At 69.8% G+C, this 115,343-nt stretch carries 84 protein-coding genes, 1 tRNA gene, 8 pseudogenes and 1 riboswitch (1 of these 94 cut by a window edge); of the genes and pseudogenes, 58 read left to right on the top strand and 35 right to left on the bottom strand.

The window, feature by feature from the left end:
• The 4 genes from MOV08_RS42710 to MOV08_RS42695 all read right to left on the bottom strand — a co-directional run.
• Positions 1 to 1,012, bottom strand: the 5' end (the start) of a protein-coding gene (locus MOV08_RS42710; protein ID WP_275311539.1) for an ATP-binding protein. 1,760 nt of this gene lie to the left of the window's left edge; only the first 1,012 of its 2,772 coding nucleotides appear in the window; it begins with the start codon at positions 1,010 to 1,012; the stop codon falls past the left edge of the window.
• A gap of 3 nt (positions 1,013 to 1,015) precedes the next feature.
• Entirely contained in the window at positions 1,016 to 3,907 is a 2,892-nt protein-coding gene (locus MOV08_RS42705; RefSeq protein WP_275311538.1) for an AAA family ATPase, read from the bottom strand.
• Between the two features lie 25 nt (positions 3,908 to 3,932).
• Complete coding sequence (locus tag MOV08_RS42700) at positions 3,933 to 6,827, bottom strand: helix-turn-helix transcriptional regulator (RefSeq protein WP_275311537.1); 2,895 nt, start codon at positions 6,825 to 6,827, stop codon at positions 3,933 to 3,935.
• 399 nt (positions 6,828 to 7,226) lie between these two features.
• A complete protein-coding gene (locus MOV08_RS42695; RefSeq protein ID WP_275311536.1) occupies positions 7,227 to 8,258 on the bottom strand; it encodes a GDP-mannose 4,6-dehydratase in 1,032 nt (343 codons plus the stop codon).
• A gap of 387 nt (positions 8,259 to 8,645) precedes the next feature.
• Here MOV08_RS42695 and MOV08_RS42690 point away from each other — a divergent pair, with 387 nt between their 5' ends.
• The 3 genes from MOV08_RS42690 to ccrA all read left to right on the top strand — a co-directional run bounded on the left by MOV08_RS42690 (position 8,646) and on the right by ccrA (position 13,734).
• Complete coding sequence (locus MOV08_RS42690; RefSeq protein WP_275311535.1) at positions 8,646 to 10,457, top strand: ABC transporter ATP-binding protein; 1,812 nt, start codon at positions 8,646 to 8,648, stop codon at positions 10,455 to 10,457.
• Entirely contained in the window at positions 10,435 to 12,243 is a 1,809-nt protein-coding gene (locus MOV08_RS42685) for an ABC transporter ATP-binding protein (protein ID WP_275311534.1), read from the top strand. Before MOV08_RS42690 ends, MOV08_RS42685 begins: the two co-directional genes overlap by 23 nt.
• Before the next feature lie 141 nt (positions 12,244 to 12,384).
• Complete coding sequence (gene ccrA, locus MOV08_RS42680; protein WP_275311533.1) at positions 12,385 to 13,734, top strand: crotonyl-CoA carboxylase/reductase; 1,350 nt, start codon at positions 12,385 to 12,387, stop codon at positions 13,732 to 13,734.
• 182 nt (positions 13,735 to 13,916) lie between these two features.
• On the opposite strand, the gene MOV08_RS42675 is transcribed toward ccrA, so the two are convergent.
• Positions 13,917 to 15,344 (bottom strand): MFS transporter, encoded by a 1,428-nt coding sequence (locus MOV08_RS42675; protein ID WP_275311532.1) that lies wholly within the window; start codon positions 15,342 to 15,344, stop codon positions 13,917 to 13,919.
• Between the two features lie 160 nt (positions 15,345 to 15,504).
• Positions 15,505 to 16,635, bottom strand: coding sequence for a lysophospholipid acyltransferase family protein (locus tag MOV08_RS42670; RefSeq protein WP_420834325.1), 1,131 nt, complete (start codon positions 16,633 to 16,635; stop codon positions 15,505 to 15,507).
• Positions 16,636 to 16,731: 96 nt separating this feature from the next.
• Between MOV08_RS42670 and MOV08_RS42665 the strand changes: the two genes are divergently transcribed.
• A protein-coding gene (locus MOV08_RS42665; RefSeq protein WP_420834111.1) for an IS5 family transposase occupies positions 16,732 to 17,548 on the top strand; the annotation gives its coding sequence in 2 pieces (ribosomal slippage) (positions 16,732 to 17,093 and positions 17,092 to 17,548; 819 coding nt in all).
• Positions 17,549 to 17,725: 177 nt separating this feature from the next.
• On the opposite strand, the gene MOV08_RS42660 is transcribed toward MOV08_RS42665, so the two are convergent.
• Entirely contained in the window at positions 17,726 to 18,382 is a 657-nt protein-coding gene (locus tag MOV08_RS42660; RefSeq protein ID WP_275311531.1) for a phosphatidate cytidylyltransferase, read from the bottom strand.
• A 172-nt stretch (positions 18,383 to 18,554) separates the two neighbouring features.
• Here MOV08_RS42660 and MOV08_RS42655 point away from each other — a divergent pair, with 172 nt between their 5' ends.
• The 3 genes from MOV08_RS42655 to MOV08_RS42645 all read left to right on the top strand — a co-directional run bounded on the left by MOV08_RS42655 (position 18,555) and on the right by MOV08_RS42645 (position 21,328).
• Positions 18,555 to 19,529, top strand: coding sequence for a sensor histidine kinase (locus MOV08_RS42655; RefSeq protein ID WP_052287293.1), 975 nt, complete (start codon positions 18,555 to 18,557; stop codon positions 19,527 to 19,529).
• A gap of 468 nt (positions 19,530 to 19,997) precedes the next feature.
• Positions 19,998 to 20,897 carry a hypothetical protein gene (locus MOV08_RS42650; RefSeq protein WP_275311530.1) on the top strand — a complete coding sequence of 300 codons (900 nt, stop codon included), beginning with the start codon at positions 19,998 to 20,000 and terminating at the stop codon, positions 20,895 to 20,897.
• A 357-nt stretch (positions 20,898 to 21,254) separates the two neighbouring features.
• Positions 21,255 to 21,328: transfer RNA gene (locus MOV08_RS42645), tRNA-Met, on the top strand.
• Between the two features lie 24 nt (positions 21,329 to 21,352).
• Here MOV08_RS42645 and MOV08_RS42640 read toward each other — a convergent pair.
• Together MOV08_RS42640 and MOV08_RS42635 are read right to left on the bottom strand one after the other, a co-directional pair.
• Positions 21,353 to 21,640 (bottom strand): hypothetical protein, encoded by a 288-nt coding sequence (locus MOV08_RS42640; RefSeq protein WP_275311529.1) that lies wholly within the window; start codon positions 21,638 to 21,640, stop codon positions 21,353 to 21,355.
• Positions 21,641 to 21,732: 92 nt separating this feature from the next.
• Positions 21,733 to 22,119, bottom strand: a complete 387-nt coding sequence (locus MOV08_RS42635; RefSeq protein WP_275311528.1) for a GH12 family glycosyl hydrolase domain-containing protein — start codon at positions 22,117 to 22,119, stop codon at positions 21,733 to 21,735.
• A gap of 405 nt (positions 22,120 to 22,524) precedes the next feature.
• On the opposite strand from MOV08_RS42635, the gene MOV08_RS42630 reads away from it, so the two are divergent.
• The 6 genes and pseudogenes from MOV08_RS42630 (at position 22,525) to MOV08_RS42605 (ending at position 28,358) form a co-directional block, all read left to right on the top strand.
• Positions 22,525 to 22,908, top strand: a complete 384-nt coding sequence (locus MOV08_RS42630; protein WP_275311527.1) for a hypothetical protein — start codon at positions 22,525 to 22,527, stop codon at positions 22,906 to 22,908.
• A gap of 22 nt (positions 22,909 to 22,930) precedes the next feature.
• The gene (locus tag MOV08_RS42625; protein WP_275311526.1) at positions 22,931 to 23,296 is read left to right on the top strand and encodes a transposase; all 366 of its coding nucleotides are present in this window, start codon (positions 22,931 to 22,933) and stop codon (positions 23,294 to 23,296) included.
• A gap of 835 nt (positions 23,297 to 24,131) precedes the next feature.
• On the top strand, positions 24,132 to 25,295 hold the full coding sequence (gene ltrA / locus MOV08_RS42620; RefSeq protein WP_275311525.1) for a group II intron reverse transcriptase/maturase: 1,164 nt from the start codon (positions 24,132 to 24,134) through the stop codon (positions 25,293 to 25,295).
• 102 nt (positions 25,296 to 25,397) lie between these two features.
• Positions 25,398 to 26,423: pseudogene (locus tag MOV08_RS42615) on the top strand (IS3 family transposase); the annotation flags it as partial.
• A 355-nt stretch (positions 26,424 to 26,778) separates the two neighbouring features.
• Positions 26,779 to 27,717, top strand: coding sequence for a MerR family transcriptional regulator (locus tag MOV08_RS42610; RefSeq protein ID WP_275311524.1), 939 nt, complete (start codon positions 26,779 to 26,781; stop codon positions 27,715 to 27,717).
• A 74-nt stretch (positions 27,718 to 27,791) separates the two neighbouring features.
• Complete coding sequence (locus MOV08_RS42605) at positions 27,792 to 28,358, top strand: GNAT family N-acetyltransferase (protein ID WP_275311523.1); 567 nt, start codon at positions 27,792 to 27,794, stop codon at positions 28,356 to 28,358.
• Between the two features lie 127 nt (positions 28,359 to 28,485).
• Here MOV08_RS42605 and MOV08_RS42600 read toward each other — a convergent pair whose 3' ends face one another.
• Positions 28,486 to 29,493 carry a VOC family protein gene (locus MOV08_RS42600; protein ID WP_275311522.1) on the bottom strand — a complete coding sequence of 336 codons (1,008 nt, stop codon included), beginning with the start codon at positions 29,491 to 29,493 and terminating at the stop codon, positions 28,486 to 28,488.
• A 91-nt stretch (positions 29,494 to 29,584) separates the two neighbouring features.
• Here MOV08_RS42600 and MOV08_RS42595 point away from each other — a divergent pair, with 91 nt between their 5' ends.
• The 13 genes and pseudogenes from MOV08_RS42595 to MOV08_RS42535 all read left to right on the top strand — a co-directional run bounded on the left by MOV08_RS42595 (position 29,585) and on the right by MOV08_RS42535 (position 43,743).
• Positions 29,585 to 30,184, top strand: a complete 600-nt coding sequence (locus MOV08_RS42595) for a TetR/AcrR family transcriptional regulator (RefSeq protein WP_275311521.1) — start codon at positions 29,585 to 29,587, stop codon at positions 30,182 to 30,184.
• 182 nt (positions 30,185 to 30,366) lie between these two features.
• Positions 30,367 to 31,213, top strand: a pseudogene (locus tag MOV08_RS42590) (IS5 family transposase).
• Positions 31,210 to 31,608, top strand: coding sequence for a hypothetical protein (locus MOV08_RS42585; protein WP_275311520.1), 399 nt, complete (start codon positions 31,210 to 31,212; stop codon positions 31,606 to 31,608). The pseudogene MOV08_RS42590 and the gene MOV08_RS42585 overlap by 4 nt, the downstream one beginning before the upstream one ends.
• A 390-nt stretch (positions 31,609 to 31,998) precedes the next feature.
• Positions 31,999 to 32,271: a hypothetical protein gene (locus MOV08_RS42580; protein ID WP_275311519.1), complete on the top strand. Its 273-nt coding sequence runs from the start codon at positions 31,999 to 32,001 to the stop codon at positions 32,269 to 32,271.
• 364 nt (positions 32,272 to 32,635) lie between these two features.
• Positions 32,636 to 32,809: riboswitch (M-box (ykoK) riboswitch) on the top strand.
• A 309-nt stretch (positions 32,810 to 33,118) separates the two neighbouring features.
• Positions 33,119 to 34,762 carry an NRAMP family divalent metal transporter gene (locus MOV08_RS42575; protein WP_275311518.1) on the top strand — a complete coding sequence of 548 codons (1,644 nt, stop codon included), beginning with the start codon at positions 33,119 to 33,121 and terminating at the stop codon, positions 34,760 to 34,762.
• Between the two features lie 101 nt (positions 34,763 to 34,863).
• Entirely contained in the window at positions 34,864 to 35,199 is a 336-nt protein-coding gene (locus MOV08_RS42570) for a hypothetical protein (RefSeq protein WP_275311517.1), read from the top strand.
• Positions 35,200 to 35,933: 734 nt separating this feature from the next.
• Entirely contained in the window at positions 35,934 to 36,251 is a 318-nt protein-coding gene (locus MOV08_RS42565; protein WP_420834264.1) for a winged helix-turn-helix domain-containing protein, read from the top strand.
• Between the two features lie 51 nt (positions 36,252 to 36,302).
• Entirely contained in the window at positions 36,303 to 36,680 is a 378-nt protein-coding gene (locus MOV08_RS42560; RefSeq protein ID WP_275311516.1) for a hypothetical protein, read from the top strand.
• Entirely contained in the window at positions 36,658 to 37,038 is a 381-nt protein-coding gene (locus tag MOV08_RS42555; protein ID WP_275311515.1) for an ArsR/SmtB family transcription factor, read from the top strand. Before MOV08_RS42560 ends, MOV08_RS42555 begins: the two co-directional genes overlap by 23 nt.
• 219 nt (positions 37,039 to 37,257) lie before the next feature.
• The gene (locus tag MOV08_RS42550; RefSeq protein ID WP_275311514.1) at positions 37,258 to 39,018 is read left to right on the top strand and encodes an ABC transporter permease; all 1,761 of its coding nucleotides are present in this window, start codon (positions 37,258 to 37,260) and stop codon (positions 39,016 to 39,018) included.
• Positions 39,019 to 39,054: 36 nt separating this feature from the next.
• Positions 39,055 to 40,413 (top strand): ABC transporter ATP-binding protein, encoded by a 1,359-nt coding sequence (locus MOV08_RS42545; protein WP_275311513.1) that lies wholly within the window; start codon positions 39,055 to 39,057, stop codon positions 40,411 to 40,413.
• A 130-nt stretch (positions 40,414 to 40,543) separates the two neighbouring features.
• Complete coding sequence (locus MOV08_RS42540; RefSeq protein WP_052287285.1) at positions 40,544 to 41,845, top strand: magnesium transporter MgtE N-terminal domain-containing protein; 1,302 nt, start codon at positions 40,544 to 40,546, stop codon at positions 41,843 to 41,845.
• Between the two features lie 440 nt (positions 41,846 to 42,285).
• Positions 42,286 to 43,743: an NRAMP family divalent metal transporter gene (locus MOV08_RS42535; protein ID WP_338057362.1), complete on the top strand. Its 1,458-nt coding sequence runs from the start codon at positions 42,286 to 42,288 to the stop codon at positions 43,741 to 43,743.
• A gap of 20 nt (positions 43,744 to 43,763) precedes the next feature.
• Here MOV08_RS42535 and MOV08_RS42530 read toward each other — a convergent pair whose 3' ends face one another.
• Positions 43,764 to 44,225 (bottom strand): hypothetical protein, encoded by a 462-nt coding sequence (locus MOV08_RS42530; RefSeq protein WP_275311512.1) that lies wholly within the window; start codon positions 44,223 to 44,225, stop codon positions 43,764 to 43,766.
• 251 nt (positions 44,226 to 44,476) lie between these two features.
• Between MOV08_RS42530 and MOV08_RS42525 the strand changes: the two are divergent.
• Positions 44,477 to 45,160, top strand: a pseudogene (locus tag MOV08_RS42525) (IS256 family transposase); the annotation flags it as partial.
• A gap of 235 nt (positions 45,161 to 45,395) precedes the next feature.
• Here the strand turns inward: MOV08_RS42525 and MOV08_RS42520 are convergent.
• A pseudogene (locus MOV08_RS42520) lies at positions 45,396 to 46,717 on the bottom strand (IS1182 family transposase).
• Positions 46,718 to 47,205: 488 nt separating this feature from the next.
• Here MOV08_RS42520 and MOV08_RS42515 point away from each other — a divergent pair.
• Positions 47,206 to 47,736 carry a putative immunity protein gene (locus tag MOV08_RS42515; RefSeq protein WP_275311510.1) on the top strand — a complete coding sequence of 177 codons (531 nt, stop codon included), beginning with the start codon at positions 47,206 to 47,208 and terminating at the stop codon, positions 47,734 to 47,736.
• A gap of 192 nt (positions 47,737 to 47,928) precedes the next feature.
• On the opposite strand, the gene MOV08_RS42510 is transcribed toward MOV08_RS42515, so the two are convergent.
• A complete protein-coding gene (locus tag MOV08_RS42510; RefSeq protein WP_275311509.1) occupies positions 47,929 to 48,426 on the bottom strand; it encodes a DUF6463 family protein in 498 nt (165 codons plus the stop codon).
• A gap of 58 nt (positions 48,427 to 48,484) precedes the next feature.
• The gene (locus tag MOV08_RS42505; RefSeq protein ID WP_275311508.1) at positions 48,485 to 49,027 is read right to left on the bottom strand and encodes a TetR/AcrR family transcriptional regulator; all 543 of its coding nucleotides are present in this window, start codon (positions 49,025 to 49,027) and stop codon (positions 48,485 to 48,487) included.
• Positions 49,028 to 49,498: 471 nt separating this feature from the next.
• Between MOV08_RS42505 and MOV08_RS42500 the strand changes: the two genes are divergently transcribed.
• Both MOV08_RS42500 and MOV08_RS42495 read left to right on the top strand, forming a co-directional pair.
• A complete protein-coding gene (locus MOV08_RS42500) occupies positions 49,499 to 50,644 on the top strand; it encodes a hypothetical protein (protein ID WP_275311507.1) in 1,146 nt (381 codons plus the stop codon).
• Between the two features lie 160 nt (positions 50,645 to 50,804).
• Entirely contained in the window at positions 50,805 to 53,498 is a 2,694-nt protein-coding gene (locus tag MOV08_RS42495) for a glycosyl hydrolase (RefSeq protein WP_275311506.1), read from the top strand.
• Positions 53,499 to 54,525: 1,027 nt separating this feature from the next.
• Here the strand turns inward: MOV08_RS42495 and MOV08_RS42490 are convergent.
• From MOV08_RS42490 to MOV08_RS42480, 3 genes are read right to left on the bottom strand one after another with little or no spacing between them, the layout of a single operon-like run.
• Entirely contained in the window at positions 54,526 to 56,073 is a 1,548-nt protein-coding gene (locus MOV08_RS42490; RefSeq protein ID WP_275311505.1) for a multicopper oxidase family protein, read from the bottom strand.
• An 11-nt stretch (positions 56,074 to 56,084) separates the two neighbouring features.
• Positions 56,085 to 56,513 (bottom strand): hypothetical protein, encoded by a 429-nt coding sequence (locus tag MOV08_RS42485; RefSeq protein ID WP_275311504.1) that lies wholly within the window; start codon positions 56,511 to 56,513, stop codon positions 56,085 to 56,087.
• Entirely contained in the window at positions 56,510 to 56,857 is a 348-nt protein-coding gene (locus tag MOV08_RS42480) for a darcynin family protein (protein WP_275311503.1), read from the bottom strand. Before MOV08_RS42480 ends, MOV08_RS42485 begins: the two co-directional genes overlap by 4 nt.
• Positions 56,858 to 56,953: 96 nt before the next feature.
• On the opposite strand from MOV08_RS42480, the pseudogene MOV08_RS44315 reads away from it, so the two are divergent.
• From MOV08_RS44315 to MOV08_RS42470, 3 genes and pseudogenes are all read left to right on the top strand, one after another.
• Positions 56,954 to 57,415 (top strand): annotated as a pseudogene (locus MOV08_RS44315) (TetR/AcrR family transcriptional regulator); the annotation flags it as partial.
• A gap of 88 nt (positions 57,416 to 57,503) precedes the next feature.
• The gene (locus MOV08_RS42475; protein WP_275311502.1) at positions 57,504 to 57,680 is read left to right on the top strand and encodes a TetR-like C-terminal domain-containing protein; all 177 of its coding nucleotides are present in this window, start codon (positions 57,504 to 57,506) and stop codon (positions 57,678 to 57,680) included.
• Positions 57,681 to 57,723: 43 nt separating this feature from the next.
• Positions 57,724 to 58,328: pseudogene (locus MOV08_RS42470) on the top strand (transposase); the annotation flags it as partial.
• Between the two features lie 573 nt (positions 58,329 to 58,901).
• Here MOV08_RS42470 and MOV08_RS42465 read toward each other — a convergent pair.
• A pseudogene (locus MOV08_RS42465) lies at positions 58,902 to 59,042 on the bottom strand (indole-3-glycerol phosphate synthase); the annotation flags it as partial.
• 238 nt (positions 59,043 to 59,280) lie between these two features.
• Positions 59,281 to 59,844, bottom strand: coding sequence for a hypothetical protein (locus MOV08_RS42460; protein ID WP_275311501.1), 564 nt, complete (start codon positions 59,842 to 59,844; stop codon positions 59,281 to 59,283).
• A gap of 811 nt (positions 59,845 to 60,655) precedes the next feature.
• Between MOV08_RS42460 and MOV08_RS42455 the strand changes: the two genes are divergently transcribed.
• From MOV08_RS42455 to MOV08_RS42425, 7 genes are all read left to right on the top strand, one after another.
• Positions 60,656 to 64,123 (top strand): DUF6603 domain-containing protein, encoded by a 3,468-nt coding sequence (locus tag MOV08_RS42455; protein WP_275311500.1) that lies wholly within the window; start codon positions 60,656 to 60,658, stop codon positions 64,121 to 64,123.
• A 5-nt stretch (positions 64,124 to 64,128) separates the two neighbouring features.
• Positions 64,129 to 66,324, top strand: a complete 2,196-nt coding sequence (locus MOV08_RS42450; protein WP_275311499.1) for a hypothetical protein — start codon at positions 64,129 to 64,131, stop codon at positions 66,322 to 66,324.
• Positions 66,321 to 70,769 (top strand): discoidin domain-containing protein, encoded by a 4,449-nt coding sequence (locus tag MOV08_RS42445; RefSeq protein ID WP_275311498.1) that lies wholly within the window; start codon positions 66,321 to 66,323, stop codon positions 70,767 to 70,769. The genes MOV08_RS42450 and MOV08_RS42445 overlap by 4 nt, the downstream gene beginning before the upstream one ends.
• 25 nt (positions 70,770 to 70,794) lie before the next feature.
• Positions 70,795 to 71,304 (top strand): hypothetical protein, encoded by a 510-nt coding sequence (locus MOV08_RS42440; RefSeq protein WP_275311497.1) that lies wholly within the window; start codon positions 70,795 to 70,797, stop codon positions 71,302 to 71,304.
• Between the two features lie 119 nt (positions 71,305 to 71,423).
• Positions 71,424 to 72,767: a hypothetical protein gene (locus MOV08_RS42435; protein ID WP_275311496.1), complete on the top strand. Its 1,344-nt coding sequence runs from the start codon at positions 71,424 to 71,426 to the stop codon at positions 72,765 to 72,767.
• 50 nt (positions 72,768 to 72,817) lie between these two features.
• A complete protein-coding gene (locus MOV08_RS42430; protein ID WP_275311495.1) occupies positions 72,818 to 74,494 on the top strand; it encodes a hypothetical protein in 1,677 nt (558 codons plus the stop codon).
• Between the two features lie 93 nt (positions 74,495 to 74,587).
• A complete protein-coding gene (locus MOV08_RS42425; RefSeq protein WP_275311494.1) occupies positions 74,588 to 74,809 on the top strand; it encodes an SGNH/GDSL hydrolase family protein in 222 nt (73 codons plus the stop codon).
• A 267-nt stretch (positions 74,810 to 75,076) separates the two neighbouring features.
• On the opposite strand, the gene MOV08_RS42420 is transcribed toward MOV08_RS42425, so the two are convergent.
• From MOV08_RS42420 to MOV08_RS42410, 3 genes are all read right to left on the bottom strand, one after another.
• Entirely contained in the window at positions 75,077 to 75,424 is a 348-nt protein-coding gene (locus MOV08_RS42420) for a hypothetical protein (protein ID WP_275311493.1), read from the bottom strand.
• A gap of 37 nt (positions 75,425 to 75,461) precedes the next feature.
• Positions 75,462 to 75,953, bottom strand: coding sequence for a hypothetical protein (locus MOV08_RS42415; protein ID WP_275311492.1), 492 nt, complete (start codon positions 75,951 to 75,953; stop codon positions 75,462 to 75,464).
• 487 nt (positions 75,954 to 76,440) lie between these two features.
• Complete coding sequence (locus MOV08_RS42410; protein WP_275311491.1) at positions 76,441 to 76,587, bottom strand: hypothetical protein; 147 nt, start codon at positions 76,585 to 76,587, stop codon at positions 76,441 to 76,443.
• An 81-nt stretch (positions 76,588 to 76,668) separates the two neighbouring features.
• Between MOV08_RS42410 and MOV08_RS42405 the strand changes: the two genes are divergently transcribed.
• Both MOV08_RS42405 and MOV08_RS42400 read left to right on the top strand, forming a co-directional pair.
• On the top strand, positions 76,669 to 76,806 hold the full coding sequence (locus tag MOV08_RS42405; protein WP_275311490.1) for a hypothetical protein: 138 nt from the start codon (positions 76,669 to 76,671) through the stop codon (positions 76,804 to 76,806).
• Positions 76,806 to 78,128 carry a PP2C family protein-serine/threonine phosphatase gene (locus MOV08_RS42400; RefSeq protein ID WP_275311489.1) on the top strand — a complete coding sequence of 441 codons (1,323 nt, stop codon included), beginning with the start codon at positions 76,806 to 76,808 and terminating at the stop codon, positions 78,126 to 78,128. Before MOV08_RS42405 ends, MOV08_RS42400 begins: the two co-directional genes overlap by 1 nt.
• Before the next feature lie 357 nt (positions 78,129 to 78,485).
• Here the strand turns inward: MOV08_RS42400 and MOV08_RS42395 are convergent, their stop codons facing one another.
• Positions 78,486 to 80,123, bottom strand: a complete 1,638-nt coding sequence (locus MOV08_RS42395; RefSeq protein WP_039639608.1) for an APC family permease — start codon at positions 80,121 to 80,123, stop codon at positions 78,486 to 78,488.
• 421 nt (positions 80,124 to 80,544) lie between these two features.
• Here MOV08_RS42395 and MOV08_RS42390 point away from each other — a divergent pair, with 421 nt between their 5' ends.
• From MOV08_RS42390 to MOV08_RS42370, 5 genes are all read left to right on the top strand, one after another.
• On the top strand, positions 80,545 to 81,513 hold the full coding sequence (locus MOV08_RS42390) for a cyclase family protein (protein WP_275311488.1): 969 nt from the start codon (positions 80,545 to 80,547) through the stop codon (positions 81,511 to 81,513).
• A gap of 137 nt (positions 81,514 to 81,650) precedes the next feature.
• The gene (locus MOV08_RS42385) at positions 81,651 to 84,491 is read left to right on the top strand and encodes a SpoIIE family protein phosphatase (protein WP_275311487.1); all 2,841 of its coding nucleotides are present in this window, start codon (positions 81,651 to 81,653) and stop codon (positions 84,489 to 84,491) included.
• Positions 84,492 to 84,661: 170 nt separating this feature from the next.
• Positions 84,662 to 86,197 (top strand): sugar ABC transporter ATP-binding protein, encoded by a 1,536-nt coding sequence (locus tag MOV08_RS42380; protein WP_275311486.1) that lies wholly within the window; start codon positions 84,662 to 84,664, stop codon positions 86,195 to 86,197.
• Entirely contained in the window at positions 86,194 to 87,234 is a 1,041-nt protein-coding gene (locus tag MOV08_RS42375; RefSeq protein ID WP_275311485.1) for an ABC transporter permease, read from the top strand. The genes MOV08_RS42380 and MOV08_RS42375 overlap by 4 nt, the downstream gene beginning before the upstream one ends.
• A 44-nt stretch (positions 87,235 to 87,278) precedes the next feature.
• Positions 87,279 to 88,448, top strand: a complete 1,170-nt coding sequence (locus MOV08_RS42370; protein WP_275311484.1) for a substrate-binding domain-containing protein — start codon at positions 87,279 to 87,281, stop codon at positions 88,446 to 88,448.
• A 57-nt stretch (positions 88,449 to 88,505) separates the two neighbouring features.
• Here the strand turns inward: MOV08_RS42370 and MOV08_RS42365 are convergent, their stop codons facing one another.
• The 6 genes from MOV08_RS42365 to MOV08_RS42340 form a co-directional block, all read right to left on the bottom strand.
• Positions 88,506 to 88,739 carry a hypothetical protein gene (locus tag MOV08_RS42365; RefSeq protein ID WP_039639602.1) on the bottom strand — a complete coding sequence of 78 codons (234 nt, stop codon included), beginning with the start codon at positions 88,737 to 88,739 and terminating at the stop codon, positions 88,506 to 88,508.
• Complete coding sequence (locus tag MOV08_RS42360) at positions 88,736 to 89,170, bottom strand: hypothetical protein (protein ID WP_275311483.1); 435 nt, start codon at positions 89,168 to 89,170, stop codon at positions 88,736 to 88,738. The genes MOV08_RS42365 and MOV08_RS42360 overlap by 4 nt, the downstream gene beginning before the upstream one ends.
• Before the next feature lie 109 nt (positions 89,171 to 89,279).
• Positions 89,280 to 89,492, bottom strand: coding sequence for a hypothetical protein (locus MOV08_RS42355; RefSeq protein ID WP_275311482.1), 213 nt, complete (start codon positions 89,490 to 89,492; stop codon positions 89,280 to 89,282).
• Between the two features lie 47 nt (positions 89,493 to 89,539).
• Entirely contained in the window at positions 89,540 to 91,027 is a 1,488-nt protein-coding gene (locus MOV08_RS42350) for a sensor histidine kinase (protein WP_275311481.1), read from the bottom strand.
• Complete coding sequence (locus MOV08_RS42345; RefSeq protein WP_275311480.1) at positions 91,024 to 91,743, bottom strand: response regulator transcription factor; 720 nt, start codon at positions 91,741 to 91,743, stop codon at positions 91,024 to 91,026. Before MOV08_RS42345 ends, MOV08_RS42350 begins: the two co-directional genes overlap by 4 nt.
• A 120-nt stretch (positions 91,744 to 91,863) precedes the next feature.
• Positions 91,864 to 92,382, bottom strand: coding sequence for a hypothetical protein (locus tag MOV08_RS42340; RefSeq protein ID WP_275311479.1), 519 nt, complete (start codon positions 92,380 to 92,382; stop codon positions 91,864 to 91,866).
• Positions 92,383 to 92,745: 363 nt separating this feature from the next.
• Here MOV08_RS42340 and MOV08_RS44310 point away from each other — a divergent pair.
• A pseudogene (locus MOV08_RS44310) lies at positions 92,746 to 92,874 on the top strand (AraC family transcriptional regulator); the annotation flags it as partial.
• On the opposite strand, the gene MOV08_RS42330 reads toward MOV08_RS44310, so the two are convergent.
• Entirely contained in the window at positions 92,865 to 94,055 is a 1,191-nt protein-coding gene (locus MOV08_RS42330) for an MFS transporter (protein WP_275311478.1), read from the bottom strand. The pseudogene MOV08_RS44310 and the gene MOV08_RS42330 sit on opposite strands and share 10 nt — an antisense overlap.
• 72 nt (positions 94,056 to 94,127) lie before the next feature.
• Here MOV08_RS42330 and MOV08_RS42325 point away from each other — a divergent pair, with 72 nt between their 5' ends.
• Both MOV08_RS42325 and MOV08_RS42320 read left to right on the top strand, forming a co-directional pair.
• Positions 94,128 to 95,105, top strand: a complete 978-nt coding sequence (locus tag MOV08_RS42325; RefSeq protein WP_275311477.1) for an ArsR/SmtB family transcription factor — start codon at positions 94,128 to 94,130, stop codon at positions 95,103 to 95,105.
• Between the two features lie 120 nt (positions 95,106 to 95,225).
• Positions 95,226 to 95,591, top strand: a complete 366-nt coding sequence (locus tag MOV08_RS42320) for a VOC family protein (protein ID WP_039639593.1) — start codon at positions 95,226 to 95,228, stop codon at positions 95,589 to 95,591.
• A 111-nt stretch (positions 95,592 to 95,702) separates the two neighbouring features.
• On the opposite strand, the gene MOV08_RS42315 is transcribed toward MOV08_RS42320, so the two are convergent.
• Positions 95,703 to 97,034, bottom strand: a complete 1,332-nt coding sequence (locus MOV08_RS42315; RefSeq protein ID WP_275311476.1) for an alpha/beta fold hydrolase — start codon at positions 97,032 to 97,034, stop codon at positions 95,703 to 95,705.
• Positions 97,035 to 97,104: 70 nt separating this feature from the next.
• Here MOV08_RS42315 and MOV08_RS42310 point away from each other — a divergent pair, with 70 nt between their 5' ends.
• On the top strand, positions 97,105 to 97,722 hold the full coding sequence (locus MOV08_RS42310; RefSeq protein WP_275311475.1) for a TetR/AcrR family transcriptional regulator: 618 nt from the start codon (positions 97,105 to 97,107) through the stop codon (positions 97,720 to 97,722).
• Between the two features lie 352 nt (positions 97,723 to 98,074).
• On the opposite strand, the gene MOV08_RS42305 is transcribed toward MOV08_RS42310, so the two are convergent.
• A complete protein-coding gene (locus MOV08_RS42305; RefSeq protein ID WP_275311474.1) occupies positions 98,075 to 100,066 on the bottom strand; it encodes a heavy metal translocating P-type ATPase in 1,992 nt (663 codons plus the stop codon).
• A gap of 1,065 nt (positions 100,067 to 101,131) precedes the next feature.
• On the opposite strand from MOV08_RS42305, the gene MOV08_RS42300 reads away from it, so the two are divergent.
• The gene (locus MOV08_RS42300; RefSeq protein WP_275311473.1) at positions 101,132 to 101,605 is read left to right on the top strand and encodes a hypothetical protein; all 474 of its coding nucleotides are present in this window, start codon (positions 101,132 to 101,134) and stop codon (positions 101,603 to 101,605) included.
• Positions 101,602 to 105,429, top strand: coding sequence for a non-ribosomal peptide synthetase family protein (locus MOV08_RS42295; protein WP_275311472.1), 3,828 nt, complete (start codon positions 101,602 to 101,604; stop codon positions 105,427 to 105,429). Before MOV08_RS42300 ends, MOV08_RS42295 begins: the two co-directional genes overlap by 4 nt.
• A 36-nt stretch (positions 105,430 to 105,465) precedes the next feature.
• Here MOV08_RS42295 and MOV08_RS42290 read toward each other — a convergent pair whose 3' ends face one another.
• Entirely contained in the window at positions 105,466 to 106,716 is a 1,251-nt protein-coding gene (locus MOV08_RS42290) for an aspartate aminotransferase family protein (RefSeq protein ID WP_275311471.1), read from the bottom strand.
• Positions 106,713 to 107,759, bottom strand: a complete 1,047-nt coding sequence (locus MOV08_RS42285) for an SDR family oxidoreductase (protein ID WP_052287271.1) — start codon at positions 107,757 to 107,759, stop codon at positions 106,713 to 106,715. The genes MOV08_RS42290 and MOV08_RS42285 overlap by 4 nt, the downstream gene beginning before the upstream one ends.
• Positions 107,760 to 107,926: 167 nt before the next feature.
• On the opposite strand from MOV08_RS42285, the gene MOV08_RS42280 reads away from it, so the two are divergent.
• From MOV08_RS42280 to MOV08_RS42260, 5 genes are all read left to right on the top strand, one after another.
• A complete protein-coding gene (locus tag MOV08_RS42280; RefSeq protein ID WP_338057358.1) occupies positions 107,927 to 108,805 on the top strand; it encodes a type II toxin-antitoxin system RatA family toxin in 879 nt (292 codons plus the stop codon).
• Positions 108,792 to 109,940 (top strand): GNAT family N-acetyltransferase, encoded by a 1,149-nt coding sequence (locus MOV08_RS42275; protein ID WP_275311470.1) that lies wholly within the window; start codon positions 108,792 to 108,794, stop codon positions 109,938 to 109,940. Before MOV08_RS42280 ends, MOV08_RS42275 begins: the two co-directional genes overlap by 14 nt.
• A 438-nt stretch (positions 109,941 to 110,378) precedes the next feature.
• Complete coding sequence (locus tag MOV08_RS42270; RefSeq protein ID WP_275311469.1) at positions 110,379 to 112,211, top strand: ABC transporter ATP-binding protein; 1,833 nt, start codon at positions 110,379 to 110,381, stop codon at positions 112,209 to 112,211.
• Between the two features lie 505 nt (positions 112,212 to 112,716).
• The gene (locus MOV08_RS42265; RefSeq protein ID WP_039639576.1) at positions 112,717 to 113,361 is read left to right on the top strand and encodes an RNA polymerase sigma factor; all 645 of its coding nucleotides are present in this window, start codon (positions 112,717 to 112,719) and stop codon (positions 113,359 to 113,361) included.
• A complete protein-coding gene (locus MOV08_RS42260; RefSeq protein WP_039639575.1) occupies positions 113,354 to 114,103 on the top strand; it encodes a hypothetical protein in 750 nt (249 codons plus the stop codon). Before MOV08_RS42265 ends, MOV08_RS42260 begins: the two co-directional genes overlap by 8 nt.
• Before the next feature lie 143 nt (positions 114,104 to 114,246).
• Here the strand turns inward: MOV08_RS42260 and MOV08_RS42255 are convergent, their stop codons facing one another.
• The gene (locus MOV08_RS42255) at positions 114,247 to 115,071 is read right to left on the bottom strand and encodes a ZIP family metal transporter (RefSeq protein ID WP_275311468.1); all 825 of its coding nucleotides are present in this window, start codon (positions 115,069 to 115,071) and stop codon (positions 114,247 to 114,249) included.
• Positions 115,072 to 115,343: the final 272 nt, after the last annotated feature.

Below are 115,343 nucleotides of genomic sequence, written 5' to 3'. Positions count from 1 at the left end.
CGACGGCGTCGCCCACGACGCGGTGGAGGAAGCGCGGCGTGTCGTGGGGGGCGAGCAGGCCGAGGAGGCGCAGGGCCCGCAGGGCGCGCTGATAGCTGATGGTGTCCAGTCGCGCATGGCGTTGGATGAGGTCGGGCTCGCCGTGGTCGCCGAACGCGGCGATGGCCGCGGCCACGTCGCGTACGGGGCCGGGCTGGGTGTGGAGGCAGCCGGCCAGCCGATCGCGGAGCTGGGCGGGGCGCGAGGTGCGGGCCCGGTCGGCCTGGTCGGCGGTGGGCCGGTGGCCGTCGAGGGCCTGTTCGCGCAGGACGGACCGGAGGAAGAGCGGGTTGCCGGCGCAGGTGTCGTGGCAAGCCTGGGCGTAGCGGTCCTCGGCGGGTTCGCCCAGGTGGTGCCGGATCAGGGCTCGGGTGCCGTCGAGCGAGAGCGGGGCGGGACGCAGGACCTCTCCGGCGTCGGCGAGGTCGCCGACGAGCGGGTGCTGGGCCCGCGGGTCGCCGTCCCGCAGGGTGCACACGAGGGCGAGGCGCATCCCGTGTGCGCGGCGGACCAGGTAGGCGAGCCAGCGCAGGGAGGGCAGGTCCACCCACTGCAGATCGTCGATGAGGAGGAGTACGGGGGTGGTTGCGCAGACGTCGGCCAGCAGCGACCGCAGGCCGTGCAGCACGGCTTCGGAGACGGGGGCGTCGTGGTCGCCGAGGGTGGGGAGGCCGCCGGCCGGGACCGCCTGGGCGCCGTCGGTGTCGTGGTCGCCGGGGGCGAAGGGGGCGTCGCCCAGGAGGGGGCCGAGGAGTTGATGGACGATGCCGAAGGCGAAGTCCTGCTCCATGGGGGCGGCGTTGGCCCGTAACACGCGTAAGTCGCCCGGCGGCGAGGCGCCGGCCTCCTGGAGGAGCGTGGACCGGCCGATGCCCAGGGGCCCGGTCAGGAGGAGTACGGAGGGTCTGCCCGCCTGCGCCTGACGCACTGCGGCGTCGATGCGTGCCAGTTCGGATTCCCGCTCGTACAGCATCGGTCATGTCCTTTCCGTGGGCCTGCTCCGTGCGAGAAGTTCCTCGCGTGAGGTGATGCCCAGTTTTTTGTACGTACTGCTCAGCCGTAGTTCGACGGTGCGTCGGCTCACCGAGAGCTGCTCGGCGATCTCGCGGTTGCCCAGGCCGCGGCCGGCCAGTTCGGCGGTCTGCCGCTCGGCGGGTGTGAGGGCGGCCCACTCCTTGGAGGAGGTGAACTCGTTGGGGGTGGCGGTCTGTTCCAGCCGGGTGGCCAGCCACCGTGCGCGTTCGGCCAGGCGGCTGGAGGTGCGGGTGACGCGGTGGCCGGACAGTTCGGTCAGCAGCCGGGCGGCGATGGTGTGGTCGCCCTTGGTGGCCTCCTCCGTGGCGAGGTCGGCCAGGCCCCAGGCGTAGGCCAGTTGGTTGGGCCAGCGCGCGATGCCGGTGGATCCGCCGGAACCGGCGGCCGGTCCGGGGGCGTCGAGGGATCCGGCGCAGAGATGGGCCAGGCCCACTGCGCTGGGGGCGCCCCAGCGGCGGGCGAGGGTGAGTTCCTCGTCGATCAGGCGCCGGGCCTGTTCCCGGTCGCCGAGCGTGATCAGGACTCTGGCGGCCAGCGAACGCCAGGGCAGCACGGCGGGGTTGACCCACTGCCTGCGCAGCAGCCAGCGTCCGCCCTCCTTGAACAGCTCGACGGCCTCGGCCCAGCGTCCTTCGTCGGCGGCCACCCGGGCGCGGGCGTGCAGGAGCAGGGGCCAGTGGACGCTGGATTCGGCGCCGGGCGGTATGGGGGCGCCGGTCAGGGCACGGGCCACGTCGTGTTGGTGGGTCTCCACGGCGATGATGCTGCGGATGGCCAGGAGGTGCGGGGCGGCGAGGGGGTGCCAGGCTGCGGCGGGCAGTACCCGTTCGGCGGCGTCCGCGGCGTGTTCGGCGGCGTCCAGGCGGCCGCCGCGCAGGTGCAGTCCGGCGCTCAGGGCCAGGGCGCGGGCGAGCGCGGGACGGCGGTGGCGGCGGCCCAGTTCGGCGACGATGGCGTCGAGGTGTTCCTCGGCTTCGCCGGCGGCGTCGGTGAGCCACAGTGCTCTGGCGGCTTCCAGGCGGGGCATGACGGGTGCGGCGGGGCCTGCTTCCAGGGCACGGCGGGCCAGTTGTGCGGCCTGTTCGCGGTGCTGGCCGCGTGCGGTGAGCTGGGCGGCACGGATGCCTGCCTGGGCGGGGGCGAGGGGGTGTTCGGGCAGGGCGGGGACGCCGTTGGTGGAGATGTCGGTGGCCTCGGGCCGGGACTGGGCGGCGTACCAGTACAGCGCGATCAGGTCGTCGCGTTCGCTGCCCTGGGCGCTGGCCAGGGCCTGGGTGGCGACGCGGCGGCCCCAGGAGTCGTCCCCGCGGGCCAGGCCCATGTCCAGTGCCTGTAACCGCACGTGGGACCAGGGCTCGCCCTCGCCCGGGCTGTTCACGACGGCGGCGAGCCGACGGTCGCTCGCCACGGGGGCGGACGCGGCCTCGGCGCTGGCCAGGTCGAGGCTGATCTGTGCGCGCCGCACGGGGTGTTGGGGCTCGTCGAGGGCGCGGTTGAGGCAGGCGGCGGCCCGGGCGAACTCGCTGCGGCGCACGGCGGTGCCGAAGCTGCCCCGCAGTGCGTGCACGCCCCAGGGCTCGCCGCCGGAGGGTGCATGGGGAAGGGAGCGGGTGATGTCGTCGCTGCGGCGCACGGCGGCGTCGAAGCCGCCCTGCAGCGCGTGGACCGCCCAGGACTCGCCGATGGGGGGTGCGTGGAGGAGGAGGCCGGCGATGTCCTCGTCGGCGGCGCCGGCCCGGTAGGCGAGGCGGGCGGCGCCGGCATACAGGCGGCCGCGTTCGGCGGCGGGCGTGTCCTCCAGGATGCGGGCCCGGACGACGGGCAGGCGGATGCGTTCGTAGGCGCCGTCGGGGACGGTGAAGCCGGCGGTTTCCAGCGCCGAGCGCAGCCGGGTTTCGCGTACGCTGCGCAGCCCGGCCAGGTTGCAGATCAGGGTGAAGTCCAGCAGGTCGCCGGCGACGGCCAGCGCGCGCAGGACGGCGGTGGACTCGTCGGTCAGCCCCCGCAGGGCGCGCCCGGCGCGGTCGCCGATGATGCCGGTGATCACGGTGCGCAGCTGTGGAACGACGTCGGCGGTGGGGCGGTGGCCGGCGTCGGCGAGGCAGTGCAGTGCCGCGTGCAGTACGGCGGGGTTGCCGTAGGCCGCCTGGACGGCCGCGGCGGCGAACGTCTCGTCGCAGGCGACGCCGAAGATCATTTCGGCGAGGGTGGCGACCGCGCGGGGGCTCAGTCCGTGGACGGTGAGGTGGCGGGTCAGCTGTGCGGAGGGGGCGGTGTCGGCCAGCCAGTCGGGGCCGTGCGGGTCCACGCCGGTGCGGCCGATGAGCAGCGCGAGCGGGAGTCCCGTGGACAGGCGACGCACCAGGGCTTGTAGCCAGTGCAGGGAGGCCGGGTCCAGCCACTGCGCGTCCTCGACGGTGACGAGTGTGGGTGTCCGGCGGACGGTGTGCAGGAGTTCGAGGAGGCCCGGCAGGCCGTCCGGCTCGTGGTGCTCGCGCAGCACCCTCAGCGGGCGTTCGGCCACCTCCCCCAACGGGGAGAGGAGTTGGAGCACGGCTCCGTGTCGCAGGTCGCGTTCGGTCAGGGATCCGCTGGCGCGCAGGACGCGTACCGAGCGCTCCTCGGCGAGCCGGGCGGTCCAGCGCAGCAGGGCGTTGTGGCCGAAGCCGGGGCGGCCGGTCACCGAGACGACGGCCGGGCGGCCTTCGCCGAGGGAGGCCACCACGTCCTTCAACTGTGCTTGTTCCGCCTCGCGTTCGAGCAGGGGAAGGTCGGTGCGCCGACTCCCCGCCCAGACGATCCCCCCGTACTGTTCGCCGTTCAGTCCCGTCACCGACACCCTCCCGCTCGGCTCGCCCTCAATCCCGTCCACCCGGCCGCGGCGCCGATCGTGAGGCCCGTGCTTCGCGGACGCCCGAGGAGCGGAGGACATCGCCGAGCTGGGCCCGCTCGGCGACGTCCAACTTGCGGTACACGCTGGTCAGATGCATTTCGACGGTGCGTACGCTGACGTAGAGCGACTGGGCGATCGAGCGGTTCCCGGCGCCGCCGGCGGCGAGACTGGCGACCTTGCGTTCCATGCTGGTGAGCAGGTCGAGGGGCGAGGTGGTCATCTTCCGCATGCGGCCGCCCGCGGCCACCAGGGCCGCGCGGGCGTCCTGGCCCAGCGCGAGCGCGCCGCAGCGCTGGGCGAGGCCGGCCGCGGCGCGCAGGTGCTCACGGGCGGCGCGTCGATCGCCTTCCGTCAACAGCGCCTTGCCCAGGACGAGTTCGGCGCGGGCGTGTTCGACGCGGGCCGGTGAGGCGGAGAGTTCGCGCACCGCCTCGCCCAGCAGCTGCACACCCTCCTCGCCGGGGGTGGCCACGCCGCGGGCCAGGGCGGCCATGCCGAGGACGCGGGGGGTGCCCCACTGCTCCGCGAGCCGCGTGCCGTGCGCGGCGGGCTCCTGGGCCTCCTCGGGGCGGCCCAGTTCCGCGAGTACGCAGGCGGCCTCCGCCCACCAGGGCACGTATGCCGCGTGGCGCACCTCGGCTTCCTCCAGTGCCCTGCCGCACTCACGGAACAGCGCCAGTGCGCCCTCCGCGTCCCCCAAGGCGTGGCGGGCGCGGCCGTGGGCCATCAGATAGCGGTAGTAGGTCCACACGTACTGCTCACGCCAGGCGGGCTCGGTGCCGGCCAGCAGCCGCTCGGCGGACGCGGCCTCACCGCGGTCCACCAGTACGCTCGCCAGGGCCAGGCGCGGCAGGACCATGGTGTCGCCCCAGCGTTCCGCGCCGCTGATCTGGACCGCCGTTCTGGCGTCCCCGAGCGCGTCCGGGAGGGCGCCCAGGCCGTGCTGGAGCATGGCGCGGGTGGACAGGGCCAGGGCGTAGGTCCACACGGCAGAGTTGTTCCGGCCGTGCCGCAGGACGCGGTCCAGTGCGTCCAGGGCCTCCTCGGCGCGGTCGGCGAGGCCGAGGACGAACGCCGAGTTGATCAGGGTCCAGCTCTCCAGGAGCAGTCGGGGGCTGGAGATGGCGCGCACGGCGCGCTGCACGGCGGGTTCGGGGGGCCGGCCGTCGAGTGCGGTCAGTACGGCCATGGCCGCCAGCTTCTGGCACTGGGCGGGGGTGTCGCCCTCGGGCAAGGTCATCGCCGCCGCCCCCTTCTGGGTCGCGGCGAACGTGTTGCGGCCGTGCGTGCCGACGATCAGGAACACCGACTCGACGAGCGTGCGCAGTTCCTGGTCGGCCGGCAGGGGGTCGGGGCCGAGTTCGGCGTCGAGCGTGTCCAGGACGTCTTCCAGGAGGCCCAGGGCGACGCAGCCCTCGCGCGCGGCCAGGCCGGTGGTGCCGAACTGCGCGGCGATCCGCGCCCGGGTGCGCACGTCGATGCTCGGTGCCAGCGCTTCGCGGAGCAGGCCGACGGCCTCGGGCGGGTCGGTCTCGGTCAGTGCCCTGGCCAATCGGACGCGGACCTCCACGCTGTCGGGGTCCACTTCCAGTACCCGGTACAGATAGCGGGCAGCGGTCTCCGGGGCGCCGCGCTCCTCGGCGCGGGCCGCGGCCTCCAGCAGGACACCGGGCATCCACGGTGCGCAGATCGACGGCAGCCGCAGGAGGTGCTCGGCGACCTCTTCGGCGGGCCGGCCGGCGTCGCTCAGGAGCAGCGCCGCCCGCGCACGCAGGCCCGACAGCGCCTGGGTGTCCAGGGTCGCCAGCACCGCCGCGCGCACCGCGCCGTCCGCCAGGTGCCTGCCGCCGGGCACCAGCCCGGCCTCGCGCAGCACCGTCAGGGCGTCCTCGACGACGGCGGAGGGGACGGCGGCCAGGGGGCCGACGTGGTCGGCACCCCGCTCTCCGAGGACCGCCACCGCCCGCGCGACCTCGCCGACCCAGGGTGGCTGGCGGTCCAGGAGTTCGCGTGCCCAGCGCGCCAGGACGCGTCCGCCGGTCTCGGCGATCCGGTCGGCGCCACCCACTCCCGGACCGGCGCCCTCGGCCCGAAGTTCGTGCAGCAGCCGGCCCAGGAGGCGGGGGTTGCCGCCGGTCGCGACCCGGGCGCGGGTGACGAAGACGGGTGCGGCGGGTACCGGGAAGAACGCCCTGACGACTGCGGCGACATCCGCCTCGGTCAGCGGCCGCAGGCGCAGCGTCGTGGTGCGGCAGTGGGCGGCCAGGTCCGCCAGGGCGTGGCGGACCGGGACGCGGCGGGAGAGGGCGGCCCCGGACTGCTGGGTGAGGACGATGAGCAGCGGCAGGCCGTCGGACCGGCGCAGCACGAAGTCCAGCCAGCGCAGCGAGAGTTCGTCGCAGTGCTGCACGTCGTCCAGGGCCAGGACGAGCGGTCGGCGGCTCAGCCGTTGCGTCGTGAGGCGGTGCAGGTCGTGGAACGCGCGCTGGACGACGGGAGCGTGCGGTGGCTCGCCCGCCAGCGCACCGGGGGCGAGTGCGGGGAGGGCGCGGCACCTGGCCGCTTCCAGGGGGATGCCTTGTGCGGCGGGACCGAGCAAGGCGCGTATCCCGCTGAAGGAATCTCCCGCAGCGCCCTCTTCGCAGGTGCCCTGGAGAACCGTCGCGTGCCGACAGGCGTCTCCGGTGAGGAAGGCGCGCAGCAGAGCGGACTTGCCGATTCCGGCCGGGCCGGTCACGACCGCAGAGCATGCACGGCCGGAATACGCGTTGCGGGCGGAGCGATTGAGCTCTCTGACGACATCGGCTCGGCCGACCAAGGCGCTGCCTAAATCAGGATCTAAGCTCCGGCTCCGCACCATAGGACTCCTCGCACCTCAGGAGACACAGCGGATGTGATTGGGCGTCACCACATCGATCTGTAAATCACCCTAAAGAGTGATGTCTCATGTGCGTCAGAGTACATGATCCACTGAATAGCACGGGAGCAACACGCCCCGGCGTGTCAACTCCTTGCCTTTTGACGGGTGTTCAGTCGATCGCTGTGAACCCGGCTGCTTCACCTCCCCCCTCCTGCGCCGCCGGCCGCGACCCGAGCGGGTCCCGCGCCGGGCGGCAGTACCGGGCCGGAGCCCTTCCGCCACGGTCCGCGTCATCGCACCGGCCCCTCCTCCTTCTGACGACCGCGCCGCGCCGCAGCGTTACGGGATACACCCGGGGCACACCCCGCTCACCGAGGTATCCCGTACGCTCCGGCCGGACTACCAGCTGCCGGCCAGCAGCAGATCCCCGAACTCCCGCTCGCGGGAGGTCTGGCGCAGGTCGGCGTCGACCATCATGCGCATCAGCTCGGGGAAGTCGACGCTGGGCTCCCAACCCAGCTGGGTGCGGGCGCGCTCGGCGTCCGCGCACAGGATCTCCACCTCGGCCGGGCGCACCAGCGAGGGGTCGATGCTGACGTAGTCCTCCCAGTTCAGGTTCACATGCTCGAAGGCGATGCGGACGGCGTCGCGGACCGAGTGCATCTGGCCGGTCCCGATCACGTAGTCGCCGGGCTCGTCCTGCTGCAGCATCAGGTGCATGGCGCGAACGTAGTCTCCGGCGAAACCCCAGTCGCGTACGGCGTCGAGGTTGCCCAGGGACATCTTGTCCTGGTAGCCGAGCTTGATGCGGGCCACCGCGAGGGAGATCTTCCGGGTCACGAACTCCGCTCCGCGGCGCGGCGATTCGTGGTTGAACAGCATGCCGGAGACCGCGTACATACCGAAGGACTCACGGTAGTTGCGGGTGATGAAGTGCCCGTAGGTCTTCGCGACGCCGTACGGGCTGCGCGGCCGGAAGATGGTGGTCTCGCACTGCGGGGTCTCGGCGACCTTGCCGAACATCTCCGACGAGGACGCCTGGTAGAAGCGGATCTGACCGCCGTCGCTGCTCCGCGAGCCGTTCAGGCCGCTGACCATGCGGATCGCCTCCAGCATGCGCAGCACACCCATGCCGTTGACCTCGGTGACGAGCTCGGCCTGCTGCCAGGACATCGGCACGAAGGAGATGGCACCGAGGTTGTAGATCTCGTCGGGCTGCACCTCGTCGACGGCTGACACCAGGCTGGCCTGGTCCATCAGGTCACCGTCGACGAAGTTCAGGTCGGAGACCAGCCGGCTGACCCGCGACTTCCGGGGATTGGCCTGACCGCGTATCAGGCCCCAGACCTGGTAACCCTGTGCGAGCAGGTGCTCCGCCAGGTAGGAGCCGTCCTGGCCGGTAATTCCGGTGATCAGCGCACGCTTGGACATCTCATTCCTTTCCTCCGCATAGAACAGACCGCCCAAACGCAGAGCCGTGTCTGCTGCGTGAACTCTTGACCTCGAATGGCGTCGAATGGCGTCAGAAAACGCCGCGGTCGGGACGCCGGGTAAGCGCACGCTTCCAAGCGGCCGGTCACGGTGTCAAGAAAATCCAGTAACACTACGGAATTCCGGAGTGCCAATCCTCGGGTGCCCGCGGCCTGTTGGAGAGCGCGGTCGCCGGATCCGGTACGGCCCCGCGGCACCTGCCGTCAGGACACTACGGATTTTCCGGTGCGCGGTGCGCTGCACTGTCCGGACGTGCCCTGTCCAGGCCCGGTGGGCGCCTCATCCGTGCCGTCGACCGGACCTGCCCTTCTCCTGGAGCGTCGCCCGGTGCTGCTCAGATTCCTGCGAACCCGACTGCGTCCCCACCGGCGCGCCGTTGCCCTGCTGGGACTGCTGCAACTGGCGCAGATCCTGGCCACCCTGGCCCTGCCGACGCTCGGTGCCGCCGTCATCGACCACGGCGTGATCGAGGCCGACAGCGGCTACATCGTCCGGACCGGGCTGGGCATGCTGGCCGTTGCGCTGGTGCAGATCGCGGCGTCGGTGGGCGCGGTGGCGCTGAGCGCGCGTACGGCCATGGCGATGGGCCGCGACCTGCGCTCGGCGGTCTTCCGCCGGGTGTTGGACTTCTCCGCCCGTGAGGTCGGACAGTTCGGCACCCCGTCGCTGATGACGCGCACCGTCAACGACGTCCAACAGGTACAGATGCTGGCGCTGTCCGCGTTCGGCGTCGCCGTGTCGGCGCCCCTGATGTGTCTGGGCAGCATCGTGCTCGCACTCCAGCAGGACATTCCGCTCTCACTGCTCCTGGTGGCACTGATGGTGGCCGTGGGAATGTCCTTTGGTCTCATTCTCGGCCGCACCGACCCGTTCTACGACCGGATGCAGAAATACCTGGACCGCGTCAACGGCCTGCTGCGCGAACGCATCACGGGAGTCCGCGTCGTGCGGGCTTTCGTGCGCGACGGACACGAAGGCGAGAGATTCGGCCGAACCAATTCCGAATTGTGTGACATCTCGTTGCGGGTAGGCCGGCTGCTGGCCACCATCGTCCCCGTCGTGCTGCTGGTCCTGAACGCCTTCATGGCGGCGGTGGTGTGGTTCGGCGCCCATCGCATCGACGCCGGGGCGATGCGGTTCGGTGCGCTCAGCGCGTTCCTGAGCTATCTGACGCTGATCATGATGTCGGTGGTGATGGTGACCTTCGTGTGCCTGGCGATGCCGCGGGCGAGGGTCTCGGCCGAGCGCATCCAGCAGGTACTGACGACCGAGCCGAGCGTGACGACGCCGCCCCGACCCGTGCGCACCGTGCCCGCTACCGGCCAACTGGCCCTGCGCGGTGCCGGGTTCCGGTACCCGGGAGCCAAGGAGCCGGTGCTGAGCGGGATCGATCTGAGCGCCGGCCCCGGCGAGACGGTGGCGATCCTCGGCAGCACCGGCAGCGGCAAGACCACCCTGCTCAACCTCGTACTGCGGCACTTCGACGCCACCGAGGGCTCCGTCCACATCGGCGGCGTGGACGTCCGCAGCCTGGACGCGGAGGCGTTGCGCCGCACCGTCGGCTTCGTCCCGCAGCGGGCGTACCTCTTCTCCGGCACCGTCGCCAGCAATCTGCGGTTCGGCAACCCCGATGCCACCGACGCCGAGCTCTGGCACGCGCTGGAGATCGCGCAGGCCCGGGACTTCGTACAGCTCCTGCCCGAGGGGCTGAATGCGCCGATCACGCAGGGCGGCACCAATGTGTCCGGCGGACAGCGCCAGCGTCTGGCGATCGCCCGCACCCTGCTGCGCAGGCCGGCCGTCTATCTCTTCGACGACTGTTTCTCCGCACTGGACTACGCCACGGACGCCGCGCTGCGGGCCGCCCTGGAACCGGAGATCTCCCGGGCGACGGTGCTCACCGTCGCCCAGCGCGTCAGCACCGTCCAGCACGCGCAGCGCATCGTGGTCCTGGACGCGGGCCGGGTCGCCGCCACCGGTACGCACCAGGAACTGCTGCGTACCAGTACGGCGTATCGGGAGATCGCCAGGTCCCAGCTCACCGCGATCACCACCGACCACTACGGCGGCTCCGCCCCGGACGCCGAAGCCACCACGACCCCTCAGGAGGCCGTCCATGGTCTCGGCGGACAGCTCTAGCCGCGGGCGGCGCAGCCCCGCCCGCCACCTGCTGGGCCTCCTGCGACCGCACCGTGCCCTGGTTTCCGTGGCGGTCGCCCTCGGGATCGGCGGCGTCGCGCTCAACGCGGCGGGCCCGATACTCCTCGGCAGGGCCACCGACCTGGTCTTCGACGGCATCCGGCACACCCACGGATCCGGCGGAGTCGACTTCGACGCGATCGCCCGGGTGCTGCTGTTCGCGCTGGTGCTCTTCGTCACCTCCTCCTTGCTCACCCTCTTCCAGGGCCGGCTGGTCTCGGCCGTCGTGCAGCGTGTGGTCTTCGCGCTGCGCCGGTCCGTGGAGGCCAAGCTCGCCCGCCTGCCGCTGCGGTACTTCGACCGCCATCCGGCGGGTGAGGTGCTCAGCCGGGTGACCAATGACGTCGACAACCTCCAGCAGACCCTCCAGCAGACCCTCAGCCAGCTGATCACGGCGGTGTTCTCCGTGCTGAGCATGCTGGTGCTGATGCTCGTCATCTCGCCGCTGCTGGCACTGATCATGCTGGCCTGTCTGCCGGTGTCGGTCGTGCTCACGGCCCGGATCAGCAAGCGCGCACAGCCGCGGTTCGCCCGTCAGTGGTCCGCCACCGGAGCGCTGAACGCCCATGTCGAGGAGGTCTACACCGGTCACGCGCTGGTCAAGGGCTTCGGGCGGCGCGAGCAGGCCGAGCGCGCCTTCGACGAGCACAACGAAGCCCTCTACCGCGCCGGTGCACGGGCCCAGTTCGTCTCCGGCGCCATCGAGCCGTCGATGATGTTCGTCTCCAACCTCGGCTATGTCGTGGTGGCGGTCGTCGGCGCGCTGCGCGTGGTCGCCGGGACCCTGTCCATCGGTGACGTCCAGGCGTTCATCCTCTACTCCCGGCAGTTCAGCCAACCGATCGTCGAGGTCGCCGGCATCGCCGCCCGCCTGCAGTCCGCCCTCGCCTCCGCGGAGCGGATCCAGGAGCTCCTGGACGCGGACGAGCAGCGACCCGACTCCGACCACCCCGCACGTCTGGACACGGTCGGCGGACATGTCGAGTTCGAGAAGGTCCACTTCCGCTACTCCCCCGGCACCCCGCTCATCGAGGACCTCTCCCTCACCGTCGAACCCGGCCGGACCGTGGCGGTCGTCGGTCCGACCGGCGCCGGCAAGACCACCCTGGGCAACCTCCTCATGCGCTTCTACGAAATCGACAGCGGGCGCATCCTCCTCGACGGCACGGACATCACCACCCTGACCCGCGAGGACCTGCGCTCCCACATCGGCCTGGTGCTCCAGGACGCCTGGCTCTTCTCCGGCACCATCGCCGAGAACATCGCCTACGGACGCCCCGACGCCACCCGCGCGGAGATCGTGGCCGCCGCCCGCGCGACCTGCGCCGACCGCTTCATCCGCACCCTGCCGGACGGCTACGACACCGTACTGGACGAGGAGTCGACCAATATCAGCGCGGGCGAGAAGCAGCTCGTCACCATCGCGCGGGCCTTCCTGGCCCGGCCCTCGATCCTGCTCCTGGACGAGGCGACCAGCTCCGTCGACACCCGCACGGAGGCGCTCATCCAACGCGCGATGCACTCGCTGCGCGCGGGCCGCACCAGCTTCGTCATCGCGCACCGCCTCTCCACCATCCGCGACGCGGACCTGATCCTCGTCATGGAAGGCGGCCGCATCGTCGAGCAGGGCACCCACGACCAGCTGCTGGCCGCCGCAGGGCCCTACGCCCGGCTGCACTCGGCCGTGGAGCACGGTGCCGGGCTGGAGGACGCGGCATCCCGTTGAACTCGCCCGCTCCCACGGCGGCTTCGGCCCTGTCGAAGAAGGCGAGCCGCACCCCGCGCGCACCCGCCGCCGTCCCCGCCGGAGCGCCTCGCCACCCTTCCCGCACGACCTGACGAAACGCTCGAAAGGATCCGATCCGCCATGCCCGACAGCCATGCCCTGAGCGAGTTGCTCGCCGCGATCAGCACACCCGACCGCGCGCCCGAGGACATCGCCGCGCTGCCCCTGCCCGAGTCCTTCCGGGCCGTGACCGTCCACAAAGAGGACACCGAGATGTTCCGCGGCATGACCAGCGCGGACAAGGACCCGCGCAAGTCACTGCGCGTCGACGAGGTGCCGGTGCCCGAACTGGGGCCCGGCGAGGCCCTGGTCGCGGTGATGGCCAGTTCGGTCAACTACAACACCGTGTGGTCGTCCATCTTCGAACCGCTGCCGACCTTCGGCTTCCTGGAGCGCTACGGGCGCACCTCGCCACTGGCCGCCCGCCACGACCTGCCGTACCACGTCCTCGGCTCCGACCTGGCCGGCGTGGTGCTGCGCACCGGCCCGGGAGTGAACGTCTGGAAGCCCGGCGACGAGGTCGTGGCGCACTGTCTGTCGGTGGAGCTGGAGAGCGCGGACGGGCACGACGACACCATGCTCGACCCGGCCCAGCGGATCTGGGGCTTCGAGACCAACTTCGGCGGCCTGGCCGAGATAGCCCTGGTCAAGGCCAACCAGCTGATGCCCAAGGCCGCCCACCTCACCTGGGAGGAGGCCGCCGCGCCGGGTCTGGTGAACTCCACCGCCTACCGCCAGCTGGTCTCCCGCAACGGCGCCGGGATGAAGCAGGGCGACAACGTGCTGATCTGGGGCGCCAGCGGCGGTCTGGGTTCGTACGCCACCCAGCTCGCCCTCGCCGGCGGGGCCAACCCGGTCTGTGTGGTGTCCAACCAGCGCAAGGCCGAGGTGTGCCGGTCCATGGGCGCGGAGGCGATCATCGACCGCTCCGCCGAGGACTACCGCTTCTGGAGCGACGAGCACACCCAGAACCCGCGGGAGTGGAAGCGGTTTGGCGGCCGCATCCGGGAGTTGACCGGCGGCGAGGACGTGGACATCGTCTTCGAGCACCCCGGTCGGGAGACCTTCGGCGCCTCCGTCTACGTCACCCGCCGGGGCGGCACGATCGTCACCTGTGCCTCCACCTCCGGCTACCGTCACGAGTTCGACAACCGCTATCTGTGGATGCACCTCAAGCGCATCGTCGGCACCCACTTCGCCAACTACCGCGAGGCGTGGGAGGCAAACCGCCTCGTCGCCAAGGGGAAGATCCACCCCACCCTCTCCTGCGCCTACCCGCTGGCCGACACCGCGCTCGCCGTCCACGACGTGCACCGCAACGTCCACCAGGGCAAGGTCGGCGTGTTGTGCCTGGCCCCGACCGAGGGCCTGGGCGTGCGCGACGAGGAGCTGCGTGCCCAGCACATCGACGCGATCAACCGGTTCCGCTGACCGCTCCCCCGGCCCCGCAGAGCCCCGCCGCTCAGCAGTGCAGGCCCGGTGGACGCCACCGGGCCTGCACTGCGTCCTGGACTCACCGGGAGCTCGCCGACAGGTGGCCGGTCCACTCCGCACCCGACCGTCGCTTCCCGATCTCTTCGGTCTCTTCGGTCGCCCCCGTCTCCTCGGTCCGCTCAGCCTTTCTGCTCACGGTGGGCCACGGTGTACAGCACGGCGCTGACGGCCGGGAAGGCGGCGAGGACCCACCACACGCGGTGGTAGCTGCCCAGGAGGTCACCGGCCGCCGGCGTTCCCAGAACCGCGGTGAAGATGCTGACTCCCAGTACGGCGCCCAACTGCCGGAAGGTGTTGTTGATCGCGGTGCCCACACCGAAGCGCTCGGCAGGCAGGGCATGGGCCGCCGCGTTGTTGAGGGTCGACAGGGCCAGCCCGACGCCGATGCCGTTGAGGATCAAGGTGGGCAGCCAGTGCGTCGCCCAATGAGCCGTGGTGCCCGTGCGCAGGGCGAGGGCAGCGGTGCCCAGGCTGTAGCACAGGGCTCCGGCGGCGAAGACGGCACGATAGCCGAAACGGTCGTTCAGCCGTCCGGCCTGTGACGCGACGACCGCGGTGATCAGGGCGCTGGGGCTGACGGCGAGCGCGGAGCGCAGTACGGAGTAGTGCCAGACGGTCTGGAGGAACAGCAGGCTGGAGAGCAGAAAGGCGAAGAAGGCGACCGAGAAGACCAGCGTGGCCAGGTTGGACGCCTGGAAGTTCCGGATGCGGAACAGGCTCAGATCCAGCGCGGGAAGCGCGGCGCGACGGCTCCGGTAGACCAGTGCCGGAATCAGCGCGACGCCCAGCGCGAACGCTCCCCACACCCGTGCGTCCAGCCACCCCAGGCGCGGCCCGTAGACGATGGCGAAGCTGAACAGGGCGGGCGCGACCGCGACGATCGCGACACCCACCGGGTCGGGGACGCCGCGCGCGGCCGGTCGCCGGCTCTCCGACAGCGAGCGGACGCCCCACAGCGCGGCGAACAGGCAGATGGGCACGTTGAGCCAGAACACCCAGCGCCAGCTCATGCCGTGGATGAGCAGCGCCCCCAGCGTCGGGCCGATCGCCGTGGCGACCGCTGCCATCGCTCCCCAGGTGCTGATGGCCGTGGCGCGGCGCTCGGGCGGGAAGGCGGGCAGCAGCAGCGCCAGGGAGGCCGGGACGATGACGGCACCGAAGATGCCCTGCGCGGCGCGGGCGGCGACGAGGACGCCGAGCGTCGGGGCGGTCCCGCACAGGGCGCTGGCGAGCGCGAAGCCCAGCAGCCCGGTCTGGAAGAGGCGCTTGCGGCCGAACTGGTCGGCCAGTTGTCCGGCCGGGATCAGGAAGGCGGCGAAGAGCAGCGTATAGGCGTTGAGCACCCACACCAGGCGGCTGACGGGGGCGTCGAAGCTGCGACTGACGGTGTCGAAGGCGACGTTCACGACCGTGGTGTCGAGGAAGACGATGAACACGCCGAGACTGGTGAGGGCCAGGACGCGACGTGCCCGCGCTACGGGCGGCGGTGACGGTGGCCGGGCCGCGGGCGAGGCGGTCCCCGCCGCGGGAGAAGGGGAAACGGACATCAGCGGTACGGCTCCTTCGACGGTCGGAACGGGCTCGGCGCGGCCGGGGGCCGGTGGCGGCCGAAGGTGGCCGTCAACCGGTCCCCGGGGGCCCCGAGTTGGGGCGGTCGGGCGGGTACGGCGGCGGGTGGGTCCGGACGTCGGCACGGACCCACCGCGCTCAGCTCCACATGCTGATCACCCAGGCGAACAGCGCCGTGAAGGCCACCGCCAGCAACACCAGACAGTGCGGATAGAAACGCCGCCAGCGCTGGACGACCGAACCGATCAGGGTCAGTACCAGCCCCAGCATGACGATGCGCTGACCGCGTGCCACGGCGGACTGCAGGGCCCAGTCCCCCACCGGAATCCCGGCGTGGCCGGCCTCGGAGGTATAGACCTTGTACGGGATGCCGCTGGCCGGCTGGTGACGTACCGCGCGGGCGCCCTCGGCGCGTAGCTCGTGCTGGACGGCGGTGTGCATACGATCCGTCGTCAACGGCTGCGGCAGCTGCACGCTCGTACCGGCGTAGAGCGCGAGCCCCACCGCGCCGCCCACGACGCTGGCCAGCGCGGCGCTCACCGTCAGCCGCAGCCCCGCGCGCGGAGCGGCCACGCACAGTATGGCCAGCGCCAGTTCGGGCAGCAGCGGCCAGCTCAGCGCCTCCGCGAACGACCAGGCGGCGGCCAGCGCCAGCCCCCAGCGGCCGACCGCGATGCGGGCGATGCGGCGCCGCAGTCGGCTGTCCCGCTCCTGGTACGCGTCGGTCAGGGCGAGCACCTCGGCACGCGCCTGGTCGGCCGAAGCACCCCGCATCGGCGCGCCGATCCGCACCCGGATGGGGCGCGGGTTCAACTTTCCGCCCTTGGGCAGCAGTTCGGAGGCACCGCACAGCGCGACGGGCACCACCGGCACGTCCAGGGAGTCGGCCAGCTTGAACGGGCCGCGGTGGAACACACCGGCCCGGCCGCCTCCCCGCGTCCCCTCGGGGAACAGCACCACCGCGTGGCCGGCCCGCAGCATCGGCCCGGCGCCGGTCCGGAGGTCGGTGCATCCGCCGCCGTGTCTGCGCACCGGAAAGGCGGCGGTCAGCACGGAACACAGCACGCGCCGCGGCCAGTTCTTGAACCAGTAATCGGAGGCGGCCGCAACTCGTGGCGCGTGCCTGGCGTCTAACGCGGAGAGCAGCGCGGCGGTATCCGCGTGCGAGGAATGATTGGCGACCACGACACAGCCGCCTTTCGGCAGTTTTCCTTCGATCGTGACGCCGCCGGTGAAGAAGAGGAATATCCGCCAGAACCACCGGCGCAGTCCGGCCCGGAGAATACTCGGCAGGCCCGGTCTTAGAGGTCCTAACAGAAGTGGTTGATCATGTGACTGCTGGCCTATTTGCTCGTTGGTCTGGTCGTGGGGAAACGTCAGTCGCGGCCGTGGATCGTGTCGGATGAACTGTGGGCGTTGGTCGAGCCGTTGCTGCCCAAGCCGGGGCCGAAGCTGGTTGAGGGGCGGCCGAGGGTGCCGGACCGGCAGGCGTTGTGCGGGATCCTGTTCGTGCTGCACACCGGCATCCAGTGGGAGTACCTGCCGCAGGAGCTGGGCTTTGGTTCGGGTATGACCTGCTGGCGGCGGCTGGCCGCCTGGAATGCCGCCGGGGTGTGGGACCAGCTGCATGTGCTGCTGTTGAAGAAGCTGCGGTCGGCGAAGAAGCTGGACTGGTCCCGGGCGGTGATCGACTCTTCCCATGTGCGGGCGGCCCGTAGGGGCCCAAAGCGGTCCCAGTCCGGTCGATCGCGCTCGGCCGGGCAGCAAGCACCACGTCGTCACCGACGCCCAAGGCATCCCGCTCGCGGTGTCGCTGACCGGCGGCAACCGTAACGACGTCACCCAACTCCTGCCCCTGCTCGACAAGATCCCCCCTGTCGCCGGGGTTGTCGGCCGACCCCGGCACCGGCCCGACGCACTGTTCGCCGACCGTGGCTACGACCACGACAAGTACCGGCGTCTGCTGTGGCAGCGCGGCATCCGTCCCGTGATCGCGCGGCGAGGCGAGCCACACGGCTCCGGCCTGGGCATCTTCCGATATGTCGTCGAACGAACGATCGCCTGGCTGCACGGCTTCCGACGCCTGCGCATCCGATGGGAGCGACGGGACGACATCCATGAAGCCTTCCTCGGGCTCGCTACATGTCTCATCACCTACAGACACGTCCAACGCCTTTGTTAGGACCTCTTATTCGGGTGTCGCCGGCGCCCTGTGCATCCGTTCGGCTCGTCGGAAGACGCGTCCGCCGATCGTCGCAAGACCGGATGTCACTGGTCTTTTGGCCGACCCGGTCTTTTGTGACGTCCAGTGGGGCGTCCCACGCATTCTCCGCCGATGGTCTCGCGGCGGTGTCTTTGTTCATAAGGTAACTCCCAACAGGAGCAGGGTGACGAGCAAGGAGTCGATACGGTCCAGCAGCCCGCCGAAGCCCGGGAGCCAGCGGCCCGCGTCCTTGACACCCGCCCCGCGTTTGATCATGGATTCCAGTAGGTCCCCGACAGCGCATCCGCAGGTCACCGCCAGCCAGCGCAGCGGTGTCCACTCCCCCAGCGCCCACAGCGCCAGGGCGGCCAGCGCCGCCGATCCGACCAGGCCGCCCCAGGTCTTGGCGGGAGAGAGCCCGGACAGCCGCCGGGCCAGCGGCCCGCGCCGCCCCAGGGCCCGTCCGCCGCACCACCCGCCAACGTCGGCGAAGGCGACCGCGACGCACACCGCGACGGCCACGTCGGCCAGCGGCACCAGTCGGCTCAGCGCGACCGGCAGCCAGATCAGCCCGAACACCGTCCTGGCGGCGCGTCCGGCACCGTGTGCCGCGTCCTGTGCCAGTACGGCCGGCAGCACGGCCAGGCAGAACAGCACGCCTGCCGCGGAGAGCGTAAGCCGGTCCGGCAGCAGCCACGCCAGGAACGGCAGCGCGAGGCTCACCGTGCACAGCACGGCCCCGTCCCATCGGCGCAGGCCCACCAGGCGGACGTATTCGAGGGAGCCGACGATGCCGAGCCCGGCGGCGAGCACCGCGGCGCCGGGCGCGTGTTTCGTATGGCCTCGAAGGCCCTGATTGCTGGATTTCCGATGCTGTGCTTCGGTCGACGGCTGTCCGTCCCTGTTTCCACCCTGGCCCTGGCTGGGCTGGCGTCCGCGGGGATGGTGCTGGCGGCGGGTTGTGCGCCTGCTGAGGGGACGCGGGATGCCTGCACGGCTCCTTCCGTTCGGCCGGAACCCGTACGGGCCGGTGATGTGGGCCGCGCGACCGATCGGCGACCGGATGCTCTGCGTCGACGTCGACATGCGTGCCGACCTGCGCAATCTCAAGCTGCTGGACGCCACCACGGGCCTGGCCGGGCTGATCGCCGTCGGTGCCGTGCTGCCGCTGGGCGCACTGAGCGCGGAACGGCTGGCCCGGCGGCTGCGGTACGCCGCAGGGACGGCGCGGCGGATCGCGGACGGCGACCTGGACGCACGCATCGGCGCGGGCGACCGGCCGGGCGACGAGATCGCGGAGATCTCCACCGCGGTGCACTCGATGGCCGCCTCGCTACAGCAACGGCTGCGCAGCGAGCAGCAGTTCACCGCCGACGTCGCACACGAGCTGCGCACCCCGCTGATGGGCCTGGTCACCTCGGCCGAGCTGCTGCCGGAGGGTGAGGCCGCCGACTACGTACGGGACCGGGTGCGGGTCCTGCGCACACTGATCGAGGAGTTGCTGGAGATCTCTCGGCTGGACGCGGGTGCGGAGCAGGCCGATCTCGCGCCGTGCCCGCTGGGCCCGCTGGTCGAGGACTGCGTGCGGCGGACGGGGCTTGAGGCCGAGGTGCGGGTCACCGGCAGGGCCGTGGTCGACACCGATCCCAGAAGGTTGGACCGCATCGTGGCCAACCTGGTGGCCAACGCCCACCGGCACGGCCGGCCGCCGGTCGAGGTCAGGGTGTCGGGGGCGGTCGTCACCGTACGCGACCACGGCCCTGGCTTCCCCGACGCGCTGCTGGCGGACGGTCCGCAGCGGTTCCGTACCGGCGCCCGGGAACGCGGCCGCGGCCACGGTCTGGGGCTGACCATCGCCCTCGGCCAGGCGCACGTCATCGGTGCTGGACTGGACTTCGCCAACGCGGCCGACGGGGGCGCGATCGCCACCCTACGGCTCCCCGAACACCCACCGACCTGACCCGCGCCCGGCCGATCAGCGGCACCGCCCGGCCCGTTACCGGTGCCGCGTCCAGCACGGATACGCCACCGACACACCACTGATACACGGCCCTACAGAGTCGATACCTCGCCCCGCAGACCCGATACACGCCCGAGCAGCGGCCGATATCCCGCCATCTCCGGGCGGAGATCTCCCCCTCCCACGATGGCAGCGGCCGTCGCGGATGACCAGCATCCGCGACCGAATCCGCACACCACAGCCCACGGGTAGCCGCAGAGCAGCTGCCCCGGGCGGGTCGCGGCGGTTGCCAGGCGCCTGAAATCGGCTACCCGGGACGGGAGGGCCACCCTCCGGCTTCGCGGCGGTACGGTGTCTGTCCGCCGCCGGAGTGACGACCGGGACCGAGAGTGGTGAACTGTCTGTGGACGCAGCGCAGTTGGGTGTACCTCACGATGGGGGTGAGGTCCGGTCACGGCAGGGGGATGGATGAGCGACGGACAGACCGGGAACATCGAGAACCAGGTGAACGGAGGGCGGCAGGGAGCCGTCGTACAAGCGGGGACGATCAGCGGCGGGGTGCACCTCCATCTGCCGGGTGACGGCCTCGCGGACACCGAGAGCCCGCTCATCGTCACCGTGGACCGCTCGGACAGGTACGACCCCTACGACGAGCAGACGGTCCTGGTGGATACGGACCCGCCCGAGGTGATGGTCCGTGAGGGCTCCTTCCGGGTCACCGTGGAGAGCAGCCTGACCGGGCGGGCGGTGATGCTGCGAGGGATGCGCCCAGTGGTCCTGTCCCGTCGTCCCGCCCGCCGGGCATGCCATGGCCTCATTACAGCCCCCACCTTCCGCAGGGTGGCGCCGCGGCATTTCAGCACCGACCTCAACGAGGCCACGCCCCAGTTGCGGGCCGAGGACGCGGATTTCCCCTTCTCGGTGAGCGCCACCGATGTCGAGGAGTTCATCATCACGCCCGCTTCCGGCGGCGACGAGATCCTGTGGCACCTTGAGATCGACTGGCTGTGTGCCGGACGCCACGGCACCACGATCGTCGACGACCACGGGCAGCCCTTCGCGCTCTACCCACGCTCCGGCCCCCGCCTCGGCTGCAACTACGACCACGCTCGAGACTGCCCAGCCCCGCGGCTTGCCCTGGAGTCCACTCGGGGCACCGTGCTCGTCGACTGTTCCAAGGGATCGCCCCACGGGCAGATCAAGCCCGACAACGGCGGCGCGATCCTGAACTTCACCTGCCCCAACGAACGCAGGGCGGAGGAATATCACCGGGGCCAGGCCGTCAACTACACGGTGGAGTTGAGCCACGGTGGCCCTCAGCACCCTTGGGGAGGGTTTCTGGTGGCCACCAACGTCCAACCCGCCTGAAGCCCCCAAGAAGGTGTGAGATCCGCACCAAGTCCCCTCCCACGTCGAGCGATACATGCCTGACGCTCGCCATGCCGATCGTTGATCAGTTTGCCACTGCCGACCCGGCAGCGACCGACACCCAACTCTGTAGGCCAGCGGCGGTCGCGATGACGGTCGCCCCGGCATCACCGTGCCGTCGAGTGGAGCGGGGCCGACTCTTCGGTCCCCGCCTCCAGCGGGTCCGCCTCCGCCAGCTGCAGTCTGGTCAGGGACGGTTGATGGAGTGTGCTCGCCGGCCGGCGCTTTCTCCTGGTCACACCGACCTGACGTCGATTCGGTTGATCCGGCTCAGTGCCGTACAGTTCATCGTGCCGTCGCGGGGTGGAGCAGCTCGGTAGCTCGCTGGGCTCATAACCCAGAGGTCGCAGGTTCAAATCCTGTCCCCGCTACTCAGATGTGAAGGCCCGGTGGATTCACCGGGCCTTCACTGCGTGTGGGCCCAAGCGGATCTGGGCGCGCATGCGGGCGAAGCGGGCCGGAGTGTCACTGATGCTGCATACCTCGGCGTGCCCCATGTGGAGATCGCCGGAGGGATACGGGAACATCCTGACGACGGCGGTGCGATTCTCGTCCTTCGAGCTTGCCGGTGTGAGCTCCTCCGCCTGGAAGAGTCGCTCTTCCCGCCACAGCTGAAGCCACGTGCCGATACCGGCTTGGGAGGTGTAGATCCCCCGGGCGGTGGTTCCTTGCTCGTCAGCCATCCATTCCAGTCCTTGTTGCTGAAAGCGATGATTGGGTCCGGCCTTGATGTGGCGGTTTCGGTCGGCACCTGGACCTGCTCTGGCCCCTTGTCTCACTCACGAGCGCGCCCGATGCTCGCCGCCACCGCCGCCGAGCCGTAGGAGAGGGAGTTCACGGCCAGGCCGGGTTCGCCGACTCGCGGCTCGAATCCGAATTGCACGCTGGTCATGCACCAGGAGGGCTGGACGTAGCCGCGCGTGATCGAGTCGTCGGTGAGGTCCTTGATGTGCACCGTGATTGCGTTGGCGGGCTGCTGACGGACGTACAAGACGGTGTTCCACTCGGGGTTGCTGCCCTGGCGTGCGTACCACACGTCCCACTTGCCGCCCTCCAGCCAGACGGTGGCGACCGGATTCCCGAACTGCTGGGAGGCACGGTGAGGTTGGCCCAGATCATCAGCTCCGCACCGTTGTTCAGGCCGGCCGTGCGGATGCGTCATGGGTTCCCTCAACGCCGCCAGGCATCACACCCACGAGGACCGACGTACTGGAGTCCCGTTGGTGCGTTGGAAATTGGCGCCGTGAATGGACCGGGGCCCTGGCGGACGACATCCACCGAGGCTCGATCCGTCGAAGCTGGACCGTGGGAATCGGCACGCTACAGCCCTCCCAGCCACACGAAAACCGCCCATACGGCCGGTTTATTCTTGATCCGTTACGGGTTCGTGTTCGTCGATGACGCAACCGTGACCAGCCACATAGGCGAACAATCAATACCCGTCCCGTAAATTACTTATAAGGCGAATTGCCCGGTTGGGTGTTGTGCCCGATTCATCTACGGTCGTCCTCGCTCGGCTGACCGCCGAGCCTCGCGGAGTCCGATCGGCGAAGGAGAAGCCGCCACCATGACGGACGAGATGGTGCGCAGTACCTGTTCCTGGAATCAGACTTCGGGGCACGGCGCCAATGGCGATCACCGTCCTCGCGCTGCCGTCCCTCACCATGGGAAGACTGGCGTGATGAAACGCATCCTGCCCGTTCTCTTTCTGGCTACCGCCGTTCTGCTCACAGGTTGTGATGTCGCCGACGACGCCCGTCCATCGGGCCCGCCGATCACCACCGAGACTCCCTCACGGACCGGCACCGAACTGGCTGACCGCTACCGCAAGGCCGGAGGAGATGCCGACGTCTACGGCATCCAGCACACGAAGGACCACAAGGGCGTACTTGTGCTGAGCGTGTGGACCCACAAGATGAACCGTTCCGACTTCTCTGCCGCTCCGTTGTGAGCTAGCAGAGAGGATGGGCACCATGCCCAAGAAGATTGCCCCCGCGCTTCGTAGCCAGGCTGTGCGTCTGGTGACGGAACATCGCTCGGAGTACTCCACCGAGCGCGCCCTCCACGTCCAGGTCGCCGAATCACTCGGTGTCTCACGGGAGTCGGTGCGGCGGTGGGTCACCCAGCACGAGATCGACAACGGGCAGGCCGCGGGCGTGAGTACGGACGAGCGGGAAGAGCTGCGCAGGCTGCGGGCGGAGAACAAGCGGCTGCGTGAGGTCAACGAGGTCCTCAAGTCCGCGACGATTTTCTTCGCGGGGGAACTGTGCGCCACGAGGCGCGATGTTGATCGAGAGGTGGTGAAAGACCACACCCGTCGGGCCGTCGCAGCGGCCTGATCGAAGCCTGGGGGCAGCCCGATCCGGGGAACGCCGGGGAGGGTGGCAAGCGGCCCCGACGACAGCGGGACGTGCCGGAACTGCCAGACGGTGCGGGCCCGTTCGGCGAGGTCAGAAGGTGTAGCGAGAGCGAACCAGTGGTTGACGCCCCGTAACAGCGAAGCCGGGTCAAATCTGGTGGATATGGGCCGGTGCGCAGTGCGTGAGGGCTGGGCCTTTCGGGCCGGTCCTCAACTCCGAAGCCGTTTAGTTCCGTCGGTGGGGAGGCCACGTCGAAGGTCTGCGGCGTAGACGTGGCGATGCTGCCGGGGTAGAGCTGGGCACCTACCTGACCGATCGATCACATGGTGAACGTGGGAACCATCCGCGGTCGCCCTCCTGCCGGATAGCCATTTCGGGGGCGGGCAGGTCCGTTGCCGGCTGAGGACCGTGGGATGGGGCGGAGGCCCCGTAGTAGTCGCGGGCGTGACGACCCGCCGTGGAGGCCGTGAGAGACGGCTGCAGGGCCAAGGGGGCCAGCAAGTCAGCAGTCGAGGCTGCTGGAATATCGGGAGGTTTTCGCTGGTGAATACCGACGAACTGGAGCACGCCGTATATATGGCGGAGCGACGGGTACTGAATATCCAGACCAAGCTGCACCGTTGGGCTCGTGATGATCCTCATCGCAGGTTCGACGACCTCTACAACCTCGTTGCCGATCCCGGCTTTCTTCTAGTGGCCTGGGATCGGGTGCGGGTAACAAGGGTGCCCGCACGGCTGGCGTGGACGGACGAACGGCTCGTTCGGTCGAGGCCGGGCAGGGGTCGGGGATTTTCTCGACGCTCTGCGGTCGCAGTTGAAGGACCGTAGTTTCCGCCCGCTTCCGGTTCGGGAGCGCATGATCCCGAAGGCAGGTGGGAAACTTCGCCGCCTGGGGATCGCGACCATCGCCGACCGGGTGGCCCAGGCATCATTGAAGCTGGTGTTGGAGCCGATTTTCGAGGCGGATTTTCTCCCGTGCTCCTACGGGTTCCGTCCGAATCGCCGGGCCCATGACGCGGTAGCCGAGGTGCGCTACCTCGCCTCGCGACCACGCAATTATGAGTGGATCGTTGAGGGTGACATCACGGCCTGCTTCGACGAGATTTCACATTCGGCCCTGATGGACCGCGTGCGGCGTCGAGTTGGAGACAAGCGCGTACTGGACCTGGTGAAGGCATTCCTCAAGGCGGGCATCCTCGGTGAGGACCGCCTGCTGCGGGAGACCACTGCCGGAACCCCACAGGGGTCGATCCTCTCGCCTTTGCTCAGCAACGTGGCGCTTTCCGTCCTGGACGAGTACATCGCCCAGGCGCCAGGAGGCCCCGGAGCTGGGAAGCTGGAACGAGCCAGACGACACCGTCACGGTCTGCCCACCTATCGCCTTGTGCGATACGCGGACGACTGGTGCCTGATGGTATTCGGTTCCCGAGCGGATGCCGAAGTTCTGCGCGAGGAGATCGCAGAGGTCTTGTCCACGATGAGGTTGCGCCTATCACCGGAGAAGACCTTGATCACCCATATCGAGGAAGGGCTGGATTTTCTCGGGTGGCACCTCCAGCGCCACCGCAAGAGAGGAACCAGCCAGCACTACGTCTATACATACCCCGCAAAGAAGGCCGTCCAGGCCGTGAAGCGGAAAGTGAAGACGCTGTGCCGAGAGGTCGAAGTGAATCAACCGTTGGACGACCTGCTGCGTCGACTGAATATGGCGTTGCGGGGCTGGTGTGCCTACTTCCGGCCCGGGGTGTCCTCCGTGACCTTCGCCTACTTGAGCCACTACGTGTGGCAGACGGTATGGCGATGGATGCGGCGCAAACACCGCCGGTCCACCTGGAAGGAAATCCGCAACCGTTACTGCGGCGGTGGATGGTGGCCCGCCAGTGAGAACAGGGAGCTGTTCGATCCCGAGAAGGTAGGCACGACTCGCTACCGCTATCGGGGTTCCGTTATCCCGACTCCCTGGCCTGTCACGGGATGAGAACGTCCAACACGCGGCTCTTTCCGGGGCTTGTGGAGAGCCCGGTGCATTGAGAGGTGCCCGCCGGGTTCGGGAAGCGGTCCGGGGAAACGGGCCGGTCGAAAGGCCGGAACCGCGCCCCGGGCCGACTTTCACCGACCCCCGAAACCGCTGATCGTGGCCTTCATCGACCAGATGAAGGCGGTCGGTCACGCCGTCGAGTCGATCCTCATCGCCCTCAATACCGCGGGGCTGAAGATCGCGGCACGAACCTTGCGGGCCTGGTGCGCCCCGGCCGCAGACACGAACAGACCCGCGGCCCGCACCATAAGTGACGCGCTGGTCGAGGACGCCATCCGCCAGCTGGCCTTCACCACCAGCTCGGCCGGGCAGCGCGTGCTGGCCCCGGAAGGACTCTATGGGCGGCGCAAGATGCTGGCCCTCATCCGCCGAACCCTGCTGCCCGAGGCCGGGTTCGGGGCCGTCGACCGCGCCATGCGCTCGCTCGGCCTGGCCGGCGTCGTGCGCGGGAAGAGACCCAGAACCACCGTTCCCAACCCGGCCGACACCCGGGCGGCGGACCTGCTGAACAGGGACTTCACCGCCGAGGCCCCGGACCGGAAGTGGATCACCGACTTCACCTACGTCCGCACGTACCAGTCGTTCACCTACGTGGCGTTCATCGTGGACTGCTTCTCCCAGAAGATCGTGGGCTGGCACGCTTCCATCAAGCGGGATGTGGAGCTGGTCGACGTGCCGCTGCGGATGGCGCTGTGGCGCCGCGGCCACGAGGGCAACCCCGTCGGACGGGGCCAGTTGATCCACCACTCCGATGCCGGGTCGCAATATACGAGTGTGCGGTTTACCGAGCACCTGAGGATCGAGGGCATAAGACCCTCGATCGGCAGCGTCGGGGACGCCTACGACAACGCGCTCATGGAGACGATCAACGGCCTCTACAAGTCCGAGTGCATCCGCACCAAGGTCTTCCACGACGGCCCCTGGAGATCGGTCTCCGACGTCGAGTACGCCACCGCCGCCTGGGTCGAGTGGTACAACAACCGCCGTCTGCACTCCACTCTGGGCATGATCAGCCCCACCGCATACGAGGCAGCCCACTACGCTGACACAGGACCACGAGCCGACTGATCACCGGCCAGCAAACCACCGGCAGGAAAGTCGGAACGGTTCAAGAAGGCCGGCTACGACAACGTCGACGGCTTCGCCAACAAGCTGACGTCCTTCCTGGCCCAGGAAGGCGTGCGCCTCGATCAGGGCTACGTGCTCAACGTGTACGGCCCTGATGGAACCCGTCTGCACAACCTTGACACCACTCCGGAGCACAATCCTTGATACCCAAGCACGTGACCAGAGCCCTGCTGGCTGCTGTCTCTACCAGCACCTTCCTGCGAGAAATTGTCAAGACTTGTGGATGAGGAGTGGTTGCCTGCTGGCAGGCGAAGGGACTTGAGTCTCCAGTAGGGGGAGACGCAAAGGTGGGGGCATGGACGGCAACACGCTCTATTCGATCGGCGAGCTCGCTCGGCGGACCGGCCTCACGGTCAAGACCATTCGGTTCTACTCCGATCGCGGAATCGTGGCGCCGACGGACCGCAGCCCGGCCGGCTACCGCCTCTACAACATCGACGCCGTCGCACGCCTGGACCTCGTGCGGACCCTGCGCGAGCTGGGACTGGACCTTCCCACGATCCGCAAGGTCGTGGACCGCGAGCTCTCGCTTCCCGAGGTCGCCGCGGCGCACGCCGAAGCACTGGCAGTGCAGATCCGCGTCCTGCGCCTGCGACGCGCGGTGCTGACGGCGGTGGCCGAGCGCGGGTCCACACCTGAGGAGACGGAACTCATGCACCGGCTGGCCCAGCTCTCCGAGGACGAACGCCGACGTCTGATCGGCGATTTCCTCGATGCCGTCTTCGGCGGTCTTGACGCCGCCCCCGCATTCGCGGGGATCATGCGCTCAATGACCCCCGAGCTGCCCGACAACCCGGAGGCGGAGCAGGTCCAGGCATGGGTGGAGTTGGCCGAAATATCCCTGGACCCGGATTTCCGCGCCGCCATGCGGCGGATGGCCGAGGACCAGGCAGTCGAGCAGGCCCGAAGCGACACGATGGGCCCGCGCCGCGACATCACCGCAGCCGTCCGTGACCAGGCCGGCCCGGCCCTGATCGCCGGCATCGACCCGGCCTCGCCCCAGGCCGATCCGATCGTCGCGGCGTTCACGGCGCACTACGCGCACCTCCTCGGCCGCCCCGACGACGTCGAGCTTCGCCATCGGCTGGCGACTCGGCTGGAGAGCGTGAACGACCCCCGCAGGGAGCGATACCTCCAACTGCTCGCAGTGGTCAACGGCTGGCCGGCCCCGGAGAGCCCGGCTCCAGTCATCGACTGGTCCGTCCAAGCTCTGCGCGTCCGGACACAGCACTGACGGGGCGGTCGCAAGGCGACATGGACCGGACACGGCTGGCCTCGGGTGAAAACGCCGTCGCACATGATCGGTTGGTGAATGCCCCCGTCGTCCTTCAGGTGGCCGCGACGTCGGCCTCTCCCGCTCTCTTTCTTCGCCCCTGGCGCATGGCGGACGTTGCCGCATTGATCGAGGTGAGCCGGGATCGCGCATTGCGCCAGTGGGCAAGCTCTGTCGTGGACAACGATACTGACGGGGCAAGGTGGGTGCAGGCCCAGCAGCGGGGCTGGGCAGCGGGGAACCGGTTCGGCTTCGCCGTCCTTGAGGAACAACCCGGTTCAGTTCGCGGACAGTTGGTGGGCAACGTGCTCCTCAAGGAAGTCATCTCCGGCAAACCGGAGGCCGAGGTGGGCTACTGGACCGCGGCGCACGCTCGCGGGCGGGGAGTGGCCCCCCGCACTCTGGAGGCACTCACCAGCTGGGCCTTCGACACCTTCGAAGCCGACGGGCTGGAGCGTCTCAAACTCCTGCACCAGGTGGACAACCTGGCATCGTGCCGGGTCGCGCAGAAATGCCGGTACGACTTCGACAGCATCCTGCCCGCAGCGCCGCCCTCCTTCCCCCGCAATGGCCACCTGCACATACGACGCACGAGTGTCTGAGATCTTCCCGGCTTTTGCGGATCGACTGAGGCTGCTCACGCCCCGAAGGGATCGCCGCATGAACCAGTCGTGGAACGCGGACCGCTGGCCGAACCGGTAACCAGCCGGACCGGACTGCGGTCGTGAATCAGGTCCCCGCCTCAGTCGTATGGGGTGTCGCCTGGCGGAAGGCGATTGCGGCGCCAAGAGCTGCGGTGGAGGGCACGAAGAGGTCGCCGGATGCCGAGTGCCGCAAGGGAAATCCGTTGCGCCGTAGCAGGTCTCGGGTGAGAGCGATGTCGTGCACAGCGACCGTGTATCCCACGAACGCGGGAAGTGCGGCGGGGTGTTCGCCTGGTAGGACGGTTGCGAGCTGGGAGTCGGGTACGAGAGTGAGCGTGGCGTTATCGAGGTCGAAGACGTGCGCCGGCCCGTCCGTCCGTGCCGGCTGGTCGAGGTAGTCCTCGTAACGTCGTTGCACGGCGGTGAGTTGGTCGTCCGCGATGCAGAGCATGGTCCCGATGAGGTCGAGGGCGCCATTGGGGTGGTCGAGTTGCCGGGTGCCCTGGATGTCCGGGTCCAGGTCCGCGACGACGCCGACCCGCCCCTCCGTGACACAGCCCGGCTTCGCGCCGATCTCGTTACTGCTGATCTCCAGGTAGCGGACGACCTCCGTCCGGGCTTCGCCCCTGTGCTGCACCGGGCGTGTCACGGTGTGCACCCCGCCGTGCCCTACACCGGTCTCGGTCAGCCGCGCGGCAGCCGCATCGATATCGGGTGAGGAGAACATGAGAATATGCAGACCCTCGAAGCGGTCGAGGAACACTGCCAGGTTGGCGCTGGTTCGGCCGATCTGTTCGATCAGCCTCGGCAGCACCTCCGGTGGCGCTTGGAGGGGAACGAGGTGTGCGTCGTGCGGTAGGTGGTGGACACCGTCCTCCTGCACGTAGGTCGCAAGCTCGACAAAGCTGCGCGGGAAGTCGGCATGGGTGTTCGCGGCACCAAAGGGTTGGGGGGCCGCGCCCTTTCGGGCTGCCATGGTGGGATAGCTGGGCGGTGGCACCCGGAAACCCAGACGCTGGTAGAGGGTGAGTGCCTGCGCCATGTTGCTGACGATGTGGCCAACGTGGTGCAGGCGGGCGACGTCGTTCCCCATGCCGCTCACCGTAAATTAGCTCGACCAACTGGTCAATCTATTTGGGAGTGAGGTTCGCTCACCGGCGCGCAGTCTGTGTACCGTCGTGCGGGTGGCAGCAGAACACATCGATGGCCGGCAACTTCGCTACCAGCACCGACGCCCCGAACTGCTGGACGACGTCGCCGCCTACGTGCTGGAGCACGGGCTCGCCGACCTGGCCATGCGTCCCCTGGCCACGGCAGTCGGAGTGAGCCACGGCACCTTGCTCCATCACTTCGGCTCCAAGGAGAACCTGGTCACCGAGGTGATCCAGCGACTGCGAACGCGCATGGCCGACGCCGCGGACGTCACCAGCTCGCCCAACAGCACCGGCAACCTGGCTTACTGGTGGCAGCGTTCGACTGCCTCGCAGCACTTGCCCGTCTACCGTTTGCTCTTCGAGGTCTACGCGCAAGCGGTGCGGCAGCCGGAACGCTACGGGCACTACCTCCAGCAGGTCGTCCACGACTCCCTGAAACTGATGGAGAGTCTGGTCGAGGCAGAGGGATGCCCTCCCGCGCGGGCTACCCTCGTGGCCTCGGTGATCGTGGCGCAGGCCCGTGGCCTGCAGCTCGATCTGCTCGCCACCGGCGACCGAGAGCGGGTCGACCGCAGCTTCGCGCTCTTCCTCGACATGCTCACCATGCTCAAACACACCTGGCACCAGTAGTCCACGTCCACCGCCGGTTCGAGCCGCTGACGCCAGCACCGCGACTTGGCGGTACGCCGCTGCCATAGCCAGAGTTAAGAGGACGGTTCGTGAGTCTTTGAGTCGTTCTGTGGTCGTCTGATGGTGTGAGGCGGGGGCGGAATCCGCGGATTCGTGGTGCGGGGTCTGCTGGGGTTGGCGGGGTGAGTGAACGCAAGCCGTACCCCAGCGACTTATCGGACGAGCAGTGGTCGTTGATCGAGCCGGTGATCACCGCGTGGAAGGACCGGCACCGCTCGGTCAGCGGTCATCAGGGCGCTTACGACATGCGGGAGATCGTGAACGCGATCCTCTATCAGGGGCGGACCGGCTGCCAGTGGGCCCACCTCCCGCACGACCTGCCGCAGAAAGAGTGCGACGTACTACTACTTCGCCGCCTGGCGGGACGATGGAACCGACCAGGTCATCCATGAACTCCTGCGCTGCCAGGTCCGTGAACGCGCCCGACGATGAGAGGACCCGACCCTGGTGGTGCTGGACACCCAGAGTGTCCACGCGGCCGTCGGGGTCCCCGCCGCCACGACCGGCTACGATCCGGCCAAACGGGTACCGGGCCGCAAACGCGGCGTGGCAGTTGACGTCCTCGGCCTGGTCATCGCGGTCGCCGTCCTCGCCGCGAACGTCCACGACAACACCGCGGGCATCGCCCTGCTGGACCAGGTCGCCGAGCACACCGGCGACACCGTCCGCAAAGCCCTGGTCGACCAGGGCTTCAAGAACCAGGTCGTCGAACACGGCGCCGGCCTGGGCATCGACGTCGAGATCGTCGAACGCGCCCCCCGCTACCGGGGATTCCTGCCGCAACCGAAGCGGTGGAGAGTCGAGCAGACCTACGGGATCCTGATACTGCACCGACGCCTGGTCCGTGACGACGAGCACCTCACCGCCTCGTCCGCCTCCCGCGTCTATCGGGCGATGTCCCATGTCATGATCCGCCGTCTCACCGGCACGAACACCTCCATCTGGCGCGAGGAGGCGGTGAGCGCGTGAACGTTCGCCCCCTCCTTGAGGCACTGGACCTGCAAGAGGAAGCCGCCCGGGCCCTGGCTGACGACCTTCGCACGCAGATCGACGACCTGCAGACCCGGCTGAGGGAGGCCGAGACACACCTCGCGCACCTCGCGATCACCCGCAAGACCGTCACCAGCCTCGCCGACCGGCTCCCCGCATCCCCGCCCGAACTGCCCGAGCACCCGGACTACCCGCACATCCTCGCCGCCTTCAACGAGTCGACCGCCCCCCTGCGGGCCAAGGACGCCTGCCAGGCCCTTGGCCATGAACCGCTGCCGAAGAACGTCGAAGGCACCCGGGCCAAGCAGAAGCGCCTGGTCAAACTCGGCATCCTCACCGAAGCCGACACCGGCTGCTTCACCCGGCGACAGTAGCCGGCACCGCGGCCAGCACACCTGCCCCAAGTCTCACTTCGAAACGAACATCAACTCACGAACCGTCCACTTACACGATCCGGGTATCCGCAGACTGCTCCCCCGTGGCGAGTACCTACCTCGCCTGCTGCCGGACCAGGCAGCGGCGCTCGGGCGCCGTCCAGGGGCCGGCGCAGGGCGGGCCCCACTCGCCGGGTTCCGTGGGGCGTCCAGGACCTCCCGGCGGGGCCCTGCAGCGCCAGGCGCACTTTTGAGTCAGCTGGGCAACGTCGAGGTCATGGGGTCGGCCGACTCGTCGGCAACAGCCGTCACTCGGCGCCCCGGCGCGGAGCTTCATGAGGGGATCGCCGGCGGGTCGAGGCAGCGGCCGCCGGCGTCGTACCGGAGTCCGTGAGCTTGAGGGAGATCCCGCCCCACATCAAGGAGAACGTGGTCGGCCACACAGCGGACCGATGGCGCCTCCAGGGGGAAATCGCCGAGCTGGTGGAGGTCACTTCTGCGTCGGTGCAGCAAGACGCGTGGCAGGATCGGCCGCTGCGGGCCCAGACAGGCGCCGAACACAAGCCAGCCAGCCGGAGCGCCAACCAGGTCGCCATCGGCATGCCCACCTCAGACAGCGGAGAACACCCCTCCTCCGCGCCCGTAACCGCACGCAAGAACTGAACAGACGCCACGCCCACGGCCAGCCTGCCCCTCCGATCGCAATGTCCGCCGGCCAGTTGGCCTGCCAGGACCTTATGACCCACGCCCTGGTTGGGCATGAGCCGGGCACAGGCGGCGCCCACGTGATGGACCGCCTTCGAGAGCCTTCTCGACTTCCAGTGATTGAGGCCAGATCCAGACCAGGCACGGACCAACCAGCGGGAGCCTCGCCCCGCAAGGCCACAGAGGCGACGCGGGCGCCCACTCCGCCACAGGGAGAAGCCGACTGGGGCCGGGAACATGTTCCGTTACGAGGTGTGTCAAGACTTCGCCAAGTAGTTGCGCTATTTCGCAACTATGCCGCTATGCTTCTGGAGGTTTGAAGAAGGCACCTCGTTCGGTGAGGCGTCTGCACGGACACAGGCCACTGACCCCACGACGTCGAGAGACGCCCAGGTTCAGGACAGGTCTCCCCGGCCTAAGGGGTGACCCCAAGTGGCTTCCCCCACAGGTGGAATACGCCGTGCAGTGCCAAAGCTCTGACGAGTTGGGGTGAACCAGTCATCGGGGCTGGTCCGCTCCTTGCCGCGTCGTCCAGCGCCCACGTGCGCTCCGGCCGGGAGGAGGCGAGAGACATGGACTGCAGTTGCAGTAGTCCGGGCCACAGTAGGCCCGTCATCCGGATTCGTATGCCTTTCTCGACCTCCGGTACGCGGTAACCACCTCTCCCGCGCGCACTCGCATCCCCGTTCCTGACACCGGTGCGGCCTCTTGGGCTGCCTCGGGTGTCCGGGCTGCGCGCTCGCAGGGGGATGGCTCCCGCGCGCCCTCAACGCCGCTCCCCAACGGGGGAATTGGGAGGCCCGCCATGACCAACGTGATCAACGAAAAGACCATTCCCGCACCGCGCAGCGCAGTCCTCGACGACGCGCACGTGGGCGACATCCGCGGTGCGCTCGGCACCATCAAGCACGACGACACCGGCGAGCGCCGGGGCCTGTCCGCCAAGCTCAAGACGCTGCTGGCGATCGTCGGGCCCGGCCTGATCGTGATGGTCGGTGACAACGACGCCGGCGCCTTCGCCACCTACGGTCAGGCCGGTCAGAACTACGGCACCCAGCTGCTGTGGACCCTGCTCCTGCTCATCCCCGTCCTGTACGTCAACCAGGAGATGGTGCTGCGTCTCGGCGCCGTCACCGGCGTCGGGCACGCCCGCCTCATCCTGGAGCGGTTCGGGAAGTTCTGGGGCGCGTTCTCCGTCATCGACCTGTTCCTGCTCAACGCGCTGACGCTGGTGACCGAGTTCATCGGCATCACCATGGCCGCCGACTATCTGGGGCTACCGAAGGCCGCCTCGGTGATCCTGGCCGCCGCCATCATCATCGCCTCCGCGTTCACCGGCTCCTTCCGCCGCTTCGAGCGGATCGCCGTGACCCTGTGCGCCGCCTCGCTGCTCCTGGTCCCGCTCTACTTCATGCTCCACCCCAAGACCTCGCAGATGGCCCACGACTTCGTGACCCCGGTCATCCCCGGCGGCAGCGGCGAGCTGGCCACCGTCATGCTGCTGATCATCGGCATCGTGGGCACTACGGTGGCACCCTGGCAGCTGTTCTTTCAGCAGTCGTACGTGATCGACAAGCGCATCACCCCGCGCTTCATGAAATACGAGAAGGCCGACCTGTGGATCGGTATCGCGGTCGTGATCGTCGGCGCGGCCGCCCTGATGGGCCTGGTGGCGGCAGCGTTCGCCGGGACGAAGGGGTTCGGGAACTTCACCGACACCGCGGGCCTGATCACCGGCATCTCGGCCAAGGCCGGCAAGGTCGCCGGTGTCCTCTTCGCGATCGCCCTGCTGGACGCCTCGATCATCGGCGCGTTCGCGGTGTCGCTGTCCACCGCGTACGCGATCGGTGACGTGTTCGGGATGAAGCACTCCCTGCACCGGGGGGTCAAGGGCGCCAAGGGCTTCTACGCCGTCTACGCCGGCCTGGTCGCCATCGCGGCCACCATCGTGCTGATCCCCGGCTCCCCGCTCGGTCTGCTCACCCAGGGGGTGCAGACCCTCGCCGGCGTCCTGCTGCCCTCCGCCTCCGTCTTCCTGCTGCTGCTCTGCAACGACAAGCAGGTCCTCGGACCGTGGGTGAACGGACCCAAGACCAACGCCTTCACCGCGGCGGTCGTCGGCGTCCTGGTGACGCTGTCGATCATCCTGACCGCCTCGGTGCTCTTCCCCGACATCAGCGCGGGCGCCATCCTCGACATCATGGCCGGCTGCGGCGTCGCCGGGGTGCTGGCCGCCGGCTACGCCTTCACCCGCCAGCGCACCGCCACCAAGGAAGACCCCATCGACCGCACCGGCCGCGACAACTGGCGGATGCCGCCGCTGGAGACGCTGACCCGGCCGGTCATGTCCACCGGCCGCAAGATCGGCATGGGCGCCCTGCGCACCTACCTGCTGATCGCGATGGTCCTGGTCGTCATCAAGATCGTCCAGGTCGCCCTCGGCAGCTGACCCACGCACGTCGGAAACTGACCACTCCCGTGTCGGGGTGGCGGCGGGACCTCCCCGCCCGCCGCCACCCCACCAACCCCTCGCGGAGAAGGGAGGGCCCCATGCGTCTTCTCCCGCACCTCACCAAGCTCACCGCACCGGCCCGACGGCACCACCACATCACCGACAACGGGCCCGGCCCGAATGCCACCGGCCACATCTGTCCGCGTGTGCACCTGGCCCTGTACGACGGCACCGAGCGGGACTACCTGCTCGACGGCCCCAGTACCTGCCCCTGCCCGCGCGACCCGCACGCCCGCTACGAGCCACGCGTGCACCTGGCCTACCTCCTCGCCCAGCAGGGCCACGACGCCCACTGGCTCGCCCGCTTCGCCGACCTGCCACTGCCCGCGGCCGAGCGCATCACCGAAGCCGCCGCCTCGGCCACCCGAGGCTGACACGGTCCGTAGCGCCACGCGGGTGCTGAAGCCCGCACACCACTGAATCGTTCACCCGCCCCGGCCACGCCTGTCCTACGCCGACAGCGCGCCGCCTTACGGAGGTGACTCCCGCATGTCCGTCTTCACCGCTGTCCACATCCACCGCCCCTCCACCCACCGTTGGCACACCGGCCGCGCCATCCTCGGCTTTCTCTCCGCAGTGGTACGGCGCATCGCCGACAGCCCTCTCGACAGCACCGTTCTCCGCGCACTCCCCGGTCAGGCATCCGCAGCCGGGGCCACCTGCCGGGAGCGACCCACTCGGCCGCACGCTCACTGGCACACCGTCACCGGCCCCGATGGCCGACCCCACCTCGAAGCCACGTGGCACTAGCGGCTCCGCGAACGCCACATCCGTAGGAATCCGCACGTTCTTCCCTACCCCGGGGACGTCAGGGCGCCCCTCGCCCCATCCGGACCGTTCCTCTGACAGACGGCCGCTCCCCGCCATGCCGCCAGCGCCCGAAGTAGGCGCCGCCGCCGGAGCCCGACGCCCCCACCACGACTGTCGTCAACACACCGAGCCGACAGGAGACGACATGGCGCTGCGCCACCGCACTGCTGACCGTGTCCACCACGACCGAGCGACCGCACCTGCACCCGCACCGCGGGGGCGTGCCACGCCCTGGCCCGTCCCGCAGTCACCGCACGCACACGCGGCCTCGGAGCCGCCCCAGGCTCCCGTGTACCGCGTGAACAGCCTCGTCATCGACTGCGCGATCCGTCGCGCCTCCGTCGATGGTCGCCAACTCTCCCTCACCTGCATGGAGTTCGAGCTGATCGCCCATCTCGCCGCCTACCCCGACCGCGTCCACACTCGCCGCCGGCTGATGGAACTGGTATGGCAGCAGGCGCCCATGGGCGATCTGCGCACCGTAGACGTCCACATCGCCCGCCTGCGTCGCAAGCTCGGGCCCGACCACCGGGCGCTGATCCGCACCGTGCGTCGGATCGGCTACGCGTTGAACCCTCAGCTGGTGCCCGGAAACCGCTCCGGGAACACCGCCTGACCCCCTTCCCCTCCCACCGCTTCCCGACCGGAAGTCACTCACGAGGTACCCATGCGATTCCTGCCCCGTACGCATGCGAAGAAGAGCGGGCCGCCCACCACCCCGGCCCCGACTCTCGCCACGATCCATATCCACTGCGACCACCAGGCGGCAGCCAAGATACGCGCGCTGTGCGTGCTGGCCCTCAGCAGACCCGGCGCCCACCTTCAGGCCCTGCACGCCATCCGACACGGTGCCACCGTCTACCTGCGAGCGACGGTTGCCCTGGACGGTCCGGATACCGGCCCCCTGGACCACCTCGTCGACCAGCTCTCCCGCGTGCCGTACGTCCGCGATCTGCACTGGCACCAGTGCCGCACCCCGACACCCGACACCCAGGCGCACCAGCAGGGAAGGGGCGCGGCCGATGCATGCTGTCCGGGAGCCTGACGTGGTGCTCCTCCCCGTCCGCACGGCAACCTCGCCTTTCGCGGATACCGAAGTCGGCGCCATGGTCGCCATGTTGAAGACGCTGGCCGGACCTATCCGGATCCAGCTGCTGCAGGCCCTGGCACTACAGGAACTCTCGGTCGGGGAGCTGACGGAGCGCGTCGGCGCACACTACGCCGCCGTCTCCCAGAGCCTGGCCCGGCTGCGGGCGGCGGGCCTGGTCACGGTACGCCGTGACGGCAACCGCACACTCTTCCGCACCACCAACCCGCACCTGCCGTCCCTGCTCGCCACCGTCCTGCACCTGGCGGCGCACGCCACGCCGCCAGAGCCGGACAGCCCTGGTGATCAATGCTGAGGAGATAAGACTGCGCATACCCCTCCCGGAGCCGGCGGACGGTGGCACACACGGCCGGGGCCTCCTACGGTCGCGCGTACGACCCGTCGCGTGTGGCGCGCTGGCCATGGGCCGGGGTGCGTTCCGCTGTCCGGTAGGTGTTCGTCCGTTCTCCGCCGGGGTGATTCCTGAAGTTTCCCGGGGGTGGTTCGCTGTCTCCCGCATGGGCGCTGGGCGCGCGTGCGGGAGACGGAGGTGGTGCCGGTGGCGGGTGAGGGTGGTTTTCCCTCGCGGGCGGTGTGGCGGCGGCCCGGTCTGCGGTGGGTGGATGTGCTGGTCGCGGCCGCGCTGGTGGCGCTGCTGTACGGGCTGCTGAGGCTCGCGCCCGGCCTGAACGCGCCGTTCCTGCCGGGCCAGGCGCCGTCCTCGGTCTCCACGGATCCGTCGCATCTGCCGTACTACGCGATGCGCTCGCTGCTGCGGATGTTCGCCGCCCTCGTCGCCTCCGTCCTGTTCACCTTCGTCTACGCCACGGCGGCGGCGCGTCTGCGGCGGGCGGAGAGGGTTCTGCTGCCGGTGCTGGACATCCTGCAGTCGGTGCCGGTGCTCGGATTCCTCTCCGTCACCGTGACCGCGTTCATCAACCTCTTCCCCGGTTCCGAGCTCGGCCTTGAGTGCGCGTCGATTTTCGCGATCTTCACGGCGATGGCGTGGAACATGACGTTCGCGTTCTACTACTCGCTCACGTCGCAGCCGCGCGATCTGGACGAGGGCTCGCGGGTGATGCGGTTGACGAAGTGGCAGCGGTTCTGGCAGCTCGACGTGCCCTCGGGGATGATCCCGCTGGTGTGGAACGGGATGATGAGCTTCGGCGGGGCCTGGTTCTTCCTCGCCGCCTCGGAGTCCATCAGCGTCCTGAACCACACCTATGCGCTGCCCGGCATGGGCTCGTACGCCGCCGCGGCGATCAGCAAGGGCGATCTCGGCGGGGTCGGCATCGCGGTCGCGGTGATGGTGCTGATGGTCATCGGCGTGAACGTGGTGTTCTGGCGGCCGATGGTGGCGTGGTCGGAGCGGTTCCGGGTGGAGGAGTCCGAGGCCGCCGAGCGGCCCCGCAGCCTGGTGCTGGATCTGCTGCGACGCTCCAGCGTGCCGGAGTTGATCGGGCGTCCGCTGCGGCCCGCGGGCCGGGCGCTGGAGCGGTGGACGCGGCCGTTCGGGCTGGCGGAGCACCCCCTGGCGCGCCCGGCGGTGCGCGAACGGACCGGGGATGTGTTCTTCGCCGGTGCGGTGGCCGTGCTCGTCCTCTTCGGGGCCTGGAAGGCATTGGGCTATGTGCAGTCGACGGTGGGGCTGGGGGAGTTCGGGCATGCCTTCGCTGTCGGGGCAGCCACCTTCGGCCGGGTGGTGCTCCTGCTGATCGTCGCCACGGTCGTGTGGGTGCCGATCGGTGTGTGGATCGGCATGAACCCGAAGGTCACGCGCTTCGCACAGCCGGTGGTCCAGGTGCTGGCGAGCTTCCCCGCGAACTTCCTGTTCCCGTTCGCCACTGCCCTGTTCGTGGCCTGGGGCATTTCGCTGGACATCGGCTCGGTGCTGCTGATGGCCCTGGGCGCGCAGTGGTACATCCTGTTCAACGTGATCGCCGGGGCCTCGGCGATCCCCTCCGACCTGCGCGAGGCGATGACCGGCTTCCAGGTCGGCGGCGCGCTGCGGTGGGGGTCGTTCATCCTGCCCGCGATCTTCCCGTACTACGTGACCGGCGGTATCACCGCGGCGGGCGGGGCCTGGAACGCCTCGATCGTCGCCGAGGTCGTCGCCTACGGGCAGCACCACCTCACCGCCACCGGTCTCGGCGCGTACATCGCCCAGGCCACCAGCACCGGCGACTTCCCCAAGATCCTGGTCGGCATCGTGGTGATGGCCGTGTACGTGGTCGGACTCAACCGACTGCTGTGGCGGCGCCTTTACCGGCTGGCCGAATCCCGTTACGCGATGTGACCCGACACAAGCCCTTCTTCCAGGGAGGCTGACGCCATGACCACCGCCCAGCCCAGCACCCACACGGACGGCGGGAGCCGGCCGGTCATCATCGAGGCCGACTCGGTCACCAAGACGTTCTCCACTCCCGACGGGCGCGCACTGCCGGTGCTGGAGGGCGTGAGCTTCCACCTGGCCGAGGGCGAGATCGTGGCCCTGCTGGGCAAGTCCGGATCCGGCAAGTCCACCTTGCTGCGCTGCGCCGCGGGACTGATCAGCCCCTCGTCGGGCAGCGTGGCCTACCGCGGCACCCCGCTCAACGCCGCCAACCCGGGGGTGGCGATGGTCTTCCAGTCCTTTGCGCTGCTGCCCTGGCTGACGGTGCAGCAGAACGTGGAGCTGAGCCTGCGGGCCCGCGGAGTCGGCCGGGAAGAGCGGCGGGAGCGCGCGCTCAAGGCGATCGACCTGATCGGTCTGGACGGCTTCGAGGGCGCGTACCCCAAAGAGCTGTCCGGTGGGATGCGCCAGCGGGTCGGTTTCGCCCGCGCGCTGGTCGTCGAGCCGGACGCGCTGCTGATGGACGAACCGTTCTCCGCCCTGGACGTGCTGACCTCGGAGAACCTGCGCAGCGAGCTGGTGGGCCTGTGGGAGGGCCATGAGGCCCCGGTGAAGTCGATCCTGATCGTCACCCACAACATCGAGGAGGCCGTTCTGCTGGCGGACCGCATCCTGGTGCTGTCCTCCAACCCGGGCCGCATCCTCGCCGAGCTCACCGTCGGCCTGCCCCGCCCCCGCGACCGCCGCACCCCCGCCTTCGAAACCCTCGTCGACAACGTCTACGGACTGCTCACCGGCCGTGAGGAGCGGCCCCCCGAGCCGGCCGTGGCCGGTGAGAAGGCGGCGCGACCGGCGGCCACCCCGACCACGGTCCCGCTGCCCCAGGCATCGGTGGGCGGGCTGGCCGGTCTGCTGGAGATCCTGCTCGCCCGGGGTGGCGAAGACGGCCTGGCCGAGATCTCCGACGAACTCAACTTCGAGATCGACGACCTCCTGCCGCTCGTGGACGCCGCCGTGATGCTGGGCCTGGCCACCGTCAGCGACGCCCGCCTCGCCCTCACCGACGAAGGCCGCGAGTTCACCGCCGCCGACATCCTCACCAGCAAACAGCGCTTCGCCCGCCTGGCCGCCACCCGCGCCCCACTCGTACGCGCCATCACCCAGGCGCTGGCCGCCACCGACGACGGCACCCTGCGCGAGAGCTTCTTCCTCGATCTGCTGCAACGCGGCTTCTCCGCCGAAGAGGCCCGCCGCCAGCTGGACGTCGCCATCGACTGGGGCCGCTACGGCGAGCTGTTCGACTACGACGCCGACGACCGTGAATTCGTACGCGAACCAGGCGGAGCCGCGCAACCGTAGCTCCCGCGGCTTCGGGCTGGAGCCGGCAGCCGCCGAGGGGACGGTGCGGTGCTGGGCCGCTGGAGGGCTTGCGCAGGCGCGCCGCAGCTCCTGCCGTTCCGATCATGCACGTTGTGCCTAGTTTGGGAGTGTGGAGCGTGTCGTGCATCTGGCCGGTCTTCTTCGGCGGCCGCTGGTAGGCGGCGACGGCGAGGTGGTCGGCCGCCTGTCCGATCTCATCGTCCGGCTGCGTGGCCGGGACTACCCGCTGGTCACCGGCCTGGTGGCACGTGTGGGCGGGCGCGAGGTCTTCCTGCCGGCGGAGCAGGTGGCCGACCTGGAGGGGCAGCGGATCACTCTAGTCAGCCCGCGGGTCGACCTGCGGCACTTCGAGCGGCGTGAGGGGGAGGTGCTGCTGCGCGCCGACGTGCTCGGTCACCGGGTGATTGACGTGGCCGACGTCGAACTGGTTCGGGCGTACGACATCGAGTTGGAGCAGCGGCCCGACGGGTGGATGGTCACCTGCCTGGACACACGCCGGCCGCCGCGCTTGCGGGGCGTCATGGGCGGACGCGGCGGGCAGCCCGACTGGCGGGACTGGAAGTCCTTCGAGCCGCTGATCGGGCACACGCGGTCCGCCCGGGTGCGCGGGCCGTTCGCGCGCCTGGGGCGGCTCAAGCCCGCGGACCTCGCCGATCTGCTGGAGGAGGCCAACCGCACCGAGTCGCACGAGATCCTCCAGACCGTGCACGCCGACCCCGAGCTGGAAGCCGACGTGTTCGAGGAGCTGGAGCCGGACTCGCAGCTCCGGCTGCTGCGCGAGCGGACCGACGCCGAGATCGCCCAGGTCATCGCCCGGATGCGCGCCGACGACGCCGCGGATGCCATCAACGAGCTGCCACAGGCCCGCAGACAACCGGTCCTGGACGCCCTCCCGGCCGGACAGCGCACCAAGGTGCTGACCCTGATGGGCTTCAACCCTTCCAGCGCGGGCGGGCTCATGGCGCTCGATGTCCTCACCGCGACGGGCAGTGCCAGGGTCGCCGAAGCACTACGGGCAGCGGGCGAGGCGCGGACCCTGCAGCCCGAGGCTCTGACCAGTGTCTACCTCGTCGGGGAAGAGAAGCAGCTGCTCGGCGTCATCACCCTCGTGGAACTGCTCCAGGCCGATCCGAAGGCCCCACTGGAAGATGTCGTGGACCGCGATCCGGTACGGGCCGGCCCCGACACCGACGTCGAGGACGTCGCCCTGCTCATGACCGACTACAACCTGCTCACGGTGCCGGTGGTCGACGACGAAGACCGCATCCTCGGCGTCATCACGGTCGACGACGTGCTGGACGCCGTCATCCCCGAGGACTGGCGCCGGCGCGAGCCCGCCCCGCGCCCGCCCCACCACGCGGACGAGCCAACCCCCGGCCCGCCGCCGCACGACACACCGCCCCACTCATGAGTGACCACGACCGGCCTCATGGTGCCCCGGATCACCCGGAACGGCCCGACCGCCCAAAGCCTCCGCCCCCTCCAGAGCCGCCGAGCCGACCGGAAGGGCCCGGCCGCCCGGCACCGTCGGCCCGCCCAGGCCCACAGCACCCCACTCCCCCCAGCCAACCCGACCACCCCCGCGTACCCCAGAAGCCACGCCCAGCGGAGCCGAAGCCACCGCCACCGCCACCGTCGGAGCGCCGCACCGAGCGCCCAGCGAAGAAGACCGTCGCCCACCCGGCACGCACGGCCCGCCCGCCGAGAACCAGTGCCGTCCTCGACGAGGCCCACCTCGGCGACATCCAAGGCGCCTTCGGCCGCGTCCCGCACGAACACCCCGAGGAACGCCCCGGGTTCAAAGCCCGACTGCTGACCCTCCTGGCGATCGTCGGCCCCGGCATCATCGTGATGGTCGGCGACAACGATGCCGGCGGCATCGCCACCTACGCCCAGGCCGGCCAGAACTACGGCTACTCCCTGCTGTGGGTCCTGCTCCTCCTCATCCCCGTCCTGATCGTCAATCAGGAGATGGTGGTGCGGCTGGGCGCGGTGACCGGCGTCGGCCACGCGCGCCTGATCATCGAACGATTCGGCCGCTTCTGGGGCTGGTTCAGCGTCGGCGACCTGTTCCTGTTGAACTTCCTGACCCTCGTGACCGAGTTCATCGGCATCTCGCTGGCCGCCGGCTACCTCGGCGTCTCGGACTACGTCGTCGTGCCCATCGCCGCCGTCGTACTGATCGCCGTGACCGCCAGCGGCTCCTTCCGCCGCTGGGAGCGCGCCATGTTCGCCTTCATCGCCGCCAGCCTGTTGCTGATCCCGCTCACCTTGATGTCACACCCCCGGTGGGCCCATGCCGCGCGCAACTTCGTCGTACCCGGCATCCAGGGCGGCATCAGCAGCGAGGCGGTCCTTCTGATCATCGCGATCGTGGGCACCACCGTCGCCCCCTGGCAGCTGTTCTTCCAGCAGTCCAACGTGATCGACAAGCGCATCACCCCCCGCTTCATCGGCTACGAACGCGCCGACACCGTCATCGGCTCCCTCGTCGTCGTGCTCGGCGCCGCGGCCCTGATCGTGATCGCCGACTTCGCCGCCCGGGGAACCAGCGCACACGGCAACTTCACCGACGCCGCCGGAGTCGCCGAAGCCCTGGCCCGCCATGACAACATCCTCGGCACGCTGTTCGCCATCGTGCTGTTGGACGCCAGCATCATCGGCGCCGCAGCCGTGACCCTGGCCACCAGCTACGCCTTCGGCGACGTCTTCAACCTCCGCCACTCCCTGCACCGCGGCTTCCGCGAAGCCAAGCCCTTCTACGCCTCCTACAGCCTGCTGGTCCTGGTGGCCGCCGCCATCGTCCTCATCCCCGGCGCCCCACTGGGCCTGATCACCGAGGCCGTCCAAGCCCTCGCAGGACTGCTACTGCCCTCCGCCAGCGTCTTCCTGCTCCTGCTGTGCAACGACCCCGAAGTCCTCGGCCCCTGGGTCAACCGCCGCTGGCTGAACGTGCTCGCCACCGTCATCATTTCCGTCCTTCTCATGCTCTCCGGCACACTGATGGCCACCACGCTCTTCCCCGCCATCAACGTCGCCCAGCTCACCATCTGGCTCGCGATCGCCCTGGTCACAGCCCTGACCGCCACCGCCATCGCCCTGCGGGTCACCCGCCGCCGCACGCCCGCACCCCCGGCTCCCGTGATGTCACACGCCGAGAAACTCGCCTGGCGCATGCCACCGCTGGCGCTCCTCAAGCCCGTGCGATGGTCCACCGGCACCCGACTCGGCATGACCGCACTGCGCGGCTACCTGATCCTCAGCGCACTGCTCCTGCTCCTCAAGGCGATCCAGCTCGGCAGCACCTGACCGACTCTCCCGCAGCGGCGTCAGCAGCCGGCACCTCCGCACTCGCGAGCAGCCTCGACAAGCAGACGCACGGCCTCCTCCGGCAGATCCAGATGCCGGACGATCCACCGCACGTCACGGCCATGGCCGGCCAGCATCCAGGCTGCGTAGAACCGATTCGGATCAAGAGCATCGGGGCCCACCAGCCACCGCCGGACGCCGTCGGCCGGGAAGCCTTCCAGCGCCTCGGCGCTGAACCACGCCTCGCCACTCGGCCGTGGATGTCGCGGAAGCCGGCCCCGCCGACCGCGTCTGCGCAGCACGTGCCACACCTCACCGAACACCACCAACACGGCAGCGGCGGAGCCCAGCAGCACGCCACTGATCACAGGGCGCTGCCCGGGAGTGGCGAGAACGAGCACCAGCAGCTCGGCACCAGCCACAACCAGAACCGCCACCATGGCCATGACCTCGGCATTCCAACGGCGGGGCACGATCCTCATGGCATCTCACCTTCCCCTCCCATCGTGGCTCTGAGGTGCCTCCCGTGTCGTGACAGCGGCTCGGCGTCGAGCTCATTGCGGCTTTGGAACCCTTGCGCCAGTCCACGGTCCGGCCCTGGTGGCGCCCTGCTGCCGGACCAGGCGCGGCGCTCGGCTGCCGTCGAGTGTGTCTGAAAGATCGTGTAAGTCCGTGATGTGACAGGCTGGCCGAGGCTCGGCCTCGGGCCCTGGCCAGCCGGGACGGACAGAGCATGACGGACAACGAGAAGACCCCGGCCGTCGAGCAGGTCGAGGACAAGCTGGTGGACGAGGTCGTCGAGCGGCTGATGGACCGCGCCGATGCCTCGGGAGCATCCCTGCTGGGCGAAGGCGGGTTGCTGACCGAGGTCACCCGGGCCGTGCTGGAGCGGGCCTTGGACGTCGAGATGACCGAGCACCTGGGCTATGAGAAGCATGATCCGGTCGGCCGTGGGTCGGGTAACAGCCGCAACGGGACCTCGGCGAAGACCGTGCTCACCGACGCAGGTGCGGTCACGGTCGCCGTGCCCCGGGATCGCAACGGCTCGTTCGAGCCGAGGCTGGTGCCCAAGCACGCACGGCGCCTGGCGGGTTTCAACGAGCAGATCCTCTCCCTGTACGCCCGCGGCATGAGCGTGCGCGACATCCGCTCCCACCTGGCCGGCTGTTACGGCGTCGAGGTCTCACCGGACCTGATCAGCAAGGTCACCGATGCGGTCGCCGACGAACTCGCGGCCTGGCAGAACCGCCCGCTGGATGCGATCTGGCCGATCATCTACATCGATGCGCCGTGGGTCGAGATCCGGTCCGGGGCGGTGGTCTCCAAGCCGGTCCACCTGGCCGTCGGCGTCGACATGGACGGCTGCAAGGACGTGCTCGGTTTGTGGGTCGGTGACGAGGGTGAAGGCGCAACGACCTGAAGGACTTACACAAAGTCACTGACACATCCGGAGCAGTCGGCATTCCCCGCACCTGAGGCGCCGACGACTCTGTCCGCTAGGAGCGTGTCTCGGTAACAGGTGAGCGGCTGGCGGCCGTGATTGTTTGGGTCGGTCGCTGCCGCCCCACGGACAGCCGTGAGGGCGGTCGGGGTGCGGGTCGTGGGGGGGGCGACCGGGTGGGGGCCGGTGACGAGCTGCGAGGCTCGGTCGGTCAGCCGGCCAGGGCGGCGAGGCTGGTGGTTCCGGCGTGCCGGGAGACCTTGCGGAGGTGGTGGCAGGCGGCCAGCAGTCGCCACTCGCCGCGGGCTCCGTCCTCGCCCCGGAGAAGAAGTTGGCGGTCGCTGTGGCAGGTCACGATTTGGCCGAATACGGGTTCGATGATGGCCTTGCGGCGGCTGTAGGCAGACGGCCGGTGGCCATGAACGTGCTGGTGTCGCAGTCGAGTTGGCGGTCCCGTGCGGCTTCGAGGTTGGTCTCGGAGCAGTATCCGGCGTCGACCAAGACGTGCTTGGGGTGGATGCCGGTGTTGGCGGTGGACTGGTCCAGCATGGTGGTGTAGTTCAGCGCGTCCGAGGCGTTGGTGGTGATGTCGGCGGCTGTGATGACCTGATGCTGCTCGTCGACGACGGCCTGGGCGTTGTATGCCTGGATGTAGGCGCCGTCGCTGTTCTTCGTGATCCGCGAGTCAGGGTCGGTGAAGTTCGCCTGGGCCTTGGGTTTCGGTCGTGCCTTCGCGGCGGCCTTCTCGCCGGCGTCAGCGACAGCCTGCTCATCGCTGGTACCGGCGCGCTGCTGGCGGCGGCGTTCTTTGTCTTCTGCGTGGCGACGGGCCTTGTCGGCGGTCTCGGCCTCGATCTGCGCGCGGGCGGCCTGCAGCTTCGCGAGCCGCTTCTCCCGCCGGTCCAGCTCGGCTGGCAGGTCCGCCTCGTTGCCGTCGACGCCGAAGACCTGGCTCTCGGCGTCGTCGGTGGCCTTGACGTCGGCCAGCAAACCTCGGGCCTTCGCCTCCAACTCGGCGATCTCAGCCTCGATCTGCTCTTCTTTGTCGACCAGGCGGCCGTAGCTCATCGCCTTGTGTGTGGAGGCGTTCGCTTTCAGCTTCGTGCCGTCCAGCGCGACGCGGCCCATCTTGACCATGCCCAACTTCTGCGCGAGGTGCAGCGACTGGGTGAACAGGTCGGCCAGCGCATCCAAGTGGCGGCGGCGGAACCGGGCGATCGAGCGGAAGTTCGGGGCCTGGTCGGCAGCCAGGAACCGGATCGCGACATCATCGACGCAACGACGCTCGATCGCCCGCGAAGAACGAGTACCGGTGCTGTACCCGTAGATCAGCAGCCGCACCATCAACCGTGGATCGTAGGGCGGGTAGCCGCGCTTCTCGGTGTAGTCCGCCAGGATCGGGGAAAGGTCAAGTACCTCGTCGACCAGGTCGGCAACGAACCGGGCGAGATGATCCTCAGGCAGCCAGTCGTCCAGCGACGGGGGCAGCAGCAGGACCTGGTGTGGGTCGAAGTCCCGGAACGTCTTGTCCACGGATGCCGGACGACCTTGCGGCTGCTTCTTCTCGACCGGTTCGACCTCGAACAACCCATCGCCACCACTCATGCCGAGACCATCCCGCATGAATGATCACGAACCGCATACTGGCTCGGCTTTCGACGTTCCGACATGCCTGATGCGGTCACGCAGCGTCGCTGATGCCTGCTTGGGCCCAGGCGTGTTGGACGGCGCGGATTTCGGCGTCGGTGGGTCTGGCCTGGCGGATGGGTGAAAATCGGGCCGCGATGATCACGCGGCGGAGCTTGGCGCGGTGAACACCCACCGCAGATTCTCCAGCACCGCCAGCAGCGAGGCCGGTAACGTCACGTCCGGACGCATCGGCGGGCTCCTCTTCGGAGGCGGCAACATCACCGCCGATGCTTCTCTGCCGTTCCGGGCGATCAGCCCGTAACCACTGCACACCCGATCAGGCGCACCCCATCACGCCTGTGAAAGCGGCGAAGGTCGAGCAAGATGGAGCCATGGCAACCGAAGCGGCTGAGTTCGTTCTGAGCATGGAGGATCTGCGCGAGGTCACCGCCTTCGCCGAGGCGTGTGCACAGGAGGCGCTTGAGATCTTCGAGGCGGAGCGGCCGAACGACACGCGACCTCGCTACGCGGTCAACACCGCACGGGAGTTCGCCAGCGGCGGAACGCGCGGGAAAGCGCTGCGCGACGCGGCTTGGGCGGCGCTCAAGGCAGCCAAGGAAGCGGACGCCGCCGCAGCCGAGGCAGCGCGTGCGGCGATGGCGGCGGCGGGCGCCGCCTACTTGCACCCGTTGCCGAACGCCACCCAGGTCAAGCACATTCTCGGGTCGGCAGCGCACGCCGCCAGGGCGGCCGAGCTCGTCGCCGGTGGCGATCGGGCCGTCGGCGACGAATGTGTCACGAAGGCGGTGCGCCACGCGACCCCGGCCCTCGTCGACGTGCTCAAGCGCTATCCGGTGGCACCGACCGGCGGCGGACGCATTGGCGAACTGACCCGCCTGTTGGACGCTACCCTCCGCCGCTGAGCGTCCATCCGTGCGCGCTTGCCTCCGCTCGGCCCTGTGAGCGGAAGTCAATCGGGGCCTTCGGGTGGTCAGGATCGTTTCGGCGTACTGGAGTCCCGAGCGATCAGTCCGCAACCGCCGCAGACCGGCCGATCAAGCGCATGCCATCGCGCCTGCGAAGACGTCGAAAGTCGAGATACTGGTGCAGAGCACTTATTCAGAGGGCGCGGTATTGAGTGGGGCCGCGCCTGGAGCGAGCGTTCCTCCCGCTCGTCGACCGCCCGATCGGTCGAGGTCCGTCATGCCACTGTCGCGCCGCGACGCCACCACCGCCAGCACGCCGATGGCAATCAGTGACCAGCCACCTGAGACCGGTTCCATTACGGCCACCGGGATTCCGAGTGCCAGCAGGATCCATCCGGTCTCCACGGGCATCGCGCCTACGGCGATCACGGCTCTTCTGGAAAGGAGCCCAAGGCCGAAGAAGGCAACTCCGCTGATCATGAACCAAAGGGCCATCATGCGGGTGTAGTTGTCGTTGCGGACGGTGTTCCACAGTCCGTCGGAGACGATGCCGCTCCAGTGCGAGTACGAGGCGATGACGCCCACCATCATGTGCACCGCCGCGGCAGCGAGCATCAGGCGGGGAACCCAGAGGTGGAGACCTCTGGCGTTGGATGTACGGGATTCCGGGCGGGCGGAGACATTCATGACGCAGTGTTCCTTCCGGGAACGTCGGGTGAGGGATCAATCTCGATCGCCGACGAGGTCAGGAGGCCGACCGGTCCAGGAGCGGCATCAGCAGCTCGTACATGCCGCGCAACTCTGGCTTCGGAAGCGGGGGCGTGAGGTGCTCCGCCCCGACCAACATCAGATAGAGCATCTTGGCCACTTGATCCGGTCTGCCATGGCCGGCCTGTTCGCACAGATCCCGCAGATATCCCATGCGGGTTGCGTCGACACGCTCCTGCACCCGCGCCGCCTCGGGATCCTGTTTCGCCCAGGCCCGCATCGCCATCTCCAGCGGCGGGCCGGCGTCCTTGGTCACTTCAGCCAGGAGCCTGGCCAGCCGCTCCCGGGCCGGAAGCGTGTCGGACGCTTCAACTCCATTGATGATCGCCGTGGTGCACTTGGCCTCGAAGTGGTCGAGCAATCGGATCCGATACTTCGGCATCGATCCGAAGTGGTGATAGAAGGCGCCCTTCGACATGCCCACGCGCTCACACAGCCGATCCAGCGTCACCGCGGGCGCACCCTGCTCCGCCAGCAACGTCAAGCCCTCGTCCAGCCACGCCGACCTCTCCGCACCCACCTTGACCTCTCCTCCATACCAAAAGGTTTGGTATGGAGAGGCTAACAGGCGTGTCCGAGGAAGTGGCATGGGTGGGGCGCCGGACTCCCCGGCGCCCCACCCATGCCACGAGATTCACGCCCAAGGCGCACTGGTGGCTGGTGACTGAGACACGCTCCTAGCCCACCGCCAACTGGCAGCCGCCACGGGGCAGTTCACTCAGGGTAAACCCGTCCGACAGCGCATCGACGGGGGCGAGGAAGGCGCCGGGGCGGTGTCCCTTTCCCGAACCATGACCCCGCCCCTCCTTGCGGCGTGTCATGCACAGGACCACACTGCCGCTTTGTGCGCCCGCGCGCAGCAGCACCTCGCGATCCTGCCGGCGGCCAACCCACTGGCACGCCCTGACGGCTCACCAACGCGCAACCCCAGCACTTCCCCGCACGCCGCACGTACCTACGTGGCCTCCCACCAACGACAGGGGAGCCCTGCTTGCCAAGCAGTTCACGCACACCCCGCAGATCACGCGTACGCGGCAGCCGACGGCTCGCCACCCTCGTCACAACGGCCGCCACCTGCGCGCTCACCGGAATCCCGATCGCCACCCAGCCGGCTGCCGCGTTCACCTCCGGCACCTCGAACTTCCACAAACCCTCTCCCCAGACGACTTTGACCCAGGTCAGCAGCGACCCCTTCACCAACTCCTCCAGCCAGCACGCCACCGAGCTGGAGCCCGACACCTTCGCCTACGGCAACACGATCGTGAGCTCGTCCCAGGTCGGCCGGTTCACGGATGGGGGCGCGTCCGACATCGGCTGGAACACCTCGACCGACGGCGGCGCCGCCTGGCAGCACGGCATGCTTCCCTGGAGCTCGACCTCGTTGGTGGCCAACGTCCGCTCGCACGCCGTAGCTGGCAACCTGCGGGACGGCGAAGGTCTACCCAGCGCGGAGATCGACGCCTCCGGAAGAATCTACGTGGCCTGGCAGGACTGCCGCTTCCGCTCCGGCTGCCCCGCCAACGACATCGTCTACGCCACCTCGACCAACGGCACCAGCTGGCCTGCCGTCACCAGGATCCCCATCGACGCAACCACCTCCGGCGCCGACCACTTCATCCCCGGCCTCGGCGTCGACCACGCCACCTCCGGCAGCACGGCCAAGATCGGCCTCCACTACTACTTCTACCCCGAGGCCAACTGCTCCGCGTCCACCTGCCAGTTGGAGGTCGGCTACCTCTCCTCCACCAACGGCGGCTCCACCTGGAGCACGGCCCAAACCGTCGCGGGACCGATGCCGCTGAACCAGATAGCCAGCACCTCCCAGGGCAGCATGGTCGGCGACTACCTCTCCGCCTCCGTCATCGACGGCAAGGCAGTCTCCGTCTTCGCCGTCGGCAAGGCTCCGACAGGCGGCCAACCATTCAACGAGGCCCTGTACACCGCGGGCGGCCTCGCCGTCAGCGGCGGCCCGGTAAAGGCACAGCAGGCCACACACGACCTCGGCACCCGACTCGGCCGCCGCGGGCCCCCTTCCCCTGCGCACCGCGCGCTGACCGCTGCCCCGAACTCAAGTGGTGCCGGCGCGGCCCCGATCCCAGCTGGGCGCCGGCACCGACCGGGCGCCATGCCGACCTGACCGACGGTCCCTTCCTCTCGTTCAGCACACCCAAAATCACGCCAATTGCAAACTTCAGACCATTTTTGGTAACGACCCGTATCCGTCTCTGACGCGAGCACGCCAAGATCTCCCCCAGTTATCGGGCACCACCCTGTGCCCGTGACGGGGAGGAGAGCGCATGATGCCCCATCGGCATCGGCAGCGGAGACGGTTCGTGAGCTGCACCGTCATAGCTGCCGCACTCGGGCTGGCCGGAACCCAGTCCTTCGCGGCGACAGCAACAGGAAACAGCAAGCCCAAGCCCTGGAACGTGCGTCATCAGGCCGAGATAGGCCATCGGCACGCGAAACTCGCGCGTTCAGGACAATTCAACGGCCTCATCGCGCCCGGTCTCACAGCAGGGGGCGGAGAAGACGGAGGCGACGAGGCCGAGAACTCGGCTGAGGCCACCGCCCAGTTCACCGAGGCCCGTACGGCGCCTGGTGTGATCGCGCCCGGTGCATACGGAGCCGCCTGGCAGCAGATACAGTCCATGCGCCACACGCCCGGTGCGTGGAACCACGTCACCAAGCGGCCTTACAACGCGGACGACCCCCGGTACCGCGACGTCAACTCCAATTCGAGTGGCGGCGCGGGTCAGGTCACCGGACGAATCACGGGTATCGCGGCTGACGACCAGGGCTACGTCTACGCCGGCGGTGCCAATGGCGGCGTGTTCCGGTCCCGTACCGGCGGTGGACAGTGGCAGCCGATCGCCGACCAACTGCCCTCGCTGTCCACCGGCACGCTCGCGCTGGACGGCTCCCAACGGCTCTGGTACGCCACCGGCGAGTCCAACACCGGCGCCACCTCCTTCGTCGGCACGGGCATCTACGTCCTCAACGACCCACACCACGGCACCTTCCGACCTGGCAACCGGGTAGGCGGTGCGGAGCTGGAGAGCACCGTCATCCACGCGCTGCGCTTCGCGGGCGACCGCGTATGGGCCGCCACCAGCCGTGGTGTGTGGTCCCACTCGGCCGCGAAGCTCTCCGAGCCGTGGAAGTTGGAGTTCGCCCCGAACCCGGACTATCTGCCAGGTGGTTCCAAGGCCGGTGATCCGAGCGCGCCGTACAAGAACATCGCCAATGACATAGCGGTGGACCCGAAGGACCCCAGCCGGGTCCTGCTCGCGGTGGGGTGGCGCGGCGGTGACACGTACAACGGCCTGTACGCCAAGCAGGACGGCCGCTGGCAGCGGGCCGGGGCGCTGGGCGATCTGCCCACCAGCAGCGACGACGTGGGCAATGTGACCTTCGCCGCCGCGGCCGACGGCTCCCGCCTCTACGCCATCGACCAGTCCCCGAAGCAGCTGAGCAGCAACCCGGACAGCGGCCTGAAGGGCGTCTACGTCTCCAAGAACGGCTCCCCTTTCGGACCGTGGACGACGATCGCGGACTACACCAAGCTCAAGGCGTCCGGTTCCGCGCTCCAGAGTGCGGGCTACCAACCGGGCATCCAGTCCTGGTACAACCAGTTCCTCCAGGTCGACCCCACCAACGCCGACCACCTCTACCTCGGCCTGGAGGAGGTCTTCGAGACCAAGAACGGCGGCAACACCTGGACCACCCCCGGTCCGTACTGGAACTTCCCCTTCCCCTGCTGGAACATCGATCCGGCCAAGCAGACCGGCGACTGCTTCCCGACCACCCACTCCGACCAGCACGCCGTGGGGATCGGCTCGTATCACGGCAAGCCCTGGGTGTACGCCGGCAACGACGGCGGCATCTACCGCCGCCCCCTCAACGGCGCGGTCGACTCCGCCGGCCACGCCAAGGACTGGCAGTCGCTCAACGACGGAACCATCGACACCCTCCAGTACTACTCCGTGGGCGTCGGCAGGGACCGCCAGTACGGCGGAGTCTCGGTCAGTGGTGGTCTGCAGGACAACGGCCAGTCGATCCTGCGCGGCCGCGACAAGATCATGGGGTCGAACTTCGGCGGCGACGGCGCCGACACCATCGTCGATCCCGCCAACGGCTGCAACATCGCCGCCGAGTACGTCTACCTCGATATGTGGGTCACCCAGAACTGCGGTGTGAACAACGGCGCTTGGTCCACCGATCCCACCAAGGCCACCGAGTACGAGGTGGCGCCTCCCGACAAGGACCTGGGCGGCAAGGGCGCCCGCTTCATCGCCCCCATCGCCGCGGACGCCAAGAACGCCGCCACCTGGATCGCCGGCGGCCGCCATGTGTGGGTGCAGACCAAGGGCTTCGCCATCCGCAGTGGCAAGGAGTGGACCAGCGCCTTCGACCTCGGTGAAGGCCATGTGGCCACCGCGGTCGCCTCCTCCGGCGGCACCGTCTACGCCGGCTGGTGCGGACCGTGCGACAGCCAGGGCTTCACCCGCGGCATCGCCGTCGGCAAGGCGGACGGCACCGGCTGGCACCAGCTCGGCCTTCCCATCGACGGCACCGTCCCCAACCGCTACATCTCCGGCTTCGAGGTCGACCCGGCCAACGCCGACCATGTCTTCGTGGCCGTCAACGGCTTCTCACGCAAGTGGACCGAGGGCCCCGGCGCCGGCACCGGCCACGTCTTCGAGTCCACCAACGGCGGAGCCGACTGGAAGGACATCTCGGCGAACCTCCCCGACGTCCCCACCGACACGGTCAAGCTCCTGCCGAACGGTGGCCTGACCCTGGGCACCGACCTCGCGGTCTTCTACCGTGCCCCCGGTTCCCACGAATGGCAGGTCCTCGGCGACGGCCTGCCCACCACGGCCGTCCTCCAGCTCCGCCCCGGCCCCGACGGCAACCTCTACGCCGCCACGCACGGCCGCGGAATCTGGTCCTTCAACCCGCACAGCCTCAAGGCTCGCAAGCACTGACCCGGGCCCGTCAGACGGCCGGTGTGCGTTCTCCTACGAGAGGCGCACCGGCTGCCTTACGTTCGATCGGTCCCGGCTCCTGCGTCACTGCACCTGATAGGTCGCGACATCCAGCCGCAGAGTGAAGGAATCACCCCCAGCTCACGGTGGCACCACCCGTGCGCGCACCCCGAATGGTGATCCGCGCCGTCCCGTCCGGCCCGGTCACGGCCGACACGATGGTGGCCACCATCGAGGAGTCCCCTGACGCTGAGGCACCGTGTGGGCCAGCGCCACCCGCACAAGCCGTCAACACACCAGGCAGGACGACCAGCCACAACCACAACCGGGGCAGCACGCGATAGTGCCGTCTGCACATTCTGCTCGTCACGCCGTTTCCATTTCCTCGCACGAGGCACAGGATCAGCTGGGGCGCAAGCCGGGCCAACTGCCCTTGCCTCAAGCCACTTCACTGTGCCGATGTGACGCCTCCCCTGCTCATCCGGTTCGGATGGCAACACCACTGCAGGGGGATCTTCAGACCTTGGTGACCTCGACAGCGGACCCGCACAGCGGAGTGACGTCCTCAGGGTCGGAAGTCAGGCCGGTGATGGAGCGGGCCACCGGGCATGGGCAGCCCGCCCCAACACCATCAATGCGTCGCCTGCTGGGAACGCCGTCCTCCCAGCTGCGACAACCTTTCCACCAGCGAGATCTACGCCCCGAAATTCGGCTGGGTGGCCGGCCCCGTTCCGGACACCTGGTCCCGCACCTCGGAATCCCAACCGCTGTACGCCACCGAAGGCAACACCGACCGAGTGGCCACCCGCCGCTGCCAGGCCTGTGACGCCCACCCGGTAGGCCACCGTGCCACATGCCTGGTCAGCCGCCCGTCATGCATGGGATCGGAGCATGGAGCCGACGCCCCGGTCTCGTCGCCTCGTGCGTCTTCACCAAGCCTGCCCGCGACATCACCACAAGCACCAGCGGTCGCTCGTCGACCTCGGCCTGCGGGGCTTCTGGCCGGGTGGCACGCCCCTGACCGAGCTCAGATGACTTGGAAGTTGGCCATCATGGCCATGTCCTCGTGTTCGAGGTTGTGGCAGTGCAGCATGTAGCGCCCTTTGTACCCGGCGAAGCGCGCGAGCACTTCCACCACCTCGTAGGGGCGGACATCCACCGTGTCCTTCCAGCCTGCGTCCCCGGCAGCCGGGGGCCTGCCGCCCCGGGCGAGGACCTGGAACTGGGCCAGGTGCACATGGACGGGGTGGTGGAAGTCGCTGCTGAAGCGCCACCGCTCCACACTCCCCAGCCGCGGTGACGCCAGGACCGCATCGGTGCTGAACGGCTGGCCGTTGATGGTCCACACCTGCCGGTCGTCGTCACCGGCGTTCGTCCGGCGGAAGTCGAAGACCCGCACCGGCATCGCCGAGCTCGGTGTGAGCTTCTCGAAGGAGGTGGACAGGCGGGCCGGTATGCGGCTGTCGTCCTTCTCCTTGCGCACGACGTGGAAACGCATGACGTTGCGCATGCCTCCTTCGCCCGCCGTGTTGCGCAGCGTGATCCGGCTGCCGACGGGGTGGTCGGCGAAGTCGACGACGACGTCGAACCGTTCGCCGGGCGCCATGTCGAGCGTGCTGTGAGGCTTGGGTGCGGCCAGCAGTCCGCCGTCGCTGCCGATCTGGACGAACCGCCCAGGCTTGCCTTCTTCGGCTTCCAGGCGGAGTTGGTAGCGGCGGGCGTTGGAGGCGTTGAGCAGGCGGAAGCGGTAGCGGGTGGCGGACACCTCCAGGACGGGCCAGGGTGCCCCGTTGACGAGTTGGACGTCGCCGAGCACCCCGTCGGGGAAGGCGTCGTGGCTGTGGGTGGGGTAGCGGAAGGAGCCGTCTTCCTCGAAGGACCGGTCGCACAGCATCAGCGGGATGTCGCGGTTGCCGCCGGGCAGGGGGAGGCGGTCCTCTTCCTCGTCGCCGATGAGGAAGAAGCCGGCCAGGCCGCGCCAGACCTGTGGGGCGCTGAAGTCCATGCGGTGGTCGTGGTACCAGAGGGTCGCCGCCCTCTGCGGTAGCGGGTAGACGTAGCGGCGGGAGCCGAAGGCCATCCGACCACCATGGCTGGCCGCCATGCCGTTGTGCGCCTGGTGTGCCTGGCCGGGTGAGCAACGGCCGGCGGGCAGCAGCAGGTCGGTGGGGTAGCCGTCGGACCCCGGCGGGGTGACGCCGCCGTGCAGATGCGTGACGGTGGGGACGGTGAGGTTGTTGTGCACCTGGATCACAGTCCTGCGCCCCGAGCGGGTGTCGAAAGTCGGGCCGGGGAAGATCCCGTCGTACCCCCACACCGTGGTCTTGCGGCCGGGCAGGATCTCGATGCGGCTCTCGCGCTGCTCGACGTCATAGACGTCCGCGCCCCGCTCACTGCGCACCGGTCGGGCCACCGGTGGTACCGGCAGCGGAACACCGAACGGCTTGGGCAACAACCCTCTACTGGCCAGGATCCGTCCGGTCGACGCCCCGGCGAGATGGGACCAGCCGGCTGCGCCCACCGTCACCGCCGCACCGGCACCGGCGGCCAGCCCCAGGAATCCACGCCGACTCACACCGCGGGCTCTCACTCGGCCACCCCCACGCACTGGCCGACCTGCACCGAGGGCTGGATGCGCGCGGCGAACGCCCAGTACGTCAAGGCCGTCGCGCAGCCGAAGATCGCCATGCCCACAGGCATGTGCCCGGCCAGTATCCGCGCCTCTCCCAATCCCTGCTGCACGCTTACCAGGGCGACGAGCATCGCGCTGGCAGCGGCGGGCCAGCCGGGTCCGCGCAGCCGACGCCACACCACCACCGCGAGCACGGTCTGGACCACTGTGAGCGCGCTCAGCACGCCGGCATTGGCCGCGTGCCAGGCCAGCAGATCCAGATCCCCGGTGACGAACAGACCGGCCAGAGCCGCCTGTACGAGCGTGTCCAGGAGCACCAGCACGGCCGTGCCCCGCAGCAGTCGCATCGGCCAGCGCCGCTCGTGTCCCTTGGGCGCGGTCACCGGGATCCGGCCCCGTGCGACAGGGCCTGCTCGTACGCCTGGAAGCCGTCCTCGACGCCGAGGAAGATGTCGGCGAAGGTGAGGTAGCCCTCGCTGATGACAGGGGTGTCGCGCAGGGCCTCGACGAGGAAGTAGTACGCGCCCAGATCCTCGGTCTCCAGCACGGCGAAGTCCGAGACCCGCCCGGTGAACGCCTCGGCGTCGAAGAAACGGGCCGTCACACGGTCCGCGTAGGCGGCGAAGACCGGCTCCAGATGCGCCGCACGCATCGCGTTGCGCTGCTCGCGCGACAGCGCCAACCACCGCTCGGTGACTGTGTAGGTGAGGACGATGCCGTACTTCATGACGCTCCCCCGAAGAGATTGCTAACACCGTTAACTTTCGGGAGAAGGTAAAGTGATAGGCGTTAACTTTGTCAAGCGGAAGGCAGACGGGTCACCGTGCCGAGCACTCCGGGAACCCCCACAGGCAGGCGCCGTCACCGCGTCCGCGAAGAGGCGCTGACCGAGATCCTGACCACCGGCAGACGGCTCCTGGTCGAGGAAGGCCCGGCCGCCGTCACGCTGCGGGCCATCGCCCGCGAAATGGACATGACCGCACCCGGCCTCTATCGCTACTACACCACACACCGGGACCTGATCCAGGCACTGGCCTCGTCCCTCTACGACGAGTTGGCCACGACCCTGGCAGCCGCCCGCGACCGCCACCCCGCCTCCGATCCAGGGCGACAACTGGACGAAGTGTGCCGCGAATTGCGCCGCTGGGCACTGGCCCACCCCCAGGAGTTCGGGCTGCTGTTCGCCAAGCCGCTCACGGACGCCGACACCGCACCCGGCGCCGCCGCACACGACCCCAGCTGGCGCTTCGGCGGCGTCGTCCTGGACCTGATGGTCCAGCTGTGGCACCACGGAAACATCAACCCACCCGCCGACCTCGACCCGACCTGGACCGTCCAGTTGGAGGAGGTACGCGAGCACCTCTCCGGCACCCGTGCCCCTGGAGATCATCTACGTCTTCGTCTCCTGCTGGGCCCGCCTGTACGGAGCCGTGGCCGTGGAGGTCTTCGGCCACCTCGACTTCGCCCTGACCGACCCCGCCCCACTCTTCGACCACACCGTCCGCGACATCCTCACGGCGTTGGGAGCCTCACAAGGCGAGACCGACTAGCCTCGGCTTTTCAGTTGGGTGAGGTCAGCCACCCGTGCCGCGGATGCGAAAGTGCCTTCTGAGCAGGGATGATGAACCTTTTCGAGGGGTTCTGTCGACCCAAACGGAAGGCACTTTCTACGTGCAGACGATCGGCTCGCGTCCCAAGCTCTATGCCAGCACGGACGGTTCGGGCTGGTCGGGCACGCCGGGACCCGGCTGCTGACCGATCTCGCCGAGGCGACCGGGCTGACGCCCGCGTACTCCACTGCGCTGGGGCCACTGCGGCCGCGCGGGACAGGGCACGATCCGGGTCAGATCGCTGTGGACCTCGCGGTGACGCTCGCCGATGGCGGCGAGACGATCTCGGACCTGGCCGTACTGCGCGATCAGAGCGAGGTATTCGGCGTGGTGGCGTCCACGCCCACCGCGTGGCGGCTGCTCGCCGGGATCGATGACGCAGTGCTCGCCCGGCTGCGGTCTGCCCGTGCCACCGCACGGGAGACGGCCTGGCTGCAGGCCGCTGAACAGCGCGGCATACCTGCCGTCCGAGCCGGCGGACGCGAGATACCGGGTCTGGTCCTAGACCTGGACGCCACGCTGGTCACCTGCCACTCCGAGAAGGAAGCAGCCGCGCCCACCTACAAGGGCGGCTTCGGCTACCACCCGCGGCCCGACCACTGATCGGGCAAGCGACGGTGGGGTGGGTGTCGGTGGCGGGGCACAGCAGGCGGCGGGCGCCGCGGTGGTCGGGGGCGGCTTTGGGGCGTAGCCGGTAGGCGGTGCGGGTGTTTACGCGGGCATGCCGGGTGGGTTTGTCGACTCTGTGGCGCAGGAGGTCGGCTGTGGTGGTGACCGGGGGTGGGGGACGTCGGGGCAATACCGGGTGCCGTCGATGAGGAGGGTGCCTGAGTGGGAGTCCTGGATACCGAGTTGGTCGATGCGGTAGTCCCACACGGGTCGGTAGCCGAGGTCGCGTACGGGGATGTGGAAGGTTTCGGGGAGGGCGGCTTCGAAGCGGTAGAGGTAGCGCTTGGCCTTCTTGTTCTTCTTGCTCCTGGTGGTCGGGGTGTTGGTGGGGTCGCGGACGTACCAGGCGGCGTCGGGGGCAGTGGCGGGGGCGGTGTCGTGGTGCTCACGCCGCGGGAGAAGGTGCTACGGGGGTGCGTCAACGGCGATTGAGCCGTTCCAGTGCCCTCACAGCAAGCGGCCGAGAACCTGTTCGATACGGCAGGTGCAGGCTCACTCCTCCCCGAAATAGGCGAGCTTGGGCGCCGGAACAACTACGTTGTGGCGGCGACAAGCCCGGCTCTCCCAGTCCCGGTGGCCGAACTCCTCGACGAGGTGCGGGGCGGTCAGGACGATCACCTCGTCGACCTGCGTCGTCAACGCCACCAGCTGCCGCTCGCCGCGCTCCATCCGGGCACCGCGCACGCCGTTGCCGTCGACGATCGGGCCGGTGACCACGGGTGTCCCGCGAAGCTGGCGCAGAGCCGGAACGCGTCTGGGGTGGGCATCGGCACGTGCGTATGCATCCCGGACACCCCGCCGCGCAGGGCGCGACGGGGTGTGGAGCAGTTTTCTCTGCGGAGGAGTTTTCTCTTTCGGAGGTTGCGATAAGTCAGTCGACTATCTGGTTGGCGGGGACATCGCAGATCAGGTACGGGATGCGAGCCTCGCATGCGTCGCAGGAGTGGGCGGTCCATGAGCTTGTGGCGCCCTTTCCGTGCCACTGCCGCTTGCTGGGGTCGTCCGCTGCGCGGCCGACGAACACCATCTCACTCATGCGCAGATATTCGACGGACTTCCATGCAGGTTTTTTTCTGCCCAGTCCGAGAAGGAGTTTGATAGCGGCACACGGATTTGACACGCTACGTATGCTCGTGTCCAGATCTACGTTCTCGTTTCGGACGGTCCACCAACCCGTGTGACGTTCGGGTACCTGTGGATTCACCGTTTCCCAGGCTCCTGGGTGATAGGTGATGCCGTCTAGGTGCTTTTTCTCGATCCATGGATCCGGATTCCGCCCGCTGGAGGCGACGAGGAAGTACTCCTTCCCGCCGATTTTTGCCTCCAGTACACCCATGATGAAAGACGCGGCTTCATCCTTCATCAGCGCCTCGTCCTGCCTGAGATTGTGATCAATCTTGACGAGGACCTCGCGTAACTGCTTGCTGTCGGTCACCTCCGGGATGCCATGGAGCAGCTTTCCTCCGGCTTTCTTGTTCCTCGCGTAGCGGCATCGAGGGCAGGTGCCAGACATTTTTCCACCGTGCCGGAGATTCGTTTCAGGCTCCGGATTCCGAGGACGTTTCTTCACGGGCACGCGCGGCCGCCTCCCGAATTGTCAAAGGTGCAGGCGAATAGAGCGGAACCACATCGTGCCCCAGCCTCACCGAGAAGGCGAGAGGCTGTTTTTGGACGCCATCGCGTGACGTTCAGCTACCGACTCGTCGCTCTTCAGAAGCCGCTTTTCGATTTATTTCGATACAGATCCATGGTCGCCTTGAGGGGATCAGGGCTGCTCGATCACCTTGAATGCCAATATAGTGCTCAATAGTTAGATTCTGTTGCGAAAATCGACAAAAGCGTCAAAGGTTACCGCCTTCCGCCTGACTCAATTACCTCCGATGTGGATTGATTCTGGCGCTGGTACTGTTCGCTGGCGCTTCGCGTTCAATGCTTACCGTGGCCCGCGCCCTGCTTGGTCAAATGTTCGGGAGGAATGCGTTGTGGCGATGACTGTCGGCATGCTCCGGGAATGGCTGAACGGCATTTCTTCGGGGCAGGAGCTGGCTCTTCCTGATGGGCTCCCGGACGAGTTGGGGGACCTCAAGAATGCGGTGAATGTCAAGGCTCTCGCAGACTGGTTAGCCGTCGGGGAAAGCCTCACGGGAATCGATCCGGATGCGGAAAATCTGCGTCTCGGCGGAACCATTGCCCCGGATGCGCCGGCGATCTCCTTGTGGTTCTTTGCCGGCGATGGATCGGAATCCGTGGCTGACGACGCCGAAATCATCGGTGTCCAGATCGCCGTGTCGCTGAAGGACCATCCCGTGGCATCGGTCCTCAGCGACATCGGATTGCAGGACCTCCTGTTGGTCTACGAGATCCGCATGCTGGATGGGGCTGCCGTCCGCGAGATCTATGCCCAGGCGGAGCTCCCCGTCCAGGGTGGGGAACCGCTCCTCATCACCTGCATGCTCGATTTCGACGCGGGACAGAAGAGCTTTGAGTTCATCGTGGAGCCCGAGTCCGGAAGGGAGGGGAACATCGCTGAGGCGTTCTTCGGGCTCTTCGGCGCCGACCTGCCGCCCTTCTTGAAGGACATCGCCGTGGTGCGCCTTGCGCTGGCGTATGACAGGAGTGTCGGAAGCTCCGGGTTCCGGGTGGAGGTGGACACCCGGCTCCAACTGGGCGACATCACCGCCGACCTTGACGTCACCGCGGCACTGACCAAGCGGTCCGGCGGCCACGGGTATGACCAGGAGTACACAGCGCGCCTGGTCCTGGAGGCGCCCGCGCAGAGTGGCGACGAAGGCGAACGCATCCTGCTCGCGTTCCAGGGCACCATCGACAAGCCGAGCTCAGGAGCCTGGGAACTGAGCGCATCTCTGGGGGACGACGGTGAGGCCCTGAGCTTGGCTCTCGTGGCCGGCGCCATGGGGATCGACGTCCCTACGGACGTAGCGGCTCTTGTTCCGGCCTTCCATGCCGCCTCGTGCCTGTACCGCTTCCCAGCCGGAACCTCAAAGCAGGGTTCGCTGGCGATGTCGGCTGAAGTGGGTTTTGTGAGGCTGGTGCTGGTATCGGTGCCGACGTTGAGCGGGGCATCGGCCACGAGGCTGGTGGCCGTCCAAGGCAAGGTGCAGGCCAGGGCGTCGGATCTCCCTCTGCTGGGCGAGCGCATTCCAGCGAGTCGCGATCTGGTGGTGGACACGGTTCATTTCGTCTACGCGGCCCGTCAGTTGCCGGTGGACGAGCTCAAGAGGCTGAACCTGCTCATGGAGGGCCTGCCGGGGGAACGTCGGGGACTGCCCCTCGTGCTGCTGGAGCAGCCTCTGCAGCGCGGCACGACCATAAGTGCGTCGATCACCGCCGGGGGCGTGGCGCTGCTGACCCTGGTCCGACGTCCGGACGCACCGACCGGCAGCGGAACCGTCGTACTGGGCCGTGAGCGGGCAGCGGAGAAGGGCGAGCCCGCCAAGGATCAGGACCTGGGCGGGTTCGCCATCGGCCCGGTCCGCTTCCACCGCGCCGGACTCGGCTACGCCTTCGGCCGTCTCTTCGTCGCGCTGGACGCCACCATGGCAGTGGGCCCGCTGACGGTGGAACTCCTGGGGCTCGGGCTGGGGGTGGACAAGGACTGGAACGTCACCCCGGAGCTGCGCGGCGCTAGCGTGGCCCTGGAGCGCCCGGGCCCGCCCAAGGTGGCCATCGCCGGAGCGTTCACCCGCCTCGACCTGGGCCCGAAGTTCGAGCTGGCCTTCGCCGCCACGGGCCGGATCGAGATCCAGGACCTCATCAGCCTGCAGCTGGCCGGTAGTTGGGCCCGCAACCGGGCGGGCTGGGACTCGATCTTCGCCTACGCCGAACTCGTGGCCGGCAGGAACCGCGTCAACGGCCTGTTCAGCGTCGGCCCGGTCACCTTCACCGGGATCGCCCTCGGCTTCGGCATCAACAGCACCGTGCGCATCCCCACGACCAGCGAGGTCAACCACTTCCCGCTGGTCAACCGGCTGGGCGCCCGCCCGGCCGTGCCCGGCGGCGAGGTCGAGAAGCTCACTCCGGCCCAGGCGATGAACGAACTGGTCGGCCCGGGCGGCTGGGTGACCCCGGCCCAGGGCCAGTACTGGGTGGCGGGCGGCATGGAGTTCACCGTCTACCGGTTCATCCAGGCCAGGGCGATCGCCCTGGTGGAGTGGGGCGAGGCCGGCTGGAAGGCCATGCTGGCAGGACGCACCACACTGGCACTGCCACCCACCACCATTCCCGAGGAGAGCAGGGCGTCCGCGCCGGCCGCGGACCTCGGCCTGTCCCTGGGCGGCCCGCTCGGCAAGGTGATCGTCGACTTCGTCTTCGCCTACGACTCCGCGCTCGGCCGCTTCTCCATGGACACCGTGATCGCCGGGGGCTCGTACATCCTCGATCCGCAGGCGACCCTCACCGGCGGGATCTCCTTCTACGTGTGGGGCAAGGACCTGCCCGCCCAGGGGATCCGCAAGGGCTTCGTCCTCTCGGCCGGCGGCTACCACCCCCAGTTCCGGGTGCCGGCGTACTACCCGAAGCCGCCGCGCATCGGCTTGCTGTGGGAGCGCGGCCCGGTGTCCATCCGGGCCCAGGCGTACGCGGCGCTGACCGACGGGGCGTTCATGGCCGGCGGTGAGCTGGCCGCCGTCTACGACAACGGGCACGGCATCAACCTGCGGGCCTGGTTCACCGCTTACGTACACGCGCTGGTGCAGTGGAAGCCGTTCTACGCCGACCTGGCGCTGGGCCTGAGCATCGGCGTCGCCGCCACCGTCAAGGTGCTGTTCGTGCGGATACGCATCTCTCTGGAGGTCGGGGTCGACCTCCAACTGTGGCTGCCGCCGGTCGGCGGCAGGGCCCGGGTGAAGGTCTGGTTCATCACCTTCACCCTCGGCTTCGGCTCCGACCGCAAGGGTGCTCCCCCGGCGGACTGGGAGGACTTCCACGTCCAGCTGCCCGCGCCCTCCCGCACCGTCCTGAAGCAGGGCTGCGAGCTGCCGGACGTCACCCAGGCCGAGTCCGAGGCCCGTACGGCGGCCGCCGAACCGGAGCTGGTGCGCATCGACGGGTTCACCGCGGCCGTCGAATCCGCGCTGCCCGCCTCGAAGATCACCCTCAACGGCGAGCTCTTCGCGGGCAGCGACGACGCCCGGATCGACATCCGCCCGATGAGGCTGACCGGCGTCGTCTCCGAGCAGGTTGTCCGGATCCTGGACCAGCGCGGCGACCAGTACTGCTGGGAACGTGCCCGCTGGACGGTCACCGCCACCCGCGAGGGCCTGCCGCAGGCGCTGTGGGGCAAGCCGCTCGCCAACCCCAACCAGGCGCTCAACAAGCCCGGCCTGGTCGACGACTGTCTGACCGGGCTGACCATCCAGGTACCCGAACCGACCCGCGAGCCCCTCCCCGGCATCGGACCGGTACCCGCCGAGGCCCTGGACGTCGACGGCCTGCCGCCGGGCCGGATGCCGCTGCGTGACGAGACGGTGGCCGGCCCCTCCCCGGTCGCCGACCCCCACAGCATCGCGCTGATCGGCGACACCCTCGACGATGCCGATCCCGAGACCGGGACCGTGGGCCGGCGCACCCGGGCGCACAACGCGCTCACCGCACTCGGCCTGGCCCCCGGCAGCGACGGCCCACTGACCCGCACCGCCCGGCTGATCGGCACCACCCTGACCGATGCCCCGCTCCTGACCGAAGCCGCGAGGTGACCGCCGTGCCCGCCCGCCCCGACCTGAACGTCACGTTCTACGACCACCTCGCACCCGCGACCACCGCCGGTCGCTACACCATCACGGTGGAACACCGCCTGACCAAGGACGGCCGGCCTGTCGACGCCACGGCCGAACTGCCCAGAGCCGAGGGCCGCTACGAGATCCGCGCGGCCCGGTTCCACCTCGACCCCACCTCCGTCCACGCCACCTACCCCGCGGCCGGAGCAGCAGGCCGTTACACCCACGTCCTGCCGCACATCACGCTCAACCGGGCGATCCTCCCCTGGGAGCGCCAGTTGCTGGGACGGGCCGCGGTCCCCGAGCCCTGGCTGGCGCTGCTGGTCCTCGCCGAGGGCGAGGCCGTCGACGACCCCGACGCCAAGGGCGAGTTCACCACCCGCCCCATCGGCCAACTCCGCAACCCCGCCGAAGCGGGCACCGTCGGACCGGAGCTGTCCGGAGACATCGACGACGACCTGCCCTGCCGCACGATCGACGTGCCGGTCGACGTCTTCCACGCGGTCGTTCCACGCGAGGACGAGCTCTCCCACCTCACTCACGTGCGCGACGTGCGTATCGCGCCCCAGCTCCGCGACGACGGCGAGGTGCTGACCGAAGGCGAGTACGCCGTCGTCGCCGCCAACCGCTTCCCCCGCAGCCCCGGCACCTACGCCGTACACCTGGTCTCCCTGGAAGGCCACCTGGGTCGCCTGGCCCCCGGCAGCCTTCCCGACAGCGAGCACGTACGGCTGTGCAGCCTGTGGTCCTGGTCGTTCACCAACGCCCCCGACGGCACCCTCGACCCCGGCACGCTGTTACGCGGCCTCGTCGCTCCTGGCGCCGAGGACCCGGAGAACCTCGCGCTGCGCCATGCTCCCGCATCCGGCCCGGCGGCCACGCCCGAGGAGCAGTACGCACGCACCCGGCTGCACCACGGCTACAGCGCCGTCGCCCACCGCACCCTGGCGGGGGAAGCCACCTACGCCTGGTACCGGGGCCCGTTCAGCCCGCTCACCACGCCGCCCCTGCCCACCGCGGCCCTCGACGGCCCGCACACCACCGCCGACCACGCGCTGATCTACGACCGCGAGTACGGCGTGTTCGACGTCAGCTACGCGGCGGCGTGGACGCTCGGCCGCACCATCGCGCTCGCCGATCCCGACTACAGCGCCGAGGCGGTCGCAGCGCGGCGCGCACTGTCCGACCGCGCCGCCACCTTGGCCGCGCTCGGCAGTGACCCCCAACGCGCCCGGCACGACCCCGACGCCCGGCCCGCCACCAGGGCACTGAGCGAACTCTCCTCGGCCGGCTTGGGACGCCGCCTGGTCCAGGCCCTGCGAGCCGACCTGCGCCCCGAACCGGCTCCCGTACCAGCGGCGCGCACCGCCCGCGCCGAACCAGCCGCGCTGCTCGCCGACCCGCGCGCCCGGCAGTCGCTCGGTGCGGTGGTCACCGCGAGCACCCCCACCATGCCCGAGTGGCTGGAGCGGCTCGCCCTGCTGCGCGGCGTGCCGTTCAACCACCTGGTACCCGACCCGCGCCTGCTGCCACCGGAGAGCCTGCGGGCCTTCCGCATCGACGAGGTCTGGATCCAGGCACTGGTGGCCGGCGCGACCGACGTCGGTGTCCATACCTCCGTCGACCGCGATCTCGACCCGCTGCTGCGCGAGCGGCTGGCCCGCGCTCCCGGCAGTCCGTTCCCGGCGGCCGGGCTCCTGATCAACTCCGAGCTGGTCCGCGCCTGGCCCGTCTTCGACCTGCTGGCCACCCGGGGCGGCGAGCAGGTCCGCGAGCTGCGTCGCGACCACCTGGCACCCGACATCCTGCTGGTGCTGTGGGACGACGTCCCGGACAGCGTCACCATCCGCGAGCCCGGCCAGGGCATCCACTTCGGCATCGACTCCGAACAGCGCGTCAGCCTGCGCCACTTGGCTGGCGACGACATCGGCTACCCCACCGGCACCGAGTTCCCCGACCCGGCGAGCGGGCGCACCGTCTTCGACCACCTGCGCCCCGGCCGTCCCGGCGCCCTGCCGGATGTCCTCGACCTCCACGGCACGGACGGCTTCGTCGCGGCGCTGTCCGCCGCCTGCGGCGCGGACGGCGAGCTGTCGCCCGGCCAGCTCGCCCTGGAACTCGTCAACGCCCCGCTGGAGCAGTTCCTGCTGCCTGCGCCCACCGCCGAGGAGACCGCGTGAGCGACACCGACCTGATCGTGCCCGTCCAGGTCCACGCCCTGCTGGCCAACCGGAAGGTGCGCACCCTGCATCCGTTCCACCGCTACCAGCCGAGCTTCGACCGTATGCTCGGCACCCTGCCGGACGCCGAGGGCCGAGGCGCCGCCGAACCGGAGGCGTTCAGCGGGGCCAAGGAGGTCGGCGGGGACGAGACCTTCGAGGGCGTGCACGTCCAGTGGGAGTTGCCGGAAGCGCTCACCGACGGCTTCGTGGCCGAGGGCGACGGGGACACCCACTTCCCCCTGGTGCCCAACCGCTGGCTGGTCGTCCGCTACTCCTGGGTGCGCGGTGTCCCCAAGGCCGTCGGCTGGGTCGTGCACAGCGACTACCTGTACTCCGACGACGACGGAGAACTGTGGGACGACAACGATGTGATCAACAGCTTCGTCAACCCGCGCAGGACGGATGCCCCCGAGGTCGACTGGCTCGGCCGCGTCCACAAACTCGCCGACGGCCCCTGGCAGGAACCGCCGGGGGTCCGGGAGCCGTTCCTGACCGCCGTGGGCGCGGGCCTGCCCAGCTTCGCCGCCTTCGAGCCCTACCACGAGAACGTCTTCTCCCTCCACGACGACCTCCAGGACCTCAAGGACCCGGCCCACGGCGACAGTTACCCGCCCGACGCCACCCTGAGCTACCTGGTCGTCGGCTGGTACAGCGACACCGACAAGGACATCCTCAACGTCGCGGCCGGCATCCCCGGGCTGCTGCCCCCGGACGCCGACGTCAACGTGGCCGCCGACGTCATCGCCGCCCTCGGCTGGACCATGGCCGGGCGCACCGCCACCGTCCAGGGCGGCATGGGCACCGCGGCCGGGCACGACGTGGCGAACGTCCTCGACCACCAGGACGACACCTACTACCTGAGCGAGAGGGCACCCGACCGCTCGGACCGCATCACCGTCGACCTCGGCAGCGTCCAGCAGGTCACCTCGCTGCGCGTGCTGGTGGGCGACCCCGACGATCGGCACCCGCTGCCCGCCGTGCGTGTGCAGACCTCCGTGGACGGTACGGACTGGCCGTCCGCCCACCACCAGGACTTCGACGCCGGCACCCCGGTCATCGAGTACACGCCCGAGCAGCCGGTCACCGCCCGCTACGTCCAGCTGCGGATGCTGGAGGCCGGGCCCGGGCCCGTCGCCGTGCGGCGCTTCGAGGTCACCGCCGCCCCACAGACGAGGCGAAGCCTGTACCACGGCACCGCACTCGGCCTGGAATGGCAGCGCGCAGGCGAAGCCCCCGAAGACGACCGTCCCGACGCCACACACATCAAGATCGCGTTCGGGCACAGCACCGGCGAGGCCGCAACCACCCTGATCGGCCACCAGACCCGCTCGTCGCACACCGCCCAGCTCTTCAGCGCGCTCTACCACGGCACGCTGGACACCTTCGACGGTGCCGACGGTGACCGCGACCTGGCCGAGGTCACCCACCGCAGCTGGTTCTCCGGCAGCGACGGCGGCCACACCTGGCAGATCGTCCCCCGCGACGACCGGGAGCCCGCCTCAGGACGCTCGGGTACGGCGGACGACGAGCCGTTCCCCTTGGACGAACTCAACGCGGCCCAGGCCGAGTACGACCACGTCCTGCGACACCTGACGGAAGACCAGTGGCGGGTCTGGGCACTGCACTGGCTGCGGAATCTGCCCCCTGGTGAACGCCCGGACGACCTGCCCCCGGAGTTCAACGACGAATGCGACCGACTGCTCAACCCCGCCAACGACGGCCCGGCGCAACAGGCCGACGAGGCCCTGGCACGGCTCGCCGAACTCCGGCACCACATGCCCGAGGCGGCGGACGGACAGGACCTCCAGGACGCCATCGACGCGTGGGCCACAGCGAAGGGCCTGGCCGACCACCTCCAGCTCAAGCGGCTCCCCCAGGAGAGCTTCTACAAGCCGTCCGACCCCGTCGTCCTCATCGAAGGCACCGGCGGTGGCACCGTCCCGCTCACCCGCGACCGCGACAACCCGCTGCCCTGCCGGCTGCCTTCCCACCTGCTCACCGCGGTCAAGATCGGCGCGGACTGGACGGAACCGCCCGCCAGCCCGCCCGACCCCGGCATCACCGGACTGCCCGCCGCCTGCGCGGACCTGCTCAAGGAGTTCGCCCTCCTCGACGAGGCCGCACGCACCCCCGACAACGCCCACACCGCCCTGCACACCATCACCCAGAACCCCGCCACCCATACCAGGGGCCCATTGGCCGAGTACTGCGCGCCATGGCGCCAGCCCTGGCTGCCGATGCTGCTGATGTGGAAGGTGAACTACTTCCCGACTCCGTACCACACCGCCGACGGCTACCACTGGACTTTCACCGCGCCCCCGCCCGGCAGCGGACTGGACTCCTACAGCTACCTCTGGAACGGCACCGGCACCTTGGAAGCCGACTTCGAGAGCGAAGGCGACGTCCTCAACCGGCTCTTCCGCTCCCGCGCCTACCTCGCCCCCACCACCGTCTACGTGCTGCGCGAACAACTGGCCCGCTACCGGGCCGATTACCCCAGCGCCGACACCGCGGGCCTGGCCGCACTGCGCAGGGAGCTCGAACCGCTGGACATCCTGTCCCAGACGCTCGACGGCTTCAACGACTGGCTGCTGCAACTCGACGGTGGCGCCCAAGTGCCCACCGAGCCCGGGGTCGCCGCCCTCGCCGGGGAGCAGAACCACGTGCCCGACCCGGCCGGAGGACCCCACCAGAAGCGCTTCCAGCCCGTACGCGCGGGCCAGTTCTTCCTCACCGACCTGCGCATCGTCGACCGTTTCGGCCGCTGCGCCGACCTGGTCACCTCGGGCGAGGGCGGCAACTGGTACGACCAGTATCCCTTGAAGGCCCCCTCGGCGACCCCCACCCGTGACCTCTACAAGGAGCCCGAGAAGCCCAAGCTGATCAACCCCGAACGGTTCGTCCAGCTCCCGCCCCGCATCCTCCAGGACACCCGACTGGCGATCACCGAGGCGCCGTCCGGCCAGGCCGACGGCCTCGCCGGCCTGCTCCTGGTCAACTACCTAGACCAGACCCTGGGCGTGTACGGCCCGACCGGGCAGGCCCTGGGCGAACTGCGGGCCATCGCCCTGAGCGACGGCACCCGGGACACCGCCTACACGCCGCTCCCGCACTCCCCGTACACCGGTCGCACCGACCCCCGGTTCACCACCGATCACCCGCAGCTGGCCGGCTTCCTGACCGGCCTGCTCGATCGCGACGACTCCGCCGGTGCCTTCGAAGCCCTGGTCGCCACCATCGACAAGAGCCTTCGCGCCATCGCCGACCCCGCAGCCGAGGACAACCGGCTGCCCGGCCTCCTCATCGGACGTCCCGTCGCGCTCGTCCACGCCACTCTGGACATCGAACTGCACCACCCGCTACCGGCCGATCCGTCCTGGGACACCGTTCTGAACCCGTCCGGCGGCACAGAGGACGACGAGAACTGGGCGATCCGGCTGGGCGACCCGCACGCCCTCGACGACGGGCTCATCGGCTACTTCGGCTCCGATCCCGGACAACCGGTCGACTACGGACTGCTGCGCGCCCTCGATCCCGCCGCCGACCACGACTACCTCCGGGCGACCACCAACGGCAGCGACCTCGCCCTGCCCGCCCGGCCCACCACCCGCCCGTTCACGCGTCACGTCACCCTGCTCGCCCACCCTCACCTGCCGGTCCACGCCACCACCGACATCCTCCCGGTCCACTCGCTGCGGCCCGACCCGGAGCGCGTCCACCAGGCACTCGCCGCCGTCCGTGCCTCCTTCCGCCTCAACCCGCTCCTCGCCACCACCCGCAACCGGCGAAGCCACACCACCACCATGACCGAGGACCCGGACCATCCGCTGAGCAACATCTCCGACGGCGCGTCGCCTGCGGCGGAGTTCCGCAGCCTGGACGTTCCGGCGGCCGGCAGCACCATCACCCTGGACTTCGGCTCCGCCCAGCAGCTCACCGGGTACTCCCTCCACACCGGAACCGCCGGAGGCGGCGACTGGCCAGGCACCCCGGTCCTGGAGTCGTCCGTCACCGGCGACGAAGGTAGTTGGGAGCCACGGGCCTTCGACGCTCGGCAGCCGGCCAACGACCACGCCCTCGCCACCCCGGTCCCCGCCCGTTACCTGCGACTGCGGCTCACCACCGACGCCGACGGCACCTTCGGCATGCGAGCCTTCCGGGCCACCTGTGCCCCCGACGACGCGGCCCTGGTCGTCCCGCCGCTCTCGGCACGCCACGGCACCTGGAGCTGGGCCCAGCCGCAGGCCACCGAGACCGAGCACCTCGACTGGGACGAGCGCCCGCTGATCCCGGCCGACCACCTCGTCCACCCCGACGACGCGATGCCCACCGCGCGCGCCGGTTACCTCCAGCTCCGCCCCGCCACGCAGCAGACCGGCCAGGAGCCCACGTCCCGTTCCTGACGAGTCATCAGGAGACTGTCACCGCATGACCGAGCCCGCCGTCACGGCACCCCTGCGCTACACGCTGACCACGTTCCCGCCCGTACTGACCCAGGCCGCCCCCGGCCATCCCCGCCAGGGCCGGCTGGAGATCGCGGTCACCCGCGACCCCGAAGCCGTGCGGACGAACGCCGGCTGCCGCGGCATCACCGTCGAGGTCCCGACCGGCAACGGGCCCAAGGCCCTCACCAACCGGCCCGACCGCATCGACGCCACGTACGCCGCCCCGCGCGGCCGTACCTGGCACATCCGCAAGAGCACTTCCCACAGCGACCGGACCGTCTTCGTCTGCACCCCGGAGAACCCGCGCCACGAAGCCGTCTTCGACGACACCGCGACGTTCACCCTCATCCTCGACCGCATCCCGCTGACCGGCTCACCCGACACCGTCACCGTGCGTATCACCGACGAGACGGCCACCGGCTCCGGGACGTACACCCGCCGCGGCACAGACCTGCCGCTCGCACTTCGGCGGGCGCCCGACGGCCGGTCCTGATCCGTCCGGATCCGGCCACCGCCACGAGCCGGTACCTGCCGTCCGCCTTCCTGCCGTCGCTCGCCCCTGACTACCCCGATTCTCGAAGTCCGGGCGTCTCCGCCCCGGGAGGACCTACCGTGCATCCCACCACCTCCGACGCACCACTGCCGGTCACCTCACAGACCACCCCGCCCACGCGCTTCATGGTCTCGACGCCCACCGAGGTCCGGCGCGGCAGCATCTTCCTGACCTTCGCCAAACCCGCCGCGGCCCCGAACGTGACCTGTACGGGGATCAGCGTGTCGCTGCCCCGCGGGGGTGCGGCCACGGACCTGGTCAACGACGAACCGCGCGCCAACTACATGCTCATCGACGACTACCCGCGTGACAGCACCGGCGCGACGTGGTCCGTCCTCCGGCTGCCTGCTGCCCCCGTGCCGACCGCTCCCGAATGGGGTGAGGCTCCCGGCCACGAGTTCGCCAACATCTTCGACCCGCGGGACGACCTCTACTACAAAACCGACGGACTCGTTCCGAAGGACTCCGCCCTGGTCGTCGACTACGGGGTCGGCCAGGACATCGTCAACCTGGACATCGGGACCGGGATCGACCACCGCTACAAGGTGCAGATGCTGCGTCTGCAGTCGTCCATGGACGGACTGATCTGGGACGACCTCGACACGGATCCCGTCCAGGACACCTCGCGCATCGAGCGCGTCTTCGATCCGCCACTGCACGCCCGCTTCCTGAGGATTCTCACCGTCGTCGATCCGTCGAACGAGGGCTACGCCGTCGTCAGGCGCTTCCTGATCAACCAAGGCGCTCAGACGCGCTCCGACGACGACACCGTGACCTTCGTGTGCACCCCGGACGAGGGGGAGGCGGTCTTCGACGGCTCCCGCGAATTCACCCTGATCCTGTCCAACATCCCGGTCAACCAGACACCCGGCGCAGCCACTCTCGGGATCAAGCAGACGGTGATCGCCGACGGCGGCGAGGACCACCACACCACAAGCCTGGACGGGTTCGAGAAGGCCGACAGCGCCTTCGTCTTCGAGAACTTCTCCAGTGAGCAGACCCGCGTCGGCAACGGCGAACACGTCACCCTGCACTGGACGGGCAGCCCGGAGAACACCGAGTACCACCTCTCCTGGGACGACCGGACCGAGAGGATCAGCGTGCCCGCCGCCCGGGACTGCAGCTTCGACACGGCCGACCTGCCCGGGTTCGCCGGGCTCAGCCGCACGACCACGTTCGTCCTGGACGCTCAGACGACCAACTCGTCAGCCCAGACCGTCCACCACTACCAGTCCACCACCGTGACCGTCACCGACCCCGACATCGAGGCCACAAGCCTCACCGCCACCGGCCGGATCGCGGTCCGGGAAGGCGGTACCGACACGTTCCTCGCCCGGAGCGACGACGCCAGCACGCAGGCGCTCACCACCCGCGCCGAAGGAGACGTCACCGTCATCGCCTGACCCGGCCCCCGCAGGTTCCCGCTCCACGCTGACTCGCCTCAGGAGTCCCCATGAACTCCCGCACTATCACTGCCGATCGGCTGCTGGAGGCCGTGCCCGACGACCCCACGCCCCTCGCGGTCTCCACCGCCAGCAAGACCAAACTCGGCGTCATCCGGCTCAGGTTCACCAAGACCGCAGGCATCCCGGATGTCGAATGCACCCGGATCACCGTCACCCTCCCCGTGGGCGACACCAACACCGACCTCACCAGCAACCCCGGGAACATCGACTACAAGCACTCCAGCAGCGGCCGGAGCTGGAGCATCACCACCAGCGGCGACCGGGCCACCTACGTCTGCACGCCGTCGGGCCCGGGCGGGAAATTCGTCTTCACCGACACCGCCCACTTCACCCTCATCCTCGACGCCATCCCGGTCGGCCGCCTGCCCGGCGAAGCGTCGCTGGCCCTCACCGCGTCCACCGCGACGAACCAACTCGACGAGGAGGACTGGACCGTGTCGATCACCAAGGCCGTGGACGATTTCTTCTTCTTCCGCGCCTTCTCCTGCGAACAACCACAGATCCCCAACAACGGCACCGCGACGCTGCGCTGGGAAGGCAGCGAACACGAGACCGAGTACTGGCTGTCCTACGACGGCCGGGACCCCCAGCAGGTGACCGGCCAGAGCGTGCAGATCGAAGGGATCACCGACACCACCACATTCGTCCTCGACGCGCGAACGCCGAACCCGGACACCAAGGAATTCGACCAGCACCACTACCTGTCCACCACGGTCACCGTCAAAGAACCCACCATCGTGGCCAAGGAACTCACCGCCAAGAGGATCAACGTTCCCCAGACCCTCACCGCGGACAGCAGCAACAAGACCACCACCCTCCACGGCCACACCACCTTCGAGGAGGACGTCACCGTCATGGCCCAGCTCATCGTGAACGGCCCCCTCACCGCCAATCGCACCATCACGGCCAACGACAGCGTGACGGTGGCTGCGAACAAGACCCTGACGGCGAACGGCCCGATCCAGGCGAACGACAGCGTGACGGTGGCCGCGGACAAGACCCTGACGGCGAACGGCCCGATCCAGGCCAACGACACGGTGACGGTGAAGGCCGACAAGACCCTGAAGGCCGCGAACCTGGAGCACCCCACGGCCGTCGGCAGCGGCATCGCCGTCAAGAGCTCCCTGGCCTTCCAGGGCACGGCCGGGGTGAGCATCCCGCAGAGCGGTGGACAGCTCACCGTGTACGGCGCGCTCACCGCGAAGGCCGGTGCCACTGCCGGTCAGGGCGAGCTCATCGCCAACGGTCCCCTCACCACCAACGGGAAGGTGTCATTCGGAACCGCTCTGTTCACCGCGAGTCCCGTGCGGTCGAATTACGCGAAGACGGCGACGAAGCCGCGTGAGCACAGCAAGTGGACCAAGAAGGCCGACAAGGACGGATTCCTCGTGGTCGAGGCCGCGAGCTACGAGTGGTTCAGCGACGACGAGAAGCACGGGCGCAAGCACCGGGTGTATGTCGGGACTCCGGGGATCACGTACTACTTCGACCTCGTCGCGCACGGGAAGAAGACCCAGCAGAACACACAGGGGGTCTTCGGAAACGTGTCGGTTCCGGTGGCTAAGGGCTCCAGCGTGTCCGTCTGGATCTCGGACATCGACGAAGTGGCGAGCGCAGACACGAACGTGACGATGCACATCTGTTGGTACGAGCTCGGCGCCTGACACGAGAGCGAGCCTGGTCAACCGGTGTCCGGCCGACCATGCCTAGGTGTATTGCCCTGGGAGGTTGGGGACGCGGCTGGCGGGCTGGTCACCGTGCACGCTCCGCAACAGGGCTGGCAGGACGAGGTCAACCAGGCCGTCAAGGACGTGGCCGCGAAGAACTCCTCCCATGTCGCCGTCGCCGACTGGGACCAGGCCGTCTCCAGCCACACCGACCTCCTCGCCAACGACGACATCCACCCCGTCCCCGGCGGCGGCAAGATCTACGCCGACACCGTCGCCGCAGCCCTGGCCGAACTGAAGGGCAGCCGCTGAGAACGCGTCCACCCCGGAGCCCCGAGGTCCGGCAGTGCCATGTGCCGCTGAACCGCCCCTGTCGGCGTGCACGCTGAACTCAAGGTGGTGAGCGGGAACGTTTGCTCGTGCCCGCTCACCACCGAGCTGCAAAGTCGCCGTGCGGTGCCCGCGATCAATGGCTACGAGAGGTGGCACACGCCCTCGACGGTGACCATGGATCCGGCGAACCGCACGTCATGCCCGTTCCCATCTGTATCGCGCCCCGCCCAAGGCTCGAACCGACGGCTACGGCAGCCGCAATTCGCCCCGCATCACCGGCGTGTACGTATGGTTCAAGTCCCCCCGGGGGATGCACCACATGCCGCTCACCTCACCGGTGGCCACGGCCTTCGGCTGCCCCCAGTCCCGCCACTTCAGGTGGGACAGCGAGGTGAACTCGGTCAGGCTCAGGCGCGTGGGGCGGATCAGCGGGTGCCCCATGGTGTCGGAGACGTACACCGGGCCGGCGGCCGGGCTCCGTGTGGGAGCGGGGCCCTGGACCTGTGGCTGGTCCGGGCCGCCGCACCCGGCGATGCCCACGGCCATCACCAGCGCCAGTGCGCAGGCCGTGACGATGGCCGTGGGGCTGTGCATCGGGACCCTTCGTGCGCGTCGACGGTCGCGCCGGCGCTCAGCGGGTGGCGAGCGGGCGCTTGCCCTGCAGATCCTCGGAGTCGTACGTCCCCTGCTGCCCGGCCAGCTTCAGGGTGAAGGCGGAGTACACCCGCTTGCCGTTGACGACCTTGGGGTCGGAGAGGCTTATGGTCGCCTTCAGCGGCTTGGTCAGGCAGGTGTCGAGGCACCAGGTGCCGGTGACCTGCCCGGTGCCGACGGCCTCCTTCGCGCCCCACTGCTTCCAGTCGACCTGGTGGATGCTGGTGAACTCGGAGAGCACCAGATCCCGCGGGCGGCGCTCGGCACGCCCGGTGTCGGCGTTCTCCTCACCGAAGTGGTTGATCACGTACGGGGTGACAGCCGTGCGCACGGCCTTCGTGGGGGCAGCGGGGACCGCGCCGTTCGCCGCCTGTGCGGTGGCGGACAGGCCGAGCGCGGCGGCACCGGCAAGGCCGGCCGCGAGGACCGCCCTCCTTCGGAAGGTGCTGGTCGTCGAGGTACGGTTCATGGCTTCCTGGCTCCGTTGATGTCGCTGGTCATCGGTTGGCGCTCCAGAAGCTATGCCGAGCACTTCTCGACGATTCGTCACTTGTGTTGCAGCCGTGCATCGATGACTGTTACACGACCTACACACAGGACGGACCTCCCGGTCGGCATCGGGTCCTGCGGCAGTCCGGGTACGCATCGACGTGATCGACCGTCAGGCCCCGTCCCTCCACCGGGGAACCGGCTGCCGTCCAGCCCTCGGCGGCAACGCCGACCGGCAGGGGACGCGGGCGGCGGGCGGGGTGGCGATGGCGTCGAGTTCCTCGGTCAGCTGGTAGGGCCTGATGCCGCCTTCGGGTAGGCAGAGCCAGGCCCCCGTGAGCCACAGGCATGCCGCAACCCGTCCGCCATCGAGCGGTTCGGCCGGCGCCTGGACCGCTTGCCGTGCTCGATCCAGTGCTTCGGGCCGACCGGACAGCGCCACTCGCGTGCAGGGGGACGCGAACGGCTCAATCAAGGCGGCATGCGCGCACCCGGCGCAGCAGGATATGCCTGTCGGCGACATGCCCCTCGGCCGTGTCGCCACGGATGCGCACCATCGACCGAACCATGTAGCCAGCCACAAAAACCGCACTGAGCTTCGTAAGGAACGACATCGGCCAAGGAACGCTATCGGCTGCGGAAACCCACGGACCCCACGGCCCCCCCCCCGGCGCCCACAGTTCAGCCAGTGGGACATGACCTTCACCGATCCCCGCGTGCGCGCTGCGATCACCGACCGGCTCACTTCCAAGGTCGCCTCGATCCGGACAGACACCGACGCCTACGGATTCAAGGCCATCAAAACCTCACGACACACGAACGGGCGCCGGTGATGCCGAGCAAACGGAACGAGTCCCAGCCGCCGGAGGAGCCCCGGCGGCTACGTCTGGGCGTCGAACTCGAGCTGATCGCGGACCAGCTCCGATCGCTGGCCCGGGCACAGGACCGGTTGCACGACCTCTACGAGGCGGTCCTCAGCCGGAACGTCGACCTGCCCGTCGTACTGCAGCTGATCGTCGACACCGCGATGGAACTCGTCGGCGCCCGCTACGGCGCGCTCGGGGTGCTCGACGAGCATGGCCAGTACCTCGCACAGTTCATCCCCGTCGGCCTGTCCGAGCAGGAACGGGCCGACCTGGCCGATGTGGAGTTCCCACGCGGCCGCGGCCTGCTGGGGCACCTGATCACCCACCCCGAATCGCTACGCGTCGAGGACATCGCCGCCCACCCCGCATCGGCCGGCTTCCCACCCGGCCACCCCCACCTGCGCACCCTGCTCGGGGCCGCGATCACCACCCGCGGCACCATCTACGGGGACCTCTACGTCGCCGAACGACGCGACGGCCAGCCCTTCGACGAGCACGACGAAACCCTGATCGTCGCGCTCGCCCGCGCCGCGAGCCTGGCCATCGACGACGCCCGTCTCTACGAGCAAACCCGCCTCGACGCCGAGCAGTTCCAACGTCTCCTGCTGCCGCGCCTGCCCGACCTGCGGCCCTTCGACGCCGCCGCGGCCTACCGTCCGGCCAGCACCCCCGGCCATATCGGTGGGGACTGGTACGACGCCCTGCTGCTCCCCGACCATGTCTGTGCCGCCGTCATCGGCGATGTCGTCGGCCACGACCTGCAGGCCGCGGCCGCCATGGCCCAGATCCGCAACATGCTGCGAGCCCTGCTCTACGACCAGCGCACCCCGCCCAGCGCTGTGCTCACCCGCCTCGACCAAGCCCTCCAGGCCGTCACCGACCAGCCAGTCACCACCGCATGCCTCGCCCACATCGAACGCGCCCGGCCGGGTGCCTGGGCAGTGCGCTGGAGCACCGCGGGACATCCCCCACCCCTGCTGCTCACCCCCGACACCCGAGCCCGCTACTTGTACGCCGCTCCCGACCTGCCCCTCGGCATCGACACGACCCAGACCCGCAACGACCACACCCACCTCGTGCCGGGCGGCTCGACGCTGCTCTTCTTCACCGACGGGCTCTTCGAACATCCCTCGCACTCGGTCGAGACGGGAATGGACCTCCTGGCCGCCCTCGCCAGCGAGCACGCGGCGCTCCCCCTGCAGGACTTCGTCCAGGTCCTGGCCGACCACCACCCCAGCGATGGTCACGACGACATGGCCCTCCTCGCGCTCCGCACGCCGCACACCTGACACAGCGGCCGACCGCGTTTCCCAACGGCGCCCGGCCACCGGGCAGACGGCCCACCACCCGGCTCGCCGCCGCGCGAAGCGCTGCGTGCGGTTTCAGCAAGGCGGGAACGGGGCGTTCGAGGTGCTCATCGGCGCATGGGAATTCGATGCGGATGGGGTTCCGTAGCGGCGAATCACGGGTCCAAAGGCATTGCAGGGGTGGCGAGTTGGGGATTGACGCCGAGGTGTGGGGAATCGCGCGTGGTGGTGGGCACGTGGTGGCCGGATGTCCTGGTGCCTGGCGGCAAAAGCCGATGAGCCCGGCCGGGGTGGCCGGCCGGGCTCATCGGCTTTCCTTTGCCTCAGGGCGAGTTGGGGTCAGTGGCCGCCCTCGTCCACGACCGCGACCTCCTCGATGTTCTGCTCGATCGCCTCGGCCGGGACCGCGGAGGCGAGGGCCCAGTAGTAGATGCCCACCGAGAACACCGTGACGATCGCCATGTCCCACCACAGCGGGATGTGGCCCTGGCCGCCGAAGCCGCCCTGCCAGGAGATGATGCCCATGCCGACGAGGTACACCGGGAGCCACCGCGCGGCCTTCCAGTCCAGGCGCGGAGCGTTCGGCAGCTGCTTCTTCGTGGCGTACCAGGCGTAGCTGCCGAGCAGGACGTAGCCGATCACGATGGCCCAGCCGAGCCGTTCCAGGGTGGTCCAGCCGGCCCAGTAGATGATCAGGCTCGCCACGGCGAAGGACAGCGGCGCGATCACCTTGCCGCCGGGCAGGCGGTACGGACGCTGATGGTGCGGCAGACGGTCGCGGAACACACCGAACGCCAGCGGCGCACCGGCGTACATCAGGACGCTCGCCGAGGTGATGAAGGAGACCAGCTCCTGCCAGCTGGGGAAGGGCAGGAAGCAGATCACGCCGGTGACGAAGGAGATGATCAGTCCGAACCACGGCACCCCGCGGCCGTCGGCCTTCTCGAACAGTCGGGGGGCGTAGCCGTTCTTGCTCAGGCCGTAGGAGATCCGCGAGGTGGAGGTGGTGTAGATCAGGCCGGTGCCACCGGGGGAGATGATGGCGTCCGCGTACAGGACCCAGCCCAGCCAGCCCAGCCCCACCACGGTGGCCAGGCCGGCCCAGGGGCCGCTGATGCCGGCGTAGTCCAGCTTGGCCCACCCGTGTGCGAAGGACGCCAGCGGCAGCGCGCCGATGTAGACGACCTGGAGCAGGGTGTAGATGACGGCGCCGATCACGACCGAGCCGATGGTGGCGCGCGGCAGGTCGCGCTTGGGGTTGCGGCTCTCGCCCGCGAGCTGGATGGCCTGCTCGAAGCCGAGCAGCGCGAAGATGATGCCGCTGGTGCTGATGGCGCTGAGCACGCCCTTGGCACCGAACGGGGCGAAGCCGTGCGAGGTGAAGTTGTGCGGGTGGAAGTTGGTCGCCGCGATGACGAAGATCGCCCCGAGGGGTACGGCGATCTTCCACCAGGTGGCGGCGCTGTTGGTGTGGGCCAGCACCTTCACACCCAGGAAGTTCACCGCGACGAAGATCGCCATCAGGACGACCGCGACGACGAAGCCGCTGGCCGTGAGGGTTCCGTTGGCGTGTTGGAGGCTCTTGGCCCACGACCAGTGCCCGGCGTAGCCGATCATGGCTTCGACCTCGATCGGGGCCACTGTCGCCGCCTGGAGCCAGGAGAACCAGCCGAAGGACATGCCGGCCAGGCCGCCGAAGGCGTAGTGCGGGTAACGCGCGGTACCGCCGGCCACGGGGAAGAGGCCACCGAGCTCGGCGTGCACCAGGGCCAGGAGCACGATCGCGACGGCGCCGATGCTCCAGGAGATGATCGCGGACGGGCCTGCTACGACTACGGCCTTCTGGGCACCGTAGAGCCATCCGGATCCGATGATGGAGCCGACCGAGGCCCACATCAGGCCGATCAGTCCTACATCCCTGCGCAGGGTGCCTGGTGGGCGTGCCTGCAGTGGCGTGATCTCGTCAACGCTTGCCATGAGGGGGGCCTTTCAAAACAGCTGGCCGGAAAGTTGCCTCAGAGTAGGGAGCTTTCCGGCCCCTGCAAATAGCCAGTGACGAAAAAGTTACTTTCCGCGAAAAATTCATGGCGGATGCAAAGGTTCGACGCCGCCACAAAACGCCGAAATATTCGGCCAGTTGCGGCCGACGAGCCAGCCCAGGCCCTGATCAGCGGCATCCGGACGGCCATTCATCCCACCAATGAGGTGAATTCAATTTGGTGAAAACTTTGAGATGCCCCGCCAATGGCATTACTTTCCGTCGCCTATGGTCGTCCGTTTCCTGTCGGCGAATTCCCCGGCGATCACATGCGGGGCGCCGCGCGGAGGGGACATGCTGGGGAAGGTGGCACGGTGCCGCCGGACGACGGTCCCGCCACCCTGGAGCGGTGAACAGCAGATGACCGGCAACCCCAGCGACGCCCCGTCTCCCCCGCCGACCGGTGCCGGCAACGGACCCGCCGTCACGCGCCGGGAGTTCGACGCGCTCTTCTCGGCGGTCCGCACGTGGGGCCGCTGGACACCGGCCGACCGCGGCGCCTGGAACCGGGTGACCCCGGACCACGTACGGCGGGCCGCCGCCCTGGTCCGGGACGGCGCGGTGATCCCGCTGGCGCGCCCGTGGGACACGTCCGCCGGCCCGGACAACAGCAGGCCCGCATTGCACTTCATGTCCGACCTCGGCGATGTCGAGGCCCCGGAACCCACCACGCACAAGGACTTCCTCGCCGTCGACTACCACGGCAAGGCCGTCAGCCACCTGGACGCGCTCTCCCACATCGCCTACCGCGGACAGCTCTACGACGGCCGCCCCGCGGGCGAACTCGTCGACTCCCAAGGCGCCCGGTTCGGGGCCGTGGCGGCGCTCGGCCCCCTGGTGACCCGAGGGGTGCTGCTCGACCTGCCGACCGTCGTGGGCAACGCGTGGCTGGAGCCCGCCCGAGCGGTGCACTCCGAGGACGTCGCCGCTGCGGAGCGGGCCTTGGACGTGACGATCGGCGACGGCGACGCGGTGCTGCTGCGGACCGGCAGCATCCGCCGCCGCCGCGAACGGGGCGCCTGGAACCCCGACGCGGCGAGCGCCGGCTTCCACGTGGACGCCCTGCCGCTGCTCGCCTCGCGCGGGATCGCCCTGCTCGGCGGCGACGGCGACAGCGATGTCCGGCCCTCGCCGGTCGAGGGCGTGCACTCTCCGGTCCACGCGCTGGCGATCGCGGCCATGGGAGTGCCGCTGCTGGACAACCTCGACCTCGAGGCGCTCTCGACTGCCTGTGCGGAGGCGGGCCGCCATGTCTTCCTGCTGCTGGTGGCTCCGCTGAACGTCCCTGGCGGCACCGGCTCGCCCGTCACCCCGGTCGCCGTTCTGTGACGCCCCCACCTCCCCTCTGACCAGCACCGTCCCCCGAAAAAGCCCTACAATCGGAGCGAACGGTACAGCTGCTCCGGGCAGATGGCGGGAGGGTGACTGGCGGTCCTGCGGCACGTACCGCAAGGGAAGTGATTCGGATGGGGCTCGTGGGAATCGACCTCGGTCCCGCGCGCGCCCGTGACCAGTTCCTTCGGGGCGAGTCGGTCGACGAGGCCGTACGAAGTCCGATCTTGAATTCCTGGGAGCGCTCCCTCGCCCTGGGGCTCTCCCCGGCGGGATGCGCACTCCCCTACCGCTCCGACCTCGATCTGGAGGGCCGGCTCGTCCGCGCGGCCGAGCCGGTACTGGATCGGCTGCAGGAGCTGTTCACGGACCGGGACATGAACGTGTCCCTCGCCGACGGCCGCGGAGCCGTGCTGCAACGCCGCTTCGGCAAGCCGTCCCAGGTCAGACGGCTGGCCGCGATCCAGAGCGTGCCGGGCTATGTGTTCGCCGAGGAGTTCGGCGGGACCAACGGCATCGGTCTGGCGCTCGCCGAACGGCAGCTGATCAACGTCTACGGTGCCGAGCACTTCGCCGAACGCTCCCAGTCCAACGCCTGCTCGGCGATCCCGGTCCGGGACCTGCTCAGCGGTCGCATCGAGGGCGTGCTGTGCCTGGGCTATCCGCTCACCGACGTGGACGCGGCGCTGGCCACCGTGATCCGCAAGGCGGCCGGCGCGATCGAACGACGCCTGCTGGAGCAGAGCTCGACGCGGGAGCGCACCCTGCTCCAGGCATACCTCGATGCCAGGCACCGCACGCCGACCGGCGACGGTCAGCCGGGCGAGCTCACCGAGAGCGTGCTGGACCGGCGGGACCAGATGATCCTCCAGGAGAAGGCCGCCGATCTGATCGCCCTGGCCCAGCGGGCGGCCATGGAAGTGCCCCTCCCCGGCGGGCGACGGGTGACGCTGCTCAGCCGACCGGTCACCAGCGCTTCCGGGGTCGAGGGCATCGCCATCGAAGCCGTCCTCTCCACGCCGCACCAGCCCGTCGCCGTCCCCGCCGTAACCGGGACCTTGCCCGAGACCTCACCCGGCCCCCCGGCGGAGCGCAGCCCCGAGCCCGCGCTCCCGCGGCTGTGGCCCGTTCCCGGCACCGCGGCCCGGAGGGCGGCCACGACGACGCATCCGCCCGGAACCGCCGAGGCCGCCTCCGCGCACACGGCGAGCGGGCTGGTGCTGGTCGGCGAGCCGGGCGTCGGGAAGTACGCCGTGGCGGCCCGACGCCGACTGGAACTGCTCTCCGAGGCCAGCACCCGCATCGGCACCACCCTGGACGTGAGCCGCACCGCCCACGAACTCGCCGAGATGGCCGTGCCCCGCCTGGCCGACTTCGTCACCATCGAACTTCCCCAGGCGGTGCTGCGCGGCGACGAGCCGACCGACCCGCGCACCGGCCTCCACCGCGTCGTGCTCCACGGCTACCGCGAGGACTGCCCCTTCTACCCGGCCGGTGAGCCGATCAGCCTCCGGGCCACGACTCCCCAACTCCGCTGCCTGGCCAGCGGGCGGTCGGTACTGGAACCGGAGCTGAGGACCGCCGCGGGCTGGATCGCCCAGGATCCCGGGCATGCCCAGCGCCTCCTCGACCACAACGTCCACTCCCTGATCGCCGTTCCGCTCATCGCCCGCGGCATCGCCCTGGGCGTGGCGAGCTTCTACCGCTCGCGGGATCCCGCGCCCTTCGGAGACGACGACCGTTCGCTGGCCCAGGAACTCGCCACCCGTGCCGCCATCTGCATCGACAACGCCCGCCGCTACACCCGCGAACACAACATGGTGCTGGCGCTCCAGCACAGTCTGCTGCCGCACAGCTTCCCCGAGCAGAACGCCGTCGAGGTCGCCCATCGCTATCTGCCCGCCGAATCCGGGGTCGGCGGAGACTGGTACGACGTCATCCCCCTCTCCAGCAGCCGCGTCGCCCTGGTCGTCGGGGACGTCGTCGGCCACGGACTGCACGCCGCCGCCACCATGGGCCGACTGCGCACGGCGGCGCGCAACTTCGCCGAACTGGAGCTGGCCCCGGACGAGGTCCTCACCTGTCTCGACAACCTCGTGGCGCGCCTCGACCGGGACGAGGGCGGCGAGGATGCCGACGGGGTGACCCGCATCATCGGCGCGACCTGCCTGTACGCCGTCTACGACCCCACCTCCCAGCAGTGCTGCATGGCCCGGGCCGGCCATCCGCCCCCCGCGCTGGTCCACCCCGACGGCGCCGTCGCCTTCCCCGACCTGCCCGCCGGACCGCCGCTGGGGCTGGGCGGCCTCCCCTTCGAGACCGTCGAATTCCACCTCCCCGAAGGCAGTCAGCTCGTGCTGTACACCGACGGGCTGGTCGAGGACCGCCGCCGCGACCTCGACACCGCCTTCGACCAACTGCGCCGGGCGCTGTCCCACCCGAACCGCCCGCCCGAGGACACCTGCGCGGAAGTCCTACGGACGGTGGTGCCCCGCCGGCCCACCGACGACATAGCCCTCCTGGTGGCCCGTACCCACGCGCTGGACGCGCACCGGATCGCCACCTGGACACTGACCTCCGACCCGGCCCTGGTCTCCGGCATCCGCGCCGCCGTGACGCGTCAACTGGCCGCATGGGGACTGGACGAGGTGTCCTTCGCCGCCGAACTGGTGCTCAGCGAGCTGGTCACCAACGCCATCCGCTACGGCACCGCCCCGATCCAGGTACGCCTGCTCTACGACCGCGCCCTGACCTGCGAGGTGTCCGACGCCAGCAGCACCGCCCCGCATCTGCGCCACGCGGCGACCACCGACGAGGGCGGCCGCGGTCTGTTCCTCGTCGCGCAGCTCGCCCAGGCATGGGGCACCCGCTACACCGCCACCGGCAAGGTCATCTGGGCCGAGTGCGCCCTGCAGTTGGCCGGCGGGAGACCCGACACCGTGGCGGCGTACTTCGACGACGTTCCCGCCCTCTGAGCGATGCCGCCGGGTGGACGGGCTGCGCGGGTGGGCCTCCGCCAATCGGGACACCGCGCGACGGCCCCTCCGGCATGGAAGCCGAGGGGAGGACGACGGGAGCCGTAGCATGCGCCAATGCGGTGCCGGATGCCGGCAGTGCACCGAGCGGCCGATCCCCGGAGAAGTCCGTGCCCGACACTCCCGACCACCGCCCTCCCGCGCCCCGCGGCCCAGAGCCGCTGGTCCGGATCCGCGGCCTGAGCAAGCGGTTCGGCGGCACCCTCGCGCTGGACGCCGTCGACCTCGACATCCGCTCCGGCAGCATCCTCGCCCTGCTCGGTCCCAACGGCGCGGGAAAGTCCACCCTCATCAAGATCCTCGCCGGCGTCCACCGCGCGGACCACGGCGAGGTCACTGTGGCCGGCCACCCGCTCGGCACCGAAGCGGCCACCCGCGCCATGTCCTTCATCCACCAGGACCTCGGACTGGTCGAGTGGATGACGGTCGCCGAGAACATCGCCCTGGGCGCCGGCTACGCCCGCCGCGCCGGCCTGCTGTCCTGGCGGCGGACCCGTGAGCGCTGCACCGAGGCGCTGGGCATCATCGCCGCCCACCTCGACCCGCGCACCCCCCTCGCCGACCTCCCGCGGGCCGAGCGTTCCCTGGTGGCCATCGCCCGGGCGCTGTCCACCCGGGCCGGCGTCATCGTCCTCGACGAACCGACGGCCAGTCTTCCGGCAGCGGACTGCGCCCGGCTCTTCGACGTACTGCACGCGCTGCGCGACCAGGGGCACGCCCTGGTCTACGTCACCCACCGGCTCGACGAGGTGTACAAGGTCGCCGATGCCTTCGCCGTCCTGCGCGACGGCCGCCTGGTCCGCCACGGCCCGCTCGCCGGCCATAGTCCGGCACAGCTGGTGCACGACATCGTGGGCCACGAACCCGGCGGCTACCGCCTCGCCCCCGCCACCGGCCGCACCGTCCTGAGCCTCGACCGCGTACGGACCGCCGACACCGCACCGGTCAGCCTGGAGCTGCGCGCCGGGGAGATCCTCGGCATGGTGGGACTCACCGGCGCCGGACACCTGGAGTTGGGCCGCGCCCTCGCCGGCGCCGGACGCCTCCTCGGCGGACGGGCCCTGCTCGACGGACGTCCCTACCGACCGGGGTCGGTCGCGGCCGCGGTCGGCTCCGGGGTCGGCTTCGTGAGCAGCGACCGTCAGGAAGAGGGCTGCGCCGCCGAGTTGACCGTGCGGGAGAACCTCCTGGCCAACCCACGGGCGAGGGGCCTGCCGGCCCTCCACTGGACCGGCCCCCGGCGCGAGCGGGCCGAGGCCGACGCCCTGATGGCCCGGTTCGCGGTGTACCCCCGGGACAGCGAAGCGCCGATCTCCACCCTGTCCGGGGGGAACCAGCAGAAGGTCATGGTCGGCCGATGGCTCGGGACGCACCGCAGACTGCTGATCCTCGAAGAGCCGACCGCCGGGGTGGACGTCGGCGCCAAAACGGCGGTCTACCGCCTGCTCCGGGACGCGTTGGCCGACGGTCTCGCCGTCCTGCTGCTGTCCACCGACTTCGAGGAGGTCACCGACGTGTGCCATCGGGCCCTGGTGTTCGTCCGTGGGGTGGTGACGACGGAGCTGACCGGCGATGCCCTCACCGTCGGCGCCCTGACCCGGGCTTCCTCCGCCATGCCCGCGCTCACCGGGACCACGGGCCCGTGATCCGCTCCCCCCGTCGCCCGCCGGGCCGCCGGTTCGGGCACCTCCTCGGCGTCTACGGCCTCCTGGCCCTGGCCGCCCTGCTGTTCCTGGTCTTCTCCCTCGCCCTGCCCGACACCTATCCCACCGTGGACAACATCTCCGCGATCCTGTCCAACCAGTCGATCCCGGCCGTCCTCGCGCTCGGCGCGACGATCCCCATCGCCACCGCCAAGTTCGACCTGTCCATCGGCTACGGTCTGGGCCTCGCGCACGTGATGGCCATGCAGCTCATCGCCGTCGATGCCTGGCCCTGGCCGCTCGCCTGCCTCGTGGTGGTGCTCGGTGGTGCGGTCGTCGGCGCCTTCAACGGCATGGTCGTCGAATTCGCGCGGATCGACTCCTTCATCGCCACCCTCGGCACCGGCAGCATCCTCTACGCCGTCACCGGCTGGGTCACCGACGGTGCCCGGATCGTCCCCGGCCCGCACGGCCTGCCGGCCGCCTTCACCGACCTGTACGACTCCAGATTCCTCGGCCTGCCGGTGTCCGCCTGCTACGTCCTGCTCCTCACCGCCCTGTTGTGGCTGCTGCTGGAACGGCTGCCGCTCGGCCGGTACCTCTACGTCATCGGCTCCAATCCCCGCGCCGCCGAACTGGTCGGCATCCCCACCCGGCGCTACGTCGTCCACGCCTTCGTCGGGTCGGGTCTGGTCGTCGGCACCGCCGGTGTCCTGCTCGCCGCACAGCAGCGGGTCGGCAATCCCAGCGTCGGACTGGACTATCTGCTGCCCGCCTTCGTCGGTGCGCTGCTCGGCTCCACCACGATCAGGCCCGGCCGGGCCAACGCGGTGGGCACTCTGGTCGCCGTCGTGGTCCTCGCCATCGGGCTCGCCGGCATCGGTCAGTTGGGCGCCCGCTTCTGGGCCATCCCGCTGTTCAACGGCGCCACCCTGCTCGTCGCCGTCGGCCTGGCCGGCTACACCGCGCGCCGGCAGGTGCGGCAGCGCCCGAAGGAACCTCCACGGGCTCTCCCCGACCCACCCAAGGTCATCTCGTGACGCCCACCGGTCACCCTCTCCCCACCGCCGCGCGAGGCGTCCGCGTGCCCGCGCCGCGCCGGCCCGCCCTGGGCAGTGCCGTCGCCGTGTCGGTGGCGGCCGCGGTGCTCACCGGCAGTCTCGTCCTCGTCGGCTGCCAGCGCGGCGCGTCGGTCGGCGGTGGATCCGTCGCGCCGAGCCCGGCGCGACCCGGCTGCCCCGCCGCCCAGGCCCGCGCCGCAGCGGCCGTTGCGCAGGCCGAGCAGACCGCTCCCGCGACGCCCGGTCCCGCCGACGGCCCCCGGGCGGCCACCGGCAAGGACGTCGTCTACGTCGCGCAGACCATGACCAACCCCGGCGTCGCGGGCGCCGCCAAGGGGGTGCAGGAAGCCGCCCGGGCCATCGGCTGGAACCTCCGGGTGATCGACGGCCAGGGCACCCCCACGGGGATCCAGGCCGCCTTCGACCAGGCCGTCGGCCTCCGGCCCGCCGGCATCGTCATCGGCGGCTTCGACCCGGACCTGACGTCGACTCAGGTCGCCAGGGCCGCCGCGCACCACATCCCGCTCGTCGGCTGGCACGCGGTCGGCTCCCCCGGTCCGAGCCGACATCCCGCGCTCTTCACCAACGTCACCACCAGGGTCGAGGACGTCGCGAAGGCCAGTGCGGACTGGGTCATCGCACACTCCCACGGTCACGCCGGGGTGGTCGTGTTCACCGATGCCTCGATCCCGTTCGCCGAGACCAAGTCCACCCTGATCGCGAAGGAACTCGCCACCTGCCCCGGCGTGCGGGTGCTGACGGAGGAGAACATCCCGATCCCGGACAGCAGCAGCCGAACCCCGCTGGAGGTCGCCTCGCTCCTCTCGCGTTTCCCGGATGCCTGGACCCACTCGGTGGCCGTCAACGACGTGTACTTCTCCGACGCCGCCCCGGCCCTGCGCGCCGCGCGGCGAAAGGGCGGCGGGGCCCCCTTCAACATCGGTGCGGGCGACGGCGATCCGTCCGCGTTCCAGCGCATCAACAGCCGGCAGTTCCAGGCGGCCACCGTGCCCGAGCCGTTCGCCCAGCAGGGCTGGCAGATCCTCGACGAGCTCAACCGCGCCTTCGCCGGCGCGCCCGCCAGCGGATACGTCGCCCCCGTGCACATCGCCACGGCCGCCAACAGCCAGGGGGCGACGACCTGGGACCCGCCCGGGTATCGCGCGGCGTACCGGAGGATCTGGGGCAGGTGAGGGGCGTCGCCCGGGCCGCTCGCGGGTTCGCGGAGCGGCACGGGCGACTGTCCCGGTTCAGTTGCCGGAGTCGTCGGCGTTGCCGTTGGCGTCCGCCGAGGCGACGGCGTGCTGGGCGTCGTCGACCTTCTTCCGCAGCTGCGGGAGCTGGTCCTGCGGGGTGGCCGTGCTGCTGGCGGCCGGGGCCGCGCTGCCCGATGCCGACGACGGGGAACAGGCCGCCGTGGCGAGCAGGGGCATCGCGAGGGCCGCGGTCAGCAGGGCGGCGGGCAGGCTGCGGCGGCGGTTCACGAGGCCGCGGCCGACGTGCCGTTGTGGTGGGTGCCGCACCAGGTGGCGACGGCCTTGAGGTCGGTCTGCTTCTGCTTCAGCAGCGGCAGCAGCGCCTTGCGGGTGGTGAGGCGGTCGCCGAGGAACGTGGCGATGGCCTGGTGGTCGGTCTTCTTCGCGTTGGCGATGCGCTGCTCCAGGTACGTGATCGAGCCACGGGTGCCGGCACCCGCCTCCATGCGCGTGATCCGCTTCTCGATCCGCTTCTCCAGCTTCGGCACCCGCCGGCACAGTGCCTTGGCGCCGTCGCCCTTCGGGCCCTTGGCGTGGGCGGTGGCGGTGGCTGCCGGCGCCGTGGTCTCCGCGGCGTACGCGGGGGCACCTGCCGCCACCGATCCCGCCAGGGCCAGGGCGGCCAAGGCCGCGGTCATCGTCGTCCTGCGTCCGCGCATGTTTCTCTCCGATCGCTGTGCTCTGCGAAGGCCCGTTGCGCCAAGGGCACGTGGTGGGCCGGGTGCGAGCGAAGGTAGGAGCCGACCTTGTGGTTTCTTTGTGACCGGGTCAGCTGCCGTGCGAGGTGTCGGTGGCGGGCCCTTCGTCGCGCACGCCGCTGCCGTCCTCGGCGATCAGGGCCCCGCACAGGGCGAGGGCCAGGGAGAGCAGGGTCACGGCGAGTATGGCGACCACCGTGTCGGCCGTGCGGGCGGCCGGTGGCCGGTCCCGGACCTCCTCGTGGCAGCGCACGGTCGCGGTCTCCGTGGTCAGCACGGTCATACGTCCTCCTCGTGGCGTGAACGCCGCCGTTCCGCACAAGGAGCACCTTAGGGACGGTTTTTGTGGATTTCCTGTCGACGGTGGTGAGTGTCCGCCAGCCAGTCCCGGTGCGGTACCGCGGTACCGTCCAGGCCCGGGCGGGTGAGGGGGAAGGCGACCTCGATGCGGGCTCCTGGACCACCCGGGGGCGTCCGCACCTCCAGGTGCGCGTGGTGCAGCTCGGCCTGCTGGGCGACCAGAGTGAGCCCGAGGCCGGACCCGGGACTCTCGGCGCGTCGATGGAACCGTTCGAAGATCGTCTGCCGCTGCTCCGGCGGCACCCCGGGCCCCTGGTCGTCCACGGTGAGCACGGCCGCCGGGGCGCCCCCGTCGTCGGATGCCCGCAGGGCCACCGCGATGCAGGCCCGGCCGTCGGCGGACCGGCCGTGTGTCAGGGCGTTGGCCAGGAGGTTGTCCACCAGCGACCGCAGCCCCGGCTGCCAGCCGTGCACCACCAGCCCCGTGGTGCACTCCGCCTGCACGTCCGCGTCGGGATGCGCGCGGCGGAAGTCGGCCACGGCGGCGTCCGTGAGCTCGGCAAGATCGACGGGTGCGAACGCGTCCGCCTCGACCAGGTCCCCCTGGGCCAGCGCCCGCAACATCACCAGCAGCCCCAGTAGGCGGGCGTGGCCGCGCCGCAGGTCCTCCACCGTTTCCGCCCGGTCCTGGACGTCGAGGTCCTGGAAGGCGTCGAGGATGTCCAGGCTGGTCTGCATGCTCGTCAGCGGCGTGCGCAGTTCGTGGGAGGCCGCGGCGGAGAAGGAGCGGGCCGTCGCCAGTGCCTCGGCGGTCCGGGCGGCCTGTTCGTCGTAGCGGGCCAGAACGGTCTGCACGGTGTGCGCGAGGTCGTCGACCTCGGTGATCCGGGTCGGGCGGTGTTCCAAACGGACGTCGCTGGTACGGGGATCGAGACCGCTGGTGCGCCGCTGCAGCCGCCGCAGCGGCCGGGCGGCGCCGGCGGCCAGCGCCCAGGCCAGGCCCGCGGACGCCGGGGCGGCGAGCAGCGCGACGGTGACCACCCGGCCGCGCACGAGTTGGATCTGGGCCTGGTTGACGGAGTCGGGGGAGAACAGCCACAGCGTTCCCCGCACGCCCGGCTCCTTGCCGCTGATCCGCTGGGCCAGCACGCGCCAGGTTGTGCCCCGCGCATGGACGCTGACCGGCTTGCCGGGCGTCGTCGGCAGCCGTACGGACGGATCCGGCTGCGGGCCGTCCTGCACGGTACGGTCCGGTCCCTGCAACCGGATGCCGACGTCCAGGGCCGCGCTGTACAGCTTCCGTTGGCGGGCATGTTCGGCCCGCGGGCGGTCCTGGGAGGCGGCGCGCAGCAGCCCCCGGGCAACCGCCGCCACGTCGTGGGCGCGCTCGGTGAGCCGCTGGTCGGCCTGCGCGTGCAGGTCCCTGCTCACCAGGTCCACGAGCAGCCACCCCGAGGCCACCACGAGCAGCGGTACGACGGCGCCCACCACGAGCGCGATTCGGGTGGACAGCCTCACGGCGTGTCCGTCGCCGCGTCCGGCTGCTGGTCGCGCAGGACGAAGCCCACACCGCGCACCGTGTGGATGATCCTGGGCCGTCCGTCCGCCTCCAGCTTGCGCCGCAGATAGCTCACGAACGTGTCCACGGCGTCACTGCGCACGTCGAAGTCGTACCCCCACACCCGCTCCAGCAGCTGGTCGCGGCTGAGGACCAGCCCCGCGTTGCGGGCCAGCACCTCCAGCAGGGCGAACTCCCGCCGGGTCAGCTCCCGCTGTCGACCGTCGAGACGGACGGTCCGCGCCGCCGTGTCCAGCACCAGTCCACCGACCCGCACCGTGTCGGTGGCGGCCGGCGGCCGCCGGCGCAGCAGCGCGTGCAGGCGCAGCACCAGCTCGTCGAGGGCGAACGGCTTGACGAGGTAGTCGTCCCCGCCGGCCTGCAGGCCGGCCACCCGGTCCGCGACCTCGTCCAACGCGGACAGCATCAGGACCGGTATGTCATTGCCCTCGGTCCGCAGGCGTCGGCACACCGCGATGCCGTCGAGGTCGGGCATCGAGATGTCCAGCACCATGGCGTCGGGTGCCTGGGCCGCCGCCCGCTCCAGCGCGGCACGGCCGCCGTCCGCCAGATCGACGGTGAAGCCGTTCAACCGCAGGCCGCGCCCCAGCGAACGCCGGATCGCGGCATCGTCGTCCACCACCAATACCCGTCCGGCACCGGCCTCGATACCCATTCCGCCTCCGCTCACCGCCCACATCGACGCCCGCCATCATGCGCCACCGCCCCGACCGCCCCTCATCCGGGCAGCCGTGCCGCCTCCTGACGCGAGCCCTCACGGGGTCGTGACGGCGGCCTACGGTCCGGTCTGCTCGGGCGCGCGCCGGGGTCGCAAGGAGCAGGCGTCGCCTGTCATGGCGCGGCCGATGCCGGGCTCCCGGCGTTGCCCATCGCCGGAGCACGGGCCGTGGTCCGGGGCGTGCGGGGCGCCGCGGCCCAGGGTGAGGGGCGCGGGGGAAGCCTTCCAGCGCGCGGCCAGAACGCTGATCAGGACGAGCCCGATGGCCAGGGGAAGTTCGCAGCAGACGGCCATGGCGACCGCGGTGAGATGGTCGCTGCCCTTGGCGGCGGTGGTGACGTCGAACCAGGCGTCCAGCGCGAAGAGCATCGCGGTCGCCGAGGCGACGGGGCCCGCTGCGGTGCGCCGGTACCAGGTCAGTGCGCCGGTGAGCAGCAGGCCGACCACTTCCATGGCGTCCAGCCCGACCCAGGCGGTGTCCCAGTGGCGGACCCTGGCGTGGCTCTTCAGGGTCAGTCCGAGGATGACCATCCAGCCGATCAGGGCCAGTGCCACACTGAGCAGGCCCCACACCACCAGCCGTCGGGTGCCCGCACGCGAGACTCGCCCACCGCCTGCCTGCCCCGATGTGCCTTGCGGGCTCGACGGCCGGGTCCGTGCCGGTGCCGCCGTCCTCATGAGACGGGAGAGAACGCGCACGATGCCTCCTTTGGTGTGCAACGGACGGCCTGCCCATCCCTGCGACACGATGCCCGGAGAGAGTAGCCAGCCACTTTGTGGATGCTTTGTGGAGCTGCCGACCTTACTGGCAGCCGACCCGTGCCGACCGCCGGATGACGCGGTACCGGACATCCCGCAGTACAGGCACCCCCGACTGCTGTCTGTGCTCTGAACGGAAGGTGCGGCGGTTGTGGGTGGTCGGCCGGTCCTGGTCGGCCGCGAAGCGAAGACGACACGGCGGCCGGCAGCATCCGCAACTCACGCCTGGAACGCGCGCGCCGCGATCTCGCCGACACGACCCAGCAGGCCCCCGTCCACGCCGTCGCCGCCCGCTGGGGCTACCCCCGCACGGACACCGAGCCGCGCCGCTGCGCCTCGTGCCTGCCCAGCGCCGCGAGGGTCAGGGTCACGGTGACCGATCCGACCGCCAGCACCGTCATCGCCGCGGCCGGGGAGGTCAGTTGGGCCGCCGTGCCCGCGAGGGCCGCGCCGACGCCCTGGAGGGTGGACATGCCGACGAAGTGCAGGCCGAGGGCTTGGCCCGCGAGGTCGTCGGGAGTGAGCGACATCAGGCGTTCCTGCAGGACCAGGCTCGCGCCGAAGCCCACGGAGGCGACGGCGACGGCCACGGCCGCCAACGTCACTCCCGGCCGTAGCACGAAGAACAGGTACGGAGCCGCCAGCAGCAGGCGCAGCGGGACCGCGAGGCGGGGGCGCAACGCGGGCGGCACCAGGCGGCCCACCGCCACGTCACCGACGAACATGCCCAGCGCCGCGCACGCGAACAGCGTCCCGGCCGCCCCGGGGTCGTAGGAGATGTAGAGCGACTCGCAGCCGACGACCAGGCCGTTGGGGATCCACAGGCCCAGGTAGGTGAGGCGGCGGGGGTGTGAGGACCACAGGAGGCCGTTGATGCGCCAGGTCGCCGAGACGGACGGGCGGCCGGAGGAGCGCGGCGGGCGGGCCGTGAGGCCCAGGCGGGTGGCGAGGGCCGACATCACGTACAGCGCCGCCGCCAGGAGCAGGCACGTCCGCGGGGCCAGCAGCGTCAGCAGCGCGCCGCCCGTCGCGAAACCGGCCACCTGCATCAGACCCCAGAGCATGTTGAACACCGAACGGCCCAGGACATAGCCGTCTTTCGTGAGGATCTCGTTCAGCAGTCCGGAGCGCACTCCCCCGCCCAGGGACGCGACCAGTCCCTGGGCCAGGAGGACCGCGAAGACCGCCGCGACCGGAAGGCCGGGCAGCGCCAACACCGCGGTACCGGCCGCGAAGGCGAGGGCGAGGCCGGACAGGATCGCGCGCGGGGGCAGGCGGTCGGCGCCCGAGAGCAGGAACGCGGCCCCGAGCAACTGCGCCAGCTGCGGGCCGAACATGCTCACCGCCGACAGGAGCGGGGAGCCGGTGGCCCGGAAGACCAGCGTGCCGAGGGCCAGACCGCCGATCGTCTGCGCCGCGGCGAAGGCCGCGAAGGAGAGCAGGAACGGGGTGAACTCCAGGGTGCGGAACAGGGTTCGGTAACTTCGCATGGGTGGGAGTCTCGGAGCGGCCCGGGGGCCGTGTTCACTGTTTCGCCGACACGCGAAAGGTCGTACGTGCGCATGGGGTTGTGGCAGATCGACACCGACACCCTCGCCCGCAGCCGGTTCGTGCTCTCTCCGTTCGCCGAGACCTTCGCGAGCCTGAAGCTGCTGCACACGGGCGTCGGCGCCCATCCGGGCGAGGCGTCCTGGCTGCGCGCGCACCTGCCCGGCTACCGCGCGCGCCTCGCGGCCGACCCGGTGACCGCGCTGCTCGTGCGGGCGGCACTCGGCACGTCCTGGATCGCCGACTTCGTCTGCCCCACCTCGTGCGTCGGGGAGAGCTTCGAGGAGACCGTGGCCCGAGTGCGGGCGGCCGGGGCCGGGGAGGCGCGCGCCGACCTCCGGGTGTCCCTGCGCGGCCCGCTCCCCGCCGCCCTGGAGCGGGACGACCTGCCCGAGCGGGCGACCGCGCTCCTGACGTACGTCTGGGAGGAGTCCGTACGGCCGTACTGGGAGCGTCGGCGGCGCGTCCTGGAGGCCGACGTGGTCGCGCGGACGGCCCGGGTGAGCCAGGGCGGTTGGGCAGCGGTGTTGGACTCGCTGCGGCCGGGGACGCGGTGGCTCGGGGAGAGCCGGTTCCAGGTCAACCTCAACGCGTATCCGCCGCGGGAGATCGCCGCCGGGGCAGAGTTGCTGTTCATGCCCGTGACGCCACGGGCCGGGTGGGTGTCGTGGGAGGGACGCGAGCGGTACGCCGTCGTCTACTCGTGTCTCGGGGTGCTCGCCGAGGACCACGACCGGCGGGCCGTCCCGGCCGGGCTCGGGGCGCTCATCGGGACTGCGCGGGCCGGCTTGCTGGTGCTGCTCGGGACTCCCCTGAGCACGACCCAGCTGGTCGCCGTGACCGGGCAGGGGCTGGGGTCAGTGGGACGGCATCTGCGGGTGCTGCTGGACGCGGGACTGGTGGAGCGGCGGAGGGCCGGACGGTCGGTGCTGTACGTGCGGACGGCGGCCGGGGAGGTGCTCGTGGAGGCGTCCGGATCCGGCTGCCGCTGAACGGTAGCCGGATCCGGGGGCCACTGGGGGTTGTCTTCAGGAGTGAGGCGACGGTGCGACCGACCGACGAGCCGGAGTAATTCACGCGACAACTCCCTTGCTCCCCTGCAAGGTTGGCGCATGCTCGATCACATCGCCATCCAGGTGAACGACGTCGCGGCCAGCGCCGCCTTCTACGATGCCGTGCTGGCCCCGCTCGGCGGCGAGCGCAAGAAGCGGTTCGGCGCGAACATCAGCTTCGGCGTCACGGGGCACCCGCTGTGGCTCGTCCCGGCACAGGACTTTGAGCCCCCGCGCGAAGTCCACATCGCCTTCACCGCAGCCGACCGCGCCACCGTGGACGCCTTCCACGCCGCGGCCCTGGCGGTGGGTGCCGAAGTCCTGCACGCGCCGCGCCTCTGGCCCGAGTACCACGACTCCTACTACGGGGCCTTCGTCCGCGATCCCGACGGCAACAACATCGAGGCCGTCTGCCACTGTGCCTGAGGAATCCGGTAGGCCGGAACGCCTCGATCGTGATCGGTCATTTCTGCAGTGTGTCCGGCCCACGGGACTGCTGTCCTCCGCATTCCTCCCCCTGCGGACGACACAGGGGCATCACCGGTGGTCGCGGAGGAAGGCAGGGATCTCGTCGCGGGACGGATGGTTCGGCAACGGTGCCGGCTTGCCTTGGAGGAAGGCGGTGATGACGGCGGCGGCTCGATCGTTGTTGTCGTCCAGACCGTTCCAGATGTGGTGCCCGACTCCGGGCATGAACTGCGTGCGTTGGACGGCGGGGTCGTTGGCGAGGACGGCGGTCTCCCACTGACGGACCTGGGAGGAGCACTCGGCGATCATCAGCATCGCGGGCGTCCGGGAACGCCTCAACTGCGGGGCGAGGGAAGGGGCGTCCTTCACCGTCTGCTGGATGCGGAGGCTGGCGGCGGGGCTGAAGGAGAAGTTCCGCGCGGCGTCCTCGGTCGGGATGCGGTGCGCATCGCGTGCGCAGTAGGCGGATGCGGTGTCGCTGCCGAGGTCGGCGGCGGTGAACGCGTTGTCGCCCTCAGCCTGTCCGACCAGCCCGGTGTCCGGGGTGAGGAGCCCGAGTCGCATCAGGCCGAATGCGACGGCGTACCGGGGGACGCGTGTCGACCGCGGGCCGGTCATGGTGGGCGCGAGCCCGCGGGCGGATGGTTGGCCCTGGTGCCCGGTGATCTGCGCGGTGGGGCCGTCCATCGGGCCGGGTTCGGCGATGACCGCCCGGTGCAGGCGCGCGGCGACGTGCGGATCGGCCAGGGCTCGCGTGAGTACGACCCCGCCCGAGGAGAAGCCGAGGATGTCGACCCTCCCCTTGCCCAGGCGGTCGACGAAGGCGGCGAGGTCACGGACCGACCTGGAGATCGAGTACTGCCCCATGGGAAGCAGGTCGCTCCGTCCGGCGCCGGCCGGTTCGTAGGCGTAGACGTCGTAGCCCTGATGCGCCAGGAGTTGCAGGAACCGGTGGTCGAGCAGGGAGATGCCGCGGACCGGTCCGCCGTTGAGGTAGACGAACGGGACGGGATGCCGGGTGCCTGGTTTCGCGGGCGGGTAGTGGTACACCGCGACCTGGCTGCCGGTGGGCAGGCGCCAGTGCTGGGTGGCCACGAAGGGCAGGGCGGGCGGGTACCGCCGGGCAGTGGGCGCGGTCGGGATGCAGACCGACGCCGTCAACGCTGCCGCGACAACCACCGGCAGGAACGGCAGGAGGCGCGACGCCCGGCGCCGCCGCCCCCGCCACAGTGCGGCGAGGCTCCCGACCCCAACGGCCGCCAACCATGCGGCGATCCCCGAGCCCGCTCCGTCCGTGACGACGATCGAAGCGAGGAAGACGACGACCAGCGCGGCGACGGCGGCCAGTGCCAGCAGTAGGCGCCCGGCGAAACGGGCGAGACGTATGACGGACGTGGGCATGGCGAACGGACCCCCAGGTTTCATAACGCTGTTTCGAAACGACGTTATCAAAGAGGGTAGGCTTCTCGACATGGGTAGGCCGAGAACGAACGACGAGACCGTGAAAGAGCGACTCGTGGAGCGCGCAACCGAGATGCTCGCCACCCACCCGCAGGAGTCGGTCACCGTCCGCGCCGTCGCCATGGCCGCCGATGCCTCGACAGCGGCGGTGTACTCCCTGTTCGGCGGGAAGGACGGACTGATCGCGGCGGTACGCGACAGGGCCGTCGCCGGCCTGTTCCAGGCCCTGACGGCCGCGCCCACCTCCGAGGATCCCCTCGCCGACCTCTACGCACTGGCCACCGCGTACCGCCGATGGGGACGCGAACACCGTCACCTGTACGCGGTGCTGTTCGGCGGCGTGCAATCCTTCGAGCCGTCAGGAGCGGTCGGTACCCGTGACCCCGTCCAACCGCTCATCGCCGCGATCGACCGCGCCGTGACCGCGTCCGTCCTCGACGGCGAGGCGACATCGATCGCAGTCTCCGTCTGGGTGACGCTGCACGGGCTTGTGACACTCGAACTCACCGGGGCCCTCGACGCCTCCACGGCACAGGCCGCGTTCCCTTCGACGATCCACGCCACGCTGCGCGGCTGGACGACCCCCGCGGTGTTCCGCAGCCTTCGCCACGACGAAGCCGCGCCCTGACAGGGGCCGCGACCACGTCCGTTCAGGCACGTGGCGAGCGCCACATACGGGGAATCCGCCCCTCAACGAGCCGGCTGCCGACGGCCCATTCCGCCGGCTCGACCGCAACCCGATCGGTACGCGCTCGGAGGGTCCTCAGCGGCTTGGCAGACGTCCCCAGCGGCGCCCGGGGCCTGACCCACCACGAGCGTGCCGCTCAACGGGAAGACGGCCGAGCGGCCACCCGATGCGAGCCACGGTGCGGGCGGCGCGTCGGACGCGGTGGTGGCGGCAGCCCGGACACTGCGCATCGACCGGCCAGGCACTCGCTTCCGCTCGCCCCCACCCCACCTCTGCTCGCCCTCGCCGCCACCTACTGACCGTTCCCGCCACGGGCGCGGCGCCAGGAGGCTTCCGCGAGCAGGCGCAGGCCGTTGAGGCCGACGATGACGGTGGAGCCTTCGTGGCCCGCGACGCCGAGCGGCAGCGGCAGGGTGCCTGCCAGGTCCCAGACGACCAGGCCGGTGATGAAGGTCGCGGCGATGGCCAGGTTCTGCACCACCAAACGGCGGGCGCGGCGGGAGAGTTGGACGACGGTGGGGATGGTGGCCAGTTCGTCGCGGACCACGACGGCGTCGGCGGTTTCCAGGGCGAGGTCGGAGCCGGCGCGGCCCATGGCGATGCCGGTGTGGGCAGCGGCCAGTGCGGGAGCGTCGTTGACGCCGTCGCCGACCACGAGGACCTGGCGCCCGGCCTGTTCCCACTCCCTGACGGCTGCGACCTTGTCCTGCGGCAGGAGCCCCGCGCGGACGTCGGTGATGCCGACCTCCCGTGCCAGGCGGGTGGCGGCCCGCGGGTTGTCGCCGGTGACCAGCGCCGGCGCACGGCCGGTGAGGGTGGCGAGGGAGGCGACGGTGGCGGCGGCCTCCTCGCGCAGCCGGTCGGCGATGCCCAGCACCCCGACCGGGGCGTCCCCGACCTCGACCAGGACGGCCGTGCGCCCCTCGTCCTCCAGCTGGGCAACCACCGTTGCGGCTGCCTGGTCGGTTCGGGTCTTCAGCAGGCGGGCTGGACTGCCGACCGCGACGGCCTTGCCCTCGACGGTGGCGGTGACTCCGCTGCCGGGGGCGGAGGTGAAGTCCTCAACCGGGGGGATGTCCAGGTCGCGGGTGCGGGCGGCGTCCACGACGGCGCGGGCCAGCGGGTGTTCGCTGGGGTGCTCGGCCGCTGCCGCCAGTCGTAGCAGCCCCTTCTCGTCCAGGCCGGAGCCGGCCAGCGGGCGGATGTCGGTCACCCGCGGGGTGCCCTCGGTCAGGGTGCCGGTCTTGTCCAGTGCGACCGCGTCGATCTGGCCGAGCCGTTCCATCACGACCGCCGACTTGACCAGCACGCCGTGGCGTCCGGCGTTGGCGATGGCCGAGAGCAACGGCGGCATGGTCGCGAGCACCACCGCGCACGGCGAGGCGACGATCATGAAGGTCATCGCCCGCAGCAGGGTGGGCTGCAGGGCGGCGCCGAACAGGAGCGGCAGGACGAACAGCGCGATCGTGGCGGCGACCATGCCGATCGAATACCGCTGCTCGACCTTCTCGATGAACAGCTGGGTCGGCGCCTTGGTCTCGGAGGCTTCCTCGACCATGGCCACGATGCGGGCGATCACCGAGTCGGAGGGGTCGCGCTCGACCTTGACCCGCAGCGCGCCGGTGCCGTTCAGGGTGCCGGCGAACACCTCGTCCCCGGTCTCCTTCGCCACCGGCATGGGCTCGCCGGTGATGGTCGCCTGATCGACCTCGCTCGCGCCGTCCAGCACCTGGCCGTCGGCGCCCACCCGCTCTCCGGGCCGCACCAGGATGATGTCGCCCACGCGCAGCTGCTCGGTACGCACCGCCTCCTGCGCTCCGTCGTCGCCCAGGCGGGTCGCGGTCGCGGGCGCGAGGTCGAGCAGGCCGCGGACGGAGTCCGCGGTGCGGGCGGTGGCGATCGCCTCCAGGGCGCCGGAGGTGGCAAAGATGACGATCAGCAGTGCACCGTCCAGTACTTGCCCGATCGCCGCCGCGCCCAGTGCCGCGACGACCATGAGCAGGTCCACGTCCAGGGTCTTCTCCTTGAGCGCCTGAAGGCCCGCCCAGCCGGGCTCCCAGCCCCCGGCGGCGTAGGTCAGGGCGAACAGCGGCCCCCAGGTCCACGCCGGCGCCGCCAGCAGATACAGCGGCAGGCCGACCAGGAAGAGCACCAGCGCCGCGGCCGCCCAGCGGGCCTCGGGCAGCGCGAAGATCCGGGTGCGGCGCCTGGGCGCCGCCGTGCCGCGCACGCTCGTCTCCCCGGCGGAGGCTGAGCGAGTGAGGGTGGCAGACCGGGAAGGCATCGAAGCGAGGTCCTTACGGAGACGGGCGGACAGCATCCAACGCCACCACCGTACAGGAATGCATGAACATGGTTTCATTTATTCATGTGGGTCGGCCAGGGGGCGACTGCTCCATGCCGCACTACGACGATCACGTCCGCGAGCTCACGCACAACGAGGCCGTCCTCGCGGTCGCCGGATGGCAGACCACAGACACGCGCAGCGAGGTGCCGATACGTACCGGAAAGTTCGTGCCCCCGCTCCCCCTTGATGGGCGTTCGAGGCCCGCCGCAACCTGCTGCATATCGACTTTCCGCGATCGGTGATCCACCCAACTGGACTCCGTGTCCCGAAGGTTGCCCGCCCTCGACTCGCACGACGCCCCAGTCGCCCTGAGCAGCGACCGCCCGGCCGCCGGCGGCATCCGCTCCAACTCTCCGCGCAGGTCGACGCCGCCGCGCCCGGCCGCCGATTCGGGAGAAGCCCACAGCATGAGGCTTGGGCCCGTCGAGCGTATGGTTGACATAAGTGAAGTTCCCCTGAGGGAACGGACACCCGGCTGAGTGCCTGGATATCTGGTGAAGGCTCATCGCGCCTCAGCCGCACATGCGGCTCGAGGGTCCCCGAGAGCGGCGTCCGGGCGGGATCGCCACGTCGACGCCGGGGGCAGAGGTGCGACCTCATACCGAGGCAAGGTCGCGTGCCAATGCCTTTCCGACTCGTCGTCCCCGTGGGTTCCCACCACGTGGGACGACTGGCAACCAGGGCCGTTCGGCGTTCCGGCGCACTCCCGGCTCATCGGAGATGGTGTCGTGCGTAGATGTGCACTGTCGGTCACGTCCCTGTGCGGCCTGCCCGGTCCGGGCACAGGACCCGGACCCTTGGCAGATGGCCGATGGCGGGCTCGTCGGCGGGCCGACGGCGCTGGTGTCCCGGATGCGGGTCAGCGCCTTCCTGGTCACGACGGAGCCGCCGGCGTCCGGTCGACAGCTTCGGAACCCCACGGTGCCGGCGCTTCCCGACAGCTCCGTGCTGCTTGCGACGGCGAGGGTTCCATGGCGCGGGGCGTGATGGCGGCATGCCTGGGTGTCGGCGGCGTTGAACATCGGCGCCGTCCACTGCCTGTTGTCCGGGGCCGCCCACCACCCGTACGTCGGGCGTGACAGCCCTGGTGCGCAGGGGACAGCCGGCGCTGGGCCGCGAAGCGGCGTCAACGACGCCCGGCACCATGCCCACCGGGCGGTGGCGCCGCGCGGCAGGGTGGCCGGGCTCGCGCACACCGCGGTCACGGGGACGCTGTTCGCCTTCGCGCTCTGCTTCCAGGGCACCGGCCGAGTCCCCTCGTTGCCGGTGTCTGTCCTGGGGTTCACCAGGCCACGCGCCGCCACCGTCCTCCGCGGGGTGGAGCCCTTGCACCCGATCGGCGCCTTGCCTGTCGTCGTGCCTGTCGTCGTGGCCCTCGTGTTCGCCGGGCCCCAGCAGGAATCGCCCCGGGCGGTGGCCGGAGAGCCGGCATCGGCCCCGTCCCCACAGTTCTCGGCCGGCAGAGGAAGACCGTGAAGACCGCACCGCATCGCGCACCGATCGACCACACCGCCACGGGTTGCCTGCCCGGTCTGTTGAAGCAGCAGGTCGAGGCGCAGCCCGATGCCATCGCGGTGGTCTGCGGCGATCGGTGCCTGACGTACCGCGAGCTGGCTGATTCGGCCCGTCGGTTGGCGGTGTTTCTCGGTCAACTCGGTGCGGGCCTGGAGGCGAGCGTCGGGGTGTTCGTCGAGCCGTCCCTGGAGCTGATGGTCGGTGTGTGGGGCATTCTGTTCGCCGGCGCCGCATATCTGCCGCTGTCGCCGGAGTACCCGGAGGAGCGGCTGCGCTACATGATCGACGACAGTCAGACGCGCATCATCGTGACGCAGGGTCACCTGGCGGCCCAGCTGGCCGAACTGGCCCCGGCAGGCACCCGGATCGTCACCCCGGCCGACGTTCGGAGCTGCTGCACCACGCTCGCCCCGGTGCCGGTGCGGTCGGACGCGCTGGCGTACGTCATCTACACCTCGGGCAGCACCGGCAGGCCGAAGGGCGTGATGATCGAGCACCGCAGCATCGCTTGCCAGATGCGGTCGATGCGCGTCTACGGGTATCTGGGCCAGGACAACACCGTGTTGCAGAAGACACCGATGAGTTTCGACGCGGCGCAGTGGGAGATCCTCGCCCCGGCCGTCGGCGGCCGGGTGGTGATGGGCGCACAAGGCATCTATCGGGACCCGCCGGCGCTGGTCGCCGCGGTCGTCAGGCACCAGGTGACCACCTTGCAGTGCGTGCCCACACTGCTGCAAGCGCTCTTGGACACCGAGGAGTTCGGCCGCTGCACCTCGCTGCGGCGGGTGTTCTCCGGGGGCGAGGCGCTGTCGTGGCGGCTCGCCCATGCTCTGGCCGACGAGCTTCCGTGGGTTTCGCTGGTCAATCTGTACGGACCGACGGAGGCCACCATCAACGCCACCGCCTATCCGATAGACCGGGACGCGGACGGTGACGGCACGGGCAGCGTGCCGATCGGGGCGCCGGTCGGCGACACCCAGTGCTTCATCCTCGACGCCAACCTGGCGCCGGTGGGCATCGAGGAGACCGGCGAGCTGTACATCGCCGGCACCCAACTGGCGCGCGGATACCTGAACCAACCCCAACAGACTCAAGAGCGCTTCATCATCTCGCCGTTCGCCTCCACCGAGCGTCTGTACCGCACGGGTGATCTCGCGTACTGGTGCCCGGACGGCACCATCCAGTTCGCCGGCCGGGTCGACAACCAGGTCAAAGTGCGCGGCTGCCGCGTCGAACTCGACGAGGTCGCCCTCGCCGTCGAGGAACACACCTGGGTCCGGCGCGCGGCGGTGGTCGTCACCGACAACCAGCGCACCGGCTCGGCGAGCCTGGTTGCCTGTGTGGAGCTGAATCCCAAGGAAGCGGCGCTGATGGACCAGGGGAACCACGGTGCCCACCACCAGTCCAAGGCCAGTCGGCTTCAGGTCAGGGCGCAGCTGTCCAACCCGGGTCTGCGCCACCGTGAGCAGCTCGCCGGCAGGAGCGTGCTGGAGTTGCCCGGCAGACAGGAGACGCCCCGGCAGCGCAGAGAGGTCTTCGCCCGCAAGACCTACCGCTTCTACGACGGCGCCCCGGTCACCCGGTCCACGCTGCTGGCCCTGCTCGCCGAGCGCGTGGTCCGCGGCCGGTCCCGAGGACTGGACGAGCTGACCTTCGCGGAACTGGGCGCGTTGCTGCGCTGGTTCGGCGCCTTCCACAGCGACCAGCGGCTGCTGCCGAAGTACGCCTACGCCTCGCCGGGAGCCTTGTACGCCACGCAGCTGTACCTGGAAACCGGCGGCGGAGCAGCGGGACTTGAGGCAGGCACGTACTACTACCACCCCGTCGAGCACGCCCTGGTGCGGATCGGTCCCCCTTCCCATGGGTCAAAGGGCCTTCTGCTGGTCCACTTCCTCGGCTGCAGGCGAGCCATTGAACCGGTGTACAGGAACAACATCCAGGAAGTGCTGGAGGTAGAGGCCGGACACATGGTCGGGCTCTTCGAGCAGGTGCTGCCGGAGTACGGCCTGGCCATCGAGCCGCTGGCCCTCGACGGGTCCGTCAAGGCCCTCCTGGACGTGTCCGACGAGGACCACTACCTGGGCACGTTCGCCATCCGCCCCGCCGGTGGGGAACCGTGGCCCGACTCCACCGACCTCTATGTCCAACCCCATCCAGGACGCGTCGAGGACCTGCCTGCGGGCCAATACCACTACGTCGACGGTGAATTGGCGCGCATATCGGATGAACTGGTGCTGCCGAAGCATGTCATCGCGATCAACCAGCAGGTCTATCGGCGAGCAAGCTTCGGCATCACGGCCGTCAGCCGCGCCGACCAGCCGTGGCTGGAGTACGTGGTGCTGGGCAGGAAACTCCACCACCTGCAACGCAACGGTCTGCATCTGGGCCTGATGTCCTCGGGGTACAGCTCGAAGACGGGCCATCCGCTGCCCGCCGCCCAGCGCATCGACGACATCCTGTCCTCCTGCGGCATACCTGTCGGCGCCTCGTACTTCTTCCTCGGCGGCGCAGTCAGCGACGAGCAGCTCCGCAGCGAGGACATGCGCGAGGACACCGTCCACATGAAGGGACCGGCCGAGATCGTCAAGGACGATCTGATCCGCATCCTGCCCGACTACATGGTCCCCGACCGGGTCCTGGTGCTCGACAGGTTGCCGCTGACGGCCAACGGCAAGGTCGACGTCAAGGCACTCACCGCCTCAGGTCAGGTGCGGTCGGCGGACCGCACCACCCCGTACGTCGCCCCCGTCACCCGGCATGAGAAGTGGCTCGCCGAGGCGTGGGGCAGGGCCCTGAAGTGCGACAACGTCTCGATCGAGGACGACTTCTTCGCCTGCGGCGGCGACTCGCTCACCGCCGTCGAGCTGGTCCTGACGATCAACCGCCGGTTCGGCACCCGGCTCCCGCTGCAGGTCGTCTTCGAGCACCCGAGGCTGGCCGACCTCGCCGCCCGCATCACCGACTGCACCGCCCGCCCGTCCTCCCGGCTGGTGTCACTGCACGGCGAGGGCCTCGGCCGGCCCGTCTTCTGCTGGCCCGGACTGGGCGGCTACCCGATGAACCTACGCCTGCTCGCACGGCAGGCGGGCATGGACCGCGCCGTTCACGGAATCCAGGCACACGGCGTCAACGCCGGTGAGGAGCCCTACCCGACCATCCGCGAGATGGCCGCTGCCGACCTCGCCGAGATCCGGCGCGTGCAGGACGTCGGCCCGTACACCCTGTGGGGCTACTCGTTCGGCGCCCGGGTCGCCTTCGAGGCCGCATGGCAGCTGGAGCAGTCCGGCCAACTTGTGGACAACCTGCTGCTGCTCTGCCCCGGCAACCCGAAGGTGCACTACGCCAACACCCACCGCTACGGGCGTCAGGCGTCGTACGCCAACCCGGCCTACCTGACGATCCTGTTCTCCGTCTTCGCCGGGTGCGTCGCCGGGCCCCAGCTCGACCGGTGTCTGGCGGCGGCCTCCGACGAGGACAGCTTCGTCGCCTTCATCCACCAGCTGCTCCCCGCGCTGGACGAGCAGTTGATCCGCCGGATCACCCGCATCGTCGCGCGCACGTACGAGTTCCAGTACGACGGCCACGAACTGGCCGAACGACAGCTCCACGTACCGGTCACCGTCTTCAACGCCACTGGTGACGAAGGCTCGTTCATCGAATTCTGGTCCGGCTATCGCGCCGCACCTCCGACGGTGGTCAACCTCGACGCGGATCACTACAGCGCGCTCAGAGACGCCGGCGTCACCGAACTCGCCGCCGCCATCCACGTCAGTCTGGGCGCGTGAACCGCCCGGCGCCGGGGAGGCGCGCCCCGGCGCGGTTCACCCGCCGGCCAGCGCCACGGCGGATCGCTCCAGGGACCGCAACAGCCAGCAGACGTGGTCGGGTTCCAGGATCGCCGGCGGGGTCAGGCGGATCACCCTGCTGGCGTTGAGCGTGTACGAGGTCAGTACGCGCTCCCGGAGCATATGGGTCAGGAACAGCCCGGCCGGCGCTTCGGAGGTGAACTCGATTCCGATGAGCAGTCCGCGCCCGCGGACCTCCCGGACGAGGGTCGGACCGGCGGCGGCGAGCGCGTCGGTGACCTGCGGCAGAAGCCGGCCCCCGAGTGTCCTTGCCTGTTCCACCAGACGGTCCCGCCGCAGCACGTCGATCGTCGTGGCAGCGGCCACGGCCGCGAGGGGATTGCCGCCGTAGGTCGAGGAGTGGAGCAACGGGTCCTGGTTGAGCACTTCGTAGACCTCGGGCGTGGCCAAGGTCGCGGCGACCGGCACGACCCCGCCGCTGAGCACCTTGCCCGTGGTCAGCACGTCCGGGCGCACGTCTTCCTCGTCGCACCCCCACCAGGATCCGAGGCGGCCGAGTCCGGACTGGATCTCGTCCATGGCGAGCAGGGCGTGGAACTCGTCGCACAGCTCCCGCACGTGTCTGAGGTAGCCCGTGGGAGGAATGCGCACCCCGCCTTCGGCCTGTACCGGTTCCAGCAGCACGCAGGCCCGCGTCGCGTCGCTCGCCAGTGCGGCCTTCAGGGCCTCCGCGTCGCCGAACGGGACGAACTCCACGCCCGGCAGCAGGGGTTCGAGACCGGCGCGGTATCGCTTGTTGCCCGTGGCGCTGAGCGCCCCCAGCGTCTTTCCGTGGAAGCCGCCCTCGGCGGCGATCACTCGACGGCAGCCGTTGGCGCGGGCGAGCTTGATGGCCAACTCGACTGACTCGGTACCCGAGTTGATGAAGAAGGCGTACTGCAGGCCGGCGGGTGCCACCGAGGTCAGTGCCTGTGCCGCGGAGGCCACGTTGGGTTCGATCAGTGCACGCGTCGGCAGCGGATGTCTGCCCAACTGTGCCGCGACGGCGTCGACGACGTCCGGGTGGCGGTGCCCCAGAAGGAACACCCCGTACCCGCCGCAGTCGAGGTAGGCGGTGTCCTCCTCGTCGTACACCAGGGCACCGGCCGAACGCACCTCCAACGGCAGGCCGAGCAGGGAGGCGATCCGGGCGTGGCCGCGATTGACGTGATCACGGAGGTGGTCGAGCGCGACCGCCCGCGCTCGTCCCTTCTCCGCCGGGCTCACCGTGCCGCTCCCGCCGCGTTGCGAGGATGAAAGCCGCTGACATCCGCCCATCTGTACATGGAGGCACGCAACGTCTTCACCTGGTCGGGTAGTTCCTCCACATCGCTGGGGAACGGGCCGCGGTCGGCGACGTAGGGGCTCAGCTGCTCGGCGAAGGTTTTGATCATCCTCCGGGTCGGCGCCGGCACGGCCTTGAGGAACACCGGCACGATGAGCCGCTCGTACAGGTCCTCGTCGACGAAGCGGGTGGCGGGGACGGGGCGCCCCAGTGCCGCCGCGGCGGCCTGGATCTCGTCGGCGATGTGGCCCACTTGCAGGGCGCGCGATCCGGCCGTCAGCCACACCTCCGTCCGCTCGAACTCGTTCTCCAGGAGTTCGGCGATGCACTTCGCCACGACGTCCTGGGGAACGAAGTCGAGCAGCCGGGTGGGGTCCAGCGGGACGAGGGGAAGCTGGCCGCGCATCATCGCTCCCAACAGGTGGTGAAACCCCTGGTGCTTGGCGATGTGACCGGTTCGGGAGTCGCCGACGATGACCGAGGGCCGGACGACGACCGCCGACAGGCCACTGGCCCGCACGACCTCCTCGGCCTGCGCTTTGCTCCTGGCGTACGCCGGTGCAGCCGATTGGCCACCCGCGCCCACGGCGGAGAACGCGCTGCTGATGTACACCAGTCGCGCCTCGGCCTGCCGGGCGAGTTCGACGATCCGCTCGGTGCCCGCGACATTGGTTTCGACCAGATCGGACTTGCCGTCGAAGCTGGTGTCGGCCGCGGCATGCACCACCACATCGATCGTCGCGGAGAGTTCCTCGCATTCTCTACGGGACAGCCCCAGGCAGGGTTGTCTGATGTCTCCGCACACCGTCTTCACTCCGGGCGCGTTCAACGCGGTCACGTGGACGAGACAGGTGACGTCGTGCGTATCGAGGTACGGCAACAGCGCCCTTCCCACCACTCCGGTCGCGCCGGTGAGGAGAACGTTCAGCGACGACTTTTCCGGCCGCGGGTACGGTTTTCGGTTCCCCTCCTCGATCTGCCACATGGGTGTTGTGTCCTTCCATCGGGAATTCTCCACGCGAGAACGGGCATGCGGCGCGGGCCCGAGGCACTGAGAAGAGAGAGATACCCACGGTTCACTTCCGGCCGCGGAGGCGGCCGGAACACGATCGGACGTAGCGCAGCGTTACTTCAGGAACCGAGGAACATGCTATGGAGGTGCCGCACAGGCCACCACCGGAGAAGCCACCCGACGCGAGCGCCACACGGAATGTGCGCACCTGGCACACCGATATCCCGGAGCAGTTCTTTCCCTTCGTCCCGCCTTCCGCGGGTCGTCCGCCGGATGGCGCAAGACCGCAGCTCCCGGCAGGCGTACGCCCCTCTTCGGGTCCTAGCATGACGGCATGGCAACGTGTGGCGCCGTTCCCCGCGACGATGGGGAGTGCCGCCGCCTCCGACAGGAAAGAAACCGTCCCATCGACCGCAATTCCCACGGGAACGCCGCGCCCGGTTTGCGTTGATCTCCCCGACTCGCGCCAGGCCGCCGAAGATCATGCCTTCTCTTATCCGTGGCTCGGAAAGTTTGGGGGTGCAGTGCGCGAGGTCCGCGTTGCTCTTCACATTCCCGGTGGACAGCCGAGGAAGGTATTCGACTCACTCTCGGATTTCGCCAGCTTCCCACGGCATTCCGACGTCGTGCACTCCGTCTCCCTTGCGGACGGCCCCGACCACGACCGGATCTCCACATGGGAAGTCGACTTCGCCGGCGGGATTCTCAAGTGGCGGGAGCGGGACCGCCTGGACAAGCCGCGCCTGCGGATCGACTTCGAACTCATCGACGGCGACCTGCACGCCCTTTCCGGTGGCTGGTCGATCGCGCAGCTCCCGGAGGGGAGCACGGTCCGGTTCGGCGCCCGCTTCGATCTCGGGGTACCCGGTATGGCGGATCTTCTGGAACCCGTCGCCGGCCGGGCCATGACGGACACCGTGACCAAGATGCTGCACGGGGTCTTCGGCCCGGACGCCGAGGTCATCGAGTGCCAGGACCGGTCCGTGGCACCTTTGGAGGACTGCGGTGACCAGCCCTGAACGCACGGCCGTGGGCTCGGACGCCCAATGGCAGGTCGAGGTGGCCGACAGTGTCTCCGAGATCCCCGAGGATGTCTGGCGGAACCTCGCGCCTCCCGACGACCCGCTCTACGAATACGCGTTGTTCCAGGCCATGGAGCGGACCGGAATCGGCCCGGATGCCTATCGATACCTCGTACTCCGACAAGGACAGCGCGTAGGGGCCGTGTTGCCCACCTGCGTCTTCCGCGCACTGGCTCTCGAAGACGCATTGGGGAACCAGGGTCGAAAGGCGTTGCGGCCGCTGCACCGCATCATGGGAAGACCGCTGCGCGTGGGGATGTTGGTGTGTGGAAACCTCCTGGGAGAAGGGAGGGTCCTGCGTGAGCCCGGACTCCATGCGGAGGCCCCGCATCTGCTGGTGAAGGCGGTGCAACAACTGGCTGCTGCGGCGGGCACCCGGTGGACCGTGCTCAAGGACTTCCCGCAGACGGACATGGAGTGGCTGGGACCGGCCCTGGACAGCGCGGGTTTCTTTCGCGCGCCGGGAATGCCCGATGCTCGGATCACTCTGCACGCCAAGACCTTCGAAGAATTCGTCTCGTCCCTGTCGAGGAACGGGCGGAGCACCGCCCGGCGCAATCTGGCGAGGTTTTCCGAGCACGACGACGCGACCTTCGAGGTGCGTGAGCGCTTCGATGATCTCGTACCGGCCATGATGCCGCTCTACGAAGCGGTACTCGACCGTGCGGAGAGCCGGCTGGACGTCTGGACACCGGAATTCATGACCCTGCTCTCCACCGACCCGAGGATCTCGGCCAAGGCGATCACCTGCTGGCAGGGGAACCGCCTGGTGGGGTTCCTCATCTGCCTCTTCGGGGAGAAGAACTCGGTCGCGTTCCGTATCGGCATCGATTACACCTGCTCGCGTGAACTGCGGCTCTACCAGGTCACCTACTACCGCGGCATCGAGGAAGCCATCCGCTCGGGGATGACCGAGATCAACCTGACACAGACCGCCTACGAGTCGAAACGCAGGATGGGGTGCCACCTCGTCCCCCTCGAACATGCCGTGACGCACAGCAACCGGGTGTGCAGAGCGATTCTCAAGCGGGTGTTCCCGATGGCGCTCAACCGGTCCGGAGAGCAGCCATGAGCCGGCGGGCCTGGGGCGGGGCTGGGGTCAATCCCTTTGCGCCGCTGTGCCGTATGGAGGGTTGATGGAGATTCGCGGCTGAAGAAAGGGGGCCGTCATGGGCATCTTCGCCACCCTCACTCCCGCACTGGGCCGTAGCCATCGTGACCGCACGGGCAGGGGCAGGCATCGGGACCGTGACGACCGAGACCGTGACCGTCGTCGGCGGCACGGTCGCGACCACGGCCGCCACGGTGACCGTGATCACGACCGGGACCGTGAAGGGAGGTACTGAGCGCTCGTCATGCTCCACAGCGGCCGGGCGCCCTGCCCGGCCGCGCGAGTCGGTGAGACGACATGAGCCGCACCCGGCCGAGCCCTCGTCCCCGCGGTGACGCCCGGAGCGAAGGCGCGGACGGGGAGAGCACGCCTGGTGCGGCGGCGAGGGGTTGGCGGTGGATGGCCAGGCAGTTGCTGCCCGGCTCCGGCCCGTCAGAGGGCATGGAGGCAGTCGTCGAGGCCGCTCCGCCGGTGGCACTGGGTGAGGTGTTCCGGCGCTTTTGGCCGTACACGCGCGGCGGTCGCCGTTGGTTCGTGGGGATCCTGGCCTTCGTCGTGCTGGGGCCTGTCGTCGACGCCGCCGAGATCTGGCTGTTCAAGATCGTCATCGACGACCTGCTGATCCCCCGCAACCTGCACCTCCTCGTGCCGATCGCCCTCGCCTACCTGGGCTTCACCCTCCTGGCCGGGGCTCTCGCCTTCGCGGACGACATGACCTCCACCTGGGTCAGCGAGCGGTTCCTGCTGGCGCTGCGGTCGGATCTGTTCCGCCATGTCGAGGGGCTGTCACTCGGGTTCTTCGAGCGGCGACGGCTCGGCGACGTGCTCTCCAGGGTGACCGGTGACGTCGACGCGGTCGAGACCTTCCTCCTCTCCGGAATCGTGAACGCCCTCGCGCAGGTCGTCCGACTGGGGGTCTTCCTCGGTGTGCTGTTCTTCCTGAGCTGGGACCTGACGCTGCTCGCCCTCGTCATCGCCCCGATGTTCTGGTTCACCGCCCGACGCTTCTCCCGACGGATCAGGGCCGCGGCGCGGGAACGGCGGCGGCGCAGCGGTTCGCTCAGCGCGGTGACCGAGGAGGCGCTGGGCAATATCGCCCTCGTGCAGGCGTACAACCGGCAGCGCTGGGAGCACGGCCGCTTCGAACGCGAGAGCCTCGGCCGGTTCCGGGCCGCCATGGCGTCCGCCCGCATCGACGCCGTGTACGACACCGTCGTCGACGTCATCGAGCTGGTCGGCGCGCTGCTGGTGATGGGCCTGGGGACCTGGGAACTGATGCGGGGTCGCCTCACCCTGGGCGGCCTGATGGTCTTCCTCACGCTGCTGAGCCGGCTCTACGGCCCCATCCGCGGCATATCCGGCCTCAGCAACACCTTCTACTCGGCGTCCGCCGCGGCAGAGCGGATCGTCGAACTGCTCGATCAGCGACCGCAGGTCGTCCAGGCCGCGGCTCCCCCAAGACTCGGTCGCAGCCGCGGTGAGATCGAGTTCGACGACGTCTCCTTCCGCTACCCGGGGACGGCCCGGCCGGCCCTTTCGGGAGTCTCGTTCCGCGTGGCACCCGGCGAGACCCTGGCACTGGTAGGCGCCAGCGGTGCCGGAAAGTCGACCGCCGCCAAGCTGCTGCTGCGCTTCTACGACCCGGACCACGGAACCATTCGCCTCGACGGGCACGACCTTCGCGATCTGAGCCTGGACGACCTCCGGGACAACCTCGCCGTACTGCTCCAGGAAACCCTGGTCTTCCACGGCACGGTGCGCGACAACATCGCCTACGGCCGGCCCGACGTGAGCGACGCGGAGATCGTCGCGGCGGCCCGTGCCGCAGACGCACACGGCTTCATCAGCCAACTCCCCGACGGCTACCGCACCGTGGTCGGTCAACGTGGTCGGCTGCTCTCCGGCGGGCAGCGGCAGCGCCTGGTCATCGCCCGCGCCATGGTCCGCGACGCGCCCGTCCTCATCCTCGACGAGCCGACCACCGGCCTCGACGCGGAATCCTGCCGGCGCATCCTGCGGCCCTTGCGTCTGTTGATGCGCGGACGCACGACGATTCTGGTGTCCCACAACCTGCTCACCGTCCGCGACGCCACCCGGATCGTGCTCTTGGAGCAGGGGCGTGTCACCGCCCGCGGGACGCATCCTCAACTGCTCGCGCACAGTGCGGCGTATGCACGGCTCTACCGGCTGCACGGGACCGGCGACCGACCACGGGCCGAGGCGCCACCATGAGCCCCGCCACAACTCCCTTGCCACGACTGGTCGTTGCCGGTACGGCGATGACTCCGGTCCCTCCGCCCGAGCCCGAACTGGCCTGTGGCGGGCTGCTCGTCGCCGCCGCGGGGCTCGCGCGGCGGAAGCCGATGTCCGCATGGCTACTGGGGACGCTGGTCAGCGGCGGCATGATCCTGGGCTTCGCGCTGTCCCGCACGGTGGGGCTGCCGCATTACCAGGAGAGGAAGGTTGGGAACCCCCTTACGGGGTCCTGGCCCTCGTCACCGAGGTGGCGTTCATCGTCGCCTTCGGCGCCTGGCGGGGCGGGCCGAGGGGGCGGCCTCCCGCCACTCCGGTCACCCGCTCCGACTCGTCCGTGCACACGGCGTAGCCCAGACAGTTCCGCGCCCTCCCCACCGGGCGATCACGGCTCCTGGCGGGGGTGGCAGGGAGGGAGAATGGATGCGTGGTCTTCCGTCGCCGCCAGGCAATCCCGCGGCCGGGACGGACCGTACCGAAGGGTATGCAGTGGTTGCAGCTCCCGGTCGGACGTATCTCGGACGAGGCGCTGCTGGCTGGCCTGGCCACCGGTGACCCGGAGCTCGCCGTCACCTTCGTACGGCGTTTCCAACACACGGTTTTCGGTGTGGCCCTCGCGGTCACCCGTGATCCGCAGCTCGCCGAGGACATCGCCCAGCAGACGTTCGAGCGCGCGTGGCGGCACGCCCAGGTCTACGACTCCCGTCGGGGTTCGGTGACCGCCTGGCTGACGACCATCGCACACAACCTCGCCATCGACGCCGTCCGGTCGCGCCGACCGGCGCCGGTGGCCCCCGAGGATCTCGACGCGCTCCTGGACGCGGTGACCGACACCCCCGAGCAGCAGGCGCTCGCGCACGAGGCGTCGGCCACCCTGCGGGCCGCGGTGGCACAGCTGCCCGGCGGACAGCGCCGCGCCCTGGTCATGGCGGGCCTCTACGGGATGACCGCCCAGCAGATCGCCGACTGGGAGCACATCCCCCTGGGCACCGCCAAGACCCGGATCAGAACCGCGATGGGCAAACTGCGGGCCACACTCACCTCGCCGGACCCCACACGCCCCTCCCCCGCACTCCCGACATCCATGAACCCGCATCCCACGTCTCCGAAGCGAGGCGGCCATGACTGAGGACCTGTCCTGCGAACAGCTGCGCCAGGCCGGCGCCGAGCTGGCCCTGGGCGTGCTCTCGGGCCGGGAACGGGCCGAGGCGACGGCCCATCTTGACCGCTGCGCGGAATGCCGGGAGTACGTCGGGCAGCTGGCCCTCGTCGGCGACGGGCTGCTCGGTCTGCTGCCCGGAAGCGAGCCGCCGGCCGGCTTCGAGGCCCGGGTGGCGCGGCGGCTGGCCCAGGCCGGGGCGGCGCGGGACGGACGCGAGAGTGCGCGCAGCCTCCGGGCCAGGCGCGCAGGGTTCCGCAGGGGCATACGGGTCAGGGTCGCCTCCGCCGTGGCCGTACTCGCCCTCGGCTTCGGGTTCGGCGGCTGGGCACTGGGCAGCGCCATCGAAGACGTCGTGGCCGGCTCCGCCCAGTCCACCCAAACCGTGCCGGGGGTGCTGCATGCGCAGCTGACCGGAACCGGTGCGGGGCACGGGCAGACGGCCGGTCACGTCTACGCCCATCCCGGATCACCGGGCTGGATCTTCATGTCCGTCGATCTCGCCGACGCCGGAAACCCGTACAGCGGGACGGTCACGTGCCTGCTGGAGCGTACCGATGGCTCGACCGTCCGACTCGGCAACTTCCGCCTGCAGGAGGGGGACGGCTACTGGGGCGGTCCGGCCTCCTTGAACGCCGCCACGCTGTCCCACATCCGCCTGACCTCGGCCGACGGTCACGACCTGGCAACCGCGCACTTCGGCCCACGGTGACCTGCCCAGACACATCGGCCCTCGAACGCCCTGGCTCCCGTCACCCGCGTGTCTGGAGTGCGCCTGCCTGGCCTGCGCCCGCCTGGAGCGCGGACGACAGGAGTGCGGACGACAGGAGCCAGGTGGCACGCCTGGGAATCCGGTTAGGCGCCCGCTGCCGTGACGACGGCGTCCGTGGCGAAGCCGAGCAGCAGGCCGAGAAGGATGCACCAGGTCGTGAGGATCTTCTGTCCGCTCCTGCGGGCCACCGCCAGCAGTTCGATGACGACGTAGAGGATCGAACCCGCGGCCAGGCCGAGGAAGGCGATCGAGAGGGTGTCGTTGACCAGGTGCTGGCCGACGATGGTCCCCAGGAAGGTGGGACCGCCGCCGATCAGACCGAGCCCGAGCAGCGTGAGCCAGGAAGGCCGTTCGCCTTCGGCGGCCAGCGGCGCGACGATGCCGAAGCCCTCGGTGGCGTTGTGCAGTCCGAACCCGATGATCAGCAGGACGGCGAGGGAGAGTTCGCCCTGGGCGGCGGAGTTCCCGATGGCCAGCCCCTCGGCGAAGTTGTGCAGGCCGATACCAGTGGCGATCATCAGCGCGAGCGAGCCCGCCTGGCTGCGGTTCTTCCGGGGCAGCTCGGTGGTCACCGCGCCCGGGTCCGCCGACTGTGCGGTGGCGGCCCGGCGGCGGCCGAGCCAACTGTCGTAGTGCACGAGGCCGGCCAGTCCGATCGTCAGGCCCACGGCCAGCGTGCCGCCTCCGGTCGCGACCGTCTCCCAGTCGTGTTTGCCCAGCGCGGCGTCGATGGGGTCCCAGGCATGGGTCAGAACGTCCCAGACAAGGAAGGTCAGGATGCCGATGGCCATCGCGTTCAGCCCTGCCTTGAGGCGGGGTGTGGGAGTACGCAGGCGGCCGAGGGGAAGTCCGAGATAGATGGTGAAACCTGCGATAGCTCCCAGAAGGGCGATATGCGCGCTGGACATGGGGTCTCCGCTCTGACGTGCACGGGGGAAGCGCACAGAACGTAAGGCAGGCAAGCCTTGCCTAACAAGCCAGGGAGCCGGACTTCAAGAAAGCTTGGGAAACCCATTACGGAGGTATCGCGTGTCTGTTTGAACCTGGTGGGCCGCGACTTGACTCCGGTGGCCGGGCACGGCGAGCGTGCGACACGGCCCAGCAGGTGCGGGTGAGCACTCCAGGCAACGCCCCAGGCGATGCGAAACCACGCTCGGTGCATTTCGGCACGGCGCCCCCG

Source organism: Streptomyces yunnanensis (assembly GCF_029011865.1).
In the GTDB taxonomy this organism is placed as follows: Bacteria; Actinomycetota; Actinomycetes; order Streptomycetales; family Streptomycetaceae; genus Streptomyces; species Streptomyces yunnanensis.
The sequence above is the reverse complement of the archived record's forward strand: the minus strand, read 5'-3'. Positions and strand labels throughout refer to the sequence as shown.

What these genes read in the sequence shown, in the direction of transcription:
- MOV08_RS42700 (WP_275311537.1), bottom strand. Translation starts at nt 6,827, where the DNA reads ATGGTGCGGAGCCGGAGCTTAGATCCTGATTTAGGCAGCGCCTTGGTC.
- MOV08_RS42695 (WP_275311536.1), bottom strand. Translation starts at nt 8,258, where the DNA reads ATGTCCAAGCGTGCGCTGATCACCGGAATTACCGGCCAGGACGGCTCC.
- MOV08_RS42685 (WP_275311534.1), top strand. Translation starts at nt 10,435, where the DNA reads ATGGTCTCGGCGGACAGCTCTAGCCGCGGGCGGCGCAGCCCCGCCCGC.
- ccrA (WP_275311533.1), top strand. Translation starts at nt 12,385, where the DNA reads ATGCCCGACAGCCATGCCCTGAGCGAGTTGCTCGCCGCGATCAGCACA.
- MOV08_RS42675 (WP_275311532.1), bottom strand. Translation starts at nt 15,344, where the DNA reads ATGTCCGTTTCCCCTTCTCCCGCGGCGGGGACCGCCTCGCCCGCGGCC.
- MOV08_RS42655 (WP_052287293.1), top strand. Translation starts at nt 18,555, where the DNA reads ATGCCTGCACGGCTCCTTCCGTTCGGCCGGAACCCGTACGGGCCGGTG.
- MOV08_RS42650 (WP_275311530.1), top strand. Translation starts at nt 19,998, where the DNA reads ATGAGCGACGGACAGACCGGGAACATCGAGAACCAGGTGAACGGAGGG.
- MOV08_RS42640 (WP_275311529.1), bottom strand. Translation starts at nt 21,640, where the DNA reads ATGGCTGACGAGCAAGGAACCACCGCCCGGGGGATCTACACCTCCCAA.
- MOV08_RS42635 (WP_275311528.1), bottom strand. Translation starts at nt 22,119, where the DNA reads ATGACGCATCCGCACGGCCGGCCTGAACAACGGTGCGGAGCTGATGAT.
- MOV08_RS42630 (WP_275311527.1), top strand. Translation starts at nt 22,525, where the DNA reads ATGACGGACGAGATGGTGCGCAGTACCTGTTCCTGGAATCAGACTTCG.
- MOV08_RS42625 (WP_275311526.1), top strand. Translation starts at nt 22,931, where the DNA reads ATGCCCAAGAAGATTGCCCCCGCGCTTCGTAGCCAGGCTGTGCGTCTG.
- MOV08_RS42610 (WP_275311524.1), top strand. Translation starts at nt 26,779, where the DNA reads ATGGACGGCAACACGCTCTATTCGATCGGCGAGCTCGCTCGGCGGACC.
- MOV08_RS42600 (WP_275311522.1), bottom strand. Translation starts at nt 29,493, where the DNA reads ATGGGGAACGACGTCGCCCGCCTGCACCACGTTGGCCACATCGTCAGC.
- MOV08_RS42575 (WP_275311518.1), top strand. Translation starts at nt 33,119, where the DNA reads ATGACCAACGTGATCAACGAAAAGACCATTCCCGCACCGCGCAGCGCA.
- MOV08_RS42570 (WP_275311517.1), top strand. Translation starts at nt 34,864, where the DNA reads ATGCGTCTTCTCCCGCACCTCACCAAGCTCACCGCACCGGCCCGACGG.
- MOV08_RS42560 (WP_275311516.1), top strand. Translation starts at nt 36,303, where the DNA reads ATGCGATTCCTGCCCCGTACGCATGCGAAGAAGAGCGGGCCGCCCACC.
- MOV08_RS42555 (WP_275311515.1), top strand. Translation starts at nt 36,658, where the DNA reads ATGCATGCTGTCCGGGAGCCTGACGTGGTGCTCCTCCCCGTCCGCACG.
- MOV08_RS42545 (WP_275311513.1), top strand. Translation starts at nt 39,055, where the DNA reads ATGACCACCGCCCAGCCCAGCACCCACACGGACGGCGGGAGCCGGCCG.
- MOV08_RS42535 (WP_338057362.1), top strand. Translation starts at nt 42,286, where the DNA reads ATGGTCGGCGACAACGATGCCGGCGGCATCGCCACCTACGCCCAGGCC.
- MOV08_RS42530 (WP_275311512.1), bottom strand. Translation starts at nt 44,225, where the DNA reads ATGAGGATCGTGCCCCGCCGTTGGAATGCCGAGGTCATGGCCATGGTG.
- MOV08_RS42515 (WP_275311510.1), top strand. Translation starts at nt 47,206, where the DNA reads ATGGCAACCGAAGCGGCTGAGTTCGTTCTGAGCATGGAGGATCTGCGC.
- MOV08_RS42510 (WP_275311509.1), bottom strand. Translation starts at nt 48,426, where the DNA reads ATGAATGTCTCCGCCCGCCCGGAATCCCGTACATCCAACGCCAGAGGT.
- MOV08_RS42495 (WP_275311506.1), top strand. Translation starts at nt 50,805, where the DNA reads ATGATGCCCCATCGGCATCGGCAGCGGAGACGGTTCGTGAGCTGCACC.
- MOV08_RS42480 (WP_275311503.1), bottom strand. Translation starts at nt 56,857, where the DNA reads ATGAAGTACGGCATCGTCCTCACCTACACAGTCACCGAGCGGTGGTTG.
- MOV08_RS42440 (WP_275311497.1), top strand. Translation starts at nt 70,795, where the DNA reads ATGACCGAGCCCGCCGTCACGGCACCCCTGCGCTACACGCTGACCACG.
- MOV08_RS42430 (WP_275311495.1), top strand. Translation starts at nt 72,818, where the DNA reads ATGAACTCCCGCACTATCACTGCCGATCGGCTGCTGGAGGCCGTGCCC.
- MOV08_RS42420 (WP_275311493.1), bottom strand. Translation starts at nt 75,424, where the DNA reads ATGCACAGCCCCACGGCCATCGTCACGGCCTGCGCACTGGCGCTGGTG.
- MOV08_RS42415 (WP_275311492.1), bottom strand. Translation starts at nt 75,953, where the DNA reads ATGAACCGTACCTCGACGACCAGCACCTTCCGAAGGAGGGCGGTCCTC.
- MOV08_RS42410 (WP_275311491.1), bottom strand. Translation starts at nt 76,587, where the DNA reads ATGTCGTTCCTTACGAAGCTCAGTGCGGTTTTTGTGGCTGGCTACATG.
- MOV08_RS42405 (WP_275311490.1), top strand. Translation starts at nt 76,669, where the DNA reads ATGACCTTCACCGATCCCCGCGTGCGCGCTGCGATCACCGACCGGCTC.
- MOV08_RS42400 (WP_275311489.1), top strand. Translation starts at nt 76,806, where the DNA reads ATGCCGAGCAAACGGAACGAGTCCCAGCCGCCGGAGGAGCCCCGGCGG.
- MOV08_RS42395 (WP_039639608.1), bottom strand. Translation starts at nt 80,123, where the DNA reads ATGGCAAGCGTTGACGAGATCACGCCACTGCAGGCACGCCCACCAGGC.
- MOV08_RS42390 (WP_275311488.1), top strand. Translation starts at nt 80,545, where the DNA reads ATGACCGGCAACCCCAGCGACGCCCCGTCTCCCCCGCCGACCGGTGCC.
- MOV08_RS42385 (WP_275311487.1), top strand. Translation starts at nt 81,651, where the DNA reads ATGGGGCTCGTGGGAATCGACCTCGGTCCCGCGCGCGCCCGTGACCAG.
- MOV08_RS42360 (WP_275311483.1), bottom strand. Translation starts at nt 89,170, where the DNA reads ATGCGCGGACGCAGGACGACGATGACCGCGGCCTTGGCCGCCCTGGCC.
- MOV08_RS42355 (WP_275311482.1), bottom strand. Translation starts at nt 89,492, where the DNA reads ATGACCGTGCTGACCACGGAGACCGCGACCGTGCGCTGCCACGAGGAG.
- MOV08_RS42345 (WP_275311480.1), bottom strand. Translation starts at nt 91,743, where the DNA reads ATGGGTATCGAGGCCGGTGCCGGACGGGTATTGGTGGTGGACGACGAT.
- MOV08_RS42330 (WP_275311478.1), bottom strand. Translation starts at nt 94,055, where the DNA reads ATGCGAAGTTACCGAACCCTGTTCCGCACCCTGGAGTTCACCCCGTTC.
- MOV08_RS42325 (WP_275311477.1), top strand. Translation starts at nt 94,128, where the DNA reads ATGGGGTTGTGGCAGATCGACACCGACACCCTCGCCCGCAGCCGGTTC.
- MOV08_RS42320 (WP_039639593.1), top strand. Translation starts at nt 95,226, where the DNA reads ATGCTCGATCACATCGCCATCCAGGTGAACGACGTCGCGGCCAGCGCC.
- MOV08_RS42315 (WP_275311476.1), bottom strand. Translation starts at nt 97,034, where the DNA reads ATGCCCACGTCCGTCATACGTCTCGCCCGTTTCGCCGGGCGCCTACTG.
- MOV08_RS42310 (WP_275311475.1), top strand. Translation starts at nt 97,105, where the DNA reads ATGGGTAGGCCGAGAACGAACGACGAGACCGTGAAAGAGCGACTCGTG.
- MOV08_RS42305 (WP_275311474.1), bottom strand. Translation starts at nt 100,066, where the DNA reads ATGCCTTCCCGGTCTGCCACCCTCACTCGCTCAGCCTCCGCCGGGGAG.
- MOV08_RS42285 (WP_052287271.1), bottom strand. Translation starts at nt 107,759, where the DNA reads ATGTGGCAGATCGAGGAGGGGAACCGAAAACCGTACCCGCGGCCGGAA.
- MOV08_RS42280 (WP_338057358.1), top strand. Translation starts at nt 107,927, where the DNA reads ATGGAGGTGCCGCACAGGCCACCACCGGAGAAGCCACCCGACGCGAGC.
- MOV08_RS42270 (WP_275311469.1), top strand. Translation starts at nt 110,379, where the DNA reads ATGGCCAGGCAGTTGCTGCCCGGCTCCGGCCCGTCAGAGGGCATGGAG.
- MOV08_RS42265 (WP_039639576.1), top strand. Translation starts at nt 112,717, where the DNA reads ATGCAGTGGTTGCAGCTCCCGGTCGGACGTATCTCGGACGAGGCGCTG.
- MOV08_RS42260 (WP_039639575.1), top strand. Translation starts at nt 113,354, where the DNA reads ATGACTGAGGACCTGTCCTGCGAACAGCTGCGCCAGGCCGGCGCCGAG.
- MOV08_RS42255 (WP_275311468.1), bottom strand. Translation starts at nt 115,071, where the DNA reads ATGTCCAGCGCGCATATCGCCCTTCTGGGAGCTATCGCAGGTTTCACC.